This is a genomic window from Pacificoceanicola algae (assembly GCF_049341065.1).
In the GTDB taxonomy this organism is placed as follows: domain Bacteria; phylum Pseudomonadota; class Alphaproteobacteria; order Rhodobacterales; family Rhodobacteraceae; genus Pacificoceanicola.
Window position 1 is genome coordinate 352326 of the sequence record NZ_JBMPIX010000002.1, and the last position, 115343, is coordinate 467668.

The 115343-nt window shown below is 60.2% G+C and carries 98 protein-coding genes and 6 pseudogenes (1 of these 104 only partly in view); 59 read left to right on the forward strand and 45 right to left on the reverse strand.

Features of this window, described 5'->3' with window-relative positions; all coding sequences use genetic code 11:
* From ACOYQJ_RS04270 to ACOYQJ_RS04295, 6 genes are all read right to left on the reverse strand, one after another.
* Nucleotides 1–435 (reverse strand): PepSY domain-containing protein (locus tag ACOYQJ_RS04270; protein WP_422904763.1); only part of this gene is annotated, 435 nt, incomplete at its 3' end.
* Nucleotides 436–772: 337 nt separating this feature from the next.
* A complete protein-coding gene (gene trpB, locus ACOYQJ_RS04275) occupies nt 773–2020 on the reverse strand; it encodes a tryptophan synthase subunit beta (RefSeq protein WP_422904764.1) in 1248 nt (415 codons plus the stop codon).
* 71 nt (nt 2021–2091) lie between these two features.
* Nucleotides 2092–2433 (reverse strand): hypothetical protein, encoded by a 342-nt coding sequence (locus ACOYQJ_RS04280; RefSeq protein WP_422904765.1) that lies wholly within the window; start codon nt 2431–2433, stop codon nt 2092–2094.
* A 68-nt stretch (nt 2434–2501) separates the two neighbouring features.
* Nucleotides 2502–3827: an MATE family efflux transporter gene (locus tag ACOYQJ_RS04285; protein ID WP_422904766.1), complete on the reverse strand. Its 1326-nt coding sequence runs from the start codon at nt 3825–3827 to the stop codon at nt 2502–2504.
* Between the two features lie 77 nt (nt 3828–3904).
* Nucleotides 3905–4414 carry a PaaI family thioesterase gene (locus tag ACOYQJ_RS04290; RefSeq protein WP_422904767.1) on the reverse strand — a complete coding sequence of 170 codons (510 nt, stop codon included), beginning with the start codon at nt 4412–4414 and terminating at the stop codon, nt 3905–3907.
* Complete coding sequence (locus ACOYQJ_RS04295; RefSeq protein ID WP_422904768.1) at nt 4411–4836, reverse strand: PaaI family thioesterase; 426 nt, start codon at nt 4834–4836, stop codon at nt 4411–4413. Before ACOYQJ_RS04295 ends, ACOYQJ_RS04290 begins: the two co-directional genes overlap by 4 nt.
* 104 nt (nt 4837–4940) lie before the next feature.
* Between ACOYQJ_RS04295 and ACOYQJ_RS04300 the strand changes: the two genes are divergently transcribed.
* The 11 genes from ACOYQJ_RS04300 to ACOYQJ_RS04350 all read left to right on the forward strand — a co-directional run bounded on the left by ACOYQJ_RS04300 (nt 4941) and on the right by ACOYQJ_RS04350 (nt 16107).
* On the forward strand, nt 4941–5312 hold the full coding sequence (locus tag ACOYQJ_RS04300) for a MerR family transcriptional regulator (RefSeq protein WP_422904769.1): 372 nt from the start codon (nt 4941–4943) through the stop codon (nt 5310–5312).
* Between the two features lie 285 nt (nt 5313–5597).
* Nucleotides 5598–6002: a MerR family transcriptional regulator gene (locus ACOYQJ_RS04305; protein ID WP_422904770.1), complete on the forward strand. Its 405-nt coding sequence runs from the start codon at nt 5598–5600 to the stop codon at nt 6000–6002.
* A 33-nt stretch (nt 6003–6035) separates the two neighbouring features.
* On the forward strand, nt 6036–7817 hold the full coding sequence (locus tag ACOYQJ_RS04310) for an acyl-CoA dehydrogenase C-terminal domain-containing protein (protein WP_422904771.1): 1782 nt from the start codon (nt 6036–6038) through the stop codon (nt 7815–7817).
* 178 nt (nt 7818–7995) lie between these two features.
* Entirely contained in the window at nt 7996–8208 is a 213-nt protein-coding gene (locus ACOYQJ_RS04315) for a hypothetical protein (protein ID WP_422904772.1), read from the forward strand.
* Nucleotides 8209–8221: 13 nt separating this feature from the next.
* Complete coding sequence (locus ACOYQJ_RS04320) at nt 8222–9355, forward strand: acyl-CoA dehydrogenase family protein (RefSeq protein ID WP_422904773.1); 1134 nt, start codon at nt 8222–8224, stop codon at nt 9353–9355.
* A gap of 357 nt (nt 9356–9712) precedes the next feature.
* A complete protein-coding gene (locus tag ACOYQJ_RS04325; protein WP_422904774.1) occupies nt 9713–10351 on the forward strand; it encodes a glutathione S-transferase family protein in 639 nt (212 codons plus the stop codon).
* 18 nt (nt 10352–10369) lie between these two features.
* Nucleotides 10370–11581 (forward strand): acetyl-CoA C-acetyltransferase, encoded by a 1212-nt coding sequence (locus ACOYQJ_RS04330; RefSeq protein WP_422904775.1) that lies wholly within the window; start codon nt 10370–10372, stop codon nt 11579–11581.
* A gap of 6 nt (nt 11582–11587) precedes the next feature.
* Nucleotides 11588–12463 carry a hypothetical protein gene (locus ACOYQJ_RS04335; RefSeq protein ID WP_422904776.1) on the forward strand — a complete coding sequence of 292 codons (876 nt, stop codon included), beginning with the start codon at nt 11588–11590 and terminating at the stop codon, nt 12461–12463.
* Nucleotides 12460–12957 carry a hypothetical protein gene (locus tag ACOYQJ_RS04340; RefSeq protein ID WP_422904777.1) on the forward strand — a complete coding sequence of 166 codons (498 nt, stop codon included), beginning with the start codon at nt 12460–12462 and terminating at the stop codon, nt 12955–12957. The genes ACOYQJ_RS04335 and ACOYQJ_RS04340 overlap by 4 nt, the downstream gene beginning before the upstream one ends.
* Nucleotides 12950–13852: a cupin domain-containing protein gene (locus ACOYQJ_RS04345; protein WP_422904778.1), complete on the forward strand. Its 903-nt coding sequence runs from the start codon at nt 12950–12952 to the stop codon at nt 13850–13852. The genes ACOYQJ_RS04340 and ACOYQJ_RS04345 overlap by 8 nt, the downstream gene beginning before the upstream one ends.
* A 53-nt stretch (nt 13853–13905) precedes the next feature.
* Nucleotides 13906–16107 (forward strand): 3-hydroxyacyl-CoA dehydrogenase NAD-binding domain-containing protein, encoded by a 2202-nt coding sequence (locus tag ACOYQJ_RS04350; RefSeq protein ID WP_422904779.1) that lies wholly within the window; start codon nt 13906–13908, stop codon nt 16105–16107.
* 36 nt (nt 16108–16143) lie between these two features.
* Here ACOYQJ_RS04350 and ACOYQJ_RS04355 read toward each other — a convergent pair whose 3' ends face one another.
* Entirely contained in the window at nt 16144–16326 is a 183-nt protein-coding gene (locus tag ACOYQJ_RS04355) for a hypothetical protein (protein ID WP_422904780.1), read from the reverse strand.
* A gap of 249 nt (nt 16327–16575) precedes the next feature.
* Here ACOYQJ_RS04355 and ACOYQJ_RS04360 point away from each other — a divergent pair, with 249 nt between their 5' ends.
* The 7 genes from ACOYQJ_RS04360 (at nt 16576) to ACOYQJ_RS04390 (ending at nt 24882) form a co-directional block, all read left to right on the forward strand.
* Nucleotides 16576–17520 carry a sugar-binding transcriptional regulator gene (locus tag ACOYQJ_RS04360; RefSeq protein ID WP_422904781.1) on the forward strand — a complete coding sequence of 315 codons (945 nt, stop codon included), beginning with the start codon at nt 16576–16578 and terminating at the stop codon, nt 17518–17520.
* Nucleotides 17521–17621: 101 nt separating this feature from the next.
* Nucleotides 17622–18695 carry a LacI family DNA-binding transcriptional regulator gene (locus ACOYQJ_RS04365; RefSeq protein WP_422904782.1) on the forward strand — a complete coding sequence of 358 codons (1074 nt, stop codon included), beginning with the start codon at nt 17622–17624 and terminating at the stop codon, nt 18693–18695.
* Nucleotides 18696–18729: 34 nt separating this feature from the next.
* Nucleotides 18730–20064, forward strand: coding sequence for an ABC transporter substrate-binding protein (locus tag ACOYQJ_RS04370; RefSeq protein ID WP_422904783.1), 1335 nt, complete (start codon nt 18730–18732; stop codon nt 20062–20064).
* A gap of 66 nt (nt 20065–20130) precedes the next feature.
* Complete coding sequence (locus ACOYQJ_RS04375) at nt 20131–21372, forward strand: carbohydrate ABC transporter permease (RefSeq protein ID WP_422904784.1); 1242 nt, start codon at nt 20131–20133, stop codon at nt 21370–21372.
* Nucleotides 21369–22577: a carbohydrate ABC transporter permease gene (locus ACOYQJ_RS04380; protein ID WP_422904785.1), complete on the forward strand. Its 1209-nt coding sequence runs from the start codon at nt 21369–21371 to the stop codon at nt 22575–22577. The genes ACOYQJ_RS04375 and ACOYQJ_RS04380 overlap by 4 nt, the downstream gene beginning before the upstream one ends.
* Before the next feature lie 2 nt (nt 22578–22579).
* Nucleotides 22580–23836, forward strand: a complete 1257-nt coding sequence (locus ACOYQJ_RS04385) for an MGH1-like glycoside hydrolase domain-containing protein (protein ID WP_422904786.1) — start codon at nt 22580–22582, stop codon at nt 23834–23836.
* Entirely contained in the window at nt 23836–24882 is a 1047-nt protein-coding gene (locus ACOYQJ_RS04390) for an ABC transporter ATP-binding protein (protein ID WP_422904787.1), read from the forward strand. Before ACOYQJ_RS04385 ends, ACOYQJ_RS04390 begins: the two co-directional genes overlap by 1 nt.
* A 77-nt stretch (nt 24883–24959) precedes the next feature.
* On the opposite strand, the gene uraH is transcribed toward ACOYQJ_RS04390, so the two are convergent.
* Nucleotides 24960–25313, reverse strand: coding sequence for a hydroxyisourate hydrolase (gene uraH, locus ACOYQJ_RS04395; RefSeq protein ID WP_422904788.1), 354 nt, complete (start codon nt 25311–25313; stop codon nt 24960–24962).
* 248 nt (nt 25314–25561) lie between these two features.
* Between uraH and ACOYQJ_RS04400 the strand changes: the two are divergent.
* The 3 genes and pseudogenes from ACOYQJ_RS04400 to ACOYQJ_RS04410 all read left to right on the forward strand — a co-directional run.
* Nucleotides 25562–25903 (forward strand): annotated as a pseudogene (locus ACOYQJ_RS04400) (ureidoglycolate lyase); the annotation flags it as partial.
* Nucleotides 25843–27144 (forward strand): uracil-xanthine permease family protein, encoded by a 1302-nt coding sequence (locus tag ACOYQJ_RS04405; protein ID WP_422904882.1) that lies wholly within the window; start codon nt 25843–25845, stop codon nt 27142–27144. The pseudogene ACOYQJ_RS04400 and the gene ACOYQJ_RS04405, both read left to right, overlap by 61 nt.
* Before the next feature lie 233 nt (nt 27145–27377).
* Nucleotides 27378–27581, forward strand: coding sequence for a YgaP family membrane protein (locus ACOYQJ_RS04410; RefSeq protein WP_422904789.1), 204 nt, complete (start codon nt 27378–27380; stop codon nt 27579–27581).
* Nucleotides 27582–27773: 192 nt separating this feature from the next.
* Here the strand turns inward: ACOYQJ_RS04410 and ACOYQJ_RS04415 are convergent, their stop codons facing one another.
* Nucleotides 27774–29573 (reverse strand): NAD(P)/FAD-dependent oxidoreductase, encoded by a 1800-nt coding sequence (locus ACOYQJ_RS04415; protein WP_422904790.1) that lies wholly within the window; start codon nt 29571–29573, stop codon nt 27774–27776.
* A 141-nt stretch (nt 29574–29714) separates the two neighbouring features.
* Nucleotides 29715–31460 (reverse strand): sigma-54-dependent Fis family transcriptional regulator, encoded by a 1746-nt coding sequence (locus ACOYQJ_RS04420; RefSeq protein ID WP_422904791.1) that lies wholly within the window; start codon nt 31458–31460, stop codon nt 29715–29717.
* Between the two features lie 168 nt (nt 31461–31628).
* Between ACOYQJ_RS04420 and ACOYQJ_RS04425 the strand changes: the two genes are divergently transcribed.
* The 5 genes from ACOYQJ_RS04425 to ACOYQJ_RS04445 all read left to right on the forward strand — a co-directional run bounded on the left by ACOYQJ_RS04425 (nt 31629) and on the right by ACOYQJ_RS04445 (nt 37786).
* Entirely contained in the window at nt 31629–32375 is a 747-nt protein-coding gene (locus tag ACOYQJ_RS04425; protein WP_422904883.1) for a phosphatidylserine decarboxylase, read from the forward strand.
* A 3-nt stretch (nt 32376–32378) separates the two neighbouring features.
* The gene (gene pssA / locus ACOYQJ_RS04430; protein WP_422904792.1) at nt 32379–33119 is read left to right on the forward strand and encodes a CDP-diacylglycerol--serine O-phosphatidyltransferase; all 741 of its coding nucleotides are present in this window, start codon (nt 32379–32381) and stop codon (nt 33117–33119) included.
* 13 nt (nt 33120–33132) lie between these two features.
* Nucleotides 33133–33750, forward strand: a complete 618-nt coding sequence (locus ACOYQJ_RS04435) for a class I SAM-dependent methyltransferase (RefSeq protein WP_422904793.1) — start codon at nt 33133–33135, stop codon at nt 33748–33750.
* A 275-nt stretch (nt 33751–34025) separates the two neighbouring features.
* The gene (locus ACOYQJ_RS04440) at nt 34026–37223 is read left to right on the forward strand and encodes a calcium-binding protein (protein WP_422904794.1); all 3198 of its coding nucleotides are present in this window, start codon (nt 34026–34028) and stop codon (nt 37221–37223) included.
* A gap of 134 nt (nt 37224–37357) precedes the next feature.
* Entirely contained in the window at nt 37358–37786 is a 429-nt protein-coding gene (locus ACOYQJ_RS04445) for a DsrE family protein (RefSeq protein WP_422904795.1), read from the forward strand.
* A gap of 60 nt (nt 37787–37846) precedes the next feature.
* Here ACOYQJ_RS04445 and ACOYQJ_RS04450 read toward each other — a convergent pair whose 3' ends face one another.
* The gene (locus tag ACOYQJ_RS04450) at nt 37847–38596 is read right to left on the reverse strand and encodes a DUF1353 domain-containing protein (protein ID WP_422904796.1); all 750 of its coding nucleotides are present in this window, start codon (nt 38594–38596) and stop codon (nt 37847–37849) included.
* A gap of 167 nt (nt 38597–38763) precedes the next feature.
* Here ACOYQJ_RS04450 and ACOYQJ_RS04455 point away from each other — a divergent pair, with 167 nt between their 5' ends.
* Nucleotides 38764–38943, forward strand: a complete 180-nt coding sequence (locus ACOYQJ_RS04455) for a CTP synthetase (protein ID WP_422904797.1) — start codon at nt 38764–38766, stop codon at nt 38941–38943.
* On the opposite strand, the gene ACOYQJ_RS04460 is transcribed toward ACOYQJ_RS04455, so the two are convergent.
* Nucleotides 38934–39383: a low molecular weight protein-tyrosine-phosphatase gene (locus ACOYQJ_RS04460; RefSeq protein ID WP_422904798.1), complete on the reverse strand. Its 450-nt coding sequence runs from the start codon at nt 39381–39383 to the stop codon at nt 38934–38936. The genes ACOYQJ_RS04455 and ACOYQJ_RS04460 overlap by 10 nt on opposite strands.
* A gap of 45 nt (nt 39384–39428) precedes the next feature.
* On the opposite strand from ACOYQJ_RS04460, the gene ACOYQJ_RS04465 reads away from it, so the two are divergent.
* A complete protein-coding gene (locus ACOYQJ_RS04465; protein ID WP_422904799.1) occupies nt 39429–40118 on the forward strand; it encodes an NAD-dependent deacylase in 690 nt (229 codons plus the stop codon).
* A 71-nt stretch (nt 40119–40189) separates the two neighbouring features.
* On the opposite strand, the gene ACOYQJ_RS04470 is transcribed toward ACOYQJ_RS04465, so the two are convergent.
* From ACOYQJ_RS04470 to meaB, 4 genes are all read right to left on the reverse strand, one after another.
* Nucleotides 40190–40690 carry a copper chaperone PCu(A)C gene (locus ACOYQJ_RS04470; protein WP_422904800.1) on the reverse strand — a complete coding sequence of 167 codons (501 nt, stop codon included), beginning with the start codon at nt 40688–40690 and terminating at the stop codon, nt 40190–40192.
* 75 nt (nt 40691–40765) lie between these two features.
* Nucleotides 40766–41119, reverse strand: coding sequence for a hypothetical protein (locus ACOYQJ_RS04475; protein ID WP_422904801.1), 354 nt, complete (start codon nt 41117–41119; stop codon nt 40766–40768).
* A 100-nt stretch (nt 41120–41219) separates the two neighbouring features.
* Nucleotides 41220–41507: a 50S ribosomal protein L28 gene (gene rpmB, locus ACOYQJ_RS04480; protein WP_422904802.1), complete on the reverse strand. Its 288-nt coding sequence runs from the start codon at nt 41505–41507 to the stop codon at nt 41220–41222.
* A 157-nt stretch (nt 41508–41664) separates the two neighbouring features.
* Nucleotides 41665–42642 (reverse strand): methylmalonyl Co-A mutase-associated GTPase MeaB, encoded by a 978-nt coding sequence (gene meaB, locus ACOYQJ_RS04485; RefSeq protein WP_422904803.1) that lies wholly within the window; start codon nt 42640–42642, stop codon nt 41665–41667.
* 138 nt (nt 42643–42780) lie between these two features.
* On the opposite strand from meaB, the gene hrpB reads away from it, so the two are divergent.
* Entirely contained in the window at nt 42781–45228 is a 2448-nt protein-coding gene (gene hrpB / locus ACOYQJ_RS04490) for an ATP-dependent helicase HrpB (protein WP_422904804.1), read from the forward strand.
* A 64-nt stretch (nt 45229–45292) separates the two neighbouring features.
* Here hrpB and gnd read toward each other — a convergent pair whose 3' ends face one another.
* From gnd to ACOYQJ_RS04505, 3 genes are all read right to left on the reverse strand, one after another.
* Nucleotides 45293–46693, reverse strand: a complete 1401-nt coding sequence (gene gnd, locus ACOYQJ_RS04495; protein WP_422904805.1) for an NADP-dependent phosphogluconate dehydrogenase — start codon at nt 46691–46693, stop codon at nt 45293–45295.
* A 363-nt stretch (nt 46694–47056) separates the two neighbouring features.
* Nucleotides 47057–47983, reverse strand: a complete 927-nt coding sequence (gene argF, locus ACOYQJ_RS04500) for an ornithine carbamoyltransferase (protein ID WP_422904806.1) — start codon at nt 47981–47983, stop codon at nt 47057–47059.
* A gap of 81 nt (nt 47984–48064) precedes the next feature.
* Nucleotides 48065–49240, reverse strand: coding sequence for an aspartate aminotransferase family protein (locus ACOYQJ_RS04505; RefSeq protein ID WP_422904807.1), 1176 nt, complete (start codon nt 49238–49240; stop codon nt 48065–48067).
* 326 nt (nt 49241–49566) lie between these two features.
* Between ACOYQJ_RS04505 and ACOYQJ_RS04510 the strand changes: the two genes are divergently transcribed.
* On the forward strand, nt 49567–50547 hold the full coding sequence (locus ACOYQJ_RS04510) for a membrane dipeptidase (protein ID WP_422904808.1): 981 nt from the start codon (nt 49567–49569) through the stop codon (nt 50545–50547).
* A 312-nt stretch (nt 50548–50859) separates the two neighbouring features.
* Here ACOYQJ_RS04510 and ACOYQJ_RS04515 read toward each other — a convergent pair.
* Nucleotides 50860–51358: pseudogene (locus ACOYQJ_RS04515) on the reverse strand (helix-turn-helix domain-containing protein); the annotation flags it as partial.
* A gap of 305 nt (nt 51359–51663) precedes the next feature.
* Nucleotides 51664–53391, reverse strand: coding sequence for a hypothetical protein (locus ACOYQJ_RS04520; RefSeq protein WP_422904809.1), 1728 nt, complete (start codon nt 53389–53391; stop codon nt 51664–51666).
* A 173-nt stretch (nt 53392–53564) separates the two neighbouring features.
* Here ACOYQJ_RS04520 and ACOYQJ_RS04525 point away from each other — a divergent pair, with 173 nt between their 5' ends.
* The 8 genes from ACOYQJ_RS04525 to ACOYQJ_RS04560 are packed head-to-tail and all read left to right on the forward strand — an operon-like array spanning nt 53565 to nt 60781.
* On the forward strand, nt 53565–53828 hold the full coding sequence (locus ACOYQJ_RS04525; protein WP_422904810.1) for a hypothetical protein: 264 nt from the start codon (nt 53565–53567) through the stop codon (nt 53826–53828).
* An 11-nt stretch (nt 53829–53839) separates the two neighbouring features.
* Complete coding sequence (locus ACOYQJ_RS04530) at nt 53840–54205, forward strand: response regulator (RefSeq protein WP_422904811.1); 366 nt, start codon at nt 53840–53842, stop codon at nt 54203–54205.
* The gene (locus ACOYQJ_RS04535; RefSeq protein WP_422904884.1) at nt 54205–56124 is read left to right on the forward strand and encodes a chemotaxis protein CheA; all 1920 of its coding nucleotides are present in this window, start codon (nt 54205–54207) and stop codon (nt 56122–56124) included. The genes ACOYQJ_RS04530 and ACOYQJ_RS04535 overlap by 1 nt, the downstream gene beginning before the upstream one ends.
* The gene (locus ACOYQJ_RS04540) at nt 56121–56633 is read left to right on the forward strand and encodes a chemotaxis protein CheW (RefSeq protein ID WP_422904812.1); all 513 of its coding nucleotides are present in this window, start codon (nt 56121–56123) and stop codon (nt 56631–56633) included. Before ACOYQJ_RS04535 ends, ACOYQJ_RS04540 begins: the two co-directional genes overlap by 4 nt.
* 10 nt (nt 56634–56643) lie before the next feature.
* Nucleotides 56644–58332 (forward strand): methyl-accepting chemotaxis protein, encoded by a 1689-nt coding sequence (locus ACOYQJ_RS04545; protein WP_422904813.1) that lies wholly within the window; start codon nt 56644–56646, stop codon nt 58330–58332.
* 9 nt (nt 58333–58341) lie between these two features.
* Complete coding sequence (locus ACOYQJ_RS04550) at nt 58342–58863, forward strand: chemotaxis protein CheW (protein WP_422904814.1); 522 nt, start codon at nt 58342–58344, stop codon at nt 58861–58863.
* A complete protein-coding gene (locus tag ACOYQJ_RS04555; protein ID WP_422904815.1) occupies nt 58839–59663 on the forward strand; it encodes a CheR family methyltransferase in 825 nt (274 codons plus the stop codon). The genes ACOYQJ_RS04550 and ACOYQJ_RS04555 overlap by 25 nt, the downstream gene beginning before the upstream one ends.
* Nucleotides 59663–60781: a protein-glutamate methylesterase/protein-glutamine glutaminase gene (locus tag ACOYQJ_RS04560; RefSeq protein WP_422904816.1), complete on the forward strand. Its 1119-nt coding sequence runs from the start codon at nt 59663–59665 to the stop codon at nt 60779–60781. Before ACOYQJ_RS04555 ends, ACOYQJ_RS04560 begins: the two co-directional genes overlap by 1 nt.
* 43 nt (nt 60782–60824) lie before the next feature.
* Here ACOYQJ_RS04560 and ACOYQJ_RS04565 read toward each other — a convergent pair.
* Nucleotides 60825–61623: pseudogene (locus ACOYQJ_RS04565) on the reverse strand (IS5 family transposase).
* Nucleotides 61624–61893: 270 nt separating this feature from the next.
* Complete coding sequence (locus ACOYQJ_RS04570) at nt 61894–63849, reverse strand: bifunctional 2',3'-cyclic-nucleotide 2'-phosphodiesterase/3'-nucleotidase (protein ID WP_422904817.1); 1956 nt, start codon at nt 63847–63849, stop codon at nt 61894–61896.
* A gap of 130 nt (nt 63850–63979) precedes the next feature.
* Between ACOYQJ_RS04570 and ACOYQJ_RS04575 the strand changes: the two genes are divergently transcribed.
* Together ACOYQJ_RS04575 and ACOYQJ_RS04580 are read left to right on the forward strand one after the other, a co-directional pair.
* Nucleotides 63980–65626, forward strand: a complete 1647-nt coding sequence (locus tag ACOYQJ_RS04575; protein ID WP_422904818.1) for a hypothetical protein — start codon at nt 63980–63982, stop codon at nt 65624–65626.
* Nucleotides 65623–66144 carry a hypothetical protein gene (locus tag ACOYQJ_RS04580; RefSeq protein WP_422904819.1) on the forward strand — a complete coding sequence of 174 codons (522 nt, stop codon included), beginning with the start codon at nt 65623–65625 and terminating at the stop codon, nt 66142–66144. The genes ACOYQJ_RS04575 and ACOYQJ_RS04580 overlap by 4 nt, the downstream gene beginning before the upstream one ends.
* On the opposite strand, the gene truA is transcribed toward ACOYQJ_RS04580, so the two are convergent.
* Complete coding sequence (truA, locus tag ACOYQJ_RS04585) at nt 66141–66917, reverse strand: tRNA pseudouridine(38-40) synthase TruA (RefSeq protein ID WP_422904820.1); 777 nt, start codon at nt 66915–66917, stop codon at nt 66141–66143. The two genes, ACOYQJ_RS04580 and truA, sit on opposite strands and share 4 nt — an antisense overlap.
* A gap of 141 nt (nt 66918–67058) precedes the next feature.
* Between truA and ACOYQJ_RS04590 the strand changes: the two genes are divergently transcribed.
* From ACOYQJ_RS04590 to ACOYQJ_RS04615, 6 genes and pseudogenes are all read left to right on the forward strand, one after another.
* Entirely contained in the window at nt 67059–68486 is a 1428-nt protein-coding gene (locus tag ACOYQJ_RS04590) for a YcjX family GTP-binding protein (RefSeq protein ID WP_422904885.1), read from the forward strand.
* On the forward strand, nt 68483–68959 hold the full coding sequence (locus ACOYQJ_RS04595) for a GNAT family N-acetyltransferase (protein ID WP_422904821.1): 477 nt from the start codon (nt 68483–68485) through the stop codon (nt 68957–68959). Before ACOYQJ_RS04590 ends, ACOYQJ_RS04595 begins: the two co-directional genes overlap by 4 nt.
* A complete protein-coding gene (locus ACOYQJ_RS04600; protein WP_422904822.1) occupies nt 68952–69959 on the forward strand; it encodes a YcjF family protein in 1008 nt (335 codons plus the stop codon). Before ACOYQJ_RS04595 ends, ACOYQJ_RS04600 begins: the two co-directional genes overlap by 8 nt.
* A gap of 81 nt (nt 69960–70040) precedes the next feature.
* Nucleotides 70041–72725: a DUF2339 domain-containing protein gene (locus tag ACOYQJ_RS04605; protein WP_422904823.1), complete on the forward strand. Its 2685-nt coding sequence runs from the start codon at nt 70041–70043 to the stop codon at nt 72723–72725.
* A 71-nt stretch (nt 72726–72796) separates the two neighbouring features.
* Nucleotides 72797–73516, forward strand: coding sequence for a VIT1/CCC1 transporter family protein (locus tag ACOYQJ_RS04610; RefSeq protein WP_422904824.1), 720 nt, complete (start codon nt 72797–72799; stop codon nt 73514–73516).
* Nucleotides 73517–73682: 166 nt separating this feature from the next.
* Nucleotides 73683–73883 (forward strand): annotated as a pseudogene (locus ACOYQJ_RS04615) (CBU_0592 family membrane protein); the annotation flags it as partial.
* Between the two features lie 124 nt (nt 73884–74007).
* Here ACOYQJ_RS04615 and ACOYQJ_RS04620 read toward each other — a convergent pair.
* From ACOYQJ_RS04620 to ACOYQJ_RS04630, 3 genes are all read right to left on the reverse strand, one after another.
* Nucleotides 74008–75189 (reverse strand): FAD-dependent oxidoreductase, encoded by a 1182-nt coding sequence (locus ACOYQJ_RS04620; RefSeq protein WP_422904825.1) that lies wholly within the window; start codon nt 75187–75189, stop codon nt 74008–74010.
* 67 nt (nt 75190–75256) lie between these two features.
* Complete coding sequence (locus ACOYQJ_RS04625; protein WP_422904826.1) at nt 75257–75664, reverse strand: group III truncated hemoglobin; 408 nt, start codon at nt 75662–75664, stop codon at nt 75257–75259.
* Between the two features lie 161 nt (nt 75665–75825).
* On the reverse strand, nt 75826–76074 hold the full coding sequence (locus ACOYQJ_RS04630; protein ID WP_422904827.1) for a hypothetical protein: 249 nt from the start codon (nt 76072–76074) through the stop codon (nt 75826–75828).
* A 407-nt stretch (nt 76075–76481) separates the two neighbouring features.
* On the opposite strand from ACOYQJ_RS04630, the gene ileS reads away from it, so the two are divergent.
* Entirely contained in the window at nt 76482–79430 is a 2949-nt protein-coding gene (gene ileS / locus ACOYQJ_RS04635) for an isoleucine--tRNA ligase (RefSeq protein WP_422904828.1), read from the forward strand.
* A gap of 502 nt (nt 79431–79932) precedes the next feature.
* On the opposite strand, the gene ACOYQJ_RS04640 is transcribed toward ileS, so the two are convergent.
* Both ACOYQJ_RS04640 and ACOYQJ_RS04645 read right to left on the reverse strand, forming a co-directional pair.
* On the reverse strand, nt 79933–82341 hold the full coding sequence (locus ACOYQJ_RS04640) for a YbcC family protein (RefSeq protein ID WP_422904829.1): 2409 nt from the start codon (nt 82339–82341) through the stop codon (nt 79933–79935).
* A gap of 14 nt (nt 82342–82355) precedes the next feature.
* Nucleotides 82356–83906, reverse strand: coding sequence for a proton-conducting transporter transmembrane domain-containing protein (locus tag ACOYQJ_RS04645; RefSeq protein WP_422904830.1), 1551 nt, complete (start codon nt 83904–83906; stop codon nt 82356–82358).
* Nucleotides 83907–84019: 113 nt separating this feature from the next.
* On the opposite strand from ACOYQJ_RS04645, the gene ACOYQJ_RS04650 reads away from it, so the two are divergent.
* Nucleotides 84020–84910: a LysR family transcriptional regulator gene (locus tag ACOYQJ_RS04650; RefSeq protein WP_422904831.1), complete on the forward strand. Its 891-nt coding sequence runs from the start codon at nt 84020–84022 to the stop codon at nt 84908–84910.
* A 91-nt stretch (nt 84911–85001) separates the two neighbouring features.
* Here the strand turns inward: ACOYQJ_RS04650 and ACOYQJ_RS04655 are convergent, their stop codons facing one another.
* From ACOYQJ_RS04655 to ACOYQJ_RS04705, 11 genes are all read right to left on the reverse strand, one after another.
* Nucleotides 85002–85382, reverse strand: a complete 381-nt coding sequence (locus ACOYQJ_RS04655) for a calcium-binding protein (RefSeq protein WP_422904832.1) — start codon at nt 85380–85382, stop codon at nt 85002–85004.
* Nucleotides 85383–85671: 289 nt separating this feature from the next.
* Nucleotides 85672–86526 carry a uroporphyrinogen-III C-methyltransferase gene (gene cobA / locus ACOYQJ_RS04660; protein WP_422904833.1) on the reverse strand — a complete coding sequence of 285 codons (855 nt, stop codon included), beginning with the start codon at nt 86524–86526 and terminating at the stop codon, nt 85672–85674.
* A gap of 13 nt (nt 86527–86539) precedes the next feature.
* Nucleotides 86540–87490, reverse strand: coding sequence for a glycosyl transferase family protein (locus tag ACOYQJ_RS04665; RefSeq protein ID WP_422904834.1), 951 nt, complete (start codon nt 87488–87490; stop codon nt 86540–86542).
* Nucleotides 87487–90108 (reverse strand): molybdopterin-dependent oxidoreductase, encoded by a 2622-nt coding sequence (locus ACOYQJ_RS04670; protein ID WP_422904886.1) that lies wholly within the window; start codon nt 90106–90108, stop codon nt 87487–87489. The genes ACOYQJ_RS04665 and ACOYQJ_RS04670 overlap by 4 nt, the downstream gene beginning before the upstream one ends.
* Complete coding sequence (nirD, locus tag ACOYQJ_RS04675; protein ID WP_422904835.1) at nt 90108–90437, reverse strand: nitrite reductase small subunit NirD; 330 nt, start codon at nt 90435–90437, stop codon at nt 90108–90110. Before nirD ends, ACOYQJ_RS04670 begins: the two co-directional genes overlap by 1 nt.
* Entirely contained in the window at nt 90434–92863 is a 2430-nt protein-coding gene (gene nirB, locus ACOYQJ_RS04680) for a nitrite reductase large subunit NirB (RefSeq protein WP_422904836.1), read from the reverse strand. The genes nirD and nirB overlap by 4 nt, the downstream gene beginning before the upstream one ends.
* Nucleotides 92864–92867: 4 nt before the next feature.
* Nucleotides 92868–94553: an ABC transporter ATP-binding protein gene (locus tag ACOYQJ_RS04685; protein ID WP_422904837.1), complete on the reverse strand. Its 1686-nt coding sequence runs from the start codon at nt 94551–94553 to the stop codon at nt 92868–92870.
* A gap of 5 nt (nt 94554–94558) precedes the next feature.
* Nucleotides 94559–95635: an ABC transporter permease gene (locus ACOYQJ_RS04690; protein WP_422904838.1), complete on the reverse strand. Its 1077-nt coding sequence runs from the start codon at nt 95633–95635 to the stop codon at nt 94559–94561.
* An 86-nt stretch (nt 95636–95721) separates the two neighbouring features.
* A complete protein-coding gene (locus ACOYQJ_RS04695; protein WP_422904839.1) occupies nt 95722–97089 on the reverse strand; it encodes a CmpA/NrtA family ABC transporter substrate-binding protein in 1368 nt (455 codons plus the stop codon).
* Nucleotides 97090–97354: 265 nt separating this feature from the next.
* Nucleotides 97355–98521: an ABC transporter substrate-binding protein gene (locus ACOYQJ_RS04700; RefSeq protein WP_422904840.1), complete on the reverse strand. Its 1167-nt coding sequence runs from the start codon at nt 98519–98521 to the stop codon at nt 97355–97357.
* Nucleotides 98518–99102, reverse strand: coding sequence for an ANTAR domain-containing response regulator (locus ACOYQJ_RS04705; RefSeq protein ID WP_422904841.1), 585 nt, complete (start codon nt 99100–99102; stop codon nt 98518–98520). Before ACOYQJ_RS04705 ends, ACOYQJ_RS04700 begins: the two co-directional genes overlap by 4 nt.
* A 555-nt stretch (nt 99103–99657) precedes the next feature.
* Between ACOYQJ_RS04705 and glyA the strand changes: the two genes are divergently transcribed.
* Together glyA and ACOYQJ_RS04715 are read left to right on the forward strand one after the other, a co-directional pair.
* On the forward strand, nt 99658–100965 hold the full coding sequence (gene glyA / locus ACOYQJ_RS04710; RefSeq protein WP_422904842.1) for a serine hydroxymethyltransferase: 1308 nt from the start codon (nt 99658–99660) through the stop codon (nt 100963–100965).
* A gap of 412 nt (nt 100966–101377) precedes the next feature.
* Nucleotides 101378–101839, forward strand: a pseudogene (locus tag ACOYQJ_RS04715) (trimethylamine methyltransferase family protein).
* Between the two features lie 81 nt (nt 101840–101920).
* Here ACOYQJ_RS04715 and ACOYQJ_RS04720 read toward each other — a convergent pair.
* The 3 genes and pseudogenes from ACOYQJ_RS04720 to ACOYQJ_RS04730 form a co-directional block, all read right to left on the reverse strand.
* Nucleotides 101921–102994 (reverse strand): trans-3-hydroxy-L-proline dehydratase, encoded by a 1074-nt coding sequence (locus ACOYQJ_RS04720; protein ID WP_422904843.1) that lies wholly within the window; start codon nt 102992–102994, stop codon nt 101921–101923.
* A 28-nt stretch (nt 102995–103022) separates the two neighbouring features.
* On the reverse strand, nt 103023–104216 hold the full coding sequence (locus ACOYQJ_RS04725; protein WP_422904844.1) for an NAD(P)/FAD-dependent oxidoreductase: 1194 nt from the start codon (nt 104214–104216) through the stop codon (nt 103023–103025).
* Nucleotides 104217–104351: 135 nt separating this feature from the next.
* A pseudogene (locus ACOYQJ_RS04730) lies at nt 104352–105103 on the reverse strand (dihydrodipicolinate synthase family protein).
* Nucleotides 105104–105187: 84 nt separating this feature from the next.
* Between ACOYQJ_RS04730 and ACOYQJ_RS04735 the strand changes: the two are divergent.
* A complete protein-coding gene (locus ACOYQJ_RS04735) occupies nt 105188–105418 on the forward strand; it encodes a helix-turn-helix domain-containing protein (RefSeq protein ID WP_422904845.1) in 231 nt (76 codons plus the stop codon).
* 60 nt (nt 105419–105478) lie between these two features.
* Here the strand turns inward: ACOYQJ_RS04735 and ACOYQJ_RS04740 are convergent, their stop codons facing one another.
* A complete protein-coding gene (locus ACOYQJ_RS04740; protein ID WP_422904846.1) occupies nt 105479–107764 on the reverse strand; it encodes a hypothetical protein in 2286 nt (761 codons plus the stop codon).
* Nucleotides 107765–107967: 203 nt separating this feature from the next.
* Nucleotides 107968–108843 (reverse strand): hypothetical protein, encoded by an 876-nt coding sequence (locus ACOYQJ_RS04745; protein ID WP_422904847.1) that lies wholly within the window; start codon nt 108841–108843, stop codon nt 107968–107970.
* A 655-nt stretch (nt 108844–109498) separates the two neighbouring features.
* On the opposite strand from ACOYQJ_RS04745, the gene ACOYQJ_RS04750 reads away from it, so the two are divergent.
* The 8 genes from ACOYQJ_RS04750 to ACOYQJ_RS04785 form a co-directional block, all read left to right on the forward strand.
* Complete coding sequence (locus ACOYQJ_RS04750) at nt 109499–109783, forward strand: STAS domain-containing protein (protein ID WP_422904848.1); 285 nt, start codon at nt 109499–109501, stop codon at nt 109781–109783.
* Complete coding sequence (locus ACOYQJ_RS04755; protein WP_422904849.1) at nt 109780–110154, forward strand: response regulator; 375 nt, start codon at nt 109780–109782, stop codon at nt 110152–110154. The genes ACOYQJ_RS04750 and ACOYQJ_RS04755 overlap by 4 nt, the downstream gene beginning before the upstream one ends.
* A complete protein-coding gene (locus ACOYQJ_RS04760; RefSeq protein WP_422904850.1) occupies nt 110154–112295 on the forward strand; it encodes a chemotaxis protein CheA in 2142 nt (713 codons plus the stop codon). Before ACOYQJ_RS04755 ends, ACOYQJ_RS04760 begins: the two co-directional genes overlap by 1 nt.
* Nucleotides 112288–112755: a chemotaxis protein CheW gene (locus tag ACOYQJ_RS04765; RefSeq protein WP_422904851.1), complete on the forward strand. Its 468-nt coding sequence runs from the start codon at nt 112288–112290 to the stop codon at nt 112753–112755. Before ACOYQJ_RS04760 ends, ACOYQJ_RS04765 begins: the two co-directional genes overlap by 8 nt.
* Nucleotides 112752–113633 (forward strand): CheR family methyltransferase, encoded by an 882-nt coding sequence (locus tag ACOYQJ_RS04770; RefSeq protein WP_422904852.1) that lies wholly within the window; start codon nt 112752–112754, stop codon nt 113631–113633. The genes ACOYQJ_RS04765 and ACOYQJ_RS04770 overlap by 4 nt, the downstream gene beginning before the upstream one ends.
* Before the next feature lie 10 nt (nt 113634–113643).
* Complete coding sequence (locus ACOYQJ_RS04775) at nt 113644–114030, forward strand: response regulator (RefSeq protein ID WP_422904853.1); 387 nt, start codon at nt 113644–113646, stop codon at nt 114028–114030.
* On the forward strand, nt 114027–114386 hold the full coding sequence (locus tag ACOYQJ_RS04780; protein ID WP_422904854.1) for a DUF8776 family protein: 360 nt from the start codon (nt 114027–114029) through the stop codon (nt 114384–114386). The genes ACOYQJ_RS04775 and ACOYQJ_RS04780 overlap by 4 nt, the downstream gene beginning before the upstream one ends.
* Before the next feature lie 96 nt (nt 114387–114482).
* Nucleotides 114483–115343 carry the 5' portion of a CheB methylesterase domain-containing protein gene (locus ACOYQJ_RS04785; RefSeq protein WP_422904855.1) on the forward strand. 207 nt of this gene lie beyond the right edge of the window, so 861 of the gene's 1068 nt are visible here — the first part of the coding sequence; it begins with the start codon at nt 114483–114485; the stop codon falls past the right edge of the window.

The following is a 115343-nucleotide window of genomic DNA, read 5'->3' on the forward strand; positions in this document are numbered from 1 at the left end:
ACTGTCGGAACCGCTGTGATCGTCGCTGCTGTCGGAACCGCTGTGATCGTCGCTACTGTCGGAACCGCTGTGATCGTCAGTGCCGTTGTCATCGGTGCCATTGTCGTCGCTGCCCGAGTTATTGTCATCGCTATATTGCGTTTCGGTCTGCGTCTGTGTCTGGGTCTGCGTTTTTTCGGCGGTCTGCTCGCTCGCCTTTGCCTGCTTCATTTCCTGGCTGACAACTTTGCCAGTCGCCCGGTCATAGACGACCTCCAGCTTTTGATCGCCGCGAACAGCTTCGAATTTCGTCTGGCCGTTGCGTGTCTTGATCTCAAGCGTCTGGAAGCCCTGGGATTGCAGTTGTGCGACAACCTGGTCGTTGAAGGCATCGGCAAAAGCCATCGTGCCAAAAAGAAGAGCGGCGCCGGTCGAGAGCAGGAGTTTGGTTTTCATAGGACATATCCTTTGGTTTGGTTTCTAACGAGACACCGTTGGGGATTGCGGTGCCACTGGGACATGACTGCCCTCGGCCGAGCCTGATTGATATTGCCGCAAAGTTTAGTTTCGCCGCAATAAACGCAGGATAGAGTGGCCTAAACCAAAGTTTATACGGCCGGCAACAGCCCGATTTTTCTGCCTTTTGGCCGATAGATGTGGGCTTTCTGTTTAAGCCGGGAGCGAAACCCGGCCTGCCGAGCATTGAACAGGGCGGTGGCGGCATTGCGCACCTAACAAAAGCAAAAGGGCAGCCACAAAGCTGCCCTTTTCTAATTTCGCCAATGACCAGTCTTTAGTCGGCTTTGCGCCCTTCGGTGCCGGACATGTCGACACCAAGGTGCTTGGCGACGGTGAAGATATCCTTGTCGCCACGCCCGCAGAGGTTCATGCAGATGATGTGATCCTTCGGCAGTTTGGGCGCGATCTTCATGACATGGCCCAGCGCGTGGCTGGGTTCGAGCGCCGGAATGATGCCCTCGGTCTCGCAGCACAGCTGGAAGGCCGCCAACGCTTCTCTGTCGGTGATCGAGACATATTCGGCGCGGCCCACGTCATGCAGCCAGGAATGCTCCGGCCCGATGCCGGGATAATCCAGACCCGCAGAAATCGAGAAACCTTCAAGGATCTGGCCATCCTCATCCTGCAGCAGATAGGTCCGGTTGCCGTGCAGCACGCCGGGGCGTCCGCCGGTGAGAGAGGCGCAATGCTCCATCTTTTCGTTCACACCCTTGCCACCCGCTTCGACGCCGATGATCTGAACATCCTTGTCGTCAAGGAAGGGATAGAACAGGCCCATGGCGTTCGAGCCGCCGCCTATGGCCGCGACCAGCGTGTCGGGCAGACGGCCTTCGGCCTCCATCATCTGCTCGCGGGTTTCCTTGCCGATGATCGACTGGAAATCGCGGACCATGGCCGGATACGGGTGCGGGCCGGCGACGGTGCCGATGCAATAGAACGTGTCGCGCACGTTGGTGACCCAGTCGCGCAGCGCGTCGTTCATCGCGTCCTTCAGCGTGCCACGACCGGACGTGACGGGGATCACTTCGGCGCCCAGCAGCTTCATGCGGAAGACGTTGGGCTGCTGACGCTCTACGTCGTGGGCCCCCATGTAGACCACGCATTTGAGACCGAACTTGGCGCAGACGGTGGCGGTTGCCACGCCATGCTGCCCTGCCCCGGTTTCCGCGATGATCCGGGTCTTGCCCATGCGGCGCGCCAGAATGATCTGGCCCAGCACGTTGTTGATCTTGTGCGCGCCGGTGTGGTTCAGCTCATCCCGCTTCATATAGACCTTGGCACCGCCAAGGCGGTCGGTCAGGCGTTCGGCGAAATACAGCGGCGACGGGCGGCCAACGTAATGCTTCCAGAGAAAATCCATCTCGGCCCAAAAGGATTTGTCCGTCTTGGCTTTCTCGTATTCCTCTTCCAACGAAAGGATGAGCGGCATGAGCGTTTCAGACACGAAACGTCCGCCGAAAATGCCAAAGCGACCCTTTTCATCGGGGCCGTTCATGAACGAGTTGAACAGGTCGTCCGCCATGTGAATTCTCCGCTGTCTTTTGCCGATCTACATAGGTTGCAGCCGCGCAAAAGACCATGCGGAAAATCGCGTCAGGCCACCGCGGCGTGCCGGGCCGAGTGCCAAAGCAAGGCAATTTCCTCCTTTGAAGGTGGCTTTTGGCAAACAAAGGAATGGGCCGCGTAGCAACGCGCCCCGCTTTGAGCGGCCATTTCGACATTGGCCATGTCGTTGCTCCACTCGAAATGTTCGAGGGACTCGGCGGATGTCCAGACCAGCGCTGTGTATTGGATATGGCCTGACTTGAACAGTTTGGCCCCTTTGAAGCCGGGCAAAGCCTTGCCTGCGGTTTTCAAAGCGCGGATGGAACTGAGCAGTGAAACTGCTTTCAACCAGCCTGCGGGTTCCAGGCCGATGACAAGAACATGGTACATAGCGTGCCTCCCTGGGTCACGAGCTAAATACCCCCACAGAGGCCCATTAACCTATTTGCAGCCATTTTTCAAGCTTTTGCGCCTGCCGCCGCCCGCTCCAGCGCCGGGTAACGCAATCCAAGCGTGATGCCGCGCGCCAGCATCGAGATCAGCATCGCCATCCAAAGCCCGTGATTTCCCATCGGTTCGAGCAGCGCCCAGAGCGCCACAAGATAGATTGCTGCCGAGACAAACATCATGTTGCGCATATCCGCCGAGCGTGTGGCGCCGATGAAAATCCCGTCCAGCATGATCAGCCCCAGCATGAAAATGGGCGTCATCACCATCCACGGCAGGTAAAGACGCGCCGCCTGCTGCACCTCGGGATCTTTTGCCATGATATCGATGAGCCACGGGCCGATCATGGCAAAGCAAACGGCCATGATCACTGCAAAGATCAGCGCCCATATCGAGGTCAGCTTGGCTCCGCGCCGGATACTGGCGACGGCGCCCGCGCCAAAGGCCTGCCCGACGATCGCCTCGGCGGCAAAGGCAAAGCCATCCAGCGCATAGCCGGTGATATGCAGGAATTGCAGCAGGACCTGATTGGCCGCCAGCGTGACCGAGCCGAAGCGACCGCCAAGCAGCAGGAAGGACACAAAGATCGCCTGAAGCAGCATCGAGCGGATCAGGATATCGGTGTTGACCACCGCCATGCGCCGCAGTTTCTCGCGGTCAAAAACCCGGGTCCAGTCGCGCCAGTCCGGCACACCAAAGGCTGCGCGGCACAGCACCAGCCCCAGCGCAAGCCCCGACCATTCTGCCAGAAAGGTGGCAAAGGCCACGCCATCGACGCCCCAGCCCAGTTGCAACACAAAGACCAGATCGAGGCAGACATTCACGCCGTTCATCCACAGCTGCAATATCAGGACATCGCGGGTGCGCTCTTGCGCGATCAGCCATCCGGTGATGCCATAGATCGCGATGGCGGCAGGGGCAGACCAGATGCGGATCTGCATATAGGCGCGGGCAAGATCTTCGACATGGGCGCTGGCGGGGGACAACCGGAAGGCGGCCCAATAGACCAGATCCTGAAGAAAGATCAGCGCGATGCCGCCCGCAATGCCGATCATCAGGGCGCGGGTCAGCAGGGCTGCGACTTCGGGGCGGTTGCCTTCGCCAGCGGCCTGCGCCGTGAGGCCGACAGTGCCCATGCGCAGAAACCCGAAAATCCAGTAGACCGCGCTGAGGATGATGGCGCCGACGCCGACGGCGGCGATGGGCTCAGCTTCCGGGATTTGACCGACCACGCCGGTGTCGACCGCGCCGAGGATCGGAATGGTGACATTTGCCAGCAGGATCGGCAGGGCGATCTTGAGGACGCGGGCATGGGTGATCGGTTTGGCTTGGGTCATGCGGGTGCTTTTGAGGCGCGGGTGCTGAGGCCCGGCCCCCGTGAAGGGGCTGGATATTTGACAGGAAGCAAAGCGGATCAGCCGTCTTTTCGGGGCATCAGGAAATGCGCGGTGGCATGGGCAAAAGGACGGTCGTGATTGTCTTGCCAGGCTTCGGCCTGAACCGAGGCATAGCGGCGCCCCAAGCGGGTGACACGCGCGCGCGCATAGGCGTCGCGCGGCAGTCCCGTGCGCAGGTAATCCACCGTGAAATCGATGGTCTTGGGCAAGCGCGGCAGTTTCCCGGCCGTCATCTGGTCGGCGTCGAGTACGCCGGTTTCGATATCCTCCCAAAGCCACGTCCAGTTCAGGGTGATCATGGCGGTCACTTCGAGGAAGGCCGCGGTCACTCCACCATGAATCGCGGGCAGAAAGGGGTTGCCGATCAGCTTTTCGTCAAATGGCAAAACGGCGGTCAGTTCGTCGCCGCGACGGTCAAAGCTGATGTTCAGGTATTGGATATAGGGCACACCAGACACCAGCGCGCCGAGGGCGGCATCGCGGCGCTGTTTGACAATCTGGACCGGTTCGGGCGGCTTGCGGATCATTTCACCTCCTCCACGGTAAATGCGCCGCTGGCGCTGGCAACCGGGTTTTCCCGATCCTCGTCAAAGGCGGTGGCGCGGACAAAGGCGACTGATCGGGTGATGTGGTAGCAGGTCGCCCGGCAGGTGATGATCTGACCGGGAGTCGCCGGGCGCATGTAGTCGATACGCAGATTGATCGTGGCAGTTCCCGCCGGCGAATTGGGGTGGCTCATGACGGCGGCGCCGCTGCAGGTATCCATCAAGGCTGAGACCGCGCCGCCGTGGATGACGCCGGTTTCGGGATCGCCGATAAAGCGGGGATCATAAGGCAATTGGATTTCGGCGATACCATCCCCGATTTCGGTAATCTCCATGCCCAATGCCTTGCTGTGCGGAATAAGTTCGATGAACTGGCGGGCGATGGTGGCCTTGTCTGCGGTCATGAGGAACTCCTTCGTGATCTTTATGGGCAGCGACGCGGCGCGCTGCAAGCGGGCATTGCCCTTGCTGCCGCCGGGGCCTATCCTTGGAGTTGGGGAGATGCAGAATGTCCGAGACACGCCTGAGCTTTAAGGAAATGTGCGCCAAATTCGAGGTCACGCCCCGAACATTGCGCTACTACGAGTATATCGAACTGCTGACCCCCGAACGGCAGGGACGGTCCCGTTTTTACGGCCCGCGCGAAGTGGCCCGGATGACGCTGATCCTGCGCGGCCGCAAATTTGGATTCCAACTTGAAGAAATTCGCCAGTGGCTGCTGATTTACGAACATGAAGGCACCGAAGCGCAGATGAAGGCATGGATCGACATGGCCAATCGCCAGCTGGCGGAATTGACCGAGCAGCGCCAACAGCTCGATGACGCCATGGACGAGCTCAAACAGTTGCGGGATCAGACGCAGCGCACGCTGGACGGCTGATCGAAACGGCCGACTCGGCCAAACATTGCGATTTTCTTGCCTTGTTGGAATGCTTCTGACGAAGGTTCAAACGCGGTCTTGCAACTTGAGGTAGGGAATTCCCGACCAGGCACTCAAAGCGCTTTGAAACAAAGTTTCGCGCGGGTGCCGTTGACGTTGCTTTATGTTACGTCAACCTGAAAGTGACGTGGCGTATGAGTTACGTCAACGATTTTTCCCATTGTATGAATAGTCGGAAATCAGCACCTCACTGTGCATGACGTAACGCGAAGTGAGGATAGAGACATGAGTGACGACCGCGTGATGACGATCAGGGAAATGTGCGATTCTTTCGAGGTGACGCCGCGCACCTTGCGCTTTTACGAGCAGAAGGAATTGTTGTTTCCCATCCGTGAAGGCCAAAAACGCCTGTTTACCCGGCGCGACCGGGCCCGCCTGAAACTGATCCTGCGGGGCAAACGCTTTGGGTTCAGCCTGGAAGAGATCCGGCAGCTTCTGGATCTGTACCATGTTGGCGACCAGCAACAGACCCAGCTTCAGCGCTCTTACGAAGTGGCGCAGGATCGTCTGGCCGATCTGGAAAAGCAACGCGAAGAATTGAACGCTGCAATCGAAGATTTGCAGGACCAAATGAAATGGGCCGAGCGTATGCTGGCCTCGATGTCACAACAGAAACGACAGGCCGGGTAAGCCCCGGCCTCGAACACCCCACGGAGGATTTCCATGCCGACCTACACCGCTCCGGTCAAAGACCAGCAGTTCATTTTGCACGAGGTGCTGAAGATCTCCGAGCAAGACGTGCCGGGATATGACGACCTGGACTCGGAAACGACAGAGGCGATCCTTGGAGAAGCCGCCAAGTTGGCCGAAAATGTGCTGGCGCCGCTGAACGTGGTTGGCGACGAACAGGGCTGCACCTTGGAAAACGGCGTGGTGCGCACGCCCGAAGGCTTCAAGGCGGCCTTTGACCAAGTGCGTGACGGCGGCTGGACGGCGTTGGACTGCGATCCGGACTATGGCGGACAGGGTCTGCCCTATCTGATCAGCACAGCCGTGGGCGAGATGTTCAGCTCTGCCAATATGGCGTTCAACATGTACCAGGGCCTGACCCATGGCGCGTATAACGCCATTCACGCGCATGGTTCGGACGAACAAAAGGCACTGTACCTTCCCAAGATGGTCAGCTGCGAATGGGGCGGCACCATGAACCTGACCGAGCCGCATTGCGGCACCGATCTGGGGCTGATCCGCACCAAGGCCGTGCCGGACGGCGACGGCACTTACAAGATCACCGGCCAGAAGATCTGGATCTCTGCTGGTGAGCACGACATGTGCGACAACATCATTCATTTGGTGCTGGCAAAACTGCCCGACGCGCCCGAAGGCGTGAAAGGCATCAGCCTGTTCATCGTGCCGAAATTCATGGTGAACGAAGACGGCAGCCTTGGGGATCGCAATGCGGTGTCCTGCGGCGGGCTAGAAAAGAAGATGGGCATTCACGGCAATGCCACCTGCGTGATGAATTATGATGGCGCGACCGGCTTTCTGGTGGGCGAGGCGCACAAGGGGATGCGCGCCATGTTCACCATGATGAACGAAGCCCGCCTCGGCGTCGGCCTTCAGGGCTATGCTCAGGGCGCAGTGGCCTATCAGAACGCGCTTGGCTTTGCACTGGACCGTGTTCAGGGCCGCGACGTGACTGGTGTGAAGAACCCCGATGGCCCCGCCGATCCGATCATCGTGCACCCGGATGTACGCCGCAATCTGATGGACCAAAAGTCGATCACCGAGGGCGCGCGCGCCTTCACCTATTGGGGGGCGTCCTTGATCGACCGCTCGCACCGGGCCGATGACGCGGCGGCCGAGGGACTGATTTCCCTGATGACCCCGGTCATCAAGGGGTTCCTGACCGACAAGGGCTTTGAAACCTGCGTTCTGGCGCAGCAGACCTTGGGCGGGTCGGGCTTTACCCGCGAATGGGGGCTGGAGCAGTTCGTGCGCGATGCCCGCATCACCATGATCTACGAAGGCACAAACGGCATTCAGTCGCTGGACCTTGTAGGTCGCAAGCTGGGCCAGGACGGCGGCAAGCATGTCATGGCCTTCTTCGAGATGGTCAAAGGCTTCATCTCCGAGAACAAAGGCCAGGACGAAGAGTTCGACGCGCAATTCCTTGAACCGCTCAAGGCTGCGAGCAAGGATCTGCAAGCCGCAGGGATGTATTTTATGCAAAATGGCATGAAGACCCCGAACAACGCGCTGTCCGGCTCTTATGATTTCATGCACCTTTTCGGCCATGTCTGCCTTGGCCTGATGTGGGGAAGGATGGCGCTGGCCGCCAAGGCCGCTCTGGCCGCGGGCGCAAGCGATCCGGCGTTCTACGAGACCAAGATCACCACGGGCCGCTATTACATGGCCCGGCAACTGCCAATGACCGCGACCCACCTCGCCCGGATCCAATCCGGCGCGGACACTGTTATGGCGCTGGACGCCGCTCAGTTCTGAATCACCACTCCGCGCCCGTCGCCAACATCCGGAGGCGGGCGACGGGCCGGGCAGTTGTCACCATGTCAAACGCCCGGAACTGTGCTGAACAGTAAGGGCGGTTTTCACATTTGGCTTGATGCTTGCCCGGTGCACGGGGCATTCTTGACGGTCGGCAATCTTGGGGGAAAGGGTTGATATGCCAAAAAGATTTCGTCTGACGCGGCGTTTTCCTGTTGCCATGACCGAAGATGGCTATCGTAACCTTCGGAACTTTGCCGCCGAAGCCGGGTTGGACGAAGGAGAAGCACTTTCCTTTCTGTTTGAACACTTCGACAGTGTGACAGACAGCGAAGCGCTTGCGCACCGGCTGAGATTGTTCAACGCGGATTTGGACGCGCGAAAGCGATGAGGGAGGAAGCGTCATGGCTTGGATGACAGAAGAACACGCCATGCTGGGCGAGATGACACGCAAATTCATCGAAACCGAGTGGCAGCCGCTGTACGACAAATGGCGCAAGCAAGGCCAGATGGACCCCGAGACATGGGCTCAGGCCGGCGAGCTGGGCCTGCTTTGCCCCTCGATCCCCGAGGAATATGGCGGCGCGGGCGGCGATTTCGGCCATGAGGCGGTGATCCTGATGGAAGCGGCGCGCGCCAATCTGGCGTCTTGGGGGCACGGCATCCACTCGGGCATCGTGGCGCATTACATCCTGTCCTACGGCACGGAAGAGCAAAAACATCGCTGGCTGCCCAAGATGGTGACCGGAGAATTGGTCGGCGCCTTGGCTATGACCGAACCTTCGGGCGGCTCGGATGTTCAGGCCATCAAAACCCGGGCGGTGAAAGAGGGCAACGCCTATCGCCTGTCAGGGCAAAAGACATTCATTACCAACGGTCAACACGCCAACCTGATCGTGGTGGCGGCCAAGACGGACCCGTCCTTGGGATCAAAAGGCACCTCTTTGATGGTCGTCGAAACCGAGCACGCCGAAGGGTTCGCGCGCGGGCGGAACCTTGAAAAGATCGGCTGCCACGCCGCTGACACCTCGGAATTGTTCTTTGACAACGTTGAGATCGCCCCGGAAAACCTGTTGGGCGACGAGGAAGGTCAGGGCTTTTACCAAATGATGAAGCAGCTCCCTCAGGAACGCCTGATCATTGGCTGCGGCGCTGTCGGCGCCATAGAAGGCGCGGTTGAACGAACCATTGCCTACTGCAAGGAACGTCAGGCCTTTGGCGGGCCGCTGACCCAGTTCCAGAACACCCGGTTCAAGCTGGCGGAATGCCAGACGAAGACCACGATCGCTCGCGCCTTTCTGGATGCCTGCATGGAGGAGCACCTGCGCGGAGAACTATCCGTCGAAAAGGCCGCCATGGCGAAATACTGGCTCTCGGACACGCAGGGAGAGGTGCTTGACGACTGCGTGCAGTTGCACGGCGGGTATGGGTTCATGCAGGAATATGCGGTGGCCGAGATGTGGGCCGACGCGCGGGTCCAGCGCATCTACGGCGGCACGAATGAAATCATGAAAGAACTGATTGCGAGGGGGCTTTGATGATTTCCGCCATGGCGTCCCAGGCCCGGGTCGGAGCCTCCGGCGGGGGTATTTGGAACAAGATGAAAAAGCAGGACCGCCTTGTTCCGGATCGGTTCCAAGACGGCCTGCCCATTTCAGATTGCCCAGCCGGCGCACTTATTGGGATTGACCCTATGGCGTGGACTGCGACGCTCTTCACCTTGTGCGGTCATCGGCTCCCCAGCCTGTACCGCAGACCAACGATGGCACACTCAATCTTAACAAGATGTTATCTTCCTTCGAATTTTCATCTTGTTGAAAATACCCCGCAGGGGTCTGGGGGTGCGAAACCCCCAGTACGACCTCGGACACAAGCGCAACGGGAGGCTACGCGCCATGACGATCAAACTTCACTGCTTTGGTGAATCCGGTAACGCCTACAAGGCCGCCTTGGCACTTGAACTTTCGGGCCTTGAGTGGGAGCCGGTCTATGTCGACTTTTTTGGCGGTGCCACCCGGACGCCTGAATATCTGTCCGAGATCAATGAAATGGGCGAAGCGCCCGTTCTGGTGGACGGTGATACTCGCCTGACCCAGTCTGGCGTGATTCAGATGTATGTTTCCGAGAAAAGCGGCAAATTCGGTGGCGACACCCCCGAAGAGGCGCGCGAGGTCATGCGCTGGATGTTTTGGGACAATCACAAGATGTCCTCGCAGGCCGGTATGACGCGTTTCCTGATGAACTTTCTGCCCGAGGACAAGCGCCCTGCCCCAGTCATCCAGTTCATGCATGGCCGCCTGAAAGCCGCGTACAAGACACTCGACACCCACCTTGCCGGGCGTGATTGGATTGTCGGAAACGGACCGACGAATGCTGATTTAAGTTGCTGCGGCTACCTGTTTTATCCCGAGCCCTTCGGCTTTGACCGGGCCGAGTGGCCCGAGATCGACCGATGGCTGTCGAATATCCAGGCCCTTGAGGGCTGGAAACATCCCTATGACCTGATGCCCGGTTCCCCCGCGGACCGCGCCTGACGAATGAAGGACACGAGCATGACCGAAGCCTATATCTATGACGCCCTGCGCACACCGCGCGGAAAGGGCCGCAAGGACGGCAGCCTGCACGAAGTGACCAGCCTGAGGCTCAGCGCGCTGGTTCTGAACGCCGTCAAGGAACGCAACGGCCTTGACGGTCATGCGGTCGAGGACGTGATCTGGGGCAATGTCACCCAAGTCGGCGAGCAAGGCGGCTGTCTTGCCCGCTCGGCGGTTCTGGCCTCTGATCTGGACCAGTCGATCCCCGGCCTTGCGATCAACCGCTTTTGCGCCAGTGGCATGGAGGCGGTCAATCTGGCCGCCAATCAGGTCAAAGGCGGCGCGGGCGAGGCCTATATCGCCGGTGGGGTCGAGATGATGGGCCGTGTGGCCATGGGCAGCGACGGCGCGGCGATTGCCGTCGATCCCAGCCTTGCCATGGAAACCTATTTCGTCCCGCAGGGGATCAGCGCCGATATCATCGCGACGGAATACGGCTTTAGCCGCGACGATGCGGATGCGCTTGCGATGGAATCGCAACGCCGTGCCGCAGCCGCTTGGGACGACAATCGATTTGCCAAATCCGTCATCACCGTGCGTGATGTCAACGGCCTGCCGATCCTTGATCACGACGAATACATGCGTCCCGGCACAGACATGCAAAGCCTTGGCGGGCTTAAACCTGCCTTCAAGGACATGGGCGAAGTCATGCCGGGCTTCGACAAGGTCGCCTTGATGAAGTACCCTCACCTTGAGCGGATCAACCATATCCACCATGCGGGCAACAGCTCGGGCATCGTGGATGGTGCTGCGGGCGTGTTGATCGGCAACAAGGAGTTCGGCGAAAAATGGGGCCTGACCCCGCGCGCCCGTATCAGGGCCACCGCCAAGATCGGCACCGATCCGACCATCATGCTGACCGGCCCCGTACCGGTGACGGAAAAGATCCTTGCGGACAGTGGCATGTCGATCAGCGATATCGACCTGTTCGAGGTCAATGAAGCCTTTGCCAGCGTAGTGCTGCGGTTCATGCAGGCCTTTGACGTGGATGCGGATCGGGTCAACGTCAATGGTGGCTCGATTGCCATGGGGCATCCGTTGGGGGCGACCGGGGCGATCATCATCGGCACCCTGCTGGATGAGCTGGAGCGCACCGGCAAGGGAACCGGCCTTGCCACGCTGTGCATTGCCTCGGGGATGGGCGCGGCAACAATCATCGAAAGGATCTGACAAGGAATGCCGCAGGCAATGGAGACATACCAACAGGTTCTCGATGCAATGACGGATGCCTTTCGCGCCCGTGATGCATCGGCTTTCCTGCGGCATATCAGGTTGCCCAATATCATGGCGACGGTTGATGGCAGCATCACCTATGACGACCGCGATCAGATGGCGACCTCGTTCAATCGCTACGCTGGTGAGCTTGACGCCCGAGGGATCGACCGGATCGAGAGGGAATGCGTCTCGGCCAGGTTCAATGCGCATGGAATACTTGAGGGATATCACCTGACCAGACTGTACCAAGGCGAAGACCTGGCGCTTGATCCGTTTACGACGCATCTCTTGTTCGAACGCTCAGAAGATGGCCAGTGGTTGAACTTTCGCTCTGAAACCGGGCTTGCGACACGTGCCTGGCCTGTCCTGCCCGAGCACGCGTTAGGCAATCCGCCCGACGGTGTGGAAGAACAGAATTTCGAAGCTTTCGGGATTTTCCAGACGCTCCTGAATGTCGTTACCCAGCATTATCTGACGGGTAATCTGGAGGGGTTGCATGAGACCGTTGAATATCCGTTGCACATGCACACCCGGCACGGCGAATTGGTGATAAACAACTTTGCCGATTTGAAAGCGGATTTCGACATCTACTTGAAAGAATTCAGCATTCATGGCGTAACCGACGTTCTGCGAACGGTAAAAAACGCAAGGTTTGTGTCCGATACCGAAATCACCGGCACCTACAAAACCTATATCCTGAACAAGGAACGCCTGGTCGTCGATCCTTACGAAAGCGAAATCATCCTGGGGCTGAGTCAGGCCGGGAAGTGGCGCATGCGCCGGGTCAATCATAGCCTGGGACATCTGAATTGGCGGCGCGAAGGAGTTGTACAATGACCGAAAAATATAGCGCGCTGGACATCTATCGCCGTCATCTGGACATTGTCACCACTGCTCTCTGGGGCAGGGATTGGGAAACTTTGGCAAGGAACCTCGCTGTGCCTAGCCGCATTCGCACTCAGGACACCGAAATCGTCATGACGACGGAACAGGACCTTTTTGAGCACATGTTCGCCGTGCGCAAAAGTCTTGGGACACTTGGAGCAACGAACTATCAACGTATACCCATCGCAGCCGAATACACAAACGCGGATAAGACCGAGATCGAAGGAACGCACACGGTCTATGTTCTGGGCGGCGGATCTTACATCATGGAACCCTTCGTGAGTTCGCAGACACTGATCCGGCAGAATGGCGTTTGGAAAGGCTACGATCTGAAATCAGGTGTCAAGAATTCAGCTCTGACCGTCATTGACCCCCAAACGATTCTGAAATTCTCCGCACGAAAGCAACAGCCTTCTGCAACAAAACAGGGTTCGGACCATGCCTAAGATCGATATCGACGCTATTCCGGTAAAAACCGGGTCGGGTTACCCGGCGCCTTTTGGCCAAATGTTCGAGGGTCGGCGCCAATACCGACTGGGCGTATCCGCCGGTCTGCACCAGTTTGGTGTCAACTTGGTCAAACTTGACCCAGGTGCGATGTCCTCGTTGCGCCATTGGCATGAAAATCAAGGTGAATTTCTGGTCGTCACTGCAGGTGAACTGACCCTTGTTGATGACAAGGGCGAAACGGTGTTGGCCGTGGGGGATTGTGCTGCCTTTCCGGCAGGCGATGCCAACGGCCATCATCTGGTCAACCGGTCTGACAGGGTTGGTGCCTTTATCGTCGTCGGCACAACGACAAAGACGGAAACCGCTTGGTATTCCGACATTGACATGAAGGTGCAGACTGCAGACGGAAGCAGCCATTTCACGCGACAAAATGGCGATCCCTTGCCAGTACCCGTCAACGACTTTGCGGCGATCAGTGAAAACCTGACCAAGGCGCTGGTCAACAATGACCTGGAGCTCTATCGCAGCCTGTTTCAATTGCCGGTCACAATCGTTCCGCGCGAAGGCAGCCCCTATCTCCTGAGCACCGAGGAAGAGTTCGCAGAAGATTTCCGCCTATACGCGCAATCAATGCAGTTGAACCACGTTACCGACATTTTCCGCGAAGTGCAGAGCAAGGAAATCTCGAAAAATGGCCTGAAACATGTGCGCGCGAGGGTTCATCTTCTGAACAATGCCAATCGTGTCGTGGCCCCTTTCGAGACCAACTTTTACCTATCCGAGAGCGAGGACGGTTGGCGTATTGTCCGCATCGAAAGCTCGCTTGGACATATCAACTGGACCCTCGGCATGGCGCGGATCACGCCCGACCAGACATTCGAAGATCACTAGACAAAGGGCGACCGCCAAAGGCGCGCCACATGACACGACAGACGGAGTATGACATGAGCGATTTTACAATGGACACCGGCGCCGACGGCGTTGCGGTCATCACGTGGGACGTCCCGGACAAGTCGATGAACGTGCTCAGCCTTGAGGGGCTTGATCAGCTCGACGCGCTGGTTGACGCCGCCCTCGCGGATGAGGCCGTGAAAGGCATCGTGATCACCAGCGGCAAAGACAGCTTTGCAGGTGGAATGGACCTGAATGTCATTGCCAAGATGAAGGAAATGGCGGGCGATGATCCGGCGCGCGGATTGTTCGAAGGGATCATGAAGATGCACACCCTGCTGCGCAAGATCGAGCGCGCCGGGATGGACCCCAAGACCAACAAGGGCGGCAAACCGATCGCTGCTGCCCTGCCCGGAACGGCGCTTGGCATCGGTCTGGAACTTCCGCTGTCCACGCATCGCATCTTTTGCGCCCCAGCGCCCAAGGCCAAGATCGGTCTGCCCGAAATCATGGTCGGCATTTTTCCCGGCGCTGGCGGCACAACCCGTCTGGTGCGCAAGATGGGCGCCATGGTGGCCAGCCCCTTCCTGCTGGAAGGCAAGCTTTCCGATCCGGTGCGCGCGCAAAAAGCAGGCCTGATCGACGAAGTGGTCGCCGACCCGGTCGGGGCTGCCAAGGAATGGGTGCTGAATGCCAAAGACGCGGACATCCTGAAACCCTGGGACGCCAAGGGCTATAAAATGCCCGGCGGCGCGCCTTATCACCCCGCGGGTTTCATGACCTTTGTGGGCGCCAGCGCAATGGTCAATGGCAAGACCAAGGGTGTCTACCCGGCCGCAAAGGCGCTTCTGTCAGCCGTCTACGAAGGCGCTCTGGTGCCCTTTGACACCGCCCTCAAGATCGAGGCGCGCTGGTTCACCAATGTGCTGATGAACCCCAGCAGCGGCGCGATGATCCGTTCGCTCTTCATCAACAAGGAAGCCTTGGAAAAAGGCGCAGTGCGGCCCGCAGGTGTGCCAGATCAAAAGGTATCGAAAGTCGGTGTTCTGGGCGCAGGCATGATGGGCGCAGGCATCGCGCTGGTCAGCGCACAAGCCGGGATCGAGGTGGTTCTGCTGGACCGAGATCAGGCCGCCGCCGACAAGGGCAAAGGCTATTCCGAAGCCCATGTCGCCAAGGGTCTGCAGCGCAAGAAGATCACAGAGGAGCAGGGCCAACAAATGTTGGACCGTATCCTTGCCACGACAGATTATGACGCGCTGAAAGGCTGCGATCTGATCATCGAGGCGGTTTTTGAAGATCCCAAGATCAAGGCCGAAGTGACCCGCGCGGTGGACGCGGTGACCGGCGACGACTGCATCTTTGCCACCAACACCTCGACCCTGCCGATTTCCGAGCTCGCCAAGGCCAGCAAGAACGCCGATCAGTTCATCGGCATCCACTTCTTCAGCCCGGTCGACAAAATGCTGCTGGTCGAGATCATCAAAGGCAAGCAGACCGGCGACCGAGCCGTGGCCAAGGCGCTGGATTTTGTTCGCCAGATCCGCAAGACGCCGATTGTGGTCAACGATGCGCGCTTTTTCTACGCCAACCGCTGCATCATCCCCTACATCAACGAAGGCATCCGCATGGTCAAAGAGGGCGTCGCCCCCGCCCTGATCGAAAATGCCGCCAAGATGGTCGGAATGCCTTTGGGGCCGCTGCAACTGGTCGATGAAACCTCGATTGATCTGGGCGCCAAGATCGCCCGCGCGACCAAGGCCGGGATGGGCGACGCCTATCCCGATGGCGAAGTCGACGAAGTGATCTTCTGGATGGAAGAACAGGGGCGTCTGGGACGCAAATCCAAGGCTGGCTTCTATGACTATGATGAGGCAGGCAAACGCGTGGGTCTGTCCCAGATGGTACAGGACAAGTACCCGCAATCCGAGGACCAGCCCGACCTGATCGAAGTGCAGCACCGCCTGCTGTTCGTGCAATCGCTCGAGGCCGTGCGGGCTCTGGAAGAAGGCGTGCTCATGGACATTCGCGAAGGCGACGTGGGCGCCATCCTTGGCTGGGGCTTTGCGCCTTGGTCCGGTGGCCCGCTGTCCTGGCTCGACATGATCGGCGCGCCTTACGCGGCCGAGCGTTGTGACCATCTTGAAGCAGCATATGGCCCGCGCTTCGCCTGCCCTGACCTGTTGCGCGAAATGGCTGACAAGAACCAAAGCTTTTACGGCCGTTTTGGCGGCGAAACGTCAAAGGCCGCATGATGCTAGGCCGGGCGGGGGCTTGTCCCCTGCCCGCCCCTACAGGTCATCGCGTTCTTGCCGGTCGATCTGCGGTGCCGTGGTGCACCAGTTGTCCTCGACCGCGACCCAATGAACATCCCCCTCGGTCGCCGCAACAATGATCCGCCCCGGTTCCGAGGTTACTATGCTGGCAGCGAGCAGGTTGAGAAAAGTGGCAAGTGCTTCAGCCGAAATACACATTGTTTGGATCCTTCCAAATGGGTCGCTGAACTGACCAGTGCGCCCTCCCACGGGGTGACAAGACAACCTTGGTTCGGGAAACAATAGCCCGCGCACGGAAAATTTCCCGCTTACCGGGCCCGGAGTGACGGGTCACACGCCCGTTTTCGCCGCCTGTGCACACTTATCTGACACATTCGGAATACCACTCCCCTTGCCAATTCCGGCGCAAGCAAACACCATGCGCGCATATTGGAACCGGGCAGACCTATGAAATCAGCGGACAGAAAACTTGATGAGGCCGCGCGCGCCGCATGGCTGGCCTATGTGGCAGGTCTGAAACAGGACGAAATCGCCATGCTGATGGGAATTTCTCGGCAATCGGCGCAGCGCCTTGTTGCGCAAGCCGGACAAGCCGGGCTGATCAAGACACGGATCGACCACCCGATCGCCGAATGTATGGAATTGGCCCAAGTCCTGAAGGACCGGCATGGGCTTGCCGTCTGCGAGGTTGTTCCCTCTCTGGGGACGACGCAGGCTTCGGGGCTGGCGGTTGCCCATGCCACCGGCGACATGATTGAACGGTGGCTTGGAAAAGAGGCGCCACAAGTGATCGGGCTTGGCACCGGGCGGACGCTGCGCTCAGCAGTCGAACATATGCCGCATATTATCTGCGATCAGCACAAGATCGTTTCGCTGACAGGCAATATCGCTCCTGACGGCTCGACCGCCTTTTACAACGTTCTGTTCACCATCGCCGACAAGGTCACCGCGCAGACCTATCCCATGCCGCTGCCGGTAATCGCAGCCACAGCGGACGAACGCACCGCGCTGCTGGCGCAGGCCACGCTGGCCAACACGCGCTCGCTTGCCAAACAGACCAATGTTCGCTTTGTCGGTGTGGGCCCGATGTTGGATCAAGCGCCCCTTGTCGCCGACGGCTTTATCACCGCCGAAGACCAGCAACGCCTTGTTTCCAAAGGCGCTGTTGGCGAAATCATCGGCTTCATCTTCGACCGGGACGGCCAGTTGCTAGAGGATGAGATCAACGACCGCGTCAGCAGTGCTGCGCTGCGTCCATCCCCTGATCGCCCAACCATCGGCGCGGCTCATGGCAAGGGCAAACTGACCGCGATCCACGCCGCCCTGACGGGCACTTTGATCGACGGCCTGATCACCGATGCCGACACTGCACGAGCGCTTCTCACTCTCTGACACTTTGCAGTTGCAGCATATGTTTTTCGCCTCAAATCCCGCTTGATGCTTGCCGAAACCGGTTTCGGAAGCTCCCCTAACGGTGGGAGGACGAATCAAGCATGCAGGACGCCAGCATTCAAAGGCCCAACAAAGCCCGCGCAAAACGTGTGACCATTGACGATCTGGCCAAGCAATTGGACCTGACCAAGGGCACGGTCAGCCGCGCGCTGAACAACTACCCGGACATCTCTGAAACAACGCGTTTGCGGGTGCGCAAGGCGGCCGATCGGCTGGGCTATCGCCCGCTGTCACATGCGCAGGCTATCCGCACCGGGCGCACCCGTTCAATCGGGCTGGTGCTGGAGGTGAACGAGCACGATGCGCACCGCCCCTTTGTCGATAAATTCCTTGCCGGGCTGTCCGAAGCCGCCTCGCGCGAGGATTGGACCATGACGGTCGCCACTGCCGCCAGCAACGAAGACACCCTGCGGCTGCTGCAAAAACTCGCGGATGAACGGAAGGCTGACGGGTTTATCCTGCCGCGCACCAAGCTGCACGATCCGCGCATCGACTTTCTGCGCGACCACGAAATTCCCTTTGTTCTTTATGGCCGTACCGCCGACCCGACCGGCTGCGCATGGTTCGACATCACCAGTGAAGACGCCATGTGCGAGGCTGTGAAAAAACTGGCAGCGCTGGGTCATCGCCGCATCGGTTTTGTGCCGGGGGGCGCGGGTTACACCTATGCGCAGCTGCGCCGTGATGGGTACAAAGCGGGACTGAAGGCCGTTGGTCTGCCCTTTGATCCGGCCTTGGTGGCGGACCCGGCGGTCAATGCGGCAGCGGGCGAGGCTTCGGCGCATATGCTGGTGTCGCTGGAGCAACCGGCGACGGCCATCCTTTATTCTGTCGATCGGGCCGCGCTTGGCGCCTATGAAGCCGCTCGGCAGAAGGGCCTGATGATCGGGCGGGATCTGTCGATCATGTCCTACGATGGCATTCCCGAAAGCGCGATGATTGATCCACCGCTGACCACATGGGCGGTGGACACCCGCAAGGCTGGCGAAAGGCTGGCCGAACTATTGATCCGTCTGATCCGGGGCAGCGATCCCGAAGACTGCCGCGAACTGGCCCCGGCGCAATTTCTCGACCGCGCCTCGCACGGGCCTGCACCAGAACACCACGACCAATGACAACAAGGGAGCAAGACCAACAATGACCAAACATATGAAATTGCTGACAAGCAGCGCCATGGCGCTGGCCTTCATGGCTGGGGCGGTGTCCGCCGATACCATCCGCTTCTGGACAACCGAGGAACAGCCCGAGCGACTGGCCAAGCAAGAAGAGATGGCCGCGGCCTTCCAGAAAATGACCGGCACCGAGGTTGAGGTCATCCCGGTTTCCGAATCCGATCTGGGCACCCGCGCCACCGCCGCCTTTGCCGCCGGTGATCTGCCGGACGTGATCTATCACACGTTGCAATACGCCCTGCCCTGGGCGGAGGCGGGCATTCTGGACACCGAGGCCGCCACCGAAGTTATTGAAGATCTCGGGGCGGATACTTTCGCGCCCGGCGCGCTGGCGATGGCCGCCTATGAGGGCGACACAGCCTCGGTTCCGGTGGACGGCTGGACGCAGATGATCGTCTACCGCAAGGATCTCTTCGACGCGGCGGGCCTTGAAGCGCCAACCACCTATGCCGCCGTCGAGGCCGCATTGGCCAAGCTGCACAACCCGCCGGAAATGTATGGCTTTGTCGCCGCCACCAAGGTCGACGAAAACTTTATGTCTCAGGTGCTGGAGCATGTCTTCCTTGCCAATGGCGTGTCGCCAGTTGGGCCAGACGGCTTCCAGCCGCTGGACGAAGCCAAGACCACCGAGGTGCTGGAGTTTTACAAGGCCATCGCAGATGCCTCGCCTCCGGGTGATCTGTATTGGGATCAGTCGCGCAGCCTTTACTTCAGCGGCAACGCGGCCATGATCATCTGGTCGCCGTTCATTCTGGACGAACTGGCCGGCTTGCGCGACAGCGCCCCGCCGACCATCAATGACGACCCCACCAGCCCCGAGCTTGCCTCCAAGACCGGGATCGTGACCAACTTTGCAGGCCCCTCCAACCCGGACGGCGCAGCTTGGGGCGACATCCGCTATTTCGGGATCACCACCGATGCGGACACCGATGCCGCGATGGAGTTCGTCAAGTTCTCGATGGGGGACGGCTATGGCGACACGCTGTCCATCGCCCCCGAAGGCAAGTTCCCCGTGCGCGCGGGCACCGCTGATGAGCCGAACAAGTTCAAGGACTTGTGGGCAACCCTTCCCGTAGGCGTGGACCGCAAGGCGCCGCTGGGCGATCTCTATGACAAGGCGATGATCGACGAGATTGTTGGCGGTCTGGACGTGGCCCAGCGTTGGGGCGTCGCGGACGGTCAGCTGTCGCTGGCCTCCAAGATGATCAACAGCCAGGCCATCAACCGCATCGTGCGCCAATACATTGACGGTGAAGTGGACGCTGCGGGAGCCGTGGCGGCGATGAACGAAGAACTGGGCGCGATCAAGTAACGCCTTGCACCTCGCGCCCCGAGAACGGCCTCGGGGTGCGAGACCATTCAACCAAGGGTTTTGGATATGACAGCAGCGATCCCCCCGACAGGCACAACCCCCTTGGCCCGGCGCGAGGCGCGGCTGGCCTGGGGCCTGCTTGCGCCCACATTGATCAGCGTGGCGCTGGTGGTGATCCTGCCCTTGCTGGCGATCTTCTGGATATCATTCAAACCCATCGGTCTGTCAGACCTGCGCCCTGCAGCCCCGGTCGTGCGCGAAAGCCTGCGCGGCTCGGGCGAGGATTTGCGGATCGAATACCGCATTCGAAACTCCAGTCAGGATACCGAAGTCACCGGCGTCACACTGCGCGACAGCATCCCGGAAGGGCTGGAACTGGGCGCGTTGCCCGAAGGGTGCACTCTGACGGAACGCGATCTCATGTGCGAGATTGGCACGCTTGAGCCCGGTTACAACGAACGCCTGCGCCTGCCCGCCACCGCCACCGCCACCGCCGCCGACGCGGACGCCGCCGAAAAGGCCGCTGAAGACGGCGAGCCGGTCGTGACGGGACGCTCAGACAGCATCCTGACGAACAACACCTTCACCTTGGGCAATTTCGCGCGGATCTTTGACGGTTCGGAATTCTGGGGCGTGCTGGGAGTGACGTTGTTTTACACCGTGGTTGGCACGGTCGGCGCCCTTGTCGTCGGGCTGTTCGCGGCGCTGCTTCTGGACAAGAGCTTTCGTGGTCAGGGCATTTTGCGCGGTCTCTACCTGTTCCCCTATGTCGCGCCGGTGATCGCGGTCGCCTTTTCATGGTTGATCCTGTTCGACCCTTTCTCGGGGTCGGCAAATGCCTTGCTGATCCAGATGGGGGTGACCAGTGAGGCGATCAATTTCTTTGGCGAAAAACCCTTGGCGCTGATCATGGTCACGGTCTTCGAGATCTGGCGATATTTCCCGCTGTCCTTTCTGTTCATCCTCGCGCGGATGCAATCGATCGATACCGACATGTACGAAGCCGCCGATATGGACGGGGCCAGCCCCTTTCAGCAGTTCTGGTATCTGAGCCTTCCGCAACTGCTCGGGATCCTGTCGGTCCTCTTCCTGCTGCGCTTCATCTGGACCTTCAACAAGTTCGACGACATCTTTCTTCTCACCGGCGGGAACGCCGGAACCCGGACGCTGACCGTGAATGTCTACGAGCAGGCCTTTGCCGTGTCGAACATCGGCGCTGGGGCCGCGGTGGCGGTTGTGATTTTCCTCTGTCTGCTGGGCTTTTCCGTCTTCTTCTTCAAATACGTGAGCCGGGAGGAAGGGCTATGAGCGTTCTGAGGCACGGCTATGTGACTGGCCCGGTGATCGGGGCGCTATGGGTCTTTGTGGCGGCAGTTACCGTTTCGGTCGGCATGAGCTTTGCCACGGGTCAGGCCTTTCGCCCGTCCTTGATATACTCGCTCATCGTGGGCGCCCCGTTGGGCGCGGCCTGCATGGGCGGCAGACCGTTGTGGCCAATGATGGTGGCAGGCTGTCTGGGTTTTGTCGGCCTGTTGTTGTTGGGCATCGGGCCGGTTCTGAGCGAGGCCGGGATGCTTGCCAAGCTGATTGCAGGCCTCGTGCTGGGCGCCGCCGTGGTCTGGCCCCTGCTACACTATCTGGACGAGGTCGAAAAAGCCCCGCTGACCCGGCATATATTCGAAGACGCGGTGATCCGCTTTCTGACCGGCTTTGGCTATGTCTTCTTCACCGCCATTGTCGCGATCCCGTTTTACGTCATGGTCATGACCAGCCTGAAGAACCAGTCACAGCTGATCCAGAACCCGCTCGATTTCTCGCTGGATCTGAGCCAGGGCTGGGGCTTGTTCCGGTCCTATTTTGAACTCTTCGCCGATTTCAACTTTGGCACTTACCTGCTGAATTCTCTGGTGATTTCGGTGCTGACCGTGTTTATCACCCTCGCCTTCAGCATCCCCGGTGCCTATGCGGTGGCGCGGCTTCGGTTCAAGGGGCAGGCAGTCTTGTCGCGTTCGATCCTGCTGATCTACATGGTGCCGATCATCGTCCTGGCGCTGCCGATCTACATCGCCTTTTCGATGACCGGGCTGCGCAACACCATTCTGGGCATTCTGCTGATCTATCCGGTCACGACCATCCCGGTGGCGCTGTACATGCTGCAAGGCTATTTCCGCGGTCTTCCGGCCGAGATCGAAGAGGCCGGGCTGATGGACGGGCTGTCGCGCCTGAAGGTGATCTGGAAGATCACCCTGCCACTGTCGCTGCCAGCCATGGCATCGGTCAGCCTCTATGTTTTCATGATTGCCTGGAACGAGTTTCTGCTGGCCTTCATGCTGCTGGACGATCCGTCAAAGTTCACGCTGACGCGCGGGATCGCCAGCCTCAACTCCTCAGAAATCCCAAGGCAGCACCTGATGGCGGGATCGGTCGTGGCGACCGTGCCGATCATGGTTCTGTTCCTTGGACTTGAACGCTTTATGACGAAAGGGCTGACCGCCGGGTCGGTGAAAGGATGAGCATGGACCATATCAGCATGGACGAGCAGGCCCGCGCAATCCTGCGGGGCAACGATCGGGGCGGCTATACGGTGCCGACCGCGGGGCTTTATCCCTACCAGTGGAATTGGGACAGCGCCTTTGCCGCATGGGGGTTTGCGCAATTCGATATCCCGCGCGCCTGGCAGGAACTTGAGACACTGTTCAGCGGCCAATGGCCCAGCGGAATGGTGCCGCACATCCTGTTTCACAAACCCGATCCGGGATATTTCCCGGGGCCGGACGTGTGGGGCGCCGAGGACAAGGGGCCGATCCCAAGTTCGGGCGTTAGCCAGCCGCCGGTCGCCGCCAGCTTTGTCCGGGCCGTTTTTGAAAAGGACCCAAGTGCCGGAAAAACGCACCTGCGCGGGCTCTTTGGCAAGCTGGTGGATTGGCACCGATGGTTTATGACCTGGCGCTGCGATGGCGGTGCGATCTTCATCACCCACCCTTGGGAAGCTGGCCGCGACAATGCCCCCGACTGGGACGAAGCCATGGCCGCGATCGACCCGCAAGGCGTGGGCGAATATACCCGCCGCGACACCAGCCATGTGGACCCGGCCATGCGCCCCACCAAGGAAGACTATGATCGCTACATCTGGCTGGTGCAGCGCGGGCGGCGGCTGGGCTGGGATGATGCCAAGATGGCCGAGGCGATGCCCTTCAAGGTGGCTGACCCGACGATGACCTTCATCCTGCTTCGTGCGAACCGCGATCTGGCCGCTTTGGCCGATGCCCTGGGCGAAGACCGCAGCGAAATCGACAGCTGGACCGCGCAGCTTGAGACTGGTGCCGCGCGGCTGCGCAATGCCTCTGGTGTCTTCGACGGGATCAACCTGAACACGGGCAATCACACCGGCCATGTCTCCTGCGCGTCGTTTCTGTGTTGGTACGGCGGCGTTGAAAGCAACGTGATGCAAGACGAATTGAAACAGGCATTCGAGGCCTGCGCCTATCCCATTCCCAGCCACAAGACAGGGACAGAGATCTTTAACCCAAAACGGTATTGGCGCGGCCCAACATGGGCCATTCTGAACGCTTTGATCGGACGCGGTCTTGCCGAGATGGGCCATGACCAAGACGCGGCAAGGCTGTGCGATCTGACCCGAGAATTGATCGCCCGCCATGGCTTTGCCGAATACTTCGATCCAATGACCGGTGACCCCGCGGGTGGAGGCACCTTTACCTGGACCGCCGCGGTCTGGCTGGCCTGGGCCTCGCCCAGCGCGGGAGGCGTGTGATGGGGTCGATCAATCTGAAAGCGGTCGAAAAGTGGTTCGGCAATGTGCAGGTGATCAAAGGCGTGGACTTTGAAGTTGCCGATGGCGAATTTGTGGTTTTTGTCGGCCCCTCGGGCTGTGGCAAGTCAACCCTTTTGCGGATGATCGGCGGGCTTGAGGATATCAGCCGTGGCACGCTTGAGATCGACGGGCGCGACGCGACACCCGAGCCGCCCAGCAAACGCGGGCTGGCGATGGTGTTCCAAAGCTATGCGCTCTATCCGCATATGTCGGTGCGCGACAACGTTGGTTTCAGCCTCAAGACCTCGGGCGCGCCGAAAGAGGAAATCGCCCGCAAAGTCGATCACGCCGCCGAAGTTCTGAAACTTGGCCCCTATCTGGACCGCCGCCCAAAGGACCTGTCTGGCGGGCAACGCCAGCGGGTGGCCATCGGGCGCTGTATCGTCCGCGACCCCACGGCCTTTTTGTTTGACGAACCACTGTCCAATCTTGACGCCGCGCTGCGGGTCGAAATGCGGTATGAGATCGCCAAACTGCACCAGTCGCTGAAATCCACCATGATCTATGTGACCCACGATCAGGTCGAGGCAATGACGCTGGCCGACAGGATCGTGGTGCTGGAGTTCGGCAAGATCGCGCAGGTCGGCTCGCCTCGGGAACTGTATGAAAGGCCTGCAAACCTGTTTGTCGCGCAATTCATCGGCAGCCCCAAGATGAACATTCTGCCCTGCAGCACCGAAGGCGGCTCCTATGCTCTTGAAGGTGGGCGCAGCGCGGCGTTTGACGGCGCGCGGCCTGCCCGCCATCTGGGTATCCGGCCGGAACACATCGACATCAATGCGCCCGGCGAAGGGCAGTGCGACGGGGTCATCGACGTGATTGAATACCTTGGCGCCGACAGCTTTCTGGTCGTCGATTGCGGCCCCTTGGGCAGGATCACCCAGCGCAGCAGCGGTGACATTACCCACCGCGCCGGGGATTATGTGGGGCTGGCGTTCGACGCCGAGCGGCTTTCCTTTTTCGACAGAGAAGGTTTGCGGATCTGACCACTGTGGGAATTGCGGATACCGGCACGCGCCCAAGACACCGCGTGGTTGCGCCTTTGCGCCCGGGACGGCCCGCCCTAGCTGCCACGATAGGTGGAATACCCATAGGGCGACAGCAGAAGTGGCACGTGGTAATGTGCCTCTTCTGACATGCCGAAACGCAGAGGCACCTCGTCCAGAAACAGCGGCTCTTGCGTCACTTGCCCCGTGGCACGCAGATAATCACCCGCGCAAAAGACCAGTTCATAGGTGCCGGTCTTGAATTTGACTTCTGGCAGGATCGGTGCATCGGTGCGCCCGTCCGCATTGGTCGTCGACTCGGCAATCTTGCGATGGGAATTTCCCGACACCCGGTAAAGCATAATTCGGATGCCCTCGGCGGGACAGCCTTTGGCGGTATCAAGCACGTGGGTCGTCAGATATCCGGACATTCGAGCGTCTCTTTTCGATCATTTTCGGTGTCGTGCTGCCGAGGGTGACGCAGACTCAGGGCCGTGGCAAATCAATGTTTTCAAAGAAACCGTCGGCGCCCGCGGGATAAGCGCGGCCATGCACTGAATTCCATCTACACGGGACATGCCCAAAACGAAGCGCGCAACGACGCAGAGGACGAGTCTCGGCTACCGTTACCAAGGCCGAGAATTATTCAGGCATGCCGCACAATTAGCGGGCATTTCTCAGCCATCCCAACCAGTGCGTCAATCTGAACAGGGGCGTTTGGCACAGCGTTCTTGCGCCCGCCGAAAAGCCCGGAAAGTTCAAATTGTTCGATCGGATCGGCGATGACGCCAATCTGCAAGAACGCTGGTTCGACGGCTTCGAAACCGCCGAGACAGTCACCATAGGGAACCCGACCGTCAAAGAAGCGGGTCCCGACACACAGTCACTCGGAGGGACAAGATGGCTGACACTTCAATCGGGACCGCAGAGCAACTGCGCGATCCAAACTTTACGCCACCCCTGGCCAAAGCGGTGCCTCTGGGCATCCAGCACGTTCTGGCCATGTTCGTCGCCAACGTGACACCGGCGATCATCATCGCGGGCGCTGCCGGCTTTGGCTTTGGCTCGGATCAGGGCGCGCTGGGGTTTCCGGACATGACCTACATGATCCAGATGTCCATGCTGTTCGCAGGCATCGCGACGCTGTTCCAGACCATTGGTTTTGGTCCGGTGGGCGCGCGTCTGCCCATCGTTCAGGGCACGTCGTTCGCGTTCATCCCGGTGATGATCCCTGCAGTCGCCGGACAAGGCACCGACGGCATGGCTGGGCTGATGACCGGCGTTGTCATCGGCGGCATTTTCCACTTCACGCTGGGTACGGTGATTGGCAAGATCCGGTTTGCCTTGCCGCCGCTGGTCACGGGCCTGATCGTTCTGATGATCGGTCTGGCGCTGATCAAGGTTGGCATCCTATATGCTGCGGGCGGTGTGCCGCTGATCGGAAAGCCCGAGTATGGCGCGCTTGCCATGTGGTTCCCAGCGCTTGTGGTGATCATTGTCACGCTGGCACTGAAGTTCTTCGCCAAGGGGATGCTCAGCGTCGCCGCTGTCTTGGTCGGCATCGTCGTCGGCTATATCGTCGCCTTCACGATGGGTCAGGTGAACCTTGGCAACATCGCCCGAGCAGCGGTCTTTGAAGTGCCCGCGCCCTTCAAATGGGGTTTCCAGTTCAACAGCGCCATCATCATTGGCATGTGCTTCATGGCTGTCATCTCGGCGATTGAAACCGTTGGCGACACCTCGGGCATCACCAAGGGCGGCGCGGGCCGCGAGGCAACCGACAATGAGATCACCGGCGCGACCTTTGCCGACGGTTTGGGCACCGCGATTGCGGGCATTTTCGGCGGGCTTCCCAACACCTCGTTCAGCCAGAACGTCGGCCTGATCTCGATGACCGGGATCATGAGCCGCCACGTCGTGACCATCGGGGCGATCTTCTTGATCATCTGCGGACTGATGCCGATGGTCGGCGCGGTGATCCGCACGGTTCCCATCAACGTGCTGGGCGGCGGTGTGATCGTGATGTTCGGCATGGTGGCCGCTGCTGGCGTGAACATGCTGTCAGACGTGGACTGGAACCGCCGCAACATGGTGATCTTTGCGATCTCCCTGTCCGTTGGTCTGGGCCTTCAGCTTGAACCCGGCGCGCTTCAACACCTGCCCAGGACGGCGCAGATCTTGTTGACCTCGGGCCTTCTGCCCTCGGCGCTGCTGTCCGTGGTGCTGAACCTGATCCTGCCCGAGGATCTCGACGCCGACTAAGGCTTGATCCTTGCAGGAAAAGCAATGGCGGCGTCCCTTTGGGGCGCCGTTTTCCGTTTCAGAACGCCTTACCACGTCCCGACCCTGTTGTAACAAAGGACATGTCAGGTGTCGGCCAACTTCACCACTCGCCATTGCCAATCCGTCACATTCTTTTTATTGAATGTTTGTGCATCACAAGGTATTCTTCCATGCAATCGGGCCGATGCCCGCCAAAACATAGGAGCAAAAGAATGACCCTCGACCGTGCCGTATTCGCCTTTGCCGGTGTAATGACCCTTCTCAGCGTGCTGCTGACAGTTTTTGTCCATCCGCTGTGGATATGGTTCACCGTCTTCATCGGTGTGAACCTGCTGCAATCCGCTTTTTCCGGTTTCTGCCCGGCGGCGACGATTTTCAAAAAACTGGGCGTGAAAGAGGGCTGCGCGTTCAAATAACCCGGTTCGGGTCGGGTTGGATCTTCCGATTGTCGCACAGCGACGGCGTTCTTGGCGGACAGTCCAAACGCCTAGGGCATCCCGACTTGGGATAGCCTCCCTGGACCGAGACGGGCGGGCAATGCATGTTTCCCGAATTTAATGGAGAGAAGAGCGCCCGGGCGGGGGAGACCCCGGGCGCCCGACGGTGCTTCACCCGAGGTGATGCACCTCTTGAAGGCCGTAGACGGGTGTATCCAGCCCTTCCATCCGCGCCTTCAGTTGTAATGCCAGATACAGCGAATAGTGCCGCGACTGGTGCAAGTTGCCGCCGTGGAACCACAGGTTTTCCTGCTGGGTCGGCTTCCACATGTTGCGCTGCTCGCCTTCCCACGGGCCCGGATCCTTGGTGGTGTCCGAACCAAGTCCCCAGACCTTGCCGACCTTGTCCGCGACGTCCTGACTGATCAGATCAGCTGCCCAGCCGTTCATCGACCCGTAGCCGGTGGCCATGACCACAAGATCCGCCTCCAACCGCGTGCCGTCAGCCAGAACCACGGCGTCTTCTTCAAAGTGGTCCATCTGCCCGCGCACCAGCTTTACCTTGCCGTCGATGATCAGTTGCGACGCGCCCACGTCGATGTAATAGCCCGAACCGCGCCGCAGGTACTTCATGAACAGACCCGAGCCATCGTCGCCCCAGTCCAGTTCGAAACCGGCCTTTTCCAGCCCGGCATAAAAGTCGGCATCACGCTCTCGCATCTGGTCATAAAGCGGGATCTGGAATTCATGCATGATGCGGTAAGGCAGCGAGGCAAAGATCATATCCGCCTTCTCGGTGGTCATGCCCGCCGCCACGGCCTGTTCCGAGTACAGCCCGCCAAGACCGATATCCATCAAGGTGTCTGACCGCACAATATGTGTCGAGGATCGCTGCACCATCGTCACGTCGGCATCATGCTCCCAAAGCGCGGCACAGATATCATGAGCCGAGTTGTTGGAGCCGATGACAACCACCTTCTTTCCGGCCCAGGCGTCAGGTCCGTCATGCTGGGACGAATGCTGGATGGTGCCCTTGAAACTGCCTTCGCCGGGGAAATGCGGGATGTTGGCCTTGCCCGACATACCGGTGGCCAGCACCAGTTGCTTGGGCTTCAGAACCACCCTTTCGCCGTCGCGGTTGACCTCGACGGTCCATTCGCCGGACGCCTCGTCAAAGCTGGCCTTGGTGACTTCGGAGCGGGTCCAGTAGTTCAGCTCCATCACCTTGGTGTACATCTCAAGCCAGTCACCGATCTTGTCCTTCGGCGCAAAGACCGGCCAGTTGTCCGGGAACTTGATGTAAGGCAGATGGTCGTACCAGACCGGGTCATGCAGGCAGAGCGACTTGTAGCGCTTGCGCCAGCTGTCGCCGGGGCGGTCGTTCTTTTCCACGATGATCGTCGGCACGCCAAGCTGGCGCAGCCGTGCGCCAAGGGCAATGCCGCCCTGCCCGCCGCCGATGATCACGGTATAGGGCTGAGTGTCATAGCCAAGCGTCTCGGCTTCGACTTCGCGTTCTTCCTTCCACGACAGCCGGTTCTTGCCGGCGCCATGTTTGGCCCCCATCGGTCGCCGGTCGCCTTTGTTCTCCTCAAACCCCTTCAGTTCTTGCAGAGCGGTCAGCAGCGTCCAGATCTTGTCGTCGCGCAGCCGCATCAGACCCCAGCCACGTCCCACATTCGTCTCGAAGGTGATCCAGGCGGTGATGACGCCGCCATCCTCTGACGGAACCTCGCCGTCCTGAATCGAGAAACTGCCGGGTTTGACATGAGACCGCTGGCTGGTCAGCATCTCGGCAACCTGATCCGGCCCCTCGACCGTCTTCAGGTTCCAGGTAAAGGCCACTAGGTCGCGCCAGTAGCAATCAGTGGCGAACAGCGCCTTGACCTTGTCGACGTCGCCGCTGGCAAAGGCCTCGTTCAGTCTGTCCAACACTTCTTGGGTTCGCGTGGTGACCGTTGAATCAAGCATAGCGTCTCCTCCTCTATCGCATGCAATCGGGGCGAGTATCTGGCCAGAGAGGCTGGCACGGCCATTGGAAATTCGATGTCCTACGACCTTTGACAGTGCGCCGCAGCGCAGCACGTTGCGCGCGCAACAGCGCGCAACACGTCAGCTTGGAGGCCGCAGCCCGGCCTTGCGCATTCGCCGCAGCACCGTCGAGCGATTGACCCCAAGCCGCCGCGCCGTTTGGGCCATATTCCACCCGCAGGCGTCCAACACCTCTTCCAGGTTGGGCTCGGGTCTGGCTTCGGTTCCGGCGTCAGCAGGGGGCGGAAGATCGGGCAGGTCGATCACCGGACCGTCACTCAGCGCCAGCGCCACGTCCAGCACCTGCTCCAACTCGCGCAGGTTGCCCGGCCAGGATCGCCCGACCAACTCGGCCCGCGCCGAGGGCGACAGCCGACCATCATCCGGGGCACGGCGACGGAACAGCCGTTCAATCAACCAAGCCAGATCTTGTCGTTGCCGCAATGGCGGCATGGCGAGCGTGGCGCCTGCCAGTCGGTGAAACAGCGGACTGGGGAAATCACCTTTGCGGCTGAGCGCGCCCAGATCGGCACAACTGGTCACGATGGGCCGCAGGTGCGCGTTCTGGTCGAGAACCGAGGCAAGTATGCGCCGGGTTTCGGTCGGCAATTCCTCGATCCGCCGAAGCAATAGCGTGGTGCACTGCTGGGTTTCGGAGATCCGCCGCAAAAACGGCTCGGGCATCAGCCCCGCGCAATCGAGCGAGACAAACCGCTCGGCTTTGCCAGTTGTATGGATCGCGCGTGCCAGCCGGGTTTTCCCTGAACCCGTTTCGCCGGTAATCAGCAAAGGGATCGTTGTCCGCGACAGCTTTTCCGCCTGCGCCAAAAGCACCGTCATCGCCGGATCGGGCCCCGCCAGACCGGCCAAAGCGCCGCCCTTGCTGCGGGCAATCATCGGCGCACTGACACGCGGCGTTTGCGGCGCGATGGCATGGCCGAACAGCGCCCCGCCATCACGCATCTGAACCACACGATCCTCGGTGGGCCGATCGCGCATCAAGCACGTAAGATCATCAACCGTCAGATCCAGAACCTCGTCGATCCGCCGTCCCAGAACCGGCCCGCCATCGCCAAACAGGCGCTGCGCTGCGCGGGTAAACCCGATGACCCGGCCCGATCCGTCCAGCGTCACCGCCGCTTCGGGATCGACATCAAGGAACTCAGGGCTGGAGGACAGGCGCAGCACCCAGTCACGTCGGCTTTCGGCCATGAGGTTCGCCATCTCGACCCGCCGCGCCGAGGCGGTGACAAGGCTCATCGCAAGGCTCTGGCTGGATTTCGGCGAGGGCGAGCGCAAAAGCGAAATGTCCAGCACCGCCGCCAGCTTGCCGAGGCTGTCATAGATCGGCGCCGAGGTGCAGGACAGGGCCGTATGGGCGTTGCCGAAATGGTCGTCCTGATGGATGGTCACCGGCTCTCCCGTCACGATGCAAGACCCGACACCGCAAGTCCCGGCAAGGCTCTCGGACCAGTCCGAGCCAAGGTACAGGCCGGATTGGCGCAACTCGTCCTCGAATCTTGGGTCACCAAAGAAATCGACGCAGATGCCTTTGGCATCCGCCAGCAGCAGCACATAGTTCTGACCGGCCACCTGCCGGAACAGGTTTTGCAGACCTGACCGCGCGGCAGAGATCATCCATTCTGCCTGCTTGCGGTGTTCGCGCAGTTCCGCGTCTGTCACGATATGGGCCGGTTCATTGCGCATCGGGTCCATGCCGTACAGCTCGACGCAGCGCCGCCACGACGCAGAAACCTGGCTGTCGCGCCCAGTGGCCCGCCCCTCCAAGACGCGCTCAATTTCTTCGACGTGTCCTCGCTCGGTCATGGCAACATGTCCCGACTCCCCCGTACTCCACCGACTCCAGCCTAGCACGGAAACGTGCAGGCAGACTGTGCGACTTTCGCAGAAGATGTGATCAAACATCTGCCACGCCGCCGCCAGATCATCACTTATTGGCGGATTTGCTGCTGTCACCGCGATACCAAGTTGTAGATTCCCCGGCTTCGGGGTACGACGCGCAAAACTTGGAATGGAAAGCGATACACGATGAGGATGCGAGACACCTTTATCAAACCCATGCACCCCGAGGGGCGCAAGTTTGTCGCGATATTCGCTGCCATTACTGTTGGGCTGTTCCTGCTGTCCTCCTTTCTGGGGTGGATCGGCGTCGGGCTGACCGTCTGGTGCTATTACTTCTTCCGCGACCCCAAGCGCGTGACGCCCATTGCCGACGGGCTGGTCATCAGCCCCGCCGATGGTGTCGTTTCGCTGATTGAAAAGGCGGTTCCCCCGGCCGAGCTGGGCATGTCGGATAAGGCCCTGACACGCGTCAGCGTCTTCATGAGCGTCTTTAATTGCCACGTGAACCGCGCGCCAGTCGCGGGCACGATCAAGGCAATCGCCTATCGCCCCGGCAAATTCTTCAATGCCTCGCTGGACAAGGCAAGCTCGGATAACGAGCGCAACAGCCTGTGCATCGAGATGGCCGACGGGCGCCAGATCGCCGTGGTGCAGATTGCCGGGCTTGTCGCCCGTCGCATCGTCTGTTTCGTCTCGGAAGGTCAGGCGATTGAAACCGGCGGACGGTTTGGCCTGATCCGCTTTGGATCGCGGCTGGATGTCTATCTGCCCGACGGCGTGCAGCCAATGGTCAGCCTCGGCCAGACCATGATCGCGGGCGAAACCGTGCTGGCCGATCTGACATCGGACGCCCCCGCCCGCCTTGGACGGACAGACTGACCCATGGGCGAAACCTCTCCGGAAAAAACGAGCAAACTGCCGATCATAAACCTGCTGCCGAACATGCTGACGATTGCTGCGATCTGCGCAGGTCTGACAGCGATCCGGTTTGGCTATCAGGGGGATTTTGAATCCGCAGTGCGGCTGGTGCTTCTGGCGGGAATTCTGGATGGGCTGGACGGGCGGCTTGCGCGGCTTCTGCGCTGCCAAAGTTCGGTCGGAGCCGAGCTGGATTCGCTGGCTGATTTTCTCAATTTCGGGGTCGCGCCGGGGCTTATCCTGCACGCCTGGGCGCTTCAGGACTTTAGCCGCGCGGGATGGATTGCCGTTCTGGCCTATACGATCTGTTGCGTGCTGCGTCTGGCCCGGTTCAACGTCAACAGCCGGTTGGAAACCAAGGAAAGCAACGATTTCTTTGTCGGCGTGCCGTCCCCTGCGGGGGCCATGCTGGCCATGTTGCCGATGTATGTGGCGTTCCTGTTCCCCGAAATGGCACCGGTGCCGCCCGCCTTCGTCGCCGCCTACATCTTTGTCGTCGGCCTGTTGATGATCAGCCGCGTTCCGACCTATTCGTTCAAGAACTTTTCCATCCGTCGGGATACTGCACGCTACCTCATCCTTGGCGCGGTGCTGCTGGCCTCGGCTTTGTTCACCTACCTTTGGGCGACCTTGGTCATCATCACCTTAGCCTATATCAGCGGGTTGTTCTTTGCATTCTGGACGTCCCGCAAAGCCTCGAAATAGGACGGTTCACGGTTTGGACATAGAAGCTGTCAAGACTTCCTACGCGCGTTGGGCTCCGATTTACGACCGGACCTTTGGCGCCGCGACCAAGGCAGGCCGTAGACGTGTGGTCAGCTATATCAACGACTGGTCGGGACCGAAGGTATTGGAAGTCGGGGTCGGCACAGGATTGTCCCTGCCACACTATCGGGCCGATCTTTTCGTTACCGGCATCGATTTCAGCGAAGAGATGCTGCGCAAAGCCAGTTCCCGGGTGCAAGAACTGGATCTTGGCCATGTCGCGGCTTTGGAACAGATGGACGCGCGGCATCTTGGCTTTGACGACAACACCTTTGACACGGTGGCAGCGATGCACATCGTCTCGGTCGTCCCCGAGCCCGAGCGCGTGGTCGCCGAAATGGCGCGGGTGTGCAAACCGGGCGGCAGGATCGTCATATCCAACCACTTCGCCAGAGAAACCGGAGCGCTTGCGGTGATCGAGAAACTCTCGGCGCCTTTCGCCAATATCTTGGGGTGGCATTCGGATTTCGACATCCGCACTGTTCTGGGTCAGCCCAACCTTGAGATCGTAGAGAAAGACAGGCTGCCCCCTATGGGCATGATGACCTTTCTCGTGCTTGAAAAAACCTGATCCAAGCAAGGCCGCAAGCCCAGCGCCAGCCGACACGGCGGGTTTTCTGCCCCGAGCCTTCAGCAAGCCGGGCCACGGTGTAAAACATCACGCCCGGCTTCGGAAACCCGGGTCATTCATTTTAGTTTTACTATTTGATCTAGGTTAAAGCTGCCTCAGCGGGCATAGCATTACGAATATATTCAAGCATCCGAATGCCAAAATTTCCTTTTGGGTAGGCCCTATTGGGGTCCCGATTTCGGCTGCAAGAAACGAACATAACGACGAGGGCTAACATGTGTGCCGATCAAGTTGTAAACACCAATCCAACGTTCACTTCGAGCCATACTTTCAGTACCGATGACATCACCGGGACATTCGATGGTCTGACGCAGGGAACAGTCGGCGTAGGCGAAACGCCGGTCATCGATTTCAGCGCAACCCCGATGGTGACCAAGGAAGGCGTCGAACTTTATCCGATCAACAGTGAATTCGGCTTTATAGTCGACGATTTCAACGGCGCCGTACCAAAAGATTTCGTGGACAACCCCGAATATGAAGAGGGCTACGCCGGTGATCTGAAGGGCGTGGGCGGAGAGCAGGTCGGATTGGTCATTTCCGACGCCCCGACCGACGTTTTCATGACCCCTGCTCTTTTGGGCACATGGTTGATGGGCATCGGCGGCAGCTTTGTCAAAGCCTCGACCGAGCACTATTCGGTCATGCAGTCCATTCTCTCGGATCAGGCCTATCCCGGCGATCCGCTTGCGGAATATCCGCTGGACGACGACCTTATCGTTATCGGTGGCCAATATGACGGCATGCGGGTGGCGGATGTCATCCCGATTGTCGGCGACGTCAACGGAGACGGCTTTGCCGATATCAAGGACGTGCTGACAGCCAACGAAAGCACGATCGACGAAAACATTGCCGTAAGCAGTGATTATTCCGTGACGCTCAAGGATGACGGTAAGCTGCTGTATCGCTGGGGTAACGCGGTCAAAAAGCCGAATGACGTGCGGATCGAGGCCAGCCTGGATCTGCCCGACGAATGGACGCAACCCGACGCACAAGACCCCGATCTGATGCCGCTTTACCGGGTGACTGCTGCGGAACTCGTGGTGAACCACACCGTCACAAATAACCCGAACGACCAGATTCGCCCCGAAGATTACGAGAACGAAAGCGCCATCGGTCAATTGCCGACCTATGAGGTTCTCCCGGATGGCAAGTGGGTCTCGACCGATGACTACTATGCGGGCGATGGCACTTTTTACCCCGCGGGCACGGTTCTGAAAGATCCGGCGCTGGCAGCGGCGGCACAAACGTCGGATCTGGCCGCAATCGGAGCACTGTCTTCGGACCTGGCGCAGGGCTATACGGCCGCTTGGTACACCACCATGGACCGCGAGCCCTTTGAGGCTGCCCTGGACGACAACGGCGAGTATATCGTCGGACCGCGCTGGCGGCTCCAGACCGACAAATACGGTCAGGACCTGCCCAGCGTGACCATTCCGCTCGACCCTTCGCTGCCGCCCCCTCCGACACAGGATGAGGTCAAGTACAATGTCGGCGACGACACAACGACAGTGATCAACTTGCTGGATTGGGCGCTGCCGATCTCGCCACTGTCGTTGAGCGCGGGGTACCAGAACCTGTCCGGGACGGTCTCCGTGAACGGCCTGAACATGACGGACGGCTTCGACGTGGCCTTCTACATCAAGGGCGACATCAAACCCGCCACGATCTATGACACCCAACTGATCATGACCTACGAACAGTTGACGATCTACGATGCGGGCGCGGCGATCGCTGGCACCGCCGAAAGCGACTATCTGGTGGGTCAGGGCAACAACAGCTTTACCGGCGGCGCGGGCGAAGACCTGTTCGTTCTGTCCTACGGTGTCTCGGACGAATGGACCGAGATTCAGGCCAGCACCGTGACCGACTTTGAGGTTGGCACAGACACGTTGGGGATCATCGATTTTGACATCAACGAACTCAACTTCTCCGAACTGGTCCAACAGGCAATTGTCGGTGGCAATCTTGAGGTGTCGGTCGGAGGCATCCTGATTGCGACGCTGACGGGCGTGACGGAAGTGCTGGATTACACCGACTTCATCTTCCTCGACCGCTCGCTGGACCAAACGCTGGTGGGCACCGTCGACGACAACTACCTTGTGGGAGATCAGTTCGACAATGTCATCCTTGGCGGTGACGGCAACGATACGCTTCTGGGTCTGGCAGGCGACGACCAACTGTTCGGCGAAGCGGGCGACGACTCGCTGGTTGGCGGCAATGGTAACGACACGCTGAATGGCGGCCTTGGAAGCGACACGCTGGAAGGCGGCGATGGCACTGACGCTGTGTCCTACATGGATGCAGCAGGGCCGGTTGGTGTGGGCCTTGACGGTAGTGTCAACTGGGGCGCCGCCACGGGCGATATCATCACTGATGTCGAGAATGTCCTGGGCAGCAACTTCGACGACACCATCACCGGGAACGACAGCGACAACCTATTGTACGGCTCTGGCGGCAACGACACGATCTATGCGCTTGACGGCGCCGACACAGTAGTTGGCGGCGAGGGCGACGATGAGTTGTATGGCCAGGATGGCAACGACATCCTCATGGGGGGCCTCGGGGCTGACACCATTGCTGGCGGGACAGGCGACGACACCGTCAGCTACGAAGATGCCTCCACTGCGGCTGGTGTCCGTCTGGATGGCGGTGTCAACTGGGGCGCGGCCACGGGCGACGTCATCAGTGAAACCGAAAATGCCACTGGCGGCTTCTGGGGCGATACCTTGATCGGCAACATCGGCGGCAATATCCTTGTCGGTGGGATCGGTTGGGACACCATTTGGGGCGTTGCCGGCAATGACACCCTGTTGGGTGAACGGGGCAACGACAACCTTTATGGCGGCAGCGGCAACGACCTCATGATCGGCGGTCTGGGCGCGGATGTCATGATCGGCGGCAACGGTGTCGACACCGCAAGCTACGCGGACGAGGCATCAAGCGTCGGTGTCCGTCTTGATGGCGGTGCCAACTGGGGCGCAGCCACGGGCGATACCATCACCGAGACCGAGAACCTGATCGGCAGCGCCTTTGACGACACGTTGGTCGGATCCATGAGCACCAACCTGCTGGAGGCCGGAGACGGCAATGACACCGTCTACAGTCTTGCTGGCAATGACACGGTCAATGGCGGCGCTGGCGACGATATGCTTTATGGTCAGGGCGGTAGCGATACGTTTGTCTTCGACGATGCCTTCGGAAACGATGTGATCGCGGATTTCAACGCGATCGACACCAACGAAAAGATCGATCTCTCGTCGCTGTCCACCATTTCCAGTTATTCCGACATGACCAGCACAGGCCAGCTGTATCAGGTCGGGGCCGACGTGATCATCAACGATTTCTCTGGCAATACGATCACGCTGATGAACGTCCAAATCACCGATCTGGACGCGACCGACTTCATCTTCTGATTGGTCACATATCGTTCAAACGGGCATCAACTTTGGTTGGTGCCCGTTTTCCTTCAAGGGGCCGCGCATCGGAAACAGCTATCTTCTTTTGCCCGCTTTGCTAGGCTGACTTGATAGAAATGGGAGGATCCAAAATGAAACATCTGCTGACAACTGCGGCCCTGCTGATGGCCACGCAGGCCTACGCCGAAGGCGTCACGCATCACGTGGCCGTGCATGTCGATCAAAACGACCCGCAGGTCATCAACATGGCTCTGAACAATGTTCAGAACGTCACCAATTATTACGAATCCCAAGGCGATAGCGTCGTCGTCGAAGTCGTCGCCTACGGCCCCGGGCTGAGTATGCTGGTCAAAGAAACAAGCCCCGTCGCGGACCGGATCAGCACCATGAGCCTTGAGATGGAAAACCTGACCTTTGCGGCCTGCGGCAACACTCACGCCGCGATGTCAAAGAAAAAGGGCGCCGAGGTCGCCTTGCTGGACGAAGCGCAGATCACCCCTTCGGGCGTGGTGCGCCTGATCGAGCTACAGGAACAAGGCTACGCCTATATCCGGCCCTGACAAACTCTCTGTGTCGCCACAGGCCCCTGGCCCAATGGCGACACAGACTGACTCCTGCGCTCAAAGCTGACCCGCGGGATCATAGACATCTACTTCAACCACTTCGCTCTCTTCGGGCGGGCTGGTGCGAAACTTGGGATATTCGCTCAACATGGCGGATTCCTGCCGTTTGAGATATCTCAGAAGCTGCGCCAGAGTTGGGTTTGCCGCCTCAATATAGGCTTTTGTCTGGGCCATTGCCTGCTTTTGGCGACTGACAGGCACATGCGTCAAAGTACGTGGCGTCTCCCAGCGTGGACCGCCCAGCCAGACCGCGGCAAACATCAATTTCGCCGTCAGCCCCTCGGCCCCGCCGACAACCAGTCCGTCATAAAACATCTTGTGAACGTCTTCCCACTCGGCCTGATGGTACATCAAACCAGTCTCGTTCCCGATCCCGCAATAGGCATCATGCATAGCAGCGGCATTGATGAATTCCTCGCTCGTGGGATCGCCAACGATCGAGACGAATATCAGGGGGATCGAGGCACCGTCGGTCAGCGTTCTGCTGGGCGCGGTCCAGGTTACTTTCCGGGCATCAACAAAGTTCAGTTGTTCGGCGGTCGGGAAAAACTTGTAGGGGCGTTTGGCGATGGTCACCGGCTGGGGCAACACCCGCAGAGGGGCCTTGTCAAAACTGCAACCAGAGCCCGAATAACGGTCGCAACTGACGACCGGGGCGTCCATGTTCCGGGCCTTTTGAATGACGTCGGACGGGGCACAGGCAGCAAGCCCGAGCAAGATGGCCGACAGAACAGCAATACGTGTCATGATAAATCCATTCATCTCAAATAATGGCGCAAAAATAGCGGCAGGACGCTTCGCCAATCAAGTTTTTCCGTCGATTTGCCCCTGCTGCGGCCGTCAGATGATGCAGATCAAGGCACACATATTGCATTTTCAATATGTGTAGTGAAACCTACAGACAGGAGGTTTCAATGCTGCGACTGGCCGGAATTTTGTATTCTCTTATCTCCACAACCCTTGCGGGTACCGCCATTATTGCGGTGCTCGTTGCCGGGTACGGCACCTTGATGCCAATCCTCTGGGCAGCGGCTGCGGGCTTTGTCATCTCGGGGCCTGTGGCTTGGGTCGTGGCAAAAAAGCTTTATAATTGAGCGATTAAGCCCTTGGCGCAGGCCTCGACCATGGTCAACGTGCCGTCAAAGTCCCGCGTGTAGTAGGGGTCGGGCACCGCGTCCGTATGCAGTTCAGGCGCATAGTCGGTGAACAGCTTCAGCGTCGCGTCAGACTGCGGCGGGCGCATGCGTTGTAACGTACGCAGGTTGTCCGCATCCATCGCCAAAATCAGATCGAAGCGTTGAAAATCCTCAGCGGCGATCATTCGCGCGCGCTGCCCGGACAGGTCATAGCCGCGCGCGGCGGCAGTGCGTTGCATCGGCCCGTAAGGCGATTCGCCCACATGCCATGGTCCGGTGCCCGCGCTGTCCAGCGTCAGGTCCAGTCCCTGCGCCTCGGCCATTTGGCGCACCACGCCTTCGGCGCTCGGAGAGCGGCAGATATTGCCCAGACAGACGAAAAGGATACGTTGGGTCATACCTCCGAAGTAGCCTTCGGGATCAACCAGAGCAAGGGGGCCAAGATGGCAGGAAAAATCGTTATCCTGACTGGAGCCGGGCTGTCGGCGGAAAGCGGGCTAGGCACCTTTCGTGATGAAGGCGGGCTGTGGTCTCAGCACCGGATCGAGGATGTCGCCACCCCAGAAGGATTTGCCCGCGATCCGCAATTGGTCCATGATTTTTACAACGCGCGCCGGGTGCAAGCCGCACAGGCCACCCCCAATCCGGCACATGACGCCTTGGCGCAGCTGCAGCGGGCGTGGTCCGGCGATGTGGTCATTGTGACCCAAAACGTTGACAGACTGCACGAAAGGGCTGGGGCCAGCGCACTCCACATGCACGGAGAGCTGGCGCGCGCCCTTTGTGCCGCTTGTGGGGCCCGCTGGGATGCAGCGCCCAGGATGTCACCCGAGTCCCCCTGCCCCAGCTGCGGCGCCCTTGCGACGCGCCCTGACGTGGTCTGGTTCGGAGAGATGCCCTACCACATGGACGAGATCGCGGATCACCTGAACAGTTGCACGATCTTCGCCGCGATCGGCACCTCCGGGCAGGTCTATCCCGCCGCAGGATTTGTGCAAGAGGCCCGCTCTACCGGAGCGGAAACAGTCGAGCTGAACCTCGAAATGACCGAGATTTCACGCACCTTCGACAGCCGCCACATCGGCCCCGCCAGCAAGGTGGTTCCGGCGTGGGTGGACAGTCTTCTGACATGAAAACGCCCGGGGCCCAAGAACCAGGCCACCGGGCGCCAAGAGTTTAGGGGCGGGATTGCCCCGTCGCGGGCTTAGCTGTCGCTGGGCATGCCATGTTGCATCATCTGACCATTGCCTTGGCCCATGCCGCCATGCATCGGCTGACGCTCCAAATCGACGGGGATCTCAACGTCGATCTCGCCAGCTTTTTCAAAGACCAGCGTCACTTTGACGGTCTCGCCCTGCTCAAGTGACTGGTTCAGACCCATGAACATGACGTGATCGCCGCCACGGGCCAGCGCATGTTCGCCCATCGCCGGGATGACAAAGCCCTCTTCCACGTGAATCATACGCATCACGCCCTCGCCGTTTGCGATATGGGTGTGCAGTTCCACCTTGGCCGCAATGTCGGACCGTGCGTCAATCAGCCGGTCATCTTCGGCGCTGTCGTTGGCGATCACCATGAAGGCCGCGCCAGTCTTGGCGCCCGGCATCGACGAACGGGCATAGGGATCGCTGACCGTGATGTCGGCAAGCGCGGGGGTGGCGACGGCCAGTGCCAGAGCACCAGCAAGAATCGTTTGGAATTTCATGACGTTTCCTTCCTAGGACGTGCCCGGGCAACTCTGGCCGCAAAGCAACGCGATATGTTTGATGTGATGTTGAAATCAGACAGGAAACGGCGGAGCCCGCGCATGCGCGGCAGGCGCATCGCGGTCAAGCCCGCGAATGGCCGACAGATCGCGCGGCAGTAGCACCCATAGCGATTCAGGAACAACCGGGACAAAGTCGCCCCCGACCGCCACGAACAGCGACAGCGCAACGTCAGGGCAAAGATGCGGGGTGCTCTGGGTCGGCTGGCCGTCCGAATCGACCGCCACCGCGACCACTGTCTGCCCAAGGCAGATCACCATCGTCCCCACGGCTGGCGACGCTCCGCGCGCCACGGCCACCTGCACCGACGTGAGGGCCAAAAGCGCGGCCAGGGCAAGCCCGACCCATCTGCGTGACGACGTGATCATGACGCCAATCTATGAACATATTCAAGCATCGCAAAGCGACAAAAGGAAACAGCCCCGGACCTTGCGGGCCGAGGCTGTAAATCCGTCCGGATCACATGGTTCAGGCGGTAGCCTGTGCCTTTGCGATCTCTTTCTTGACCTTCAGAGCGCGGTCCGAAAGCTCAACATCCTTGGCTTTGGCCAGGAACTTGTCCAGCCCGCCACGGTGATCGACCGAGCGCAGCGCATGCGCCGAGATGCGCAGCTTGATGCCACGACCCAGCGTTTCGGACTGCAGCGTCACATCGTTCAGGTTCGGCAGAAAACGACGCCGAGTCCTGTTGTTGGCGTGGCTGACATTGTTGCCAACCATCGGGCCCTTACCGGTCAGTTCGCAAACACGCGACATAGGTCTATCCTCATCCTTTGGGCGTAACCACGCGAATCGCACGTTCCGCCAATATCAAAGGGCGCCACCACGGCGCCCGGAATCTCGTTCGGTGGTCTTTAGGCAGATGAGCCCCGCGCGTCAAGGCCTATCCCAAGTGTTTGGCAGCCAAACGCGCTCATATCATCAGGTATTCGCGCATCAGTTGATCGGCCGCCGCCGTCGCGCTCAGATCGCCGTTCTCGACCTGCCCTGCCAGCGCCGTCATGGCGCCTTTAACCGGCTCCCGCTTGAGCCGCGCCAAAAGGGCCTCGCGCACCTCGGCTTCGAACCAATAGCGCGCCTGCGCCGCACGGCGGGCCTCGAAATGGCCCTGCGCGTTGCGCCAGTCCGACAGAGACGTCATTTCCTCCCAGGCTTTGTCCAACCCGTTTTCTTCGATCGCGGAAACCGTCAACGCCTTGGGAAAGCCCTCGGGATCCTGAGGCCGCTTGCGCAAAAGCCTGAGCGCCCCGGCATAATCGGCACAGGTCCGCATCGCCGTCATCTTCAGATCGCCATCTGCTTTGTTGACCAGCAGAATGTCGGCCATCTCCATGATGCCGCGCTTGACCCCTTGCAATTCGTCGCCGCCCGCGGGCGCCAGCAGCAGCAGGAAAAGGTCGGACATTTCCGCCACCATGGTTTCGGACTGGCCAACCCCGACAGTTTCGATCAGCACCACGTCAAAGCCAGCGGCTTCGCACAGGTCAATCGCTTCGCGGGTACGGCGGGCCACACCGCCCAGCTGCGATTGCGAGGGCGACGGGCGGATAAAGGCCTTAGGATCCCGCGCCAGACGCTCCATCCGCGTCTTGTCGCCCAGGATAGAGCCGCCTGACCGCGCCGAACTCGGGTCTACCGCCAATACCGCAACCTTCAGGCCCCTGCCCGTCAGCATACAGCCAAAGGCCTCGATAAAGGTCGATTTCCCGACGCCGGGGGTGCCAGACAAGCCAACCCGCAAGGCCACCCGCCCATGGCCACGCAACCGTTCGAGAAGCTCGGCAGCTTGTGCGCGATGATCCTCGCGCCCGCTTTCAACCAAGGTGATGGCACGGGCCAGAGCGCGCCGCTCTCCCGCCAGAATGCGCTGAGACAGGTCTTGAATATCCATGCAGCTTCATCCCCCGCAGCCCCGGAAAAGTCCAGACCATGACCGGGATCGAAGCTTTAAATATATCCGGGTCACGACAGACCACAGGCGCAATTGTGGCGCTGGCCAAAAGCCATGGATTTTCCCATAAGGCAAAGCATGAGCAAAACCGTCCTGCCGATCGAAGACGCCCTGCCCGAGCTGATCGCCGCCCTGCGCGCGCGTGGCCACGCCGTGCTGCAAGCGCCCCCCGGCGCAGGCAAGACAACCCGCGTGCCGCTGGCCATGCTCGAAGCCGGATTGACCAAAGGCCGCATCGTCATGCTGGAACCGCGCCGCCTTGCCGCGCGCGCCGCTGCGGCCCGCATGGCCGAAACTCTGGGCGAACAGCCGGGCGAAACCGTTGGCTACCGCATCCGCGGCGAGGCCAGGATCAGCCAGAAAACCCGCATCGAAGTCGTGACTGAGGGCATCCTGACCCGGATGATCCAGTCAGACGCCGAATTGCCCGGCATCGGCGCAGTCCTGTTTGACGAATTCCATGAACGCTCTCTGAATGCCGATCTTGGCCTAGCGCTGTGCCTTGAGGTTACGGGTGCCTTGCGCGACGATCTGCTGTTGCTGGCCATGTCCGCGACGCTGGACGCCCAGCCCGTGGCCGATCTGATGCAAGCGCCGATTGTCACCTCGCAAGGGCGCAGCTTTCCGGTCGAGACACGCTGGCTGGACAAACCTCTGCCGAAACGCCAGCGCTTTGAACAGGCGATGACGGACCTGATTGCACAAGCCTACGGTGAAACCGACGGCGGCGTGTTGGCCTTTCTTCCCGGCGAGGGCGAAATTCGGCGGGTTGAGGCCGCGCTGAAAGGGCGGCTGGACACCAGTGCCGCGATCCGCCCGCTATTCGGGGCCATGCCTTTTGACGCCCAGCGCGCCGCCATTCGCCCTGAAAGTAAGGGACGCAAGGTTGTTCTGGCGACGTCGATTGCCGAAACCTCGCTGACAATCGAGGACATCCGTGTGGTCGTTGACGGCGGTAAGGCCCGCCGCGCCCGCTTTGATCCCGGTTCAGGCATGTCCCGGCTGGTGACCGAACGCGTCACCCGCGCCGAAGCCACGCAACGTGCAGGTCGGGCTGGCCGCGTGGCCCCGGGTGTCGCCTATCGGCTCTGGACCAAGGGTGAAGAAGGCGCGCTAAACCCCTATCCACCGGCGGAAATCGAGGCTGCCGATCTGTCAGCCCTGGCGTTGGAACTGGCGCTTTGGGGCGCAAGCCCTGCGCAATTGCCCTTTCTCACGCAGCCGAACGAGGGCGCCTTTGGCGAAGCGCAGGCGCTGCTCAGGATGTTGGGCGCATTGGATGCGCATAATGGGATCACCGCCCATGGGCGCGCCCTGGCCCGCCTTCCGCTGCATCCGCGGCTTGGCCATATGCTGCAAATCGCAGGGCCAAAAGCCGCGAAACTCGCCGCACTCTTGTCGGAACGCGATCCGCTCACAGGGGCGCCCACAGATCTGACACTCAGGCTTGAGGCCTTGCGCGATTTGCGGCGATTTTCCGAGACCCGCCCTTATGGCGCCAACCGCGGCGTGATAGAGCGCATCAAGATTGAGGCGAAACGCCTTGAGAAAACGTTAAAATCTGGCACGTCGGATCTTGAACCAGCCGAAATGGCCGCGCTGGCCTATCCGGATCGGATCGGCCTGCGCCGCAAGGGCGACACCCCTCGGTTCCAGCTGTCCGGCGGCAAAGGCGCTGTGCTGGACGAAGGCGATACGCTGGCAGGCGCCCGGTTGATCGTGGTGACAGACACCGACGGCAACCCGCGCGAGGCCCGCATCCGGCAGGCGATCCAAATCAGCGAAGGCGAACTGCGCGGTCTTTATGCCGATCAGATTGCCTGGCATGACATTTGCGAATGGTCCAGACGCGACCGCCGGGTGATTGCCCGCCAACAAGAGCGGTTTGGCGCGATTGCATTGGATGACCGCATCTGGAAGGACGCCCCGGACGAGGCTGTCGCCCGCGCGATGCTGGACGGCGTACGCGACCTTGGGCTGAGCTTTCCGGACCCGGCGCGGCGGTTTCTGGCCCGTGTGGCGATTGGTCGGACTGCGGGTCTGGATCTGCCCGACATGTCACCCGATGCCCTTTTGGCAATGCTGGAAGACTGGCTCTTGCCCTATCTTTCAGGTGTCAAGACCAGCGCGGACTGGAAACGCTTCAACATTCTCCCGGCTCTGCGGGCGCGACTTGACTGGGGGCAGACGCAGGCGCTGGATGTCTCGGTTCCGGGCGCTTTCACCACGCCCCTGGGGCGACAAATCCCCATCGACTATTCCGGCGATCACCCCGAGATTTCCTTGCGCCTGCAAGAGATGTTCGGCCAGCGCAGCCATCCGATGGTCGGCGCGACCCCGTTGAAGGTCACGCTTTTGTCCCCGGCGCAGCGCCCGGTGCAGACCACCATGGACCTGCCGGGGTTCTGGAAAGGGTCTTACGCGGATGTGCGCAAGGACATGCGCGCGCGCTATCCGCGCCACCCTTGGCCCGAAGACCCGCGAGAGGCTGACCCGACCCTGCGCGCCAAGCGCCGAGGGGAATAGGGGGCTCTGCCCCGCCGCAGCAAAGCTGCGCCTCCCCGGGGTATTTGTAACAAGATGAAGGTGCTCAGCGCCACCACGGGCCGTGGTGGTCGCCTTCCTGATCGATGCGCTCAAAGCCGTGGCGGCCAAAGAAATCACGCTGGGCCTGAATCAGGCTGGCGGTACCGCGCCCTTGGCGCATCGTGTCCCAGAAGGTCAGCGCAGCGGCGAGCACAGGCAGCGGATAGCCTGCCTGCGCGGCGCGGGTGACGACTTCGCGCAACGCCGGAATACCCGACATAAGCACCGACGAGAATCGCGGCGACAGGAACAGTTGATCCTTCGGAGGGCTCTCGGCAAAGGCGGCGGCGATATCGTCCAGAAGGCGCGCGCGGATGATGCAGCCAGCACGCCAGATTTGCGCGATCCGCACCGGATCGAGATGCCAGTCATATTCAACGGAAGCGGCGGCGAGGATGCGGAACCCCTGCGCGTATTCCAGCACGCGGGCCGCCAGCATGGCACGTTCCAGCATGTCCGCATCGATGTCCAAGGCCGCGCGGTCAGCGCCAAAGGTTTCCTCGGCCGTCTCGCGCAGCGGCTTTTCGGCCGACCACGCGCGGGCGGCAACAGCCGCTTCGATCATGGTGGCGGATTGCCCCAGCCGCACCGCTTCGATCACGGTCCAGCGGCCGGTGCCTTTTTGCCCGGCGCGGTCAAGGATCACGTCGATGAACGGCAGATTGGTCGGCGCATCGGCATAGGACAGCACCTTGCCGGTGATCTCCATCAGATAGCTTTCCAGCGGGCCTTGGTTCCATTTGGCAAAGATTTCGGCCACGTCGCGGACGTCTCTTACCGCGCCAAAGCGCAGAAGATCATAGACCTCAGCCAGCATCTCCATGTCGGCATATTCTATGCCATTGTGCACGGTCTTGACGAAATGCCCGGCACCATCGGGGCCGCAGCGCGCAACACAAGGATCGCCGTCATGGCGGGCGGCAATGGCGCTCAGGATCGGCTCCAACCCGTCCCAGCTGTCTTCGCTGCCGCCCATCATCATGGAGGGGCCGTGACGGGCGCCCTCTTCGCCGCCCGAGACACCCAAACCGACAAAGTGCAGGTCGTGTTCCGCAAGCAAGGTGGCGCGGCGGCGGGTGTCGTGGAAGTCCGCGTTGCCCGCGTCGATCACCGTGTCGCCTGGGGACAAGAGCGGGATGACCTCATCCAGAAAGGCGTCCATCGGAGCGGTAGAGGGGATCATTGCCAGCAACAGGCGCGGCGTCGGCAATGCCGTGATCAGGCCCTTCAGGCTCTGGTGCCCTGCGATGCGCTCAGCCAGTGGACCCGCATCGTCAAGGAACCGCAAAACTGCGGACGGGGTCCGGTTGGCGACCTCAACCTTTACTCCCTTTTCGGCCATATTCAGGGCAAGCGCGGCACCCATGGTGCCAAGACCATAAAGGCCGATTTTCCGGGAGTTCATGCAAGGCGTCCTCATGTTCATTGATCTGAGAGGCTAGACCAACCAGAGGCATTGGCAAGGGGCCGAACCCCGGCCCGATTGAAGGCCAAAATTAACCAGCGACTGCTAATTTTGCCTTGGTATGGGATTTGCCCACTGTTTGAGGGGCGCAGGATGCACGTTCCGCGACACAGTCACCCACCACCCCCGAGACCGCATCGCTTTGATCTCGCCCGCTATCAGACCAATCCCCATTTGGCGCCACGCGCAAAAGCGCAGCACAGCCGCTGGCATGGGCCGCTGTGCTGGCATTTGTACCGCAGTTATGGCTGGCTGCGATTGGCTGTTTTACGCGGGTCGTAATCTAAGGCGCACGGCCCGGAGTCAGATCCCCAGACACCAGCGCATGATCGCTTTTTGCGCATGCAGCCGGTTCTCGGCCTCGTCCCAGATGACCGAATGCGGGCCATCCATGACTTCGGAGGTGACTTCCTCTTCGCGGTGCGCAGGCAGGCAGTGCATGAACAGAGCGTCCGGCTTGGCGGCTTCCATCAGGCGGCTGTTCACCTGGAAGGGGCGCAGCATGTTGTGCCGCCTCTCGCGCGCGCTTTGGGCGTCATGCATCGACACCCAGGTATCGGCGACGATCAGATCGGCGCCCTCGACCGCCTTGATCGGATCGCGTTCGATAGTGATCTTGCTGCCCTTGTTACGCGCCAACCCGACGAATTCCATTTCCGGGTCCAGCTGCACCGGGCCGGTAAAGGTCAGATCAAAGCCGAACTGCCCGGCGGCATGCAGGAATGAGGCGCAAACGTTGTTGCCATCACCGCACCAGACCACCTTTTTGCCTTTGATCGGGCCGCGATGCTCCTCGTAGGTCAGAACGTCGGCCATGATCTGGCAGGGGTGAGTGCGGTCGGTCAGGCCATTGATCACCGGGACCGAAGCGTATTCGGCCATTTCCTCAAGCACGCTTTCGTCAAAAGTCCGGATCATGATCAGATCGACATAACGTGACAGCACGCGTGCGGTGTCGGCGATGGTTTCGCCATGGCCAAGCTGCATGTCGTTGCCGGACAGGACCATCGTCTGCCCGCCCATCTGGCGCACCCCCACGTCAAAGGAGACCCGCGTCCGGGTAGACGGCTTTTCGAAGATCAGCGCGACCATGCGGCCGTCCAGAGGCGTTTCGTCATCCGCCATGCCTTTGGGGCGGCCATTGCGCGCGGCCTTCATCGCCTTGGCGCTGTCGATGATGCTCCGCAGGGCGGTTTCTTCGGTTTTGTGGATATCCAGAAAGTGGTGCATTTGATTATTCTTCATTTTGGCCGACGATTCCGGGGGAACACGCCCCCGGACCTTCGGGAAATTGTCTACTCAAAGTCGCGATCAGGCGGACTCAAGGGCCGTTGCGGCGGCGTCGAGACGGGTAATCGCCTCAGAGATTTCTTCTTCGGTGATGTTCAGCGGCGGCAGCAAGCGCACGATGTTGTCAGCCGCCGGAACAGTGATAACTGCCGCGTCATAGCCCGCCTTGACCACATCCACAGGCGCCACTTTGCAGCGGATACCCAGCATCAGGCCCACCCCGCGCACGCTTTCAAAGGTGTCCGGATGCGCCGCGACAAGACCTTCCAGCTTTTGCCGCAGAAGCCCCGCACGAGAACGCACACCATCAAGGAAGGCGGGGTCGGACACGCGATCAAGCAGCGCCTTGCCGACAGCGCAGCCCAGCGGGTTGCCGCCATAGGTCGATCCGTGGGTGCCGACAACCATGCCGCTCGCCGCCTCTTCGGTGGCAAGAACGGCGCCCAAGGGAAAGCCGCCGCCGATGCCCTTGGCGACCATCATGATATCAGGCGTGACCCCGGCCCATTCATGGGCAAACAGCTTGCCGGTGCGGCCGACGCCGCATTGCACCTCGTCGAGGATCAGCAGAATGCCCTTGTCGTCGCATAGCTTGCGCAGCCCTTGCAGGCATTGGTCGGGAAGCGGACGGATACCGCCTTCGCCCTGCACCGGTTCAATCAGAATGGCGCAGGTGTTGTCGCCTATCGCCGCATTCAGCGCGTCGTGATCGCCCCAAGGCAGATGCACGAAGCCTTCCAGCACCGGACCAAAGCCCTTGACCATCTTTTCCGCGCCCGAGGCCGCAATCGCCGCCGCCGACCGCCCGTGAAAGCAGCCCTCAAAGGTGAGGATCTCGATCTTTTCCGGGTGGCCTTTGTCGTACCAGTATTTGCGCGCCATCTTGACCGCCAATTCGCAGGCTTCGGTGCCGGAATTGGTAAAGAACACGGTGTCGGCAAAGGTTTCATCGACCAGCTTTTGCGCCAGCGCTTCTTGCTGGGGAATTTCGTAAAGGTTGGACAGGTGCCAGATCTTGCCCGCCTGCTCGGTCAGCGCGGCGACCAGATCGGGGTTGGCGTGGCCCAGCGCATTGACGGCGATGCCGCTGCCCAGATCCAGAAAACGTCGCCCGTTCTCATCAATCAGCCAAGTGCCTTCGCCTTTGACGAAATGCAAAGGCGCACGCGCGTAGGTTGGCAAGACGGGAGAAATCATGTCGCAGTCCTCAATCAGGGAGGCCTTTGGGTGCCAAGGCACCAGGGGCCTGTCAAGTTTTATAAGGGGGGTGGGAGACGCAAAAGGCAACGGCCCGTGCATGAAAGGCACGGGAAAGATAAGGAGCTCAGGCTCGTCGGATCATGGTCGCTTTGGTCATGGCGGCGGATTTGCGCCATTCCGTCGCAAAAAGCAAGCCACTTTCATCTTGCTCAGGCTGTTTGTGCCCCATAGCGCCCGGGCGCGGCCCTTCCCGGAGGGAAACCGGCCCCAAGCGGCGATTTTGCAATGGACGCTACAGGGGCCTGCGCGCTAGCGTCACGGCTATGACAGCGCCTTTGATAGACAATCTGCAATACGCCAACTTCTCGGAAAAGGTCTTTCGCCAGCTGCGCGCGGGTGGGGTGGACGCAATTCATGTGACCATCGCCTATCACGAGAGCTTTCGCGAGATGATCTTGAACCTCGAACAGTGGAACCGTTGGTTCGAGCGCTACGCCGATATGCTGATGCGCGGAACCGAGGCACGCCATGTCCACGAGGCACAGCAAACCGGGCGGACGGCGGTGTTCTTTGGCTTTCAGAACCCCTCGCCCATTGAGGATGACATCGGCCTGATCGAGATCGTGCACCAGCTTGGCGTGCGCTTCATGCAACTGACCTATAACAACCAATCGCTGCTGGCGACGGGCTGTTACGAGGACGAAGACTCTGGCCTGACCCGCATGGGCCGTCAGGTGGTGACGGAAATGAACCGTGTCGGGCTGGTGGTGGACATGAGCCATTCCGGCGAACGCTCGACGATGGAGGCGATTGAGCATTCCACCCGCCCCATCGCCATCACCCATGCCAATCCCGACTGGTGGCACCCAGCCCTGCGCAACAAGTCCGACAGGGTGCTCAAGGCATTGACCAATTCCGGCGGAATGCTGGGCTTTTCGCTCTATCCGCACCATCTAGCGGGAGGGACCAACTGCACCTTGACGGCGTTCTGCGAAATGATCGCCGAGGCGGCGGACCGTTATGGCGCCGAAAACCTTGGGATGGGCAGCGACCTCTGTCAGGACCAGCCCGACAGCGTGGTGACTTGGATGCGTGTCGGCCGCTGGACCAAGGAAATGGACTATGGCGAAGGCGACGCCGCGGCCCCCGGCTTTCCGCCGATGCCCGACTGGTTTCAGGACAACCGCGACTGGGACAACATTCGCGACGGTCTGCGCGAGATTGGCTTTTCACGGGCCGAGACTGACGGGCTGATGGGCGCCAACTGGCTGCGGTTTTACGAGGACAGCTTCGGGCCCGCGTAACCCCGGGCGTTCGTCATCAGTGTCCGGTTTGAGCCTATCTTACCGAATGCTACGCCATATACCGACGGCAGCTATGCGCGGCATAGCGGAGTTTGCAAAATTCCGACGATTTCCCAACAGCGGAAGTTCAATTCGAAAGCCGCGAGGGTCTGGCAGAACTCAAAGCCCCACCGGAGATCTTAAGGGTCAGGAAGCATTTATTTTCAACGCGCTGCGTGCTCCCGGCTCAGAAAACGGAGCGTCGACATGAGCGACCTTTACCGACTGACCGACGAACAGATGGCCAAGCTTTCACCATTCTTTGCGAAGTTATGCCCGCACCAGAAACGCCCGCCTGTGCGACAGCTTTATATGGGCGACCTGAAGCTTGACCCGCTCACCGCAGATATTCGCCCAGTCCTCGCTCCAGTCGAACTGGAACGCCTCCCCTTTCTGAATTACCAACGGCACGTAGGTGCCACGCCCCGTCGTTTGCTCTGCGCGATGCCGATCTGCGCGCCACGCGCGGGCAAAAGCCGCGACGCGCCCGTACGATCCATCATAACCGAGCTTCACCGGATCAGCGTGCATTCCACACGGTGCGCCGTTCTTTGCGTGGCTTACGTGTTTGTGCCAGAAGCCAGGCCGACAACCGATCTGCATACGAATCCAGCTTGCTAGGTCGCGACGGGTTCTTGAAATTCGGCTCGATCGCGCCCTCGCGCAGATACTTTTTGATGGTGTTCCGAGACAGGCCCCTCCGCCGGGCTATCTCGCGGATTGGCATTTTGTCACGCAACGCCCTGCGCCGAATGGCACTCAAAAATCCCATGTCGATCACTCCATATCTCCCCGACCAAATCTGTCAGGGCAACGTGTTTACACGGGGCAATTCTCAGGGAAAATTTTGTAGGTTACTGGGTCAGTTCTCAACGGAAATCAACAGGTTTGCGTCAATTTGGGGCGCGGACAGACAGAATGAACCGTTCAAAGAACACCAATTCCTCGTCCAACATCAGGTCTCGTGCCAATCTGGTCTCCATAACAAATACCAGCTTGAATCACGCCTGTGGGCTGATGTGAATCCGCTTTGTCAACACGCCCTAACATTGTTCCAAATTCATCGTACACATGCACTCAAAACCACTCTATCTCTGAATTCTCGACCGTCACTGGCTTGCCAAAAACAAGCGGCTGTTCCCAATCGGTGTCCTCAAGAGCTGTCAGTTCGGTGCCACAAACGCGATCATGGATTGCGCGCTCTTCGGGTGTCGAGTAAATTAAGCGCAGGCATCTTGCCAACTCGATAGCCCCGTCGTCATTTCCTTTTATCGGGAAATTGGTCTGAGCAAGCGTATTGCCTAAAGCAAAGAGCCTCTCGGCGGTACGCGACTGCGTATCCATCATTTTTGAACAGTTCGCAAATGCGGCCTGAGCTTTTGGGCCTTCCATAGCAAGCGTTTCAAGTTCGCTTTGCCAACTTTCCGCGAGCAAGAGCACCTCTTCCAACAACGCCAACTCGTCGCTGGCGGCTGCGAGATCATCGGTAACATCGTGATCGTGCGATGCCTTCATATCGTCGGCGATCTTTGTCAAATTACGCAGGTCCTGGATAATTTGGGACTGGTGGTGTGCGCATTGATCGCTCAACTCACTGAATTGGCGCGCTACAGTCTGCATTGCTGCTCCAGCGTCACCAGCGCGCACGCTTCGCAAAAGCACATTGACACTTGCAAGGCGCATCCGAGTTTGAATTTCCGCCAACTGCTCAACGACGGTTTCCATTTCATTTACGGTGCCTGTCAGTTCCAGCATCGCGCCTTCGAGTTCTTCGCGGACCGCCCGCCCGTGGCGAAGCATCTCAAGCCCAGCAAGGCTGTCGGTCTTCAATCCAGAAAGGCGGCTTGCCAACGGAAGTCCATCTGCCGATGCGAGTTCAGCTGCAAGCGCTATAACAGCACCGGTTTGGTCGGCAAGGCAATCAAGCTCGGATCGAAGGGAAGCGCGTTGCCGGGACAGATCTTCGCCAGCGCTTTGAAGCTGTGCAGCGCCAATCCTATGCAAGATCTCACTAGAGCTGACGTCTGCTTCTGCAGAAAATTTTGGGTCGAGAAATGTTTCGACATGCTCCAGTCGTTGGCGCAACCGATCCCCGAATTGCAAGGATGCCAAACCACTCGAAATATGGTCACTTGCCCGTTCGAGAATGGTCATGTCCCGCTCTAATCTGAGGATTGCCTGGGAGACTTCCGGCCCGGCCAACTCGGCGTGTTCGGCGAGACGCTCGCGCAATGCCATCGTATAGCTAAGGTGCTCGCTCTCAAAAGCCGATTGCCGGTCCCGTATGTGCCCTGTCTGCTGCTCAAGGGTGAGGTGATTTTCACGAAGATTGTGATAGCTTTCACGACTCTGCCCGGCCAAAATCCGGATTTCGCCTGAGAACGCAACATCCTGAGACAAATGGACATCGGTTTCGACGATACGGGCTGTATTGGCAAAGCATTCAATCATGCGAACGACCCGAGACAATTCGTCCAGCTTGGGTTTGGCCTGTTCCAGCGCCTGCGTCATCAAGATGATGGCATCAGATTCGACCCGGTTCATATCCCTTGCCTGCTGGATGCGGTCACCGATGCGCGCAATAGTTACTGCGATGGTGCCCCCGGCGATGGTGCCAAGCCCCGAACGATACGTTGCCAGAGCTTGCATCAACCGCGACAGCGACTCCTGCCCGCCGATCATAGAATCCGCAGCGTCCGAAAAAACTGTCTCAAGCTGGGTCCGCTGTTCGGAAACACCTTTGAGAACACACTTTGCCGTGTCTCTTAAGGCAAAGGGCACATCGTTTTGACGTAGAATGGTCATTGCTCCTGGCACATCAGCTCCAGTTTTAATTTGAATGCGACCTAACAGAATATTCTTTAACGAACCCTTAGTCTGAAGCGTCGAATTCAGAACTTTCAAGCGCAGGATTAAACACACGATTAATCCGAATCGTCGAAACCCCACAGGCGACGCCAAAATACAAAGCGGAATTCATGGGCTATCAATTTTCATCAATCCACGAAGATGCAGAACGTTTGCGCTCAGACCTTGATGCCGGGAAAACCATCATAGCGCTCGCCGCGGACGAACCTTTGGATGCTGCGGGTGCTCAGTTACTGGCCTCTGCGGTCAAGACCTACCGCGCAAGCGGCATAACACTTTCGGTGGAGTTCGAACCCGGCGCCGCGAATTTCGCGCTGTGGCAACGACTTGGACTCGACCTGATCATCGAAACGCGCCACCGAAACATCGATTGAGGAATACCCACATGGGACAACGCATCTTGGTTGTTGACGACTCGCCGTCGGTCCGACGCTTAATCTCATCTGCCTTGCGCGCTGCAGGCTATGAACCGACCGAAGCGGTGGATGGACAGAATGCATTGCAAGTGGCCGGAACTGTACGACCCGCGGCCGTGATTACCGACCAGAATATGCCAAATCTCGACGGCGTCGGCTTTATCCGAGCTTTTCGCATGCGGCCCGAAGGACGCGGAGTTCCAGTCATCTTCCTATCCACGGAAACCGACGCGACTTTGAAGACCAAAGCGCGTGAGGCCGGGGCTATCGGCTGGATGACAAAGCCTTTTGACGACCGGCAGCTGTTGCAGGTCGTCAAGAAAGTACTTGGATGATGAGCAGCGCTGACGAAATCGACCCGCTTTTCCTTGCCGAAGCCCAGCAACTTGCGGAATCGCTGGAAGCGGCCTTGCTTGATCTCAGAGACCGCCCAGAAGACCGCCAGATCATCGACCGTGCCTTTCGCGATTTGCATACGTTGAAAGGTACAGGAGCCATGTTTGGTCAGGCCGATATGGCGCAGTTCTTGCACGACTTTGAAACCGCGTTCGAGGCTGTACGCGAGGGCAATTTGCCAGTCACCGAAGACCTGATCGGATTGGGTTTGAAAGCGCGCGATCATGTCTTGTCATTGTTGTCTGGCGGACCAGTTGCCCCGGGACGCCCTCTGCTGGACGCCCTTCGCGCCCTGGTTTCATCTGCTCGAGACGGTTCTGGCGAAGTCGAAAGCTCGGCGGGACAAAGCTTTGGTGAAGGCTGGACCGTCAGCTTTTGCTTGCCTTCAGATACGCTCATCCTTGGCGGTCGACCCGAAGCATTACTGGATGAATTGCGAGAGCTGGGCTCAACGGACTTGAAGCCGCAACTAGACGACCTGCCGCATCTTGAAGACCTTGATCCCGAACGCCTTCACCTGCGCTGGAACGCTCATCTGCCAAGTACCGTCACCGAAGATGCCATCAGAGCAGTTTTCCTCTTTTACGACGATGGCCTTGAACTGACTGTAGCTGGTGCCGCTACTCCGGAACCTGTAGAAAATAGTCACAACGCGCCCTCTGATGTTTTGCCACAGCATTCTGTTCGCGACAGCAGCCTGATGCGCGTCTCGGCGGAACGTCTTGACGAGATGATGGACCGGGTCGGTGAACTGGTAATTGCTGAGGCGAGGCTTGCTGATCTTGCCGCGCGCTCGGGCGACCCACAGTTGGTTGCCGTCGCAGAAGAGATCCAGCGGCTTTCGACCGGCATGCGTGAAACCACGATGTCGATCAGGATGACTCCCATAGGATCAATAACGGGGCGATTCCGCCGCTTGGTTCATGACCTGACGGAAAAACTGGACAAGCCGATCGATTTGCACGTCGAAGGGCAGGACACCGAACTGGACAAAACCGTCGTCGAAATGCTGGCCGACCCGCTTATGCACCTGATCCGCAACGCAGCGGACCACGGGCTGGAAGACGCAGCGACACGCGCGGCGATGAGCAAGCCGAAAACCGGTTGCATCCGCCTTTCTGCGCGCTATTCCGGAGCTGAAGTCGTCATTACGCTTGCTGATGATGGCGGTGGCCTTGATTTGGAACGTATCCGAGCCCGTGCCGTGGACCGCGATCTGATTCCTTCGGACGCGGCATTTTCCGAAGCAGATACGTGCGCTTTGATTTTGGAGCCCGGCTTTTCGACTGCTGCAGACGTGACTGAACTTTCAGGTCGCGGCGTTGGCATGGATGTTGTCAAGCGAACGATCGAACAACTACGAGGCTCTATCGAGATCGAAAGCGAGCCAGGACATGGCACCGCAATACATATGCGTCTACCTTTGACTTTGGCGATCATCGACGGGCTCTTGGTCGAGGTCGCAGGCGAACGGTACACCATTCCCCTGGCGGCAGTCGAACACATCATCGAAATGCCCTCCGACAAGGCGCAAGAAGATGGCGCGACCCGCTTTCTCAACATACGAGATCAGCTGGTGCCGTTTCTACGAATGCGGCGATTGTTGAACAGCCCGGGGCACCCGGACGCACACCAAAAGGTGGTCGTCGTGACTGCGGGTGAATTGCGTATCGGTCTGACGGTTGATCGCATTATCGGCTCGAGCCAGACGGTAATCAAACAACTCTCACCGCTACATGCCGGTTTAAAGACCTTTTCTGGCGCAACGATCTTGGGTGACGGAACGGTCGCGCTGATCCTCGACGTGCCTCAACTTGTGGCCTTCGGCCAAACGCTTGATGATCGAGAGGTTGCATGACGACCATAACTGACTTGCGCCCCGACACTCGGGTTCATGCAACGCTGGACGTGGTCACGCTTGGCCTCGGGGGGGAAATGCTTGCAATCCCCACCAGCCATTTGCGCGAGGTGCTGGAATTCGGCGCAGTGACCCGCGTGCCGAATGCGGCGGCGTTTTCGGCAGGGCTGATAAACGTGCGCGGCGGCGTCGTTCCGTTGTGTGACTTGCGGCTTCCACTGCGGATGCCTCTGCGCGAAGCAGATGAAGAAACCCGTGTGCTTGTCCTTGAACTGCCTTTGGCCGGCACCGCTTCGGTCATTGGAATCATCGCCGAGAAGGTTCACGAAGTTACCCGTATCGAGACGGCCTCACTTGAGGACGTACCTACCGTTGGTAGCCGCTGGCCTCCTCAATTCGTGAACGGCGTAGGGCGACGTGACGATGCTTTTCTGATCATGCCTAACCTCGACGCGATCTTTGCCGCCCATCTTCCTGCCGCTGGCGCGGCCACTGCTCTTTCTTGCTGAGGACAAAAACATGCGTCTTACTCTGAAACTGAAACTTTCCGCGATCCTGATCTTGCTGGTATGTGCTTCGACAGGGGCCAACTTGATGTCGCTTGATCGAATGGCTGGGATGCAGGCTCGCATGGACGACGTCGTGTCGATCAAAGCCGAACGGGTTCGTCTGGCACAGGAACTTTCGCAGGAACAACTCCGCGTGCAGCGTGACGTACGCGAGTACCTACTTGCAGAAAGTGACACTGTGAAACGCGAAATCATCAGCGGAACGCAACGTTCGCGCGGATATCACGATCAGGTCTTTGACGATCTGCGCGCGATTGCCACCGACGCCGGGCAACGTACTTTGGACAAGTACAACGCAATTGCCGATCAGATCCGCGAGATAAATGATCGTGCAATTACGATATCAAACAGTGGCGACCAACTCCGTGCATTCCGCCTTATCAATGGAGAAGGTCAGGCGATCTGGGAAGAAATGGAAACCACCATAAATGAGCTTTTGCAGGCAAACCGGGATGCTATGGATGAGGCGGTCGATATCGCTCAGTCGAATTACCAGGCATCGCGAACGCTGACGATCGGGATAATGATCGCCATTGCATTGGCCAGCGCGGCTGCAGGCTTCTGGATCGTTATGACATTGTCTGGAGGTCTGCGACGGGCAATCCACCTGTCCCGTAAAGTCGCGGATGGGGACCTGAACGAAACCGCTGAAATTCGTACCAACGACGAAATCGCCGATCTTCTTGGCGCGATGAATGACATGACGTCCAAACTGCGCAGCGTGGTAGGGGAAGTAACCGGTGGGGCAGCACAAGTCGCAGCTGGCTCGACTGAAATGGCTTCAACCGCTGAGCAACTCAGCCAAGGCGCAACGGAACAAGCGTCTTCGACTGAAGAGGCATCAAGCAGTGTCGAGCAGATGACCGCCAACATCCGCCAGACAGCAGACAACGCCGCCCAAACTGAGGAAATGGCGCGTAAATCTGCCAGTGACGCACGCGAGAGCGGCACAGCCGTGGCAGAAGCTGTAGAGGCGATGAAAACCATCGCCGAGCGGATCATGGTCGTGCAGGAAATCGCGCGTCAGACCGACCTGCTGGCATTGAATGCCGCCGTCGAGGCGGCACGCGCCGGTGAACATGGCCGCGGTTTTGCCGTCGTAGCTTCGGAAGTCCGCAAACTGGCGGAACGTAGCCAAACCGCAGCCGGAGAAATATCTTCGCTGTCGGGTAGCACGGTTCGCGCGGCCGAAGAGGCGGGCCGAATGCTGGAAGGGCTGGTTCCGGACATCGAGCGGACCTCGGATCTGGTCAGCCAGATCAGCTCTGCCAGTCAGGAACTGGCTTCGGGGGCGACACAGGTCAACCTGGCGATCCAACAACTGGACAAGGTGACTCAGGAAAATACCTCTGCTTCGGAGGAAATGTCCGCGACCGCCGAAGAGCTGTCGGCACAAGCCGAAAGCCTGCGCGGCGCGATCGGGTATTTCCGAACTGACCAAAGCGTTCGGGCGGTCACTGCCAACGCGTCATTCACAAAACCTGCAGCAGGTTCCAAACGAGGTAAGTACTCACACTCGTCTGGCCGCAGGGATCTCTCTGGCGGCGGCTTCGATTTCGACTTGGGCACGGGCGAGGACGAATTGGACGCCGCGTTTGCCCGACATGGTTCCAGTAGTGCCACCGGCAACGCGGCTTGAGGTCCCGGAATGACACTCTCGGAAACCGTGGTGACTTTCTCGATTGCGGACTCCATGTTCGCGGTCGAGGTCCAGCATGTGCGTGAAATCCTTTCGGCCAGGTCACCACGCCGCCTGCCCAACGCTCCAGATCACTTAATGGGCCTGATTGATGTGCGCGGTGAAGCCGTTGCCCTTGTAGATTTACGTCTCCTATTAGGAGAATGCAGTCGCCCAGATGACGACGATACCCGAATTCTCATACTTTCGGTCATACGTTCCGAACGCTCGCATCTCGTGGCTCTTCGAGTGGACCGAGTGGCTTCTGTCACGATGCTGGACAATGGAGGCCAGATTACCTCGGTCGATGAAGCAGAGATGCTGGATTGGGATCAACGCATCATCGCGGGTATTGGACGCCACGAAGGTGACATCGTCGCCTTGCTGGACATTTCGACCATCTTTGATCCTGACACCATGGCGGCGATCAGGGACCGATCAGCAGGTCCTTCAGGCAAGGAGTCGGTATGCAGCGTCGCTTCCGCGAACTGATCTACCGTGAAACCGGCATCAAGATGCCGCAGAACAAGGATCATCTCATTGCGTCTCGGTTGCGAAAGAGACAAATCGCGCTTGGGCTTAACTCACTTGACTCCTATCTCGCGCACTTGTTCGATGGCGGAGCCTTGGACGCTGAATGGCCCGAAATTCTCGACCTGGTCACGACCAACAAGACAGATTTCTTCCGAGAACCAGCCCATTATGACGTACTGGCTCACACGGCGATACCGGAGGCATTTGCGCGCAAAAGTAGTACGGAACCGGTCCAGTTTCGATTGTGGAGCGCAGCTGCATCGATTGGCGCCGAAGCTTATTCCGCTGCCATGGTTCTCGCCGAAGCGGCGCGAGAAAATCGGTTGCTGGACTGGATGATCCTTGGAACAGATTTGTCTGGCGGCGCTTTGGCCAAGGCGCGGAATGCGATCTATCCGGCCGAGGAATTGGCCCCGGTGCCTCCGGAATTGCGCCAACGTTATGCGATGAGAGGACGGCCCGGGGCACGGTCTCGTGAAATGCGCATTGTGCCCGAATTGCGCCGTCGAACACGCTTTGAGCAACTAAATTTGATTGAACCGCCCTATCCAGTGGCCTTCAATCTGGACGTCATCATGTTGCGCAATGTGCTAATTTATTTTGATCACGACCGACAAACCAAAGTTGTGAACAATGTTGTAGATCACCTCCGACCGGGTGGCCATTTCTACGTTGGCCACGCCGAATCCATGATCGTCAACGACCCACGCCTTGAGCAACTTGCGCCGGCAACTTTCCGCAGAAAGGATACGATTTGATGCCGCGAGACAATGGTCCGATCCGGGTTCTTGTCGTAGACGACAGTGCAGCAGCCCGCAGCGCGTTCCGCAAACTGCTGAGCGAAGACCCCGGCATTACGGTTCAGGGAATGGCAGGTGACCCTTTCGAAGCCGCGCAACTCATGCGAAAGGCGCTGCCAGATGTAATTCTGTTGGATCTTCAATTGCCGCGCATGGACGGATTGACTTTCCTTCGCAAGATTATGGCACAGCATCCACTGCCAGTCGTGGTCTGCTCCAGCTTGACGAAAAAGGGATCACAAAAGGCAATAAAAGCTTTGGAATTCGGCGCGGCCGAGGTCATCGCCAAGCCCGGCATGGCGACCTCCAATGATCGGTGTGAGGCGCAGATTCGGCTTTGCGATGCGATTCACGCGGCAGTCTCTTCGTCCAACGGGCACCGCAAGATCGCGGCGGCAAAGCCAATGAGCCCGGGGCCAAAGCTGACCGCTGATGTCATCCTGCCAGCCCGGCGGGCCAATCCGGACATCGGTTTCCCCGGCGGCCAAATTATTGCTATTGGTGCCTCTACCGGAGGCACGGAAGCGCTGGCCAAAATTCTTCGCGAACTTCCGGGAGATATGCCTCCAATTGTGATCGTGCAGCACATGCCGGAACATTTCACCCGAAGTTTCGCAGAACGTTTGAATGGATTGAGCCCACTCGAAGTTGTCGAAGCATGTAATGGAGAAAAAGTGCTTCGCGGCAGGGTTGTGATTGCGCCCGGCAACAAGCACGCAATTTTGCGGCGCAGCGGAAAGGCTTACAGATTGGATCTGGTTGATGGACCGTATGTCGCCCGTCATCGCCCGTCTGTGGATGTCCTGTTCAGGTCTGTTGCGCAAAGTGCTGGCAACAAGGCGTTAGGCGTTATCATGACCGGAATGGGTGATGATGGCGCCCGCGGATTGCTGGAGATGCGCGATGCAGGTGCAGACACTTTCGTCCAAGATGAAACAAGTTCCGTGGTTTTTGGAATGCCAAAGGAAGCTCTTGCTCTTGGGGCGTCTGATAGAACTGTCGCCTTGTCTTCAATTCCTCGCGCATTGCAGGACTGGTCAAAGGCGAATACACTTGGTTGTCTGCGGAACCCATGATTTTGCTTTGAGCAAACGAGCAGCCCAGCTTGAGTGATCCATATTAATAGCTAGGTAATGCTGACAAACGGCGCACCGATAGGCAGATTGATGTGATGTCGATAGAGCAGAGGAAACTCTCCGCAGTTTTGTCATAGCGTGTGGCGACACGGCGGGCGTTTTTCAGCTTGTTGCAGGACCGTTCGACCTAGTTGTGCAGACGATACAAAGAGCGGTGCGCGCCAACGCGTTTCTAGCGTGACTTTCGCATCGCGATGACGGACACCACATCGCCTTCGTCCATGGATTTGCGAATGCTGTCAGCATCATAGCCTCGGTCGGTCAGAAAGACGCTGGGTGTGGGCAGGTTCCGTCATTACCGGTTTGAAGCCACGATAGTCGGAGGTTTGTCCCGGCGTGATCTCGGTCCTCATGGGCGGCCCCGCGGCGTTGACGAGGAGGTGGATCTTGGTCATGAAGCCACCTCTTGTGCGGCCCAAACCCTGTCGCGGAGCCCCCCTTTGGCGCCCGCTGCCTGATGATGGGCGCGAACCACGGTGCTGTCGATCGTCTGGTGTGCCTGCGGGGCTGCTCCGCTTTCGTTCAGGCCGTCCGTGATCTGCTCTCAGAGGCCCGCCAGTGTCAAACGCCTAAATTGCCGAAAAACGCTGGACCACTTCCCGAAATCTGCCGTCAGGTCGCGCCACAGCGCTCCGGTACGGAGCGATCCAGAAAATACCATCCAAAACAAGGCGGTGGTTGATGGGCTTACGCCCGTTCGGGGCTCGGACAGACAGGATGAATCGCTCAAAGAACGCCCACTTCTCGTCCAACATCAAGTCTCGTACCACACTGATCTCGATGGCGGATACCAACTTGAAACACGCTCGACGCGTCTTGTGAATCCCTTTTGGCAACACAGCCTGGAGCCCTGAGCTGCCGGCGCAGCGAAATTCCACAGTCTCCCCTGGTTCTTCTCACTGCAGCCGCATGCGCGCATAGCTGACCCTGTGAGCTGGAAGCCAAACGGCAGAAAAGATCCGATCAGCCGACAATAAGTGGTGATCGGAGTCTGAATCATTGCAAGACCGCCCCGGCCAATGGCCGGGGCGATTTTCTTTAACCCGGTGCCCTTAAAGCGTGATGCGGAACCGGGCAAAGCCGGTGTCCGACATCCCCGCCTCTTCGATCGTTACCCCCGGTACACCAGCGGCATATTGCGCGCCCGCCGGGCCGGTTTCAAAGATCACCGTCGTGCCTGCCATCGGCGCAAAGGACCAGTTGCCGTCCGCCTTGGGGCTAACCGTGCCTTTTTCCACGATGTAGCGCACGATCACGTCGCGGTTGGTGTCCGGGCCTTCAAAGATGATGGTGTCACCGGTGCCCGGGAAATGGCCGCCGCCCGAGGCGCGATAGTTGTTTGTGGCGACCACGAACTCTGCCTCCGGATCAATCGGCGCGCCATCAAACATCAGGTTGACGATGCGGTTGGCGCCTTCGTTGATCACCTCGCCGTCGCGATTGAACCTGGACGGCTGCGACAGGTCGATCTGGTAGGTCACCCCGTCCATCACATCAAAGTTGTACGAGGGGAAATCCGGGTTCAGCAGAACCGCGTCCTGCGCCCCAGCCTCGACCTGATTGAACATCCCGGCCGAGCGTTCGAGCCAGTCCTTGACCTGCGCCCCGGTCACGCGCACCGCGCGCACGGTGTTGGGATACAGGTACAGGTCCGCAACGTTCTTGATCGCCACATCGCCGACCGGCACATCGGTGTAATACTCTGGCCCGCCACGACCGCCCGCCTTGAAGGGCGCGGCGGCAGAGAGGATCGGCAGGCCTTCGTGCGGGGTGCCCACCATCATCTGCTGGATGTACCATGTCTGGGCGTTCGAGACGATCTGCACCGACGGATCATCCGCAACCAGCGCAAAATACGAATGCAGAGGCGCATCTGTCTTGCCCACGGCGCGGCGCACATAGGCCAATGTCTCATCATGCTGCTGTTGGACCGAGGCCAGCACCGGCGCCGCGCTCTCGACCAAGGGCGTGATCGAGCGATCCTCGTTGCGCTGATAGATCGGTCGCGCCTCGACCGCGTGCGTGGCAATGCGCCAGCCTGCGCCGTCGCGTTCCAACATCAGGTCTATTAACCCCATGTGGCTGCCCCAGAACCCGGCCATGACGGCAGGCTTGCCGTGAATCGTGCCTTCGGCGGCGTCGAGCCCGGCCCAGCCATCGTAGTTTGGCCCCGGAAAGACCAGATGCGAATGGCCAGTAAGGATCGCGTCGATCCCCTCGACCGCCGCAAGCGGGACGGCGGCATTCTCCATCCCGTCCTCGGCATTCGCCGAGCCGATCCCCGAGTGGCACAGAGCAATGACGATATCCGCCCCGGCCTCTTTGATTTCGGGCAGATAGGCCTTGGCGGTGGCGACGATATCGCGCGTCGAAACGTTGCCTTCCAGGTGTTTGCGGTCCCAATTCATGATCTGCGGCGGAACGAAGCCGATCAACCCGACCTTGATCGGATGGGTCTCGCCCGCGCCATCGGTGATCATCCGGTCAAGGATCACATAGGGCTTGATCCATGTCTCATCCTGCGTCGGACTGGCGCCCATCGTCTTGACCACATTGGCCGACACCACCGGGAACTCAGCCCCCGCCAGCGATTTCGACAGGAACTCCAATCCATAGTTGAACTCGTGATTGCCAAGGGTCGAAGCATCGAACCCAAGCGAATTCATGGCGGCGATGACCGGGTGCAGATCCCCCTCTTTCATGCCGCGCTCATAGGCGATGTAATCACCCATCGGATTGCCCTGCAGGAAGTCCCCATTGTCCAGCAACATCGAATTGGTTGCCTCGGCGCGGATGTCGCCAATCAGACTGGCGGTGCGGGCCAGACCGACGGTATCGACCGGCTTGTCGCTGTAGTAGTCATACGGAAAGACATGAACGTGAATGTCCGTGGTTTCCATGATGCGCAGATGCGCCTGACCTGCGGCGGCCTGCACCGAAAACGGGTGTAGGGCGATCAGGCCCGCAGACCCGGCAATAAACTGGCGGCGATTGAAATTCAGTGGCATGAGAGACTCCCCTTTGTAATCCTTCAGTAAGCCCCTCTATGCGCGCTATGTGAAGCCTGAACGACATTCGACCTGCGAAAACGGCGCAAACACGCTTTCCTGACGCGCGCTCAAATGGCACTGTAACCATATGAAAGACCTCGCGCACACGCCCCCGCAAACCGCCCTGCGCCCGCCATCGCAGGTTATGCGCCTGTCGCGGATGGGGGCGATGTTTCCCACGCGCCTGTCCTTTCTGCGCATCCTCCTGCGCGATCTGGCCGCCGAGCGCGCGCAGCTGACCCGCCCGGTCTGGCAGATCGACGATCAAGGCTATGGCCATGCGGTCTATTCGATTCCATTGGGTGGACACACCTACAGCCTTGTTGCCATATCCACTTATCTGCCGGATGAGCTGCGCAGCGACCGGGTGATCGCTACGGCATGGGACACGTCTTACGTGCTTTATGACGGCACACCCGATGCAGCCGAGATTGCCCGCATTGCCGAAAACGCCCCGCTTCAGGAAGCCGGGCGCTTTAGCGAGCGTGATCTGGTTCTGAGCCGGGCCAACAAATCCGTGCGGCTGTTTTCCCATGTCGTTGACCGGCTGCGCGCGGGTGCCCAGCCTGACGCGGAATTGATCAACTCGGTTGGCTACCTGATGCGCACAACCGCTGTTTACGGAAACGGAAAATTCGGCATCGCCGACCGCGGGTTGATCGAAGATCGCCCCGGTCTATCTGGCCCCTTCGCTGCCGAAATGCTGACAGTTTGGCTGATCCGCAACTTTACCCATGATCTGGTCGAACACCTTGGCCGCGCCCCCTTGCAGCCTGATCTGAAACGCCATCTGGGCATTGGCAACTCCACCGGGCTGGGCATGGCGCCTTTCCTCGTCGCGCATCCCATCTTGTTGAACAACTGGATGATGGCGCGGGAAACCGCGCTTGCGCGCGTGCGCGCCGCCGACGTGACCCCGGAAATCCACGACCGGTTGTTGCGGCTGGCCCGGCGCGCTGCCTTGCATCTGGGCGAATGGCGCGTCCCCGCCCCCGAACATCAGGCCCGCATCGACGCGATCAAAGTCGAATGGCCCAAGGTTCAGGGCTGGCTGGAAGGCGCCAATGGCGCTGCGGCACTGGACCAGATCGTCACGAATTCGCAAACGTTGAGCGAGGACACACAGGAGCTGCTGGTTGCGCTGGTGCTGGAACCTTTCTCCGATCTAGTGGATGGGCTGGCCGGATGCATGGCCGATCCAGTGGGACTGTGCGCATTGCCCTTCCCGGATAGCGCACACCTGCAGGCCGAAATCGAAGCAGGGTTCGGGTGGGCGCTGGCCATCGACTTTGACAACCCCGAGGCCCGGCATCAGTTCTGGTATGTCTCTGAGGAAAAGCAGGAACCCCGTCTTGGACTGCGCTTTGAAGAACCGGGGGCCGAGCTGGAAAGTCCGCTGGATATCGCCCGCCGGGTTCAGGCGTTGTACCGCGATCTGAAAGGCGACACCGATCTGCGCGCTTTCCGCGATGCGCACCCCGAACACGAACTAGCCATGCACCGGGTCCAGATCAACGCGCTGCACCCCTATTCGGAGATTCACGACAACCTGATTGGTCATGGTTGCCTGCCCATCGACATGCTGCGCTGCAAGCTGGCGTTTTTCGGGGCCACCAAGTTTGATCCCAAATCCGACCGCTGGACCCGTATCGCTTTGGCGCAGGGGGCGCCCTTGCCAGAGGATTTGCTTAGTGATCACGCCGACGACTGGTGGCTCAGAGGGCAAAGCGCATGAGCAGATCGGCCAATGAAATCATGGGACTGGCGCAAAAGGCGGCACGCGGGGCGGGATTTCCGCCGCAGCAGGCCGAACGCTTTGGCCGCGCCGCCGCCGCGCATCTGGCCGCGAACCGCAACCCCGAGGATCTGGTTCAGGCGCTGCGTGATCCGGCAGACAGCCCGGTGTTGCGCCTGCCGCTGTTGATGGATGACGTGCTGCGGGCGCTGTCGCTGACGGGTCCAAATGTCGACCTGACACTGCACCCTGAGGACGTGTCCCTGGCCTCGGCATACGCCCGGCTCCTGCCCATCCGGGTGACGGACTGCACCATTGTTCAGGACGAAGACCGGCAGCCCCGACTACACGTCTCGGCCGATCTGCAAACCCCGGGCAAGACATCCTTTCCCGCGCGGATCGAGGCCCCCGAGGATCTGATCGCACAGTTGTCACGGCTGGCCGCCAAAACCTATGTCCCGGCGTCCGAGGCCTCACGCTCGGCAGGGGCCGGGGCGGGTGATATCGACAACGACTAGGGTTGCTGCGCGAATGGATCGTCGGGATAGCCCACGCCCATCAGGTACAGCCCCTGCGGCGGGCAAACCGGACCGCAAGCGGCGCGATCCCTGGCCTTCAGCGCCGTTTTTACATCCTCGGGCGCCCAGGATCCGGCACCGACACGCTCCAACGTGCCAACAATGCTGCGCACCTGATTGTGCAGGAAGGACCGCGCCCGCAGGCGGAACTGGATCTCGGGGCCGGCAGGCCCTTCGACGCGGGTGATTGCGATCTCGTCCATCGTCTTGACCGGCGATTTCGCCTGACACACGACCGAGCGAAAGGTCGTAAAATCGTGCAGGCCGATCAGGTGTTCGGCCCCCGCCCGCATCGCCTCGACATCCAACTGGTGGTTCACCCGCCAGACCTGCCCGGTCTCCAGCGTCTCTGGTGCGCGGCGCATCAAAAGACGGAACAGATAGCGCCGCTCCATCGCCGAAAAGCGGGCGTGCCAATCATCCGCCACACGTTTGGCGGCGCGAATGGCCACCGGTGCCGGTTTGAGATGGTAATTCAACGCCTCGGACAGCCGGAAGGCATCCCAGTCCTTATCCATGTCGCAATGGGCCACCTGCCCGCGCCCGTGCACCCCTGTATCGGTGCGCCCGGCAGCGGCGATGGTGTGCGCGCGCGGCTCCAGCTGGGCCAGGGCCGCCTCGATCGCGCCCTGAACCGAAGGCTGATCGGTCTGCCGTTGCCAGCCCGAGAACGGGCGGCCATCATATTCCACAAGTAACGCATATCTGGGCATGGCGCCGGGTTAGCGCCTGATCGGGTCCGGGGCAATGGGTCTTGCACGCCCAAGGGGCATTGCCAGCGCAGGTTTCTTCCCCTCTGGTTCTTTGGCGCAGGTCTGCCTATCTTGGCGATCAAGAGCAGATTGGGGGCCGCATTGGTCATTGGAACGATTGCCGACACGCTGACCAGAAGCGTGGAGAATGTGACGGACACGGTCTCGGGTGTGTTTTTCGACCCGGTCATCAGGGTGGGCGTCACCGGGCTGAGCCGTGCGGGCAAAACCGTGTTCATCACCTCGCTGGTGGCCAATCTGATGGACCGGGGCCGCATGCCGCAACTTGTGGCCCAAACCGAGGGGCGCATTCTGGCCGCCTATTTGCAGCCACAACCCGACGACACCCTGCCGCGCTTTGATTACGAAGCGCACCTTGGCGCCCTGACCTCGACCACCCCGCATTGGCCGGACAGCACCCGCGCGGTCAGCGAGCTGCGCCTGTCACTAAAAATCCGCCCCAACGGATTGCTGTCGGGCCTGCAAGGACCGCGAACGGTGCATCTGGATATCGTCGATTACCCCGGCGAATGGCTGCTGGATCTGGGGCTGCTGGACAAAAACTATGCCCAGTGGTCCGAAGAGATGCTGGAGCGCATGGCAACGCGCCCCAGCGGACCCGAGTATGTCGAAATGGCCAAGGCCGAAGACGCCAGCGCCGATCTTCAAGAAGCCCGCGCCCGCGCCCTGTCTGACACCTATACCAAGGCGCTGCATGTCGCCCGCGAGGCAGGTTTCTCGGACTGCTCGCCCGGGCGCTTTTTGCTGCCCGGCGAAATGGCTGGCAGCCCGGTGCTGACCTTCGCGCCCTTGCCGCCACAGCCCAGCGCCCCGCGCAAGTCGCTCTGGCGCGAAATGGAGCGGCGATACGAGGCCTACAAGGCGCGGATCGTCAAACCGTTCTTCCGGGACCACTTTGCCCGGATCGATCGTCAGGTTGTGCTGGTCGATGCCCTTGGCGCAATCCACGCCGGGCCACGGGCGGTCGAGGATCTGCGGCGCACCATGGCCGATATCCTTGGCGCCTTTCGCCCCGGGGCAAACGCCTTTCTCTCACAGCTGCTGCTGGGGAAGCGGGTGGAAAAGGTGCTGTTCGCGGCTACAAAGGCCGACCATCTGCACCACAGCCAGCACCCCCGCCTGACCGCCATCATGGAAGCGCTTGTGCGCGAGGCCCGTGATCGCGCCCGATTTTCCGGCGCCGAAACGCAGGCCATGTCAATTGCCGCCCTGCGCGCCACGACCGAACAGACCATCAGCCACGGCGGGCAAGAACTGGACTGCGTGCGCGGCACCTTGCTGGACAGTGACGGCACACACGGCAAGCAAGCCGCCTTTTATCCCGGTGAACTACCCGAAGACCCGGCGCATCTGCTTGGCCCGGCCCGCGACGGCGCCGAAGCCTGGCTGGATCAGGACTACCGGATCATGCGCTTTGCCCCTGCCCGCCTCACCTTGAAACCCGGCGAAGGCCCACCGCATATTCGGTTGGATCGCGCCGCCCAGTTCCTGTTTGGAGACAAGTTATGACCGATCTGCTCCTGCGCCATGCCCGTAGCACCGACGCCGGCAAGCTTGGCGCCATGATATCAGAGGCCGTGGCCGCGTTTGACTGGAAACCTCTGCTGCACAGCGGTGCCGAGGATATCGATCATGTCGGGAAGATGATCGACCGCGGCTGGGTGACGGTGGCCGCACAGGGCGGCGCCGTGGTGGGGTTCATTGCCCGCGAAGAAAGCCGGATACATGCGCTCTATGTCACCGCGCAGGCGCAAGGATCCGGCATTGGCACCGCATTGCTGAACACCGCGAAAGAGGCCGTGTCGCGTCTGGAACTCTGGACGTTTCAGGCCAACGAAGGCGCCCAACGGTTTTACGAACGCGAAGGGTTTGTCGTCGATCGGCGCACCGATGGCGCGGACAACGATGAAAAGCTGCCCGACGTGCATTATGTCTGGCAAGGGCCCTATGTCCTCAAGACGCAAGGCCCAGCCAATGACTGACCGCAAAGGCCCCGTGCTGATCGATCTGGAAGACGAGGCCGCCCCGTCACCGTCCGAGGCGCCCCCGGTTCCCGAAATTCACCCCGAAGCGCCGCTGGAAGGCCGCGCCATGGCCACCGTCGCGGCGCTGGCCGGGCGCCCGCCATCGCGGCTTGCGCGCTGGTTCTGGCGGCTTTTGGTGGCGCTGGTCGGCACGCTTGTGTCGATTGCCGCGTGGAACTATGTCACCGGGCTGATCGCCAGCGTGCCGCTGCTGGGCTATGCGGTGGCGCTGCTCATGGCGTTGTTTGTGTTCGTGCTGGCCATGATCACCATCAAGGAACTGGCCGCCTTTGCGCGCCTTTCACGCATCGACGCCCTGCACCACGAAGCCGAAAGTGCCCGCGCCGATGACAGCATCAAAGAGGCCCGCGCCCTGACCACCAAACTCGTCGCGCTGTACAAAGGGCGTGACGACACCCGCTGGGGGCGCGAACGACTGGCCGAGCGCGAGGCCGAAGTCTTTGACGCAGGCGCGCTGCTGGATCTGGCCGAACACGAGCTGCTGACGCCGCTGGACGCCGCCGCCCGCCTTGAGGTCGAGGCCGCAGCCCGACAGGTCGCGACGGTGACCGCTTTGGTGCCGCTGGCGCTGGCCGATGTCATGGCAGCGCTGACCTCGAACCTGCGGATGATCCGCCGCATCGCGGAAATCTACGGCGGACGCTCGGGCACGCTGGGCAGCCTGCGCCTGACCCGCGCGGTCATGTCCCATCTTGTGGCAACGGGCGCCGTGGCCGTGGGCGACGACATGCTTGAGCCGATCCTTGGCGGCGGTCTGTTGGGAAAACTCTCGCGCCGCTTTGGCGAAGGTCTGGTGAACGGCGCGCTGACCGCGCGTGTCGGCGTGGCCGCGATGGAGGTCTGCCGTCCGCTGCCCTTCAGCAAAGACAAACGGCCTTCGGTGCGCAGCATAGTGCGCACAGCATTGAGCGGGCTGTTTACTTCGAACAAGGGCTGACCCGGTCAACGGTCTGGAATTTCTGACCTTTCCTTCCCGGCCCCCGCGCGTATCCTGCCCAAAAAAGTGGAGACGGCGCTGATGGAGCCCTTACTTGTCTTGATCGGCCTGACCCTTCTCGCGATTCCGGTTGCGGTCGTTTACCTGTTGGTCGCGGTCGCGCGTCTGAAACGGGAGATGCGCGATTTGTCCGCGCGGCTTGAAGGGGCGCCGCAAGTCCCATCTCCCGTTGCGCCCACATCCGTCAAGCCCAGCGCGCCGATCCGCGCCGAAAGCGAGCCTTGGCAGCCGCCCGAAGAACAACCGGAACGCAAGCCATGGGTCGGCATGACGCAGACCCCGGCCAAGCCCTCGGCCGCCGTGGTCTTTCGCCGCGAACGTTTCGCCGCCCTGTCGTCTTGGCTGCGCGAAAACTGGTTCTACGTGGCGGCTGCCGTCTCGCTTGCGCTGTCGGGTATCTTCCTTGTTCAATATGGCATCGAAAACGGCCTGCTCCCGCCCGAAGCGCGCGTTGCAGCCGCCCTTGCCTTTGGCGCGGCGCTGATCGGAGCCGGTGAATATATCCGCCGCCGCTTCGGCGACGACGAAGACAGCACAACCGCCTATCTTCCTTCGGTCTTGTCGGGTGCCGGGATGGTGTCACTTTTCGGCGGTGTTCTGGCCGCGCGCATGCTCTATGGCTTGATCGGTCCGGGCCCCGCCATGGTGGGCCTGTTTTCCATCGCGCTGGGCGGGCTGGTTCTGGGCTGGTTCCACGGTCCGTTGCTGGCCGCCATCGGCCTGATCGGCGGCATGGCCGCACCTTTCCTTGTGGGTGGCCAATCGGACACGCCGGAATGGCTGCTGCTCTATTTTGCCTTGCTGACGGCGCTTGGCCTTGGCATCGACACTGTGCGCCGCTGGGCCTGGGTCAGCGTGCTGTCGCTCATCCTTGGCTTTGCAGCGGGCTGGCTGCTGGTGTCTTCCGCGCCGAACCGGGAAAGCATGGCGGTTGCCTTTGCCGCATTCGCTGCCGCGATGGCTCTGCTGGCGACCCTGATCCCGGCGCGGGGCCTGCGCCCGGACCATGACGGCCCCTGCCTTCTGGAGCGTCTTTCGACCAAGACAAGCTGGCCGATCTTTCCCGCGCGGCTTTCGCTGGGCAGCCTTCTGGCCGCCTGCTTTGCGATTGTCGTCATGGCGCCGGAAAGCCCCACAACCTTCTGGATGTCCCTTATCTTGGTAACCGGCCTTGCCGGGCTCTACGTAGTCTGGTCGATCAGGGCTCCGGCGCTACAGGATCACGCCCTGCTGCCAGCGTTTGGCCTGATTGCCCTGCATGCTGTTCCTGACCTGAACAGGCCCCTGTTCAATGCCATCTACGAACATCTGCAAGCCACCGAAACCCAGACGGAAACGCGCATGATCTGGGATGTTTCCCTACTGGTCGGGGCTGCTTTGGTTCTGAGCCTTTTGGCGGCGTGGCGCAGCCTGACTGGCATGCAGAACAAATTGGTCTGGGCAGGCGCGGCGGCGCTGATCGCCCCGGTGGCCGGGCTTGCGCTGGAGATGACCCGCAAACCCGCGCTGCTGATCGGCGAATACCCTTGGGCGCTGCACGGATTACTGCTGGGCGCCATCATGACCGTGATGGCCGAGCGTTTTGCCCGTCAGGACAAAGACGATCACACCCGTACGTCGCTGCCGGTTTTGTCTGCGCTGGCTTGTCTGACCTTCTCGCTCGCCATCATCCTGACAGACTCGGCGCTGACGCTGGCGCTGGCCGCGACGGTTCTGGCCGCCGCCGCGCTGGATCGCAAATTCAACCTGCCGCTGATGGGCGCCTATATTGCCGCGGGCGTTGTCGCCTTGGGCTATCGATTGACGGTAGACCCTGGCCTGGACTGGGCGACGCGTACCACATTGCCCGCGATGTTGCTGCCCTATGGCGGCACGCTTGCCGCCTTCGTTGCGGCGCTCTGGCTCTTGCAGCGCCGTGATCGCCCACGCAGCCAGATCTTTCTGGAAAGCGCCGCCTGGTCGACCGCTGGCATGACGCTGAGCCTGACGCTTTACCACGTGATCGACGCCTTTTCGCCGGGCACTGGCCTCGAGACGCATTGGGGCTTTGGCCTGCAAGCCGCGATCTGGTCGGGCGTTGCGCTGGCCCAGCTGCATCGCCAAAGCCTTGGTGGCTGGATGCGCTATGTCCGGATCGGGCTGGCCAGTGTCTTCGGATTGATCGCGGCCCTGATGCTTGGGCTGGCACTGACCGCATTCAACCCGCTGACCTGGGCAGAAGAGGTGCTGGGCTGGCCGCTGTTGAACACATTGATACCCGCCTATCTGCTGCCCGCCGTGATACTGGGGCTGGCGGCTTGGCGCCTAACCGCTCAGCCGTTGTGGCTGCGGCGCGCGCTTGGCGGCGCGGCGCTGGCGCTGACCAGTTTCTGGGCGGCCATGGTGATCCGGCATTTCTGGCAGGGCGGAAACGCGATGAGCCTCTCTTTCGGCGTGACCCAGCCCGAACTCTATTCCTATACCGTGGCGCTTCTACTGACCGGTGCAACGTTGTTTTACCAAGCGCTTGCACGGCGGTCCGATCTGTTGCGGCGGGCTGGAGTTTTGGTGATCGGGCTGGCTGTGGCCAAAGTCTTTCTGATCGACATATCGGGCCTGTCGGGGCTGGTACGGGTGTTTTCCTTCCTGCTGCTCGGCCTGTCCCTCGCGGGGCTGGCATGGCTCAATCGCTGGGTTCAAACCCGTGCGGGCCAGCGCAACGCATAAGACCCGCCGGTTTGACATAGCGCATGGCGCACGGCCGCTTGCCCGCACCATCCTGCGGACAAGGAGGCGCCATGATCAAAGCAACAGACCACGGTCACACCCAAGCCGAGATCGAAGCCCGCCTGTCGCAACCGCCGGGGCGCGGCTATTTGCGCGACACCGTCTATGGCGCGATCGACGGCTCGGTCACGACCTTTGCCATCGTCGCCGGAGTCGCCGGAGCAGAGCTTTCGCCGCTTGTCATCCTTGCGCTAGGCTTTGCCAATGTGCTGGCGGACGGGTTTTCCATGGCCGCCGGGAATTACTCGGCAACCAAGGCCGAGCTTGACGACATCCAGCGCCTGCGTGCCGTGGAAGAACGCCATATCGCCCAATATCCCGACGGCGAAAAGCGTGAATTGCGCACCATTCTGGCGCAACGCGGATTGTCGGGCGACACGCTGGACCAGGCAACCAAGCAGATCGCCGCCAATCGCGAAAACTGGATCGCAACCATGCTGGAAGGGGAATATGGCCTCGCCTCCGTCGACCCGCATCCGATGCGCGCGGCACTGGTGACCTTTGGCGCTTTTCTGGTTGCGGGTATGGTTCCGCTCTTGCCCTTCCTCTTCGGCCTTCCCGAGGCGTTTTTCTGGTCCTCCGGCATGACAATGGCCAGCTTTTTCGCCATCGGAACGTTGAAAAGCATTTGGTCCCTCAGCCCATGGTGGCGCTCGGGGTTAGAGACCTTGGCCATTGGTTTTGTCGCGGCCTCTATCGCCTATATGGCGGGTACGATGTTTACGCTTTAGGGTGAATTGCCCTTGGATGGGTCTTGGAAAACCGCGACTTGCCCATCAGTCATTTCCCGAAACGCTGCAACGTCCGGAATACCTGACTTTAGGGAAGTTCCGACACTCGGATAAGCTGAGCTCATTATTTTATGAACTCCTTCAATCTTTTATGCGGATTATTTCAATGTTGGACTATTTACAGACTGCCGTCGGCGCAGATGTGCTTCGTATTGTCGGAGTTCTTGGTTTCCTCACCTATGTGACCCTTTATTCCTGCTTGAGCCTGCGGGTGCTGCACAGCGACAGTATCCTGTATTTCTGCGGCAATATCTTTGCCGCCACGCTGGTACTGATTTCCCTCGCTCAAGAGTTCAATCTGGCAGCGGCGCTGATCCAGAGCTTTTGGATCGCGATGGGTATTCCGGCCATCATCCTGCGCCTTGTCCATCGCCGCTCGGATCGCCGTGCGGCCAGCTACCAAGCGCAGAATTGGCCCCAGACTGGGGGCGCTACGCCAGTGATCCCACCGGAGGTAACAGGTCCCCACACACCAGACGCGACAAGGCCCTGGGAACCGGCGGGACCTGCGATAACGGGAAGAGGGCGCGGTCCCTTATCACGGGCAGCAGGCGGCTATCGGACTGGTATTGCGGGGTAAACAGCCAGCTCATGGTCTGATAGCCCCAGACGTGCCAACGCCGGGCGCGCGCATAATAAAGCGCCGCAAGATCCGCATCGCCCTGCGCCACCTTGATCGCCCGCACCAAAGCCCAGGCATCCAGCAGCGCCATATTCGCCCCCTGCCCAAGTTGTGGACTGGCTCGATGCGCCGCATCGCCGATATGGATCACGCCCTGCCCATAGGGTTTGACCAGCGTCCCATGTGAATAGCGCGCCATGGTCATCTGCGCAGTATCGGTGATCTGCCGTGCGAAAGACCCATAGGCGGGCCAAAGCCCAAAGGCCTCAGCGCGCCAGGCCTCCAGCCCCTTCGCCAGCCAATCCACGTACCCACCGCGCGGCAAAGACCAAAAGATCGCAGCTTTCAGCCCCTTTTGCCCGGGAACCGTGCCGATTGGCAGCACCCCCAGCATTCGATCCGCTTTTCGATAGACTTGCCGCAGCTCGTCGCGCGGCAGATCGCTGCCGGCAGGCCAATCCACCGTCGCCCACAGCGCGCCGTAGTCAAGATCGCGGGCCTTCAATGGCGACAGCGGCGACCCGGCCCCGCAGGCGTCAATGATCATATCGAAGGGTCCGGCGCTGCCGCCGTCAAACTGCACATGCCCGTCCAAAGCACTTGTCACCCGGCGCCCGGGGCAGATGTCCACACCTGACCGTATGGCCGTCTCCAACAAGGCGTCGAAGAGGGCCGCGCGGTGAATGGCAAGGCCAAAGCGCGCCAGCTTGCCCGTGCGATAGCTAACGTCCAACACGCGGCGCCCGCTGTCTGCTTCGCGGCCCAGCATCCGATGCACCTGATTGCCCTGCGCCAAAGCTGCCTTGCCCGCGCCGAGATGCGTCAGCACCTCAAGCCCCACAGGCTGGATCACAAGACCCGAGCCAACCGGCGCGGGCGCATCAAACTGATCGAAGACCTGAACCCGGTGGCCCGCCTGCGCCAACCCCGTCGCAACTGCCAATCCGCCAATCCCGGCCCCTGCCACGGCAATCTTCAATGTCACGCGCATCCCCTGCCCTCCGCGTATCCAGAAAAGTCTGAACGCCCGAAAGGCACAAGTGTCGCGCTGTCGCAGCTTAGCGCAGGATCGGCACGCCGCCGGGGCCTTTGATGCGCTCGACCACGCCCGCCCGAAGCGACTGCCCGATCTTATGCGCCAAGGCGGACCAGGCACGCGCCTGATCCGGTTCAAGCTCCTGACGCAAAACCTGATCAAACAGCGCCAGCCATGTCTCGAACATGCCGGGGCGGACATTGCCCGCCGCTCGGTGTGCCTCCAGCGGATTCCCGTTATAGCTGCGCTCGTGTAGGATCGCGTTGGCCCAGAACCCAGCGACCTTGGCCTCGTGCGGCGGCCAGTCTGTCACATGCGCTGCAAAGATTGGCCCCAGCCCCGGATGGGTACGGATTCGGGCGTAAAACGCCGCCACGACGCGCTCGATCTCATCGCGGGTAATGTCAAATTTCGGGGGATTCGCAGACATGGAGCCTCTGAACAATCAATACCCCGGAGTCATAGCGGCTCTGGCCGAGGTGAGCCAGAGCCGCCGTCCCCAATGTTGTGACGCCCGAGCCGCTGCGATGCCCCGACGCCACCTCCCCATGTGGCTACCCGTGCGCCAAACGCGCGGGAATGCCAAATAGATCAGTCACTTGCAATTGATCTGGTCACGTTGTCAGACATGAAATGCGCCATAACCCCCGAGCCCAGCGGATCGCGCCCGGTCTGTATCAGCAAGATGCTCAGCGCCGACACCAGCAACAGTGCCACGCCAAACCCAAGTCGCGAGCGCGCCCGGCCGCGTGTCGCCTGATCGGCGCGGCGTCGCAAATTGTCGCCTGTATCCTCCGGGTCAAGCCGGGCAAAATAATGATCCTGTATCTCAAAACTCATTTGGTCGGTCTCCTGAACTCGCATCCTCAAATTCTTTTGTTACGCACCGCGACCGGCGCGTCATCCCCGCCTGTTCAAACGCGGATTTATCGGTAAAGCCTCGCTCATAGTCGCCTTTTAGTTGAGCGAGTTCCAGCCTGTTCGAAGCTCAGGTTGACGTATGGGCAATTTCCAGCCCATCGGGTCACACAGGATGCGCGGACCCCCGCCGACCCCATCTGGGGCATCCGGTCTCTGGACGCTGCGCAAAAGCCCGCCTATAAGGCGCTCATGATGTTTTGCTTCGCCATCATCATTCGAATTACATGCCCGGCGCTCTGACGATACGAGCCGCCGGGACAAGGCGTATGGACTTTCGCGCCGCCCCCACACCCTGAGTTTTCCGCAAGACCCGAAGGACGCCACAGATGTGCGCCGATACGCCTGACACCACCCTGCCCGACTACAAAGATACCCTGAACCTGCCCCAGACCGATTTCCCGATGCGCGCAGGCCTGCCCAAGCGCGAGCCCGGCTGGCTTGAGCGTTGGGAAAAGATCGGCATCTACGACCGCCTGCGCGAAAAACAGGGCCGCCCCGATTTCGTGCTGCATGACGGCCCGCCCTACGCCAACGGCCACCTGCACATCGGCCATGCGCTGAACAAGGTGCTCAAGGATTTCATCGTGCGCAGCCAGCAGATGCTGGGCCATGACGCGCGCTATATCCCCGGATGGGACTGCCACGGCCTGCCGATCGAGTGGAAGATCGAGGAACAGTACCGCCAAAAGGGCAAGAACAAGGACGAAGTCCCGGTCATCGACTTCCGTCAGGAATGCCGCAAATTCGCCGAGGGCTGGATCGACATCCAGCGCGAGGAATTCAAGCGCCTTGGCGTCACCGGCAACTGGCCCGATCCCTATCTGACGATGAATTTCCACGCCGAACGGGTGATCGCCGAGGAATTCATGACCTTCCTGATGAACGGCACGCTGTATCAAGGCTCCAAGCCGGTGATGTGGTCGCCGGTCGAAAAGACCGCATTGGCCGAAGCCGAGATCGAGTACCACGATCACAAGAGCCACACGATCTGGGTGCCGTTCCGGGTCGTCTCGGCCAGCGATTTCAATAACACCGGGGCCTGCCTCGATACCGATCTGCTGTCCGCCCGTGTGGTGATCTGGACGACGACCCCTTGGACGATTCCCTCGAACAAGGCCGTCGCCTACGGCCCCGGCATTGCCTACGGCCTCTACAAAGTCACCGGCACACCCGAAGAAAGCTGGGTCTCTGTTGGCGACACCTATGTTCTGGCAGACACGCTGGCCGCAGAAGTGCTGGGCAAAGCCCGCCTTGAAGACAGCCAATGGACCCGTGTGCGCGACGTTTCCGCCGAGGAATTGGGCGCGCTGACCCTTGCCCACCCCTTCCGGGGTATCGAGGGCGCGGACGGCTTCTGGGACTACGACGTGCCGATGATCGACGGCGAGCATGTCACCGATGATGCGGGCACCGGATTCGTGCATACCGCGCCCAGCCACGGGCAGGACGACTATGAGTGCTTTGTCGCACGCGGCTGGATGGACCAGATGACCCACAACGTCGGCGAGGACTCGGAATTTCTGCCGCATGTGCCGCTGTTCGCGGGCCTGCGGGTGTTCGACCACAAGGGCAAAGAGGGCAAGGCCAACACCGCCGTGATCGACAAGCTGGTCGAGGCCGGCGGCCTGATCGCCCGTGGCCGTATGACCCACAGCTATCCGCACAGCTGGCGCTCCAAGGCGCCGGTGATCTACCGCAACACACCGCAGTGGTTCGCCGCCATCGACCGCGAGGTTGGTGATGGTCAGGACGAGTATGGCAAGACGATCCGCCAGCGTGCCCTGACCAGCATCGACCAACTGGTGCAATGGACTCCGCAGACCGGCCGCAACCGCCTCTACTCGATGATCGAGGCGCGTCCGGACTGGGTATTGTCGCGCCAGCGCGCTTGGGGAGTGCCGCTGACCTGCTTCGTTAAGAAGGGCACCCTGCCGACGGACGAGGACTTCCTCTTGCGCAACGAAGAGGTGAACCAACGCATCGCCGAGGCGTTCGAGGCCGAAGGTGCGGACGCATGGTACAAGGATGGCGCCAAGGAACGCTTCCTTCAAGGCATCGTTGACCCCGGCGCCTACGAGCAGACCTTCGACATTCTCGATGTCTGGTTCGACTCCGGTTCGACCCATGCCTTTGTGCTGCGCGACCGGCCGGACGGCGCAAAGGACGGCATCGCCGATCTTTACCTTGAAGGCACCGACCAGCATCGCGGCTGGTTCCATTCCTCGATGTTGCAGGCCTGCGGCACCAAGGGCCGTGCGCCCTATCGCGGTGTGCTGACCCATGGCTTCACGCTGGATGCCAAGGGCAACAAGATGTCAAAGTCCTTGGGCAACACCATCGCACCCGAGGACGTCACCAAACAGTATGGTGCTGATATCCTTCGCCTTTGGGTCGCTCAGTCCGATTACACCGCCGACCTGCGGATCGGGCCGGAGATCCTGAAAGGGGTGGCGGACAGTTATCGACGGCTGCGCAACACCATGCGCTATCTGTTGGGCGCCGTAGCGCATTTTGACGACAGCCAGCGCGTCGACCCGCAGGACATGCCGGAACTGGAACGCTACATCCTGCACCGCCTTGCGGAATTGGATCACGTCGTCCGCAAAGGTTATGCCGAGTATGATTTCCAAGGTGTGTTCCAGCAGGTCTTCAACTTCTGCACGCTGGAACTGTCGGCGTTCTACTTCGACATCCGCAAGGACGCGCTCTATTGCGACGGCGATACCGCGCGCCGCCGTGCTGCCCGTACGGTCATGGATCTGCTGTTCCACCGCCTGACCACCTGGCTGGCGCCGATCCTCGTGTTCACGATGGAAGAGGTCTGGCTGGAGCGTTTCCCGGGCGATGACAGCTCGGTCCACCTGACGGACATCCCGGACACGCCGATGGACTGGCTGGATGAACCGCTTGCCGCCAAATGGCAGATGGTCCGCCGCGCGCGTCGCGCCGTCACCGCGGCCTTGGAAGTGCAGCGCACCGAGAAGGTCATCGGCGCCTCGCTCGAAGCGGCGCCTGTCGTGCATGTGCGCGATGCCGAAATGCTGGCAGCGCTGAAGTCGGTCACCTTCGAAGACATCTGCATCACTTCAGACGTCCGCCTGACCGGGGACCCGATGCCAAACGAGGCCTTCCGCATGCCGGAGGTCGAAGGCGTCGGTGTGGTCTTCGAAAAGGCAGAGGGCGAGAAGTGCCAGCGCTGCTGGAAAATCCTGCCGGACGTCGGCCAGCACGCGCACGCAGGCACCTGCAAGCGCTGTAACGAAGCCCTTGGCTAAGAGGGGCTCGTCAATTGGAAAGGGCCGCCACGCTCAGTGACGCGCTCCCATTGGTGGCCCTGACACGGAATGAGGCTGGCGCGATCTTTGCGCCAGCCTTTTGAATTTTCGAAACTTTCTGAGCTTCGAACCTTGGCGGATTTCGGGCATTCGGTCGGGAAAAATCCCGAGGCGATTGCAATGCACAACTGCATTGGAAACGCTTGGTTTCTGAGGCTCAATTCCCTGTCGGATCGGGTCCAGCAGTCATCGCCAATAGATCATGGTTGGGTCTGACGACAGGCAAAAAACCGGCAACCCGCTGAATGCCGGACAGATACACAAACAGTACCTTGGTACTTCCGCATCTGTTCATTCGTGGCGTCCAGAGCCGTAGTCCGCTGCATCATCCTGATCGCGGCACCGGCGAAATCGTTACCGTAGCTGCACGCGATAACATTAATTTCTCCGATGACGGACAGGGTATTCATCCAGATCAAACCCATCCAATTGGAAAAACTGACTATTCTGCGGCTATTGCACGTGTGACATCAGTTTGGCTGTTGAACGGTGTCCATTCAAGATTTCCGCTATAGCGCCAGGCCAGCTTGCCTTCGTCATCCATGGCAATCAAGTGAAGCCAGTTGTTGTCGAACAACGCGCGCACTCCGGGATGGCGGTCGAGGATCTCGGACATTGCCTCTCGGGGGGCTTCGACGATCACGGACAAACGCAACGGATCGTGTTGGAAGCCGTCACCATCGTGGACGGATTGCCACGGCAAACCCGGGCGCGGGGCGCCGTTGTTGCCTTCCAGAACTCCTATTCCGCCCACCACGTTGTGCAGCAGCTTGTTGCCGCCACCGAACAAATCCGGCGCAACGGTCGAACCGTAATATTGCAGACTGATCCAGCTGGCGACGACCACCGGGGCGGTCATGATCAATTCCAGAACGCCAAACCCATTATCGCGACGCCAGTCGTAGTTGTGCAGGAATGCCTGCCCTGACAGGTCCGCACCATCCGTGCGGTAGCGGGGCGCCGCAACAAAGGCACGGCATCCGGCAAGCCCCCACTCGGGACGTGTCTCGGCCCAGTCTCTTGACCGATATGGGATGGTCGCGTCGTGATTTGCGCGCGGCAAGCGTTGCGCGCGCACTGCACGCGCAAGGCGCCCGGCTTCGGCCAGCCATTTTTCCAGCTGGCTGAGCTCGTTCGGCAGCTTACCATCTGGCAAATCCTGCGCGAAAAGCGTCACCTCGTCGGTGGTCGTATGGTGCAGTGCGGGCAGGAATATCGTGTCCGAAGGAATGTCGATCCCATCTTCACGCAAACCCAGCTGCACGTCACGATCATTCAGCAAACCTGCAATAAGCCGAGCATTCACGTCCCCCGCGTATCCGCCGCAAGCGCCGCATTGCAACGCGCTTTCATGCGGATTGTTGGTGACGTCGGCACCGTGGCCCGCCAGCAGGACAATCGGCGCGAAGTTATCCGTAAGCGACATGGCGGTCAGCACCGATTTGGCCATGCCAACACGCGTGATCAGGTCGATCGCCGGATCAAGTTGGGGCGCTGGATCGACCTTTGCCTTACCGCCAAATCCCAGAGAGTCCCGCACGAGTTTGCCTGCATAAAGCGGACCCGTCGCCTCTACGAAAGCGAAAGAAGACACAGCTGCCAGCTTGAACCGGCCCCAGGCGCGCTTGGCCCGTGCCGTGTAACGGCGGTTGAGATCGGCCTTCTCCGGCTCGCCCGCCTGTGAGGTCACACCGGCATTCAGCAGCACCGGACCGCGCAGTTCGGTCACGTCCGATCCGGCGGCTTTGTGCGCGCTGGCCAGCCCGAAGAACCCGGCAAAACCGATTGTCTCGATGGTTTGGTCCTGCGCTTCCAGCGCGCGGCGGAACACTTCGGAGCGGACATCAATACAAAAGGCCGCCTGTATTTCCGGGCGCCCCTTGGCCTCGCGCGGCTTGCCCCCCGCCAGCCTGTCCGCCAGAGTGCGCTGCGCCGCCCTTTCTGCCGCGTCCTGAAGCACAGCGTCGATGATATGATCCCGTGACGCCGTCACAGGGGCCTCGTGGGCCTCGACGGTCTTGGCCCAACGCGCTGCGATCTGATCTTGGTAGAGGTCGAACAGCGCTTCGTCGAAAACCATGCGGATCGCCAGTAACTCGGTCACTGTGTTGTTCTGTTCGCCCTCCAATTCGGCCTGCCACAACAGGTAGCGCGCGTATTGCGCCCAGCCGCCCAGCGTCATGAGCCACCGGTGGAACGCGGTCGGCGCCGCGCTGGCGGTCACACCAAGTTTTTCAGAAACGCGGCCGATCGCGCGCCAATGCGACCGGTTGGTTGCAGCAACAAACGAACAAAAGCCCTTGAGGCCAAGGATCTCGGGCGTCAGATCGCGCGAGGCGAAATCCCGCCACGCGCTGAAGGCGCCGCCCGTCTTGGCCTGCTGCCAGAGCGCCTGCCCTTGGTCGAAATGACTGGCGGCCCATGCCCCTATGCGATCTTCGATCACCCCGGGCCAGTCAATGCCGGAAAAATCCGCGGCCAGCTCGGCCACGGTCGGAAGGGCTTTGGGCTCCGGGGCATCTTTCTTCAGGGCGGCTTTAATGTCCTGAAGGGTCGGCACATTGAGCTGCCCTTCAAGCGCAGACAAGGCATCCAGCACGTCCGCTTCGATAATTCCACCGGCGTCCAGCTTCGCGGCCCAATGCGCACGTGGCGGCATTATCCGGGCACCTCCAACCCGCGCCAGACGCGCGGCGGTCAGCGCCATATGCTCGTCGGTCTGGCCGAGGAACGGGTTTACCGCGACACTCGCAGACAGCGGAAACAGCGGCGGGATGGCCTTGGCGGCGTTGTTGGCCTCGTTGACAAGCTCCAACAGGGCGGCGGGATAGGACTCGAGTTTTGCAAACATGAGATGTGTTCCTTTCAGGCTGTTGTGCGCTTGGACCATCCGTCCAGAAGCTTGTCGAAGATCGCGTTGGCATAAAGACCGTTGGTCAGGTGGACGCGCAGACCGGCCGCCGCCGGGTGCGATGTCCACAGCGGGAAGGTCGCCTGAGCCACTGCGACACAGCCAAAGCTTGCAAGAGCGAGGATGATAAGCGCCCACTCCAAGGGCCCGGGGCTTGGGGTCGGAGGCAGGCTGCCCGCCGTGAGGGACAGCGCAACGACCTGAAGCGCGAAATAGCTCACCGAGGTCATTACGGCATAGATTGCAGTGCGCTGCATCAGCTCTCGTGGTGCGGCATCGGCAAAGCCCTGCGCCAGCAGATAGGCCACGCCAAAGATCAGGATCACACCCAAGGCGATCGCCTGGATCGATTTTTCATCGAAGCCCAGAATGACACCGACCACACCGTAGATCGTGATGGCGACAGCGAAGGCCTGCACCACGTTGCGCGCGCTTGGCACTGCGATCGGCCCGGGACGGTGGATCGCCGCGACGTTGCGCACAGCCTCGCCGGAGCTGAGAAAGGCGTGCGCCTTGTACAGTGAGTGCGCCACGATGTGCAGCAATGCCAGCGGGAACAGGGCCAAGCCGCATTGCATGATCATGAAGGCCATCTGCGCGATGGTCGACCATGCCAACGATGTCTTCACCGCAGGCTGGGTGAGCATAACCAGGCCGCCGAACAGTGCGGTAAACCCTCCGAGCATGACGAGGACAGCCATGACGCCCGGAGCAAGCAGCATCACATCCGCGAACCGGATCAAGAGAAACCCGCCCGCATTGATCACACCCGCATGCAACAGTGCCGATACGGGCGTGGGGGCCTCCATCACTTCGGTCAACCAGCCATGCACCGGGAATTGCGCCGATGCCAGCACGGCCGAAACGGCGATCAGCAGGGCCGCGATGATCGTCATCCAGTTGGCCTCGGCCATTGCAAGGATGGTCTCGATGTCTGCGGTCCCGGTTTCCGCGATCAGCAGGACGACAGCTCCTGCCAGTGCGAGTTCACTCAGCCGCGCCACTATGGCTTTCTTACGGGCCGCACGGCGCGCCGTGACGCGTTCGGGGTAGAACAGGAGCAGGCGGTTCAGAGACAGGCTTGTGAACGTCCATGCCGCGAAAAGCTGGAAGAGATTGCCGGACATGACAAGCAGCAGGACGGCGGCCAGCGTTGCAGCCATCCAGCTGGTAAAGGCACCCTGCCGGACCTCTCCATCCATGTAGGTCTTGGAATAGCGCAACACGAGCCAGCCGATAAAACTGACCAGCACCAGCATCACCGTGCTCACTGCGTCGAGCCTGACGGACAGGCCAAGGCCAGAGACCCCGATCAGCGGCGAGGTGCCGGGCCCTTGCACAACAAGCAGCGTTGCGGCCAGCGCAGCGATCACAAAGGCAACGAAGGCCGCCGCCTCGGTCAGTTTTGGAACGACTCCGGGGCGTTTGCCCGGATGGCGCGCCGCATAGAGTGCCGCAGCAAGCAGGACGATGGGACTGACAAGGGGCAACAAGAGATAAGCCATGAACAGAATCCTTCAGTTTTCGCGGCCAAGAAGCTTTCGCGAACAACTAGGGCAGTCGATCTGTCATGAAAAATTCATTGTTCTTACGTTATCGTTTTAATAAATAGAACGATATGCCGCTGAACTATCATCACCTCCGATATTTTTGGGCCGTTGCGCACGACGGAAACCTGACGCGCACAGCGCAGCGTCTGAATCTGTCACAGTCGGCCCTGTCGGTTCAGATCAAACAATTGGAAGAACGTCTTGGCCACGCGCTTTTCGAACGGCGTGGGCGGCAGCTTCATCTGACCGAGGCCGGACGCATTGCGCTGGACCACGCGGATGCGATTTTCTCGACCGGGCAGGAGCTTGTTGCGACCCTGACCGGCGCTGTCCAAAATCGCAAGGCGCTCCGCGTGGGGGCGCTCGCGACATTGTCTCGCAACTTCCAGATCGGCTTTCTGAGACCGATGCTGTCACGCATGGATGTTGAAGTGATCCTGCGCTCGGGCAGTCCGGCTGAATTGCTTGACGGCTTGGAAACGCTCAATCTCGACGTGGTGCTCATGAACCGCCCACCACCAAACGACAGCCTCACCCCCTACGAAACGCACCAGATCGGCGAGCAGGATGTCAGCATCGTCGGGACTCCTGAGCGGCTTGACCCAGATCGCCCGATCCGGGAACTTCTCGTTGAACAACCGTTTATCCTGCCGACGACGGACAGCAGCGTACGCACCGCTTTTGACGCCATGGCCAGCCGGTTTTCGGTGCGCCCGCAAATCGCCGCCGAAGTGGATGACATGGCCATGCTGCGCCTATTGGCCCGTGAGGATATCGGGCTGGCTCTTGTCGCCCCGATCGTCGTCAAAGACGAATTGGCTTCCGGTCGGCTCACCGAGGCCAAGGACCACCCTCGGATCAAGGAAACCTTTTTCGCCATTACGCTTCGGCGCCGGTTCCCAAATCCCTTGGTTCAGGATCTTCTCGAAAGGAGCACCGGGTCCGCACTTCTGGCTTGAATCTGCTGCAAGACAGTCACGCCCCAGCGCCCTTGGTGAATATTGTTGTCGGCATCTGCGGTCCCCTGATTTCAGAACCGCGCCGCACTGGTCATTTCCCAGAGCTGCCTTTCCCGCCTCCTCGTGGCACGAAAGCGCGACAGGTCGAGTTTGATCCGGACCTAAGCCGCGTCAGGAAACTTCTGAGCCCCTCGCGTCGGTGGGCCGCGGCGCTGGCACGTCTGGGCACCAGCGCCTCGGTCAGCCCACCGCCCCAGAGGGCATCGTCAAACCGCAACAGATCACTCTCGACTTGCAAGAAGTCCGCGATCTCATCGATGCCGAATGTCGCGCCGAAGACAAAGGCGTCCGCGCCGCTGCCGCCGGTCATGGTGTAATCGCCCACTTTGACGACGCCAGCCCCACCGGAATTGATGGTCGCAGTATCGTCTCCCGCAAGAGCAATGGCTTCGACATACTCGGTGCCGGTCACCAGAAATTTCTCCGCCGCATTGAGCCGAACGGAAGCCGTCCAAGCAGAGCCGAGAGTCACGTCGTGCAAGTCGCCGGAATGGGAGACAATGTATCTGATCTCGGTCGAAGTGAGATCGAAATTGGAATTTGCGCCGAGTTTCAGATACGCGATACGCTGACCGACCTCGCCCTCGGCCGATTTACGATGACTATTCTGGCGGCTCGTGTATCGAGGAATGCCTGTACCGAGAGGCGCTAAAGCGGAACGTCAAGAGGTATGGGCGCAGGTGAAGCCGCTTGGCAAAAAATCAAGCCGGGAGCGCTTGCCTTTGGGCAGGCAAAAAGCCCGCGTGTCGTGGGAAATCAACATTTTCCATGACAAGACACTTTGGCCAAGTGACCAACAGGACAGCGCATCCGGTGATCTTTTCACGCTTGATCGTCGCGGCGAGTGTTCCGATCGTTGCGGTCAGGTGCTTTTGACCGGGTTTCGACACTTCGACGGCGATATCGACCGATGCATCGCTTGGCAGACCTTTCCCGATCAGATCATGCGCAAGCCGTTCGGCATGACGCACTCCCATATAAAAGGCGGTCGTCGTGCCCGGCCCGGAATGGCGCGTGCTGTCGGGCGCCGGATCGCTTGCGCAGCCAGTTCCCGTGGCGAGGACAAGCACGTCAGCCACGTTGCGCTCTGTCAGGCTGCGGCCAAGCATGGCACCGGCGGCAGAGACAGCGGTGACACCGGGCACAAGCTCAACCGCGATGCCTGCCTCGTTGGCGGCGTCTATTTCTTCGGTTGCGCGCCCGAAAATGCCAGGATCGCCGGATTTCAGCCGGACGACGCGCTTGCCCTTGCAGGCTTCGGTGACGATCATGCGGTTGATGCGGTCTTGTGGCCAAGTATGCGCGCCCACGTGTTTACCGACAAAGACCCGTTCGGCGTCGGGCCGCGCCAGATCCAGCACCTCTTCATCCACGAGGCGATCGTAGAAGATCACATCGGCTTTTTGCAGCCGCTCGACCGCGCGCAGCGTCAGCAGATCCCGCGCGCCCGGGCCAGCGCCGACGAGGCAGATATGCCCAGTCGAAGCCGGCTTGGGCGGGGGGCTGGCTTTGATCCCAGCCCGGGCCGTACGGATGAACATCGGAAATGCTTTCATGAGAAGTCTCCTTTCAGGCGGCATGGCACGTATCGCGGTGGGTCCAGGCGCTTTGGGCTTGTCCGGCGGCGTCGGCCGCGCCAAGTGTATCGAGCGCCAGCCTTGCTGTGCCGATGACGATGTCGGTTTCAAAGCTGGTGGGACAGTTGCCGCGCAAGACATCCGGCAATCTCAAGTCATCGCCATTTGCCAAGCGTCGGGTTTCATCGCGGGTGGCGGGAAAGGTCTGCTCCCACGGCTGGCCATTGCGCAGGCCAAAGGCGGCGATATCCTTGGCTGGGTTGCGCTCGAACTCGCCGCCCGCGCCTTTGATGACGCTCAACGCATTCCAGCCCAGCAAGGCAGCGGCATCAACTTGCAGCAACCGGTATGAGGGGTGAAACACCCCCTGCACACTGGCCCGCGCACCCGCGGGGTTGAGCATCCGGCAGACGGTATTGACGCAGGACCGCAGACCAAGAACCTCGCGCAGGCTCAGGAGGCGAAACAGCCCCGGGTTCAGCGACTCCAGCGGCACATAGGCGATGCCATCGCGGTCCAGAAGCCCGGCCGCCGCGTCGGGGGTGTCGGCGACGGCGATGCCTGCCTCGGCAAGGCCGCGGCGCACCTGAGCGTCGGTCCCGTTCCAACCGTGCAACAGCACTCGATAACCGGATTGCGCCACCAGCCGGGCCGAGAGCAGGAACCAAGGCTGCCCGCGCGTGCGCCCGGCGGCATAGCTCGGCCAGTCCAGATCGACTTCGGGCATCTTCGGGCCTGCTTGCGCCGCTGCCTGAGCAAAACCCGCGATTTCCTCGGCGGTTTCGCCCTTCATGCGCAGCAACATCAGCAACGCACCAACCGCTTCGGGTGCCGCCGTGCCCGACAGCATGAGGTGCATGGCCACCTGTGCCTCGGACAGTGTGAGACTGCGGGAACGCCCCTGCCCCCGGCCCAGTATTCGGACATGCTCGGACAGGGTCATTCTGCGGCTTCCCTTGGGACGAGGCTGTGCAAAAGATCAGCAATTTCCGGACGGCACGAGCCGCAATTCGTCCCCGCACCGAGGATGTCACCGATGGCCTCCACGTTCAAAGCGCCCTGCGTCTCAACCGCCCTGATGATAGAGTTGACGCCGACACCAAAGCACGAACACAAGATCGGGCCGGGGTTGGGCACTTCGGCGCCCGGTCTGCCGGTGAGGATATCGGGGCTGGTGGTCCCGGGCAACGTGGCAAGGTAATCGCGCATAACCGCCACCGGTCTTGACGCGACGAACAAGGCGCCCTCAACGACACCGTCCTGTTGCAGGACGACCCGCGCCGTGCCGCGCGCCGCGTCGATGATCGTGGCGGCACAGGCATCCGGCGTGGAAAACAGTCTGCGGGCCTCGGCCTCCCAGTCTTCGACCGGCAGGACGCCCGCGAATTCCGCGCGATAGCCTTGGGCTGTGCGCGCCTGTGCCCAATAATCCGATTGCAACGCCATCTTGTTGACCGACACGGCAAAGCCGTACCACTTGGCGTCAAAGCGGCTGACTGCGACCACGCTGGCCTTGCTTTCCGGCTGCCCCGAGATCGGGTCCGTCTCGGCCGCCACAAGCGCGTCGATTCGCGCACAAGGGGCGGTTTCGCCGGTCCAGTGCATCGGCGCAAAGACTTGCCCGGGCTGCATCGCATCGGTGATGCGGGCGCGCAGGATGGCCCTTCCGGTCGGGCTTGTCACGCGCACCAGATCGGCTGCCCCGATCTCCAGTCTTTCGGCATCAACAGGGTGAAGTTCCACGAACGGTTCGGCCAGATGCGCCGACAGACGCGGCGAGAGCGCGGTGCGGGTCATTGTGTGCCACTGGTCGCGCAGACGTCCGGTATTGAGCCGGAACGGGTACCGGCGCCTCGTCTTTGATGCCGGGGGGCGCCACGCGACAGGAAGCAGCCGCGCCTTGCCATCGGTATGATAGAACGCCCCGTCGCCAAAGAACCGCCCTCCGCTGCGTGCCGCGTTGATCGGCCAGCGCTGCGGCTCGAACCTGGTGTAGGCGCTGTCGTCAAGGTCTTTCAGCCCGGAGATGTCGAAATCCCGCCCAAATTGCGCAGCCACTTCGGACAGGGCGGCGTATTCGCGAAAAATCTCAGCGGGGGTGCTGTAGTCAAAGGCATGGGCAAAACCCATGCGGCGCCCGACCTCGGCCAGAATGTCCCAATCGGGCCGCGCCTCGCCCGGCGCTGGCAGCACGCTGCGCTGGCGGCTGATGGTCCGGTCCGAGTTGGTCACCGTGCCGTCCTTTTCGGCCCACGCGGTCGCAGGCAGGAGAACGTCGGCAAGGCGCGCGGTGTCGGTCTGCGCGGTGATGTCACTGACAACCGTAAAGTCACAGCCGGCAATGGCATCGCGCACCCCATCGGCCTCGGGCATCGAAACGGCAGGGTTGGTGTGGATGATCCACAGCGCCTTGATCTTGCCTTCGCCAACCGCGCGGAACATGTCGACGGCCTTCAGTCCCGGGGCATCCGGCACATGCGGGGCCTCCCAGAATGTGCGCACGGCGCTGCGATGGTCGGCGTTTTCCAGATCAAGGTGACAGGCCAGCATGTTGGCCAGCCCGCCCACCTCGCGCCCGCCCATGGCGTTGGGTTGGCCTGTGACGGACAGCGGCCCCATGCCCTGCTTGCCGATCCTGCCCGTCGCCACATGGCAGTTCAGGATCGCGTTGACCTTGTCACTTCCGGAGGTGGATTGGTTCACGCCCTGCGAATAGATCGTCACCACCCGCTCGGTGCGCATCCACAAATCGCAAAACGCCGAAATCTCGGCTTCGGTCAGCCCCGTTTCGGCGCTGTTGTCATTTTGCGCTGCCTGAAGTGCCTCGTCGAAGCCGTGCGTGTTCCGCAGGTATTCGGCGTCCAGCGCTCCGCCTTTGTAAAGCGTTGCAAACAGTCGGTTGAACAGCGCGACATCCGATCCGGGCTGAAGCGCGAGGTGCATGTCGGCGCGGTCGCAGCTGGCCGTGCGGCGCGGATCGATCACGACGATCCGCGTGCCACGCGCCTTTCGGGCGGCAAGAACACGTTGATACAGGACCGGATGGCACCATGCCAGGTTCGAGCCGACAAGCACCACAAGATCAGCCTCGTCAAGATCCTCATAGGTGCCCGGAACTGTGTCCGTGCCAAAGGCGCGTTTGTGCCCGGCGACGCTGGACGCCATGCAGAGCCGCGAATTGGTGTCGATATTGGCGGACCCGATAAAGCCCTTCATCAGCTTGTTGGCGACGTAGTAATCCTCGGTCAGCATCTGGCCGGAAACATAAAAGGCGACGCTGTCCGGCCCGTGCTGTGCGATCGTGTCGCTGAACCGGTCCGCGACGCCTTGCAGCGCTTCGCCCCAGTCTGTCTCGCGCCCGTCTACGCGCGGGGCAAGCAGCCGCTCTTCCAAGCCGACGGTCTCTCCCAAGGCCGTGCCTTTGGAGCATAGACGCCCGAAATTGGCCGGGTGATCGGGGTCGCCGCGCACCTCCAGACCGCCGGCAGCATCCGCGCGCAGAAGCACGCCGCAGCCGACCCCGCAATATGGGCAGGTCGAGCGTGTCCAGGGGCCGTCCATCACGCGGCACTCCGGCCCGACAGGCCCGCCCCGTCGATCAGCACGCGGCCCGCCTGAACGCGCAAAGCGTAGGTTGCGATCTGGCCATCTTCGCCCCGTGCCTGTCCGGTGTTGAGATCAAACACCCAGTTGTGCAGTGGGCAGGTGACGGACTGGCCATGCACGATCCCTTCGGACAGCGGACCGCCCTTGTGCGGGCAGCTGTCTGCGGCGGCAAAAACTTCGTCCTCATCCGTGCGGAAGACGGCGATACAGCCCATGGCGGTTTTCAGTTTGCGCGCCCCGCGCAGGGGAATGTCCTCGATGGCACAAATGTCGATCCAGCTCATTCGGCGGCCTCCAATGTCAGATCAGCCAGCGGCTGGAAGGCTTGCGCCTTTTTCGCGTGCTCGGCCCATGGGTCTTTGCGATAGATCGACTGGCTGAGTTCGAAGGCTTCGATCAACCGGGCCCGTTCGTCCGCGTCGGCAAGACGGTCCTTGACCCAGTCCAGCCCAACCTTGGCGACCCATTTGTAGGGCCTGTCCAGATACTTGGCGTTCTCGCGGTACAGCTGGACAAACGCCGTGGTCCATTCGATCGCCTCATCCTCGGTGGTCACGTCCACCAGACGCTCGGTTTCCTTCAGGTCCATGCCAGCGGCCCCCGCGACACCCACCTGATAACCGCTGTCGACGCAGATGATGCCGACATCCTTGCAGGTCGCCTCGGCGCAATTGCGCGGGCAGCCCGAGACCGCCAGCTTGACCTTGTGCGGCGTCCAGCTGCCCCAAAGGATCTGTTCCAGCTTGATCCCCAGCCCTGTGCTGTCCTGTGTGCCAAAGCGGCAATGATCGGTGCCGACACAGGTTTTGACCGTGCGCAGGCCCTTGGAATAGGCATGGCCTGACACCAGCCCGGCGCGATTCAAATCGGCCCAGATATGCGGCAGATCCTCGCATTTGACGCCAAGCAGGTCGATGCGCTGACCGCCGGTCACCTTGACGGTCGGAACGTTGTATTTGTCGGCGGCATCGGCGATGGCGCGCAATTCGGCCGGGTTTGTGATGCCGCCCCACATGCGCGGCACAACGGAAAACGTGCCGTCCTTCTGGATGTTTGCGTGCTTGCGTTCGTTGACGAAGCGGCTTTGCGGGTCGTCCCGATATTCCAGCGGCCAATCCGCCAGCAAATAGAAATTCACCGCGGGGCGGCAGACATGACAGCCGTTGGGGGTTTTCCACCCCAGTTCCTGCCAGACGGCGTTCTGGGATTTGAGTTCTTGCGACTTGATCAGACGGCGCACATCCTCATGGGTCAGTTCACAACAGCCGCAAATGGGCTGCGCTGTGGGCATCTGGAACGCATCACCCAGCGTGACCTGCAAGAGCTGTTCAACCAACCCGGTGCAGGTGCCGCAGGACGCGCTGGCCTTGGTCTGTGCCCGGACGGCGCCAAGATCGGTCGCGCCGCCAGCGATGGCCTCAACGATGGTGCTTTTGCAAATGCCGTTGCAGCCGCAAACCTCCGCCTCAGGCGGCAATGCTGCAACGGCTGAGAGAGGGTCCGCTGAGGCACCTCCCTGAAAACCCGGGCCGAAGATCAGCGTCTCGCGCATCTCATCGATGTCGGTGCCGTCCTTGATCAGGCCGAAGAACCAGTTGCCGTCAGCTGTATCGCCATACATCACCGCTCCGACCAGCCGGTCGCCCTCGATCACCAGCCGCTTGTAGACGCCGCGCGACGGATCGCGGAAAACGATGTCCTCGCGCCCCTCTGCCTCGGCAAAATCGCCTGCGCTGAACAGATCGCAACCGGTGACTTTCAGCTTGGTGGCTGTGTCCTTCGCGACAAAGGCATCGGCCTCACCCAGCAGGGTTCTGGCCAGCACCTTGGCTTGATCGTAAAGCGGTGCCACCAGCCCGAAAAGCTGGCCATCGAATTCGAGGCATTCGCCTACGGCGAAGATATCCGGGTCGCTGGTCTGCAGCTGCGCGCCCACTTCGATCCCGCGGGCGACGTCCAGCCCGGCATCGGTGGCCAGCCGTGTTTCCGGGCGAATGCCCACCGCCATGACGACGAGGTCCGCCCCCAGCGTTTCGTCGCCTTCCAGCAACACCGCTTCGACCCTGTCTTGGCCAAGGATCGCCTTGGTCGAGGCTTGCGTCTTGATCGTGATGCCGCGCTTTTCAAGATCGCGTCGCAGCAGGTAGCCAGCGGCCTCGTCGAGCTGCCGTTCCATCAAATGACCCATCAGGTGCAGCACGGTGACCTCCATGCCGCGTTCGGCCAGACCGGCCGCCGCTTCAAGGCCCAGCAGACCACCGCCGATCACCACGGCCTTGCCACCTTTTCCAGCGGCTTCGATCATCGCGTTGGTGTCATCCAGATCGCGGTAGGTGATCACGCCAGGCAGATCCTTGCCGGGGACCGGGATGATAAATGGGGCAGATCCGGTGGCGATCACCAGCTTGTCGTAGGGAACCGGCCCGTTCTGGCCTTCGACCATCTTTTTGTCCCGGTCGATGCGCACCACATGTTCACCAAAACGGCAGGTGACACCGTGTTCGGCGTACCAGCTGTCGTCGTGGGTGACGATGTCCTCATAGGTCTTTTCCCCGGACAGCACCGGCGACAGCATGATGCGATTGTAGTTGCCGCGCGGTTCAGCGTTGAACAGCGTGATGTGATAGGCGTCCGGCGCCGTCTCGACCAGGTGTTCGATCACCCGGCCCGAAGCCATGCCGGCCCCGATAATGACAAGTCTCTGCGTCATGGTCTTACTCCGCTGCCAGTGGCTTTGGGGGCGTGGGGCGTGTTTTGGGTGTCGCCCCGTGTTCGTATTCTTCCAGGAAATCGAGGACTTCCTGGCGGTAGGCATAGTAATCGGGATGCTCCAGCAGCGCCTTGCGGGTGCGGGGGCGGGGCAGATCGACCTTGGTGATCTTGCCGATTGTGGCTTGCGGGCCGTTGGTCATCATCACCACGCGGTCGGCCAGCAGGATCGCCTCGTCCACGTCATGGGTGACGCAGATCGCGGTAACCTTTGTGCGCGACCAGACCTCCATCAGGACTTCCTGCAATTCCCAGCGCGTCAGGCTGTCGAGCATGCCAAAAGGCTCATCAAGCAGCAGCAGCTTGGGCGATAACGCAAAAGCCCGCGCGATCCCGACGCGCTGCTGCATGCCGTTCGACATATCGCAGGCGGGCTTGTTCATGGCGTCGGCCAGCCCGACCCGTTCGAGGTAGTAGTCCACCACGTCCTGCCGCTCGGCCTGACTGGCCTTGGGATAGACCTTGTCCACACCGATGGCGCAGTTCTCGCGGGCGGACAGCCACGGAAACAGGTTGGGCGACTGAAAGACCACGGCGCGTTCAGGATCGGCCCCTTGCACGTGGCGCCCGTCCAGCTTGATCGCGCCCTTGGAGATCGCGTTCAGCCCAGCCGCCATGGTCAGTACGGTGGATTTACCACATCCCGAATGGCCGATCAGCGAGATGAATTCGCCACGGTCGACCTTGAGATCGAAATCCTCGACCACGGTCAGCGGCCCCTTGGGGGTGGGATAGATTTTGTGCAACTGCGAAAAGTCGAGAAAGCGGTCGTCGATAAGCCCTTGCTGCGCTTCCTTCACGGCGGCGGGGACGCCGTGGATCGGGGTCACTTGCGGCAGCGTGCGGCTGCCTTCGACGCGCGCCTCGATGCCCACATCCATCAGGTATTTGGTGACATCCGCGCGCAGCCGTTTGAAAGCGTCATTGCTGTTCATCTCCATCCGGTCGCGCGGGCGCGGGATCGTGACCTTGAACTCCTGCCCTAGTGTGCCATCTGGGTTCAGCGCGATGATCCGGTCGGCGAGGATGATCGCCTCGTCCACATCGTTGGTGATCAGAACGCAGGTTTTCTTGTCCGCGTCCCAGATATGTTCGATCTCGTCAGCGAGGTTGGCGCGGGTCAGCGCATCCAGCGCCGAAAGCGGCTCGTCCAGCAGCAGCACTTCGGGGTTCATGGCCAGCGCACGGGCGACGTTCACCCGCTGGCGCATCCCCCCCGACAGCTCGGCCGGGCGACGGGTGGCGGCGTGGCTCAGCCCCACCATGTCCACGTAATGCGCAACCTTCTCGGACTTGTCGGTTTTGGACAGGCCGGGAAACACCGTATCGACCGCCAGCGCGACATTGCCGTTCACCGTCAGCCAAGGCATCAGGCTGTAACTTTGAAAGATCACGCCGCGTTCAGGGCCGGGTCCGGTGACAGGCGCCCCCTTGAAGGTGACACGCCCCTTGGTCGGGCTTTCAAGCCCGGCCATCAGGTTGATCAGCGTGGTCTTGCCGGTGCCCGAAAAGCCCAGCAGGACCAGAAACTCGCCCTCCTGCACATCAAGGTCGATGTCTTTCAAAACGTGGCTGGCGTGCAGGCCGGTGCCAAAGCTCTGGCTCACGTTTTCCAGTTTGAGAATGCTCATGCCGCTCACCGATTATTCGTGAAGGTAAAGAGCGATTGCAGGGCATACATCACGCGGTCCAGAAGGAAGCCGATGATGCCGATGGTCAGCACCGCCACCATGATCTTGGCGAGCGAGGACGAAGAGCCGTTCTGAAACTCGTCCCAGACGAATTTGCCAAGCCCGGGGTTCTGCGCCAGCATCTCGGCGGCGATCAACACCATCCAGCCGACCCCAAGCGACAGGCGCAGCCCGGTGAAGATCAGCGGCAAGGCGGATGGCAGGACCAGCTTGGTGATCTTGGTCCGGGTGTTCATCTTGAGCACCTTGGAGACGTTGATCAGATCCTTGTCGATCGAGGCGACGCCGAGGGACGTATTGATCAGCGTGGGCCACAGCGAACAAAGGGTTACGGTCACCGCCGAGATCACAAAGCTTTTGGGAAACAGCCCGTCGTTCGAAGTCGCCAGCGCCGAGACGATCATCGTCACGATCGGCAGCCAGGCCAGCGGCGAGACTGGTTTGAAGATCTGGATCAGCGGGTTCAGCGCGGCATTTGCGGTGGGCGACAGGCCCGCCGCGATGCCAAGCGGCACGGCGACAACGGTGGCGATCACGAAGCCGAAGAACACCGTCTGGATCGATGTCCAGATTTGCTGGTAATAGGTCGGAGCACCGGTATAGGCGCGCTCCATCGGTTCCTTGCCCTGTGCAACGCGACGTTCATTGAGCTGCGCGACCTTGGCGTCGAACTCAGCCTTGCTTTGCGCCTTGTCCTGCGCGTCCTGATGCAGATTGAGCGCCTCTTCCCAAACCTGACCGGGCCCCGGAACGGCCCCGAGCGAGGTCTGCACCTTGGGGGCCAAAACGCCCCACAACAGCAGAAAGGCGCAGATCGCCAGGATCGGCACGGCCAGAAGCCGCCATATCTCTTTCATCTGCGCCTTTGGATTGTCACCGGCGACGGCCCTGAGGATCGGCGTCAACCAACTCAGCCCAAGAACCTGGAACCATTTGTCAGCGGCGTTGATGCGGGTGAACAGCCGTGCGCGCCGCGCTTCGCGGTCGGCCGTTTCGGAAAAATTGGGATCGACGGTTGTCATGGGGCTGGTCCTTTTCGGATCACATGGGAGTGGAAGCTGCGATCTTGGACGGGCGCCTGATCGGGGGGCGCCCGTCCAACAGGCGCTTAGCCTTCGACCTCGGTTCCGACGACCCGCTGCGCGCCTTTCAGGCCAATCGGCAGGCTTTCAAGATAGGCGTTGGGCGCGCGGCCATCGTAGGGAATGCCGTCGATGATATCGGCTGCTGGCGTCGGCTCTTTGTAGCCGTCGCTGTCCCATGGGAAGTCTGTCTCGTTGGCCAGCCCTTCATCGACCAGCAGTCGCGCCGCCTCGAGGTAGATCCCGGGCTTGTAGACGCTGCGCGCCACTTCGTCATACCAGCCGTCGGTCTTTGGTTCGGCGATTTGGCCCCAGCGGCGCATTTGCGTCAGGTACCAGATGGCATCCGAATAGAAGGGATACGTCGCGTTGTGGCGGAAAAAGACGTTGAAATCGGGAATGTCGCGCTTGTCGCCTTTTTCAAACTCGAAGAAACCGGTCATCGAGTTGGCGATCACTTCTTGATCCGCACCGACATACTCGGGACGGCTCAGGATCTCGACGGCTTCGGGACGATTTTCGTTGTCGTTTTCATCCAGCCAGATGGCCGCGCGGATCAGCGCCTTGGTCACGGCCAGCGTGGTGTTGGGGTATTGCTCGGCAAATTCGGCGGTGATGCCGAACACCTTTTCGGGGTTGTTCTTCCACAGTTGGTAGTCGGTGATCACTGGCACGCCAATGCCCTTGAATACTGCCTGTTGGTTCCATGGCTCGCCCACGCAATAGCCGTTGATTGTCCCGGCTTCGAGCGTCGCGGGCATTTGCGGCGGCGGCGTCACGCTGAGGAAGACATCGGCGTCGATCTGGCCGCTGACGTTTTCCGGGCTGTAATATCCGGGGTTCAAACCACCCGCCGCCAGCCAATAGCGCAGCTCGTAATTGTGGGTCGAAACAGGGAAAACCATGCCCATGTTGAAGGGCTTGCCCTCGGCTCTGAATTCTTCGACGACAGGTGCCAGCGCCGCGGCCGAAATCGGATGTTGCGGGCGTCCATCGTCCATCTTGGGAATATGCGGCAGCATCCTTTCCCAAACCTCGTTGGACACGGTGATCCCATTGCCATTCAGGTCCATCGAGAAGGGCGTGATGATATGCGCCTCGGTCCCGAACCCGATCGTCGCGGCCAGCGGTTGACCGGCCAGCATATGCGCACCGTCCAGTTGGCCGCCGATCACACCGTCCAGCAGCACCTTCCAGTTGGCCTGCGCCTCAAGGGTAACGAACAGCCCTTCGTCAAGGAAATAACCATTTTCATAGGCCACGGCGAGCGGAGCCATGTCGGTCAGTTTGATAAACCCGAAGGTCAACTCGTCCTTTTCAAGGTCAAGCAACTCAGCAAAGGCGGGGCTGACCAAGGCGGTTGTGGCAGTCAGGCCAAGAAGGAATTTTTTCATCGTCTGTCCTTTCGATGCGCCCGAACCGGGGAGGAAGCAGCAGGGCGAGAAACGCAAAAAGGCCGATCACTGACCACCGAGGATATCGGCGGAAAGCGAGCGGCCTTGCTCAGGATTTCCCTGTCAGTGGGAAGGAATTCGGTTCGACCTACGCCATTGCAAGTCGATGCACCTAGTATGCCGCAACGCAGCGTCGCGAGGCAAAAGAAAATGCTTCAGTGCAGAAAACAACCTTTGGTCGCGCACGGGTCTGCCTAGAAAATGATCACTCGTCAGGCGATGGATCAAAAACTTGGCCGTCGAAAAACGAATCCGACAACAACGTCAGTTCTCCATGTGCGGAAGCAACCGGCGCGGAATGACGAATCGAGCCCTCGACCTTTTCAGAGGCGCCGGGAAAATCGCAGCCAGTCACAGAAAGGTGTCTGCGGTATAGATCCGAGCGAAACACATGCGCGACGTGATCTTGGGCGTTGGCTCCATGTGCATCAGCCAGACGGCTGGCAATCCATTTTGCCTGACTGCGCCATGGGAAGGTCGCGGCGCCGTCGTGGAATTCGACAAACTGGGGAACATGGCGTTGCTCCCCCCGGCTGGAGACCGTGAGGTTCCCCGACAGGGCGCGGTCGATCAGCTCGGGCGAGACATCAAGATAGGTTTTGCGAGACAAAAGCTCACCCGCGGCGGTCCGGCTTTCCGACCGGCACAGCCAGCGTCCGGCCTGCCAGACGGCGCGCATAAGCCGTCCCAGAAGATCCGGTTCGGTTTCGGCCCAGTCAGTCCGCACTGCGAGCACTTTCTCAGGGGCGAATTCCCAGATCGCCTTTCCCGGCAGCAAAAGCGCCCCGGATCCCTGATCAACCGCCACCGATCCCCATGGCTCCCCGACGCAAAACGCGTCGATATCCCCTGCCGCCAAAGCCTTTGCCATCAAGGGCGGCGGAACCGTTCTGATCTCGATCCCGTCAACGCCCAATGCGGTATGTGCGCCCCAGTAGCGCAAAAGTTCGACATGCATGGAAAACGGGAAGGGAACGCCAAAAGTCAGCGGTTCCGAGCAGACCTGCGCCAAAGCCTCTGCTGCGGCACCGGGATCGGTGAAATCGAACCCGTAACCGATGGACCGCAGCCGCGCTTCAAGCTCGGCGCCTACACCAATGACGTTGCCATTCACCGAGAGGACCGAAACCGCCGAGATTGGCGTGGTGACGCCGCCAAGGCCCATTGCCATGGCGACAGGCACCGGCGACAGAAGGTGCGCCGCATCGACCCGGCCGAAGGCCAGCATGTCCCGCACCGAAGACCAGGACGGGGCAGCGATCAGTTCAAGCGCAATGCCCTCTGCTTCGGCAAAGCCCATTTCCTGCGCAATGATCAGCGGCGCTGCATCGACAAGCGGCATGTAAGCAACCGGTAGGGTAACCGTCTTCATCCCAACAGCCTCGATGCGGTGACGAGCGCCTCGGCGACATCCGCGACCCTGCGGCCCTGATCCATCGCCGTCTTGCGCAGCAGCGCATAGGCCGCGTCCTCGTTGATCCCCTTGGCTTTCATCAGTAGGCCCTTGGCGCGGTCGATGACCTTGCGCTCTTCCAGAGCGCGCCGGGTTTCCGCCAGTTCGGTGCGCATCTGGCGCACCATGCTGAACCGGGCAATTGCCGTATCCATGATCGGCTTGATCCGCTCCGGGGACAGCCCGTCGACGACATAGGCCGAAACGCCTGCTTCAATCGCAGTCTGCGCGAACCCTCCGGCAGCGCCGGAAACGAACATCGCGACAGGCCGCTCCAACGGACCGGAGGCAAGGGTCAGCTCTTCCATCATGTCGCGCGTCGGATTGTCGATGTCGATCAGCACGATGTCGGGCGCTTGGGCTGCGATCTTTCGCGCCAGGCCAATGTAGTTTCCGATCACGAATACATCGCATTCGCCGGTCTCTTTCAGAGCATCGACGATCCCGATCGCCCGGTCGCGATCTTCTTCCACTACAACGACTGTCAGCCGATCTTTCATGAGGTTTGACTGTACCCCGGAAATCAAATGCGCAATGGAGCGACCCGCATTTTCTGATTGTAGCTGCAAGACTGCAGGCTTGATCCAGCCCGCCGCCTAAAAATTGAGCATACGGTGGGCCTGTTCTAAGGAAAGTCTTCTGCCCTTCCACGATTTCATCGACCTCGCGTAGCCATTGGCCACCAGCCCCCGACTTTGCCGCCTTTGCCGCAAGGCTACACAGCCGATACTTCGGCCCGCAACGCGGGTCGGCCAACCGCATGCCGCAAAGTGTGTCCAAAAGTGCCCAGTCGGACTGCCAAGCCGTATTATGCTACTAGGTTGTGGTTTCGAGATGACCGGGTTTCTATGCTCGGCAGTGCGCAAACGGTGCATCGCGGTGGCCGCCGCATCGAAGGTCCGCACGGCGATTTGAAACGCCCCTTGTGGACGGACTCGCCGGATGCTCATGCGTCGTTCCACCGGCTTTGTATTCTCAGGTAGGAAATCGCAAATCTGTTTTGCGATGTCATCCAATTCTTGCAAAGCTTGGCGCAACAACTGGAGGTCATCGACATGGTCATGCAACAACGCGATTGGGTTCCCGCGCAAAGTGAAACCCTGGTGCAAAAGATCGCCAGCCAGGTCGCGGGGCAGTCCTCTGAGGCGTTGATCCGCCGGATCCAATCGCTTGCTGACCGCAATCGCGAGATCCACGAGAGGGAATGCTTCAATCTCAACCCGGCCACAAACGTGATGAACCCGAAGGCCGAGGCGTTGCTTGCGTCGGGCATCGGGTCGCGGCCGTCGCTGGGCTATCCCGGTGACAAGTATGAGATGGGGCTGGAGGCGATCGAGGAAATCGAGATCATCGCCGCCGAACTCTGCGCCGAGGTCTTCGACGCAAGGTTTGCGGAAATCCGAGTGCCCTCTGGCGCGTTGGCAAACCTTTATGGCTTCATGGCCACATGCAAGTCGGGCGATACGATCATCGCGCCTCCGGCATCTATTGGCGGACATGTGACCCACCATGCGGCGGGATGCGCGGGCCTCTTCGGCCTGAGAACGCTGAGCGCCCCGGTGCATGCCGATGGCTACACCATAGATCTGGACGGCTTGCGCCAGCTTGCCCTCAAGGAGCGCCCGAAACTGATCACCATCGGCGGTAGTCTTAACCTGTTCGAGCATCCCGTCGCCGCAATCCGGTCAATCGCCGACGAGATTGGCACCAAGGTGATGTTCGATGCGGCGCACCAGTGCGGGATCATCGCCGGCAAGGCTTGGTCCAATCCGCTGACCGAGGGAGCGCATTTCATGACGATGAGCACGTACAAGAGCCTCGGCGGCCCGGCAGGCGGCCTGATCGTCACAAATGATGCCGACATGGCGCGGGCGCTCGACACCATTGCATTTCCCGGAATGACGGCGAATTTCGACGCCGCCAAATCCGCCGCCCTTGCCGTGACGATGCTGGACTGGCGCGACTTCGGCAAAGATTACGCTGCCGAGATGATCCGGATGGCCCGCACGCTGGCCGAAGCTCTGGACGCAAGGGGCGTGCCGGTGTTCTCCGGGTCCCGAGGGTTCACGACCTCGCATCAATTCGCCATACCGGCAGCGCAATGGGGCGGTGGTCAGGCCGCGTCCCGCCTGCTGCGCAAGGCCGGTTTCCTTGCCTGTGGCATCGGTCTGCCGATTGTGGAGGTAGACGGAGACATGAATGGCCTGCGCCTCGGCACGCCCGAACTCGTCCGCTGGGGAATGACATCGGGCGACGCGGACAGGCTCGCGGCTCTGATAAAGAGCGGCTTGGCGGGCGAGGATGTTGCGTCACAGGTTGCGGAGTGGCGGCAGAGTTTCTCGCAGCTGTGTTTCATGCACTGAGGGTTGAAGGGGGCGTATCTGCAGTGCGCCTGCTGACGCTGGCCCCGTTTCGAACCGTCCGGGGCAAGAAGGCTTTGCACACAAGTGGGTAAAGCCGTTGGTGGCCCCTGCCCGCCTGGAACATACTGATCGGCCCGGGCAGCGCTGCCTTTGCTGTTTGCGCCCGACCGACTGCTGCGGCGACGTCAGGCAAACCCTCCAGAGTCGTTTCCTGCATCCGGATTTCGCAGTCATCCGCACGCTTTGCCGGGAACTCGGTCAGTGTCGATCCATCGAGGAGAGACAGCCATGACCGTCCATGCATTGAAGCTCCGTACCGGTGGTCGTTCCGCCCGCCCTACCTGCGCGTCCTTGACGACGTGCAGCGCAATCCGACGCTGGAAGACCTCGCGATGTTCCACATGCTGACTCGATGAAATCCGGACCTATGCCGGGCGCGCACTATATCTGGCATCCCGCTGGCTGGAACGAGGCGTGGATGCGCTGTTCGGTCGCCAAGTTCATCGTCGGCGCAGAACAATGCGCGATGGCGTGCCACTTGGCCAAGGGGCCGCAGTGGGAGGGCTTCGACAAGGCACTGGCGAGCGTCTTGGATATCGGTCCCGGCGGCCAATATCTTGCCCAGCCGCATTCGCAGGAAAACTTCCAGACCGCCTATTTCATGCCGGAGATGTTCGACAATAATTTAATCGAGCAATGGGTCGCGTAGGGCTCAGAAAAAATCACCCAAAATGCGCCAGAGCATACCCGCAAGCCGTTGGCTGACTACGAGGAACCCAAAACGGACGAGGCCAGGACCCAGGCGCTGCTGGACGACATCGCCCGGCGCGAGCGGGAAATTCCTGCGGCGGATGCCCTGAACCAAGACTGCTGAGCGCCCGGTTTTAGCCCAGCCCTTGCGCGGGGGATCAGAGAAAATCGCCCCCTGCCGACTCCTATTCAGTCCCAGACAGGTTTAGTCTTTCGTTGACGGACGGGTGGTTGTGTCATGCCCACCGGTGCCCGACGCGCCCCATGTATCGGACAGGCGATACCCTTCCGGCCATGGGTCGGTGGGGTCAAGCATGTGCTGGTGGATGCCGGTGATCCATCCCCGGCCCGAAACCTCGGGCAAGATCGCGAGGCGCCCGCCGACGTGCGTCTGACCCAAGATCCGCCCCGTGAAGGTTGACCCGATCACAGAGCGCGCTGTCAGCCGTTCGCCCACCTGCATCGCGTTTCGCTCATGCAGGACGGCCATGCGCGCCGACAGGGCTGTGCCGGTGGGCGAACGGTCCACCTTGCCCGGCTGAATCGCCACTGCCGTGCGCGTTTCCAGCCCCTCGGGCCCTTCGGTCAACGGACCGGCGAAGAGGCAAAACGAGATATGCCGCCAATCAGGGTTTTCGGGATGCTCAAAGCCGATCTGCTGGTTCGCCGCATTCGTGATCTGCACTCCCAACCGGGCGATGACATGCGCTTCTTCAGCGATCAGCGAAAAGCCCAGTGCGGCCGCATCGACGATCACGAAGCTGTCGCCACCATAGGCGGTGTCGACCGTCAGCCTCCCCAGCCCGTCGACCTGAAGCGGCACATCCAGCTGCGCGGCGAAGGAGGGCAGGTTGCGGACATTTATGCCCTCTGCCTTGCCGTCACGACAGTCAGCGCGCACCCGCACCAAGCCACCCGGCGCTTCGAGCACAAGATGCGTTTCAGGCTCGGTCATGGGCACAATCCCGGCGTCCAGCAGCACCGTCGACACGCAGATCGCGTTCGAGCCCGACATGGGTGGCGTGTCCTCTGGCTCCATGATGATAAAAGCAGCCTGCGCCTCTGGGTGCTTCGGGGGCACCAGCAGATTGACGTGCCGAAAGACACCGCCACGAGGTTCGTTCAGAACGAAGTTGCGCAATGTCTGATCCCGGGCAATCCAGCGGCTCTGTTCCCAAAGCGTGTCTCCGGGCGGCGGCAGAACACCTCCGACGATGACGTCGCCAACCTCGCCCTCGGCATGGGCGGAAATCACATGGATGGTCTTGATGCTACGCATGGTGGTCTTCCTGTCTGTCGAGGCTATCCTATTCGTCGCGCGCGCGCCATTCCCTGGCCCTCAACAATGCGTTGGCACCGATATGAAGGAAAGGCTGTGGCGGCAGGCGCTTTGGCCGTGCCTCGCCCTGGAAATGCTGGGTGATGATGCTGGTCTCGCCGCAGGCCAATTCGGCCGCTGCGAGCCCGGTCAGCGTGCCGCGCACCGTACCAAGGCCTTTTTGCACGCAGGCGGACCACAGGTCCTCATACAGTTGCCGCGTGACCGAGACACCGTTGCGCGCCAAACACAGATGCCCGGCCCAAGCTGAATCCATGCCCGATCCAGCAAGCTGGGGAAAGCGCTGGTCGAACTTGCGCCGCATGGTGCGCGATGCGCGCGCCAGGGCGCCGTGTTGCGGGCGCGTGTCGAGGCGCAGCGTGGCACAGGTGCGGACCACGATGCGGTTGCCCCCCTGCCCCGTGTCGATCCGGCGCACCGTGGTACCCATCGGGTCCGAGGGCGTTATGCCCCAGCGCGATTGCCCGCCCAGACGCGCCAGAGTTTCCCCGCCCAATTCAGGTGTCATGACGGCATAGAGAAGCAGTTGCATCAACCGCGCGTGCTCAAACCCGAAGCTTTTAAGATGGCGATTTACCGTCAGGATCACATGCGGCGCCGTCACGTTCCGACGCGGGGTTGCCACCTGCCAGTCAGGGCCAGCGCGCTCGATCGCGGTGGCGGGCGAACCCTCAAAGGCATAACCGCCCTCGGCCTGCAGGCCAGCAGCCAGCCCCCGGATATAGCCCGCCGGTTGCAACATGACCGTCCCCGGCGAAATGAGCCCGGAGCGATAGTGCCGCGCCCCCGTCACCTCGAACATAGCCTTCTCGTCAAGCACCTCGCAACGCTCGCCCAGTGCCTCGAGGTGGCGGGCGTAGGCGACGTTGTGATCTTGCGCTGCAGCGCTCACCGCGCCGTTCAACTTGCCGCCCGGGTCAAAGAAATTGCGGTCGTTGTCGTAGTGTTCGACCGCCTCTGCTGCAAAACCTATGGCCCGCCGATTCAGCGCGATCATGGTCCGGTCGTCGCCTGCGCCCGCGTAGTACTCGGACTGAAGGTCGTGCGGCAGGTCGATCATGAAGCCCGAGTTGCGCCCCGACGCGCCCGCCGCGATGCGCCCGGCGTCCAGCACCACGATCCGCGCGCCGGGTTGCAGTTGCCTCAGCCGCAGCGCTGCCATCAGCCCGGCAGGACATGCGCCGCAGGTTGCGGTTCAAGGATCGCATTCCAGCCCGTCGGCCCCAATTGAACCGGCAGGCGTCTGGCCCGATAAGCGATCAATCCACGGCCTCGTCGCAGGCCAAGGGAGGCACGCTCAATTCCCGCGCTCCGCCTGAATCTCGGCAATCGTCCGTGTCAAGACGTGCACCACATCTTCAAATGCGCGCATTTCGTCCCCGTTCAGCCCTTCAAGCGGCGGGCGCACCACGGAACAGTCAATTCCGTTCATCGTCACGCCATGCTTGATCGTCTGGACAAACTTGTCGCCCTGTTCCAGCACGCGCATCAACGGCATCATGGCGGACATGATGCAGCGGCCATTGGCAAAGTTCCCCTCAACCACGCAAGCGTTGTAGAACGCAACATGTTCAGCGGGCAGAAAGTTCGACCCACCGCAGACCCAAAAGGGCGCCCCCCAGGCAAAGAACTTCAGCGCCTGATCGTTCATGCCGCAGCCCAACTGAATGTGCGGGTCATTGTAGAGCATGATCGACAGGTCGGCAGCCTTGTCGATGGCCAGCGCATTCAGTGCGTTTTCGCGGTCCATCGGCACCGAACACGGCGGTGAGGCCAGCAGTATCGCGTCAGCGCCCATGTCGCGCGCCGCAGTGGCCAAGTCGTTTGATTCGCTGGTCAGCATCGCAGCCGTCCCAATCACCACAGGCACGCGGCCTTTAACCTTCTTCATGGTAAAGCACGCGATCTCGATCCGTTCAGCAACGGTCTGGGCGTAGTTTTCGCCCGTGGACCCGCCAGAAATCAGGCCATGCGCCCTTGCGAAATCAGCCCGTTAATGACCTCCCCGAGCGCCTCCCAAGACACGGAAAGATCACCGTGAAAGGGCATGACGACAGGTGTGTAGATGCCATCAAAGCGGAAGCGTGGAGTCGTGTCTGTCTCATCCCGTTGTTGTTCGCTTCACGGATCGACATGCGCAATCCGCATGTGGCACGGGCCATCAAGATCATGCGCGACGGGCTGGTAACCCCGATCTCTCCCATCGTCATTGCCGAGGAACTGGGCATTTCGGTCCGACAGCTGGAACGACTCTTTGGGCACTATTTCAACACCAGCCCCAAGCGGTATTACATGGAACTGCGCAGGGACCACGCTCGCAACCTGCTATTGCAAACCGAGACGTCGGTTTCGGAGGTCGTTTGAGCCAAGCGTTTGCACACGGCGCGTTATCGCGGGCATTTCACACCCGAGTCAGTTTGCGCGCTACAGATGCTTTCGGGCGTGCATGGCGTATTCAAGCCAGACGGGAAAGCCATCATCCCCGGACAGGGACAGGTATCTACGCGTCACTGCGTCAATGCCAATATCACCGTCCGCCTTGGCCGCCCGCGCTGCATCCTTGTCGAATTGGACAAGAGCACCGGTCAACTGCCTTTCGCGTTTGGCCTCGAATTGGTCGATCGCCTCCCGATATGCGATCCGGTCCTTGTAGGGGGCGAAGACTGACTTGAAATCCCTGAACCAGGATGCGCTCCCGTCAAGCCCATGCAAGTCGGCCTCGAAGCTTTCGAGTTCGTGCAGCATTCCAGCAAGTACCGCATCAAGGATCGCCTGTCTCTTGGTGTCGACGCGACGCAGGAAAGGATCGGCGATGTGTTGCGCCACATCGGTCAACCGGCTGGAGATCACTTCGGCGCGCTGTTCCAGAGCATCAAGCGACGCCGAGCTGTCGTTCAGGCCTTCGATTGCCAAGAGTTCCGGTTCCAGTAACGGGCTCAGGATTTGGGCTTGCTGACTTTCAGCCCGGTCCCTTACGCCAGCGCGGTGGTCGGCCTGCAGATAGGGCTGATAGGCGGTGCGCGCTGTCGCAATCGCCGCTAGTGCATCAAGCTTTGCGTCAAGATCAGGCAATGCATCGATCCTTGCAAAGTCTGCTTCGGCCTCGTGATGGGCCAGAACGTCCAACCGTTCGGTCGCAACCTGCTGAACTTGCCCCCTTTCACTTGGCCAAAGCGCCGCCGCATTGTCCGACAGAACCGCTTTCAGCCGCTGGTCAAGCACTGCCGCAGCCTCAAGCGTGGGGACGGCCATCATTTCGCCGATCAGCCCCTCGGTTTGATGCCGGATGACCCGTGTCCCACGGATCGCATGGATGATGGCAGGTGCCCCGAAACTGGTCAGCGGCTTGTCGAGACTACCCCGCAAACCCCGATTGGCCACCGATAGGCCAACCAACTTGTTGCGATAGAAGGGATCGCTTCCGCAGGTCTGGGAAATATCCTGCGCAAGCTTGATGCGATCCGCGACCGGCATCACATCATAAGGCGCCCCGAAGAGCGGCACAAAATCATCGTCGGCAAAAAGCATGACCATTCGAGGGAAGACCGTCCCTAGCGGATCTGTCCGGATCGACATCTCGGGATATTCCGTCCCGGCCTTGGCCAGCCAATTCACGACCGCTTCACAACGCTGCTGTCGAGATGCATTGCTGAAATACAGCCCGCTCCCCGCTGCCTTAACCGTTGGCACCCGAGAGGGCGTGACTTCAGTCACGCGCTGCAAATCGGTTTCAGAGCAGGACCCACCCTTGTAGGCGAAATGAAGAGCTTCCTTGCCGTCTCCTTGATCGAACGTGAACTCCCGGGGGCCCGTCCGTGCTACACCGCCCGACACAATCGACGCGACGACGGCTTGCCACGCTTCATTATCAGACGCCCGGCGCGCGACAACCGACAGCCTTGGGACGCCTTCATTTATTGCCGTGGGTCCGGCGACATTCAGCATTCCGGTCATTTGATCGCCGATTCTGTTGTCAAGCGTGAGGCTGAGTGTCCTCTTGCCGTCCCGGCATATGGTCACGCCTTCCCAAGTCCCGGCCAGACCATCACCCGCCGCGGCAGCCGTTGCCACGGCTTCCGCGCCATCGCCATGTTTGTTGAATTCGACGTAATCGCATCCTTTCGTCTGCCCGGTGAACTGGTTGGACACGGGATCAAAGCGCAACCTCAGATCCGTAAGCGCCCAGGCATCGGCAACGACGCGCTCGCCATCCCGCAACCGCCCAACGGTTTGCAATGTCCGCATCGCAAAGCTCTGCGTGTCCGCATCCCAAATGCCATAAACCAAATTGCGCGCGGGATAGATGACATTCGGCTTCGAGGGCGTGCTGCGACGATATTCAATGTCTGCAAGAATGTTTCCTTCATGCGCGGGAACGATTGTCATCTCTGCAGGCGCATTCCATGTGCCGCAATTCTGAAAGCCACCCGACCAGTCGCCAATCGCCTCGGGCAGCGCCGGTTTGGGCGTGTCCTTCATGAACCGAAGGTCCTTGCACCCTCCGAAATCGACCTTAACCGCGTCGTCCGATCCGCTGTTCCGAAGCTCGAACCGCTTGCCGCCGGGTATGCCCTTTCGCACGGCGTATTTCATTGCGACGGCGCCGTCGGGCTTCGTTCCGCTTGAGTAAAGCAGCCCGTAAATCAGGTCTCCGCCGGACTTGGCTTTGGGGAAAAGTTGAAAATACGCCCTTTGCTCGAAATTGCTCATGGTCAGAAGCTTTGCTTCGAACGCCTCTTCCTTGCCTTTTCTGAATTTGCAAGAAAATTGAGAGGACCAGATGCCGTCTGGAATCGCCGTCCCTGCCCAACTGGTCCCGGGGAGCGCCAAAAACATCGCGACGGCAAGAACTGCAGAAAACTGCCGCATGGCAGAGCACTTAAGTCGAAATTTCTTGGATGTGGCAGATTTTTTTAGTTTGCGAGGCATGAAATTACCCGTTCGCTGGTGTCACCATGGCTTGCTGAAATCGCCACAACTTCTTTGAAATCACCCTCAAGCGTTATCCACTCGGCGTCGGACAGCCCGCCAGTGTCGAGCGCACCGACAATACAGCCGCACAAATTTTCGCGGTCGAAAAGCTTGGTCTTTGAAAACTGGTCGATGCAACGCGATCGCGCGTTGTCACGAAAGGCGAGCTGCTGCGCCTTTTCTTGGCGTAGGGCTTCCTTCTCGCGCTCTTCCGCTTGTCTTGCCGCCTCGGCGGGAGAAAGTCGCCCCGGCCACCCATTCGCGTAGGCGGCGATGTTGTCCAGCACGCGTTTCGTCACTGGGCTTTCACAATCGTGGCTGTCGAGCAGCACCTTCATGTCGTAGACCGCGCTTTCATCGACGCTCTGGATAGAGCCCGCCCGTTGGGACGAATCGATAAGAACTGACACAGGCTGCCCACTTTGAATGGCCTCGGCATAGTCCCGAAGCCTTTCGAGAACGTTTGTCACGGCCTCCGGGCTAGCGCTTGTGACGACCAGCTTTCCCAGCAGGCCATTCGACACGCCCGGCTTGTCAAGCTTCCAGCAGTCACCTGGAATGTTCGCACCGAACTGTTTGAAAGCCTCAAATGCCGCATAGAGATACCTTGGCCTCAGATCGCTGCCGACGATATTTGTTTTGAGACCCTCACTCAGCTCCAGATAATCGAAATTGCCGGTCTCCAATCCCCGCATCATCTTAGGCTGAGAAAAGTTCGCCAGGTCAATATCTTCCTCAGCGGCCACGGGCCCAGGAAAGGCCGCAACAAGCAGCATCGCAAAAAGAACTTTGATACGGTATCGACGTTTTTCCAGCATCCAAATCACCACGATGTCGAAAGAACCTACTCAGGGTTCAGAAAAAAATCTGTCATGATGCTTTTTGCGCAAACCAAATACGCCGCACCTCGGACGATCTACAGCATGCAGATCCCGCGCATCATGCAAGCAATCTTGAAGGATTATCGCAACAAGCGCAAATAAAGAGAGGGTGAGCTGGTGGCGTGACATCGGTAACGGTGCCGGCCAGAGGGTGCAGACGACCATACCGCTGAGCCATTTGGCAAGGTTCGTCCGACCTGAACGATCATTCAGCCGGTTTCAGTCCGCGGCATTACCTGTGGTCCACGGATCGACGGAACTATTTGCAATTCGCTGTAACTTGACGTCCGGGCCCTTTGAGCCACCAAACCGGGTGCCTCCCCCGTAAGCTCGGAACAGAACCGTCAGGCCGAAAATTCCTCCAACTATTTGTATCTTATGTATTATCCTTGGCGCGCCAATCTCTTTGACGTGCAAGCCAGCACTCATGGGATCAATCAAAGCGTTGAAAAGACGGCTTGGGCCAAAGAATTCCAGGCGCGTGAATTCAGTATTTCTCGGAACCCTTTGTTAAGGGTGCATCCGTATTCCTTCTGGCTGTCAATTGTGCCGATGAGCGGCGCGCATGGTGCCACGAAGGAACGGTTTCACGATGCAAGACATTAACTTTCACGCTCTGGGGGCCTCCCGGGCACGTTCGGGTGAGGATCCTCTGGTTCCTTTCCTGCTGAACGCCCGCAAAGCCCCTGTGACGATCTCGGCCCGCGATGTCCAACGACTGGACGCGCATCGGCTCCAACTGCTTCTGGTGGCTGAAAAACAATGGTGCGCTGACGGGCTGCTTTTTCAGGTGACCGACATGACACCGGCCTTCCGTGAAGGCCTGGAACGACTTGGGCTTGGGCCCAATCACTTCGACAAGGAGATGCCGCAATGACAACGAAGGTGCTTGCCATCGATGATTCACGCACCATCCGCAATCTTCTGCGGGTGTCTCTGGAAGGGGCAGGATTTGAGTTTCATTCCGCCGAAGATGGGCAGGAAGGGGTCGAAGTCTTTCCCGACGTTGATCCTGACGTCGTGATTACCGACATCAATATGCCAAGAATGGACGGTTTTGGCGTTATCGACACGCTTCGCAGCGGTCCGAACAAGACCAACGTACCAATTCTGGTTCTCACCACGGAAAGTTCGGACGAGCTGAAGTCACGGGCTCGCAATTCCGGTGCAACCGGATGGATTGTCAAACCCTTCGACGATGCCTCTTTGGTTTCCGTTCTCAAGAGATTGACGGGGCATGTAAGCTGATGTCTGGGAATTCGATCCGCGACACCTTTTTTGAGGAATGCGAAGAGCTCCTCGAAGCACTGGTAGAAGGTCTCTCTCAAATGGAAGAGGCGCCCGACGACATGGATGTTGTCAACGCCGTCTTCCGCTCGGTGCACTCGATCAAGGGCGGCGCCGGGGCTTTCAAATTGGACCGTCTTGTCAATTTCGCGCACACGTTTGAAACCGTGATGGACAAAGTGCGTGATCGCGAGCTCGAGGTAGACGAAAAACTGATCAGCCTGTTTCATCGATCAGGCGACATGTTGTCCGATCTGGTTGCTTCAGCGCGCGACGACACCGATCTTGACGCCTCGAATGAAACCGGCTTGATCAAGGAATTGGAAGACTACCTCGGTCCCGAAACGGTCGAAGAAGAATTCAGTTTTGAAGCAATGTCATTGGACATTGGCGACCCGCCAGCAATCGAGCTTGATATTCCGACCACCGAAGTTTCCGGCCAAAAGCTATTCAAGATACACTTCAAGCCGCAAAAGAGCCTTTACGAGAATGGGCACGAACCTCTTCTCATTTTTGATGCCTTGGCAGAGTTGGGGCAATTCAAAGCGACTGTCGACCTCGGCGGCCTCCCTGAATTCGATGCTTTCGACCCCTCTGACTCAGTTCTGTCATGGGAGCTTGAACTGGCGACGAACGAACCGGAGACATCTCTTCACGAAGTTTTCGAATTCGTGGAAGGCCTGTGCGATCTGGGAATTTCCGTAGAAGAAGGTGCCGTAGCCGCCGAGCAAGCCTTGGCTATACCGTTTTCGGCGCCTGAACCGGCTATTGATCCTGTGGACATTGAACCAAAAAAGCCTGAGGCCGCGCCTTCGGCCCAAGCAGTCGAGCCTAGCAAACCTGCCCAGTCGGCTGCAGCGCAGTCGAAGGAGTCTCGCGGCCCCAAGCCAACTTTGCGCGTAGATCTGGACCGCGTTGATCGCCTGATCAACACGGTAGGCGAGCTGATTATCAACCAGGCGATGATATCGCAACGGATTGAAGAGCTTGACCTGCCAACCGTAGCGCATTTGACGAACGAACTTGAAGCCTACAAGCTCTTGGCTCGCGACATACAAGAAGGCGTAATGGCTATTCGAGCCCAACCGGTCAAGCCGCTTTTCCAGCGCATGTCTCGGATCGTTCGCGAAGCTTCTGATGCCACCGGCAAGAAAGCCAAATTGGTCACTGTCGGGGACTCGACCGAAGTTGACAAAACAGTGATCGAGCGTTTGGCTGATCCACTGACGCATATGGTGCGCAACGCGGTCGACCACGGATTGGAAAGCCCGGAAGATCGCGAGGCCGCAGGCAAAGATACAATCGGAACAATCAGATTGTCGGCCTCACATCGGTCGGGCAGCGTGTTTATCGAAATCGCTGATGACGGCGCGGGTTTGAACCGCGAACGAATCCTGGCCAAGGCTATAGAAAAAGAATTGGTCGCCCCGGACGCTGAATTGTCGGAACCGGAAATTGATAACTTGCTGTTTCTTCCCGGCTTTTCGACGGCTGGTCAGGTATCGAACCTGTCCGGACGCGGCGTGGGAATGGACGTTGTCAAGAATGCAGTACAAGCGCTCGGTGGCCGGGTGTCCATCAGTTCGACCCCGGGAAAAGGAACGACATTTACGATCGTCCTGCCTTTGACACTTGCCGTAATGGATGGCTTTGTTATCTCGGTTTCCGACCAAACGATGGTCATTCCGATTGCTTCGATCCTCGAGACAATCCGCCCGAGCACACGCGACATTCATATCATCGGCACAGACAGCGAAGTGGTCAGCGTTCGCGGCTCCTACGTGCCTATAGTGGATGTAGCGCAATCTCTTGGATTGGCTGACAAACCCGAGCACGCGCAGACAGGCATTCTTTTGTTGGTTTCGACCGAGGCAAATGGCCTGACTGCACTTCGTGTTTCGTCGATCCACGATCAGCGACAAGTCGTCATCAAAAGCCTAGAAAGCAACTACACTGCGATCCCAGGCGTTTCGGCCGCCACCATCCTTGGGGATGGAAAAATCGCCCTGATCCTCGACCCGGAAGAATTGATCCGCCTTGGCCACATAACAGGCACGGATTCCCTAGCACAGCAGACCAGAATGGAGCTTCGTCATGGCTGAAACCGCTGAAGTCCGCAACGACTCGCAGTTCGAATTCATCACCTTCTCGGCTGGGGGGCAGAGCTTTTGTCTCGAAATCACTCAGATCCGTGAAATTCGGCGATGGACACCAGTCACCGCGCTTCCTCACACGCCAGCGGATGTCTTGGGGGTTATGAACTTGCGCGGGGCGGTAATCCCCATTTTTGACCTCGCCGCTCGGTTCGGTCTGGGTGCAACGCCTGCAAATGAGCGAAACGTCGTCATCGTGGCCGCTGTCGAAGGCACCACAATCGGCCTTTTGGTCGAATCCGTTTCTGAAATCCTGTCTGTCGAGAAAAGCGCCATCCAAGAGACCCCGGATATCAAATCAGATGCAACAAAGCATAGCATCCTTGGCATGATTTCGGTCGATGAATCCATGGTTCGCGTTGTGAATCTCGATGCTGTTCTGGAAGCCGGAAAAGGCGTGCCCGGATGACGCAGGTGTCAAGCACCCTCGGAGCTCAGGACGTACCGTTTAGCGACAGTGACTTTCAGGCGCTCGCCGCCTTGGCACGCCGCGAATTCGGTCTCAGCCTTGCTCCAAGCAAGAAACCCCTTGTCTATTCGCGGCTTTCGCGGCGATTGAAAGCGCGCCACATAACGGGGTTTCCGGAGTACTTGCAACTGTTGGACAAACGGGAGGAAAGTTCAGAACGCCTTGAGCTGATTTCCGCTCTGACCACCAATGTGACCAGTTTCTTTCGGGAAGACCATCACTTCCAAATGCTCCGCAACAACTGCTTGCCTGCTTGCGCCGAGCGTTCACGCAACGGCAAACGGGTGCGCATCTGGTCGGCGGGATGTTCGTCAGGGCAAGAGCCATACTGCATTGCCATGTCAGTTCTGGACACCATCCCAGAAGCGCATCGCCAAAACATCAAGATCCTGGCCACGGACATTGACCCGCAAATCATCGCCAAGGCCAAAGCAGGGCGTTATCCGGCAGAAGACGCCGCTTCAATCCCCGAGTCATACCGGAAAAAATGGGTGACCTTGGAAAGTGATGGAAGATCTGAGATTGCCATGTCGAATGACTTGGCCCGGCTGATCACTTTCGCCGAATTGAACTTAATCGCACCGTGGCCGTTTCAAGGCCCTTTCGATGCGATCTTTTGCCGGAACGTGGCAATCTATTTCGATCAGGAAACCCAACAAAAGCTATGGCAAAGATTTTGCGATCTGCTCGTGCCTGGCGGGTATCTGTTTATCGGACATTCTGAACGCGTAACCGGCCCCGCCTCCGACCTTCTAAAAGGCGTCGGCATCACAAGTTACCAGAAAACTGCGACCCCAAGCGCCGCGCAACCTCGATAAGGAGAGCAAAATGGGTTTGAAAGAATCCCTTAGAATTATGGTGGTCGACGATATGGCGACCAGCCGTGGCCTGATCACCCAGGCGCTCGACGACATAGGCATCAAGAACTACATTACCGAAAACGATGGAAGCCGTGCTCTCGATCGGCTGTCCTCAACCCCGGTCCACCTCGTGTTGTCCGATTTCAATATGCCGGGACTTGACGGTTTGGGCCTACTTAAGGCCGTACGCACCTCTCCTGCGACGCAAAAGATGGGCTTCATTCTTGTAACCGGTCGACCGACACCGGAAATTGTAAATGAGGCGAAACGCCTGGGCTTGAACAACATGATCAAGAAGCCGTTCACCTCCGCATCCATGAAGCAATGCATTGAAAGTGTCGTGGGCCGCCTATGACACTGTCCAACCGCGAACCGCAGCCACTTGCAGTTGTCAACGCCCGCGTTGCTGCCGAACTGCGTGGCCTGCAGGACAGAGTCGAAAGGCTTGAAGACACATTGGAGGTACTCTACCAAAATCCAGCCGTGAAACTGGATGCACATTCCATCGGAACACTGCAAGACATCGACTTTCTTCGCCAATCCATTGCGGCACTTTCTGCCTACTTGGAACAACTGTCCGTGACTGCGTCTACGGACGGAACTGTCTGCGTCGACGATGCATTGTCTGCGGTTCCGCTCAGAGATATGGCCGCGCGCCTAAGGGGGTTCGACGAAACCCCTGCGCGGCCAATTCACGCCGAACTGTTTTGACAGGTTATTGAATTCAGGCCCGTCAATTCAGTTTTGATACGCGGCTAGCCGCGCAGCTGAGGCATCAACTCTCAAGGCCCATCAAGGGGAAGCTTCGTGACAGTTAAGTCAACAATTGTAGCGATTTCGGAGCCGGCACAGCGTAACAGGCTGGCCGCCCTTGTCGACAGCCTTCCAGATTTCAGAGTGATCGCCTGCACTGCAGATCTGATGAACACTTACAACGAAGTTGAATCCTGTCTTCCAAAAGCTGTTTTGATATCCAGTGGTCTGGCCGCGCTTCCGGAATTTGAAGTGATGCGAGGATTATTCTCTGCTTTGGATGTGCGTTGGCTGGTGGTCACAGATCACGGCCAGATCGACGCGCTACGCCGCCCAGTTGCTGCAGGTAGTCCGCAAGGGTCGGATTTGTTTTCAGTCCCCGCATCATCGCCCCCACAAATAATTGCAGATCAGTTGCGCAGTTTGACCCGAACAGTCTCCAGGCCGCAGCCTTCGGTCCAAGCACCTGAAATCAAACCCGCCAAGTCGATTCCGTTTCCAGCAAGCGCCCCCCAGCAAAGACCAGCACTAAGCACCCCTGACAGGTTTATCCTTATTGGTTCAAGCACAGGCGGCGTGGATGCCTTGATCTCCGTTCTGTCGGCTTTCCCTGTTGATTGCCCACCGACGTTGATCGTACAGCACACCGGCACCGGTTTTGGAGACAGCCTGGCAAGCCTGCTGAACAGACAATGTGCACCAAAGGTGACGCTTGCCAGCGGCAAACATGAACTGAAGCGCGGCGAGGTCATTATTGGTGCCGGGACACGTGCGCATTTGGTGCTGGAAAACGGTCGCCCCCCCTTCGCCAACGTGCAAGAAGGCTCAGCCGTCTCGGGGCACTTGCCTTCGGTAGATATGCTCTTTCGCTCTGCAGTTCCGCTGGCCGGAAAGGTCACCGCAGCCATTCTGACA

What these genes read in the sequence shown, in the direction of transcription:
- trpB (WP_422904764.1), bottom strand. Translation starts at nt 2,020, where the DNA reads ATGGCGGACGACCTGTTCAACTCGTTCATGAACGGCCCCGATGAAAAG.
- ACOYQJ_RS04280 (WP_422904765.1), bottom strand. Translation starts at nt 2,433, where the DNA reads ATGTACCATGTTCTTGTCATCGGCCTGGAACCCGCAGGCTGGTTGAAA.
- ACOYQJ_RS04285 (WP_422904766.1), bottom strand. Translation starts at nt 3,827, where the DNA reads ATGACCCAAGCCAAACCGATCACCCATGCCCGCGTCCTCAAGATCGCC.
- ACOYQJ_RS04290 (WP_422904767.1), bottom strand. Translation starts at nt 4,414, where the DNA reads ATGATCCGCAAGCCGCCCGAACCGGTCCAGATTGTCAAACAGCGCCGC.
- ACOYQJ_RS04295 (WP_422904768.1), bottom strand. Translation starts at nt 4,836, where the DNA reads ATGACCGCAGACAAGGCCACCATCGCCCGCCAGTTCATCGAACTTATT.
- ACOYQJ_RS04300 (WP_422904769.1), top strand. Translation starts at nt 4,941, where the DNA reads ATGTCCGAGACACGCCTGAGCTTTAAGGAAATGTGCGCCAAATTCGAG.
- ACOYQJ_RS04305 (WP_422904770.1), top strand. Translation starts at nt 5,598, where the DNA reads ATGAGTGACGACCGCGTGATGACGATCAGGGAAATGTGCGATTCTTTC.
- ACOYQJ_RS04310 (WP_422904771.1), top strand. Translation starts at nt 6,036, where the DNA reads ATGCCGACCTACACCGCTCCGGTCAAAGACCAGCAGTTCATTTTGCAC.
- ACOYQJ_RS04315 (WP_422904772.1), top strand. Translation starts at nt 7,996, where the DNA reads ATGCCAAAAAGATTTCGTCTGACGCGGCGTTTTCCTGTTGCCATGACC.
- ACOYQJ_RS04320 (WP_422904773.1), top strand. Translation starts at nt 8,222, where the DNA reads ATGGCTTGGATGACAGAAGAACACGCCATGCTGGGCGAGATGACACGC.
- ACOYQJ_RS04325 (WP_422904774.1), top strand. Translation starts at nt 9,713, where the DNA reads ATGACGATCAAACTTCACTGCTTTGGTGAATCCGGTAACGCCTACAAG.
- ACOYQJ_RS04330 (WP_422904775.1), top strand. Translation starts at nt 10,370, where the DNA reads ATGACCGAAGCCTATATCTATGACGCCCTGCGCACACCGCGCGGAAAG.
- ACOYQJ_RS04335 (WP_422904776.1), top strand. Translation starts at nt 11,588, where the DNA reads ATGCCGCAGGCAATGGAGACATACCAACAGGTTCTCGATGCAATGACG.
- ACOYQJ_RS04340 (WP_422904777.1), top strand. Translation starts at nt 12,460, where the DNA reads ATGACCGAAAAATATAGCGCGCTGGACATCTATCGCCGTCATCTGGAC.
- ACOYQJ_RS04345 (WP_422904778.1), top strand. Translation starts at nt 12,950, where the DNA reads ATGCCTAAGATCGATATCGACGCTATTCCGGTAAAAACCGGGTCGGGT.
- ACOYQJ_RS04350 (WP_422904779.1), top strand. Translation starts at nt 13,906, where the DNA reads ATGAGCGATTTTACAATGGACACCGGCGCCGACGGCGTTGCGGTCATC.
- ACOYQJ_RS04355 (WP_422904780.1), bottom strand. Translation starts at nt 16,326, where the DNA reads ATGTGTATTTCGGCTGAAGCACTTGCCACTTTTCTCAACCTGCTCGCT.
- ACOYQJ_RS04360 (WP_422904781.1), top strand. Translation starts at nt 16,576, where the DNA reads ATGAAATCAGCGGACAGAAAACTTGATGAGGCCGCGCGCGCCGCATGG.
- ACOYQJ_RS04365 (WP_422904782.1), top strand. Translation starts at nt 17,622, where the DNA reads ATGCAGGACGCCAGCATTCAAAGGCCCAACAAAGCCCGCGCAAAACGT.
- ACOYQJ_RS04370 (WP_422904783.1), top strand. Translation starts at nt 18,730, where the DNA reads ATGAAATTGCTGACAAGCAGCGCCATGGCGCTGGCCTTCATGGCTGGG.
- ACOYQJ_RS04375 (WP_422904784.1), top strand. Translation starts at nt 20,131, where the DNA reads ATGACAGCAGCGATCCCCCCGACAGGCACAACCCCCTTGGCCCGGCGC.
- ACOYQJ_RS04380 (WP_422904785.1), top strand. Translation starts at nt 21,369, where the DNA reads ATGAGCGTTCTGAGGCACGGCTATGTGACTGGCCCGGTGATCGGGGCG.
- ACOYQJ_RS04385 (WP_422904786.1), top strand. Translation starts at nt 22,580, where the DNA reads ATGGACCATATCAGCATGGACGAGCAGGCCCGCGCAATCCTGCGGGGC.
- ACOYQJ_RS04390 (WP_422904787.1), top strand. Translation starts at nt 23,836, where the DNA reads ATGGGGTCGATCAATCTGAAAGCGGTCGAAAAGTGGTTCGGCAATGTG.
- uraH (WP_422904788.1), bottom strand. Translation starts at nt 25,313, where the DNA reads ATGTCCGGATATCTGACGACCCACGTGCTTGATACCGCCAAAGGCTGT.
- ACOYQJ_RS04410 (WP_422904789.1), top strand. Translation starts at nt 27,378, where the DNA reads ATGACCCTCGACCGTGCCGTATTCGCCTTTGCCGGTGTAATGACCCTT.
- ACOYQJ_RS04415 (WP_422904790.1), bottom strand. Translation starts at nt 29,573, where the DNA reads ATGCTTGATTCAACGGTCACCACGCGAACCCAAGAAGTGTTGGACAGA.
- ACOYQJ_RS04420 (WP_422904791.1), bottom strand. Translation starts at nt 31,460, where the DNA reads ATGACCGAGCGAGGACACGTCGAAGAAATTGAGCGCGTCTTGGAGGGG.
- pssA (WP_422904792.1), top strand. Translation starts at nt 32,379, where the DNA reads ATGGGCGAAACCTCTCCGGAAAAAACGAGCAAACTGCCGATCATAAAC.
- ACOYQJ_RS04440 (WP_422904794.1), top strand. Translation starts at nt 34,026, where the DNA reads ATGTGTGCCGATCAAGTTGTAAACACCAATCCAACGTTCACTTCGAGC.
- ACOYQJ_RS04445 (WP_422904795.1), top strand. Translation starts at nt 37,358, where the DNA reads ATGAAACATCTGCTGACAACTGCGGCCCTGCTGATGGCCACGCAGGCC.
- ACOYQJ_RS04450 (WP_422904796.1), bottom strand. Translation starts at nt 38,596, where the DNA reads ATGACACGTATTGCTGTTCTGTCGGCCATCTTGCTCGGGCTTGCTGCC.
- ACOYQJ_RS04455 (WP_422904797.1), top strand. Translation starts at nt 38,764, where the DNA reads ATGCTGCGACTGGCCGGAATTTTGTATTCTCTTATCTCCACAACCCTT.
- ACOYQJ_RS04460 (WP_422904798.1), bottom strand. Translation starts at nt 39,383, where the DNA reads ATGACCCAACGTATCCTTTTCGTCTGTCTGGGCAATATCTGCCGCTCT.
- ACOYQJ_RS04465 (WP_422904799.1), top strand. Translation starts at nt 39,429, where the DNA reads ATGGCAGGAAAAATCGTTATCCTGACTGGAGCCGGGCTGTCGGCGGAA.
- ACOYQJ_RS04470 (WP_422904800.1), bottom strand. Translation starts at nt 40,690, where the DNA reads ATGAAATTCCAAACGATTCTTGCTGGTGCTCTGGCACTGGCCGTCGCC.
- ACOYQJ_RS04475 (WP_422904801.1), bottom strand. Translation starts at nt 41,119, where the DNA reads ATGATCACGTCGTCACGCAGATGGGTCGGGCTTGCCCTGGCCGCGCTT.
- rpmB (WP_422904802.1), bottom strand. Translation starts at nt 41,507, where the DNA reads ATGTCGCGTGTTTGCGAACTGACCGGTAAGGGCCCGATGGTTGGCAAC.
- meaB (WP_422904803.1), bottom strand. Translation starts at nt 42,642, where the DNA reads ATGGATATTCAAGACCTGTCTCAGCGCATTCTGGCGGGAGAGCGGCGC.
- hrpB (WP_422904804.1), top strand. Translation starts at nt 42,781, where the DNA reads ATGAGCAAAACCGTCCTGCCGATCGAAGACGCCCTGCCCGAGCTGATC.
- gnd (WP_422904805.1), bottom strand. Translation starts at nt 46,693, where the DNA reads ATGAACTCCCGGAAAATCGGCCTTTATGGTCTTGGCACCATGGGTGCC.
- argF (WP_422904806.1), bottom strand. Translation starts at nt 47,983, where the DNA reads ATGCACCACTTTCTGGATATCCACAAAACCGAAGAAACCGCCCTGCGG.
- ACOYQJ_RS04505 (WP_422904807.1), bottom strand. Translation starts at nt 49,240, where the DNA reads ATGATTTCTCCCGTCTTGCCAACCTACGCGCGTGCGCCTTTGCATTTC.
- ACOYQJ_RS04510 (WP_422904808.1), top strand. Translation starts at nt 49,567, where the DNA reads ATGACAGCGCCTTTGATAGACAATCTGCAATACGCCAACTTCTCGGAA.
- ACOYQJ_RS04520 (WP_422904809.1), bottom strand. Translation starts at nt 53,391, where the DNA reads ATGACCATTCTACGTCAAAACGATGTGCCCTTTGCCTTAAGAGACACG.
- ACOYQJ_RS04525 (WP_422904810.1), top strand. Translation starts at nt 53,565, where the DNA reads ATGGGCTATCAATTTTCATCAATCCACGAAGATGCAGAACGTTTGCGC.
- ACOYQJ_RS04530 (WP_422904811.1), top strand. Translation starts at nt 53,840, where the DNA reads ATGGGACAACGCATCTTGGTTGTTGACGACTCGCCGTCGGTCCGACGC.
- ACOYQJ_RS04535 (WP_422904884.1), top strand. Translation starts at nt 54,205, where the DNA reads ATGAGCAGCGCTGACGAAATCGACCCGCTTTTCCTTGCCGAAGCCCAG.
- ACOYQJ_RS04540 (WP_422904812.1), top strand. Translation starts at nt 56,121, where the DNA reads ATGACGACCATAACTGACTTGCGCCCCGACACTCGGGTTCATGCAACG.
- ACOYQJ_RS04545 (WP_422904813.1), top strand. Translation starts at nt 56,644, where the DNA reads ATGCGTCTTACTCTGAAACTGAAACTTTCCGCGATCCTGATCTTGCTG.
- ACOYQJ_RS04550 (WP_422904814.1), top strand. Translation starts at nt 58,342, where the DNA reads ATGACACTCTCGGAAACCGTGGTGACTTTCTCGATTGCGGACTCCATG.
- ACOYQJ_RS04555 (WP_422904815.1), top strand. Translation starts at nt 58,839, where the DNA reads ATGCAGCGTCGCTTCCGCGAACTGATCTACCGTGAAACCGGCATCAAG.
- ACOYQJ_RS04560 (WP_422904816.1), top strand. Translation starts at nt 59,663, where the DNA reads ATGCCGCGAGACAATGGTCCGATCCGGGTTCTTGTCGTAGACGACAGT.
- ACOYQJ_RS04570 (WP_422904817.1), bottom strand. Translation starts at nt 63,849, where the DNA reads ATGCCACTGAATTTCAATCGCCGCCAGTTTATTGCCGGGTCTGCGGGC.
- ACOYQJ_RS04575 (WP_422904818.1), top strand. Translation starts at nt 63,980, where the DNA reads ATGAAAGACCTCGCGCACACGCCCCCGCAAACCGCCCTGCGCCCGCCA.
- ACOYQJ_RS04580 (WP_422904819.1), top strand. Translation starts at nt 65,623, where the DNA reads ATGAGCAGATCGGCCAATGAAATCATGGGACTGGCGCAAAAGGCGGCA.
- truA (WP_422904820.1), bottom strand. Translation starts at nt 66,917, where the DNA reads ATGCCCAGATATGCGTTACTTGTGGAATATGATGGCCGCCCGTTCTCG.
- ACOYQJ_RS04595 (WP_422904821.1), top strand. Translation starts at nt 68,483, where the DNA reads ATGACCGATCTGCTCCTGCGCCATGCCCGTAGCACCGACGCCGGCAAG.
- ACOYQJ_RS04600 (WP_422904822.1), top strand. Translation starts at nt 68,952, where the DNA reads ATGACTGACCGCAAAGGCCCCGTGCTGATCGATCTGGAAGACGAGGCC.
- ACOYQJ_RS04605 (WP_422904823.1), top strand. Translation starts at nt 70,041, where the DNA reads ATGGAGCCCTTACTTGTCTTGATCGGCCTGACCCTTCTCGCGATTCCG.
- ACOYQJ_RS04610 (WP_422904824.1), top strand. Translation starts at nt 72,797, where the DNA reads ATGATCAAAGCAACAGACCACGGTCACACCCAAGCCGAGATCGAAGCC.
- ACOYQJ_RS04620 (WP_422904825.1), bottom strand. Translation starts at nt 75,189, where the DNA reads ATGCGCGTGACATTGAAGATTGCCGTGGCAGGGGCCGGGATTGGCGGA.
- ACOYQJ_RS04625 (WP_422904826.1), bottom strand. Translation starts at nt 75,664, where the DNA reads ATGTCTGCGAATCCCCCGAAATTTGACATTACCCGCGATGAGATCGAG.
- ACOYQJ_RS04630 (WP_422904827.1), bottom strand. Translation starts at nt 76,074, where the DNA reads ATGAGTTTTGAGATACAGGATCATTATTTTGCCCGGCTTGACCCGGAG.
- ileS (WP_422904828.1), top strand. Translation starts at nt 76,482, where the DNA reads ATGTGCGCCGATACGCCTGACACCACCCTGCCCGACTACAAAGATACC.
- ACOYQJ_RS04640 (WP_422904829.1), bottom strand. Translation starts at nt 82,341, where the DNA reads ATGTTTGCAAAACTCGAGTCCTATCCCGCCGCCCTGTTGGAGCTTGTC.
- ACOYQJ_RS04645 (WP_422904830.1), bottom strand. Translation starts at nt 83,906, where the DNA reads ATGGCTTATCTCTTGTTGCCCCTTGTCAGTCCCATCGTCCTGCTTGCT.
- ACOYQJ_RS04650 (WP_422904831.1), top strand. Translation starts at nt 84,020, where the DNA reads ATGCCGCTGAACTATCATCACCTCCGATATTTTTGGGCCGTTGCGCAC.
- cobA (WP_422904833.1), bottom strand. Translation starts at nt 86,526, where the DNA reads ATGAAAGCATTTCCGATGTTCATCCGTACGGCCCGGGCTGGGATCAAA.
- ACOYQJ_RS04665 (WP_422904834.1), bottom strand. Translation starts at nt 87,490, where the DNA reads ATGACCCTGTCCGAGCATGTCCGAATACTGGGCCGGGGGCAGGGGCGT.
- ACOYQJ_RS04670 (WP_422904886.1), bottom strand. Translation starts at nt 90,108, where the DNA reads ATGGACGGCCCCTGGACACGCTCGACCTGCCCATATTGCGGGGTCGGC.
- nirD (WP_422904835.1), bottom strand. Translation starts at nt 90,437, where the DNA reads ATGAGCTGGATCGACATTTGTGCCATCGAGGACATTCCCCTGCGCGGG.
- nirB (WP_422904836.1), bottom strand. Translation starts at nt 92,863, where the DNA reads ATGACGCAGAGACTTGTCATTATCGGGGCCGGCATGGCTTCGGGCCGG.
- ACOYQJ_RS04685 (WP_422904837.1), bottom strand. Translation starts at nt 94,553, where the DNA reads ATGAGCATTCTCAAACTGGAAAACGTGAGCCAGAGCTTTGGCACCGGC.
- ACOYQJ_RS04690 (WP_422904838.1), bottom strand. Translation starts at nt 95,635, where the DNA reads ATGACAACCGTCGATCCCAATTTTTCCGAAACGGCCGACCGCGAAGCG.
- ACOYQJ_RS04695 (WP_422904839.1), bottom strand. Translation starts at nt 97,089, where the DNA reads ATGAAAAAATTCCTTCTTGGCCTGACTGCCACAACCGCCTTGGTCAGC.
- ACOYQJ_RS04700 (WP_422904840.1), bottom strand. Translation starts at nt 98,521, where the DNA reads ATGAAGACGGTTACCCTACCGGTTGCTTACATGCCGCTTGTCGATGCA.
- ACOYQJ_RS04705 (WP_422904841.1), bottom strand. Translation starts at nt 99,102, where the DNA reads ATGAAAGATCGGCTGACAGTCGTTGTAGTGGAAGAAGATCGCGACCGG.
- glyA (WP_422904842.1), top strand. Translation starts at nt 99,658, where the DNA reads ATGGTCATGCAACAACGCGATTGGGTTCCCGCGCAAAGTGAAACCCTG.
- ACOYQJ_RS04720 (WP_422904843.1), bottom strand. Translation starts at nt 102,994, where the DNA reads ATGCGTAGCATCAAGACCATCCATGTGATTTCCGCCCATGCCGAGGGC.
- ACOYQJ_RS04725 (WP_422904844.1), bottom strand. Translation starts at nt 104,216, where the DNA reads ATGGCAGCGCTGCGGCTGAGGCAACTGCAACCCGGCGCGCGGATCGTG.
- ACOYQJ_RS04735 (WP_422904845.1), top strand. Translation starts at nt 105,188, where the DNA reads ATGCGCAATCCGCATGTGGCACGGGCCATCAAGATCATGCGCGACGGG.
- ACOYQJ_RS04740 (WP_422904846.1), bottom strand. Translation starts at nt 107,764, where the DNA reads ATGAGCAATTTCGAGCAAAGGGCGTATTTTCAACTTTTCCCCAAAGCC.
- ACOYQJ_RS04745 (WP_422904847.1), bottom strand. Translation starts at nt 108,843, where the DNA reads ATGCTGGAAAAACGTCGATACCGTATCAAAGTTCTTTTTGCGATGCTG.
- ACOYQJ_RS04750 (WP_422904848.1), top strand. Translation starts at nt 109,499, where the DNA reads ATGCAAGACATTAACTTTCACGCTCTGGGGGCCTCCCGGGCACGTTCG.
- ACOYQJ_RS04755 (WP_422904849.1), top strand. Translation starts at nt 109,780, where the DNA reads ATGACAACGAAGGTGCTTGCCATCGATGATTCACGCACCATCCGCAAT.
- ACOYQJ_RS04760 (WP_422904850.1), top strand. Translation starts at nt 110,154, where the DNA reads ATGTCTGGGAATTCGATCCGCGACACCTTTTTTGAGGAATGCGAAGAG.
- ACOYQJ_RS04765 (WP_422904851.1), top strand. Translation starts at nt 112,288, where the DNA reads ATGGCTGAAACCGCTGAAGTCCGCAACGACTCGCAGTTCGAATTCATC.
- ACOYQJ_RS04770 (WP_422904852.1), top strand. Translation starts at nt 112,752, where the DNA reads ATGACGCAGGTGTCAAGCACCCTCGGAGCTCAGGACGTACCGTTTAGC.
- ACOYQJ_RS04775 (WP_422904853.1), top strand. Translation starts at nt 113,644, where the DNA reads ATGGGTTTGAAAGAATCCCTTAGAATTATGGTGGTCGACGATATGGCG.
- ACOYQJ_RS04780 (WP_422904854.1), top strand. Translation starts at nt 114,027, where the DNA reads ATGACACTGTCCAACCGCGAACCGCAGCCACTTGCAGTTGTCAACGCC.